Source organism: Microbulbifer litoralis (assembly GCF_023634065.1).
GTDB classification, from domain to species: Bacteria; Pseudomonadota; Gammaproteobacteria; order Pseudomonadales; family Cellvibrionaceae; genus Microbulbifer; species Microbulbifer litoralis.
Genome location: NZ_JALKCV010000009.1, coordinates 57672 through 173014 on the forward strand (window position 1 = coordinate 57672; position 115343 = coordinate 173014).

Genomic DNA, 115343 nt, shown 5'->3' on the forward strand with positions numbered 1-115343 from the left:
CAAGGACCGGCTCTTCCAGCGCCTGGAGGAGAAGATCATCGCGTTGAATCTGGCGCCGGAGATGATCCAGGAGCTGCACGCCATCCGCAACTCCAATGCCTCCGCCCTGAACCGGGTCTTCGAGCGGCGCATGGAGCAGGGCGTATTGAAGAAGGTCCCGGCCTATTTCTATTACTCCACCTACTGGGCCCTGGTGCAGGGCGCTGTAGAGCTCTACCACTCCCGCTCCTTCGCCGATGTCATAGAGGATCGGGAGGGTCTGATGGAGTTCATCATGGACGTCGGTGTTCATATCGGCGATGTCTCCGGCCGCAGATCCCAGGATGAGGGCAGGCCGGGCGGCGAAAGTGCGGGGCCCTCCTTTGGCTGAGCCGCTGTTTGAACAGTTGCAGAAACTGCAGCGTGAATTCCGTGGCCACCCGCCGGTAAAGCAGTGGTCACCGAATTTCTGTGGCGATATGGACCTGGTGATCCAGCGCGACGGCCGCTGGATCCACGAAGGGACGCAAATCCGCCGCCAGCCGCTGGTGAACCTGTTTGCCAGTATCCTGCGGCGCGAGGGTGACGATTATTTTCTGGTCACTCCGGTGGAAAAGTGGCGTATTCGCGTCGAAGATGTACCCTTTATCGCCACCCAGGTGGCCCGCAACGAACAGGCCGGCGACCAGCCGCTGTTGTTCACCACCAACACCGGTGACGTGGTGCCCCTGGACGATGAGCGCGACTGGCAACTCAGGCCCTTTGGCGAGCCGCCGCGGCAGGTTCCCTACCTGGAAGTCCGGGCCGGTCTGTATGCCCGTATTTCCCGGGATGTCTTTTACCAGTTAGTGGACTGGGCCGAGGACCGCGATGGCCAGCTCTGGATCCGCAGCGCCGGCCAGTCTTTCCTGCTCGGTGAGTACTGAAGCCGGGCAGCATCCGATCATTTCCTTTCAACTGCAGTAGTCGGGCAGGGCGATGCAATAATCGCCACCTTGCCTGCTGCTTGATCGTTTCCTGAAACATGTTTGCAATAAATATGTAACTTCTGCATCCAGGCAGCGAGGTATTGCAAGTTTTTCGGAAAAACGATCCTCAAGTAACAATTTCGCAATATTCCCTTCCTACACTCCCTCGCGTCCGAATCGCTCAGGCGAACAAAACAAGCACGGTTTCAGGGACGCTGAAAATCGGTTTTCAGAACATTCAGGACGCACAGCTGAATCATAAAAAACGGGTTTTCATTGGCCCCAAATTGCAAACTTCCGTTAGGGGGAATTATGAAGCGAGTAAACAACAAGCTGCTGCTGGCAGCTGCGATCGCCGCATTGCTGGCCGGTTGTGATAGTGGTGGTATCAATATCGAACCGGAGACCAACGACAACTCCACTGACAACTCCACTGACAACGGTGGTGGCGACAACACCAATAACCCCTGCGCCACCCTCGAAAGCTCCGGTCTGCAGGGCTCTTACAACGGCACCAACTGCACCTACTCTGAAGATTTCGTATCCTCCAGCAATCCGCTGACGGAAGACCTGTACATCCCGGCCCTGCCCGAGGGCGGCGCCCATATCTTCTCCGGCAGCCTGTTTGTCGGCGAGACTTTCGACAGTGACGCGGCCCTGGCCGAAGCCGGTATCGCCGAGGGCGGTGACGGCGTGAAGCTGGAAGTCCAGGCCGGCGCCACTGTGGCCTTTACCAACAACTCCGCCTTTATGGTCATCAACCGCGGCTCGCAGTTGTTTGCCCGTGGTACTGAATCTGCGCCCATCACCTTTACCTCCCAGTCCGATGTGCTCGGCACCGTGGGCCCGGAAGACGTATCCCAGTGGGGTGGCATGGTGATCAACGGTTTCGGTGTCACCAACAAGTGTTCCTACACCGGCTCTGTGTCCGCTGGAGACCTGGCGCTGGATGGCGAATGCCACCTTCTGTCCGAAGGCTCCGTCGGCGATGATGAGTCCAACTACGGTGGCAACAACAACGCCGACAGCTCCGGTGAAATGACCTACGTACGCGTCAAGCACACCGGTGCCGAGGTGGCCAGTGGTGATGAGCTGAACGGCATTGCGTTCAATGCTGTGGGCAGTGGCACCACCGTGCGCAACCTGGAAGCCTACTCCACTTACGACGATGGTATCGAGTTCTTCGGCGGTGCGGTCAGCATCGAGAACTACGTGGCGCTGTATGTGCGCGACGACTCCATTGATATCGACGAGGGCTGGCAGGGTTCCATCACCAATGCCCTGGTTATTCAGAGTGAGGCTGATGGCAACCACTGTATCGAGTCCGATGGTATTGGCAACTATGACAAAATCGATGCTGCTGCTCGGTCGAGCGTCATTTCGAAGGGGATAAACAGCCGTCCGGTGATCGACGGCCTGACCTGTATCATTTCCCCTCAGGGCGGCGGTACCCATGATCCGGGTGCTGGCTGGCGCTTCCGGGAAGGTATATTCCCGATGGTTAGTAATTCCATGATCGTTGCCTCTTTCGCTGCGGATACAACTAAGCTGGACTCAGACGGTGAGCCCGCACTGGATAACTACTGTCTGCGTGTAGAGAGCGATGAAACCTTGACAGAAGCGGAGTCTGGCACTGACGTGGCTATCACTTCCAATATCTTCGCCTGTGAAGAAAAAACCAAAGGCGGACCGGTTGGAGCGGATACTTTGGAGCAGTGGGCTGTGAACAGCGGTAACCAGTTTGCCCCCATCTCCGGTGCTGTCGACCCTACAGCAAATGCCAATACCGATCTTCAATTGCTTGGCGGTATCCCCGCTATCTTCACTGAAGATCCGCAGTTGATTCAAGATGCAGCTCCGACTGTTACTCCGGTGGGGCGCGCATACCTGGGCGCCCTGGATATCAACGGTTCCGACTGGACCCAAGGCTGGACCTACGGCCTGCACGAAGGCGGCCGCGCCAAGCCGCTGTGGTTCGAGTAAGTCGTAGACGGGTTGGGGGGCTTGGCCCCTGATCTGCAGGGCGCCGCTTCGCAACGGGAGCCGGCGCCCTGTTTGCTTCTACCACAGCAGTGATCAGAACAATACGAGGCCTGGGTAATGGTTAAGAAAGAAAATTTTCAGAGAGCGCCGCTGGTACTGGCTATCGCCGCGGCCTCCACATTGACACCCCAAGTCTGGGCGCAGGCGGAGACGGACGATCTCTCCGCTCCGCCGGCCCAGCAGATTGAAGAAGTCATGGTGCAGGGGCGCCTGCGCGATTCTGCCGAAATGCTGATTTCCGAGCGACTGGACGATGAAGTGGTCACCGATGTGCTCGGCTCCGAAATGATCGGCCGTGTCGGCGACTCCACCGTGGCCGCGGCGCTGCGCCGGGTTTCCGGCCTGTCACTGGTCAACGATAAATTCGTCTATGTCCGCGGCCTGGGTGAGCGCTATTCCAGCACCACCCTGAACGGCGCCACGGTGCCGTCGCCGGACCTGACCCGCAACGTGATTCCGCTGGATATCTTCCCGACCTCGGTGGTGGATTCCCTCGCGGTACAGAAAAGTTACTCGGCAGACCAGGCCGCGACCTTTGGTGGCGGCAATGTCGATATCCGCACCAAGACGATCCCGGATGCGCTGACTTATTTCGTTGAGCTGGGAACGGGTTTCAACACCGAGACCGGCGGCGACGCGCTGAGCTACAACGGCGGCGATGACGACGACTTCGGCACCGACGACGGTACCCGGGCGATGCCCGGCGAGATCGCCGCTGCCATGCAGCGCTTCAGGGGCGACCTGAGTGTCGAGAATATCCGCGATACGCTGATCAGCGAGGGGCAGGACTTTGCCTCCGCACAGGAAGCGCTGGCGGCGGCGCAGACGCTGAACCGCGAGCTGGCCCTGAACCTGAACCGCGATATCGCGGTGGAAAAGGAATCCGTGCGTCCGGATACCGATGTGAAAGGCAGTGTCGGCAACCGTTTTTACTTCGGCGACAACTGGGAACTGGGTTTCCTCGCCGGTGCTTCCTACAAGAGTGAGTGGGCCGAGAGCGAGCGCATCCAGCGCAGTTATGGCTCGCCCGACGAACGTACGGATACCAAGAACGAATCCACCTACTCGGTGAACCTCAGCGGCAACCTGAACCTGGGCCTGCGCTACGGCGACGAACACAGCCTGTCCGCCACCAGCCTGTTCCTGCGCAATACCGACGACGAGACGTCGATCAGCGACTATTTCAACGAAAACCGCGAGATCTCCGATGGCCGCGGTTTCCGTGAGTATGCGCTGAAATACGAAGAGCGCGAGATGACGGTCAACCAGGTCCGGGGCAGCCACTCTGTCGGCCCGCAGACCAAGGCGCTGGTCCCCGGCGGTATGCTGGACTGGGTGCCGGAAGACCTGACGGTCGACTGGTTCTATTCCGACTCCGAGGCCACCACCGATATTCCCAACCAGGTGAGCGTCTTCGCGGACACGGTGACCGATACCGGCACCGGCGAGACCATCAGCTCCACGGTCAGCACCGGCTCCCGCAGCGCGGATTTCCGTTTCACCGAGCTGCAGGATGAGGTGCGCAACTACGGTTGGTCCGCAACCCTGCCGCTGCAGTTCTCCACTTCCTTCCTGGAACTGAGTGGCGGTTTTGCGCGCACGGAAAAAGGTCGCAGCTACAAGGAAACACAGCTGCGCCTGGACGCCTTCGAGGTGACCGATGATGCACCGATGGGGGCGCCGCTGGATGAGGTATTCGGCGATGACAACATTACCAATACCGACAACAACTTTGTCTTCGATCGCGCCGGTGGCAACAAGCAGAGCTATATTGCCGCAACGCTGACCGATGCGGTCTTCGGTAAAGTGGACTGGACCTTCCGGGAAACCTGGCGCGTCTCCGCCGGTGCCCGTTGGGAGGACTACAACCAGGTGGCGCTGGAGTGGAACCCCTACAGCTATTCCGTGGATGACCCCCAGATCACCGACGACCCGGAAGAGCTTCTGGATGCGACCTATGTACAGGACGATGTCTATCCGTCCCTGTCCCTGACCTACATGGGCTCACTGTGGGCGGAGACCTTCCAGTTGCGTTTCGGTGCCAGTAAAACCGCCGTGCGCCCGGACCTGCGCGAAATCACCGATGCGATCTACATCGATCCCATCACCGATGAGCAGATCAAGGGCAACCCGGATGCACGCCCGTCGGAAATCTCCAACTTCGATGTGCGCGCCGAATGGTTCTTCGACAACGGCGACAACCTGACACTGTCCGCCTACTACAAAGACATCACCGATCCGATCGAATTTTTCGAATTGGGCTCCAGTGATACCAACGTGGCCCGCGAAATCATCAACGCCGAATCCGGCGAGATTACCGGGCTCGAGATCGAGGGTCTGAAGACCCTGGGCTTTATGGGCGAGACCATGGACAGCTTCTTCGTCCAGGGCAATATCACCCTGCAGGACTCGGAACTGGTGGCCGGTGTCGAGGCCGATGCCCCGACCAACCCGGTGCGCGAAATGACCGGTGCCTCGGAGTATGTGGTCAACATGCTGGTGGGTTTCGACTCCCCGGATGGCAACCACTCGGCCACGCTGGGCTATAACGTGTTCGGCGAGCGCCTCTACCTGGCCGGTCGCAACGGTGCCCCGGATGCGTTCGAGCAACCGTTCCACTCCCTGGACCTGACTTACTCCTGGTACCCGACCCAGGAAGTCACGGTCAAGGCGAAAGTGCAGAACCTGCTGGATGAATCCGTTGATATCGAGCGGCAGGGGGTCACCGTGTTTGAGGAAGCGCCGGGCTCCTCCTTCTCCCTGAGTGCACAATACCAATTCTAGATTTCTGAATTCGGAAGTTCGAACGAAGAAACAGGGATGCTTAAACCGGGTGCTGGCAGCAGTGTCCGGTTTTTTATTTGTAAAGTAGGTTGCCATTCTGGCTTTCCAGGAGGGCTGCGGCCTGACAAGCCTGGTGGCGCCGACGTCAGGTGGCTCGCCGGGTCTTTCGAAGAGCGCCCCCTGTTTTCGCCAGTCGCCAAAGATTGATAAAAATTCTACAGCTGATGCGAAGGTCCTGCTGCCACTAAACTCTCTATATACGGCGTCGAACCCTCAGGCTGGTAACACGCCCATTGGGGATTCCCCGGTGCATTTTCCGACAACAAAAAAGGGCGCCCCCGGGGCGCCCTGAAAAAGCAAAGTCGTTACAACTCCAAATTGGTTACATATTCGGATAGTTGGGACCACCGCCGCCCTCCGGCGCGATCCAGACGATATTCTGGGTCGGGTCCTTGATGTCGCAGGTCTTGCAGTGCACGCAGTTCTGCGCGTTGATCTGGAAGCGCTTGCCCTCTGCATCCTCGACCACTTCGTAGACGCCGGCGGGGCAGTAGCGCTGGGCCGGCTCGTCGTAGATCGGCAGGTTGTGGTTGATCGGGATCTCGTCGTCTTTCAGCGTCAGGTGACAGGGCTGGTCTTCCTCGTGGTTGGTGTTGGAGATGAACACCGAGGACAGCTTGTCGAAGCTGAGCACGCCGTCGGGCTTCGGGTAGTCGATTTTCTTGCAGTCCGCCGCCGGTTTCAGTTGGGCGTGGTCCGCCTTGGTGTCGCGCAGGGTCCACGGCAGCTTGCCCTGGAAGATGTTGATATCGATAAACGCGTAGGCGGAGCCGAGTATGTTGCCCCACTTGTGCTGGGCCGGGCCGAAGTTGCGCTGCTTGTGCAGCTCCTTCCAAGCCCAACTGTCGCGGTATTTGCTGGTGTACTCGGTCAGCTCGTCGTTGGCGCGTTCGGCACCCAGGGCCTCCACGATGCTCTCGGCGGCGATCATGCCGGATTTCATTGCGGTGTGATTGCCCTTGATCTTGGCAAAGTTCAGGGTGCCGGCGTTATCGCCGATCAGCAGGCCGCCCGGGAAGGTCATTTTCGGCTGTGATTGCAGGCCGCCCTTGGTGATGGCGCGCGCGCCGTAAGCGACGCGCTGGCCGCCCTCCAGGTACTGCTTGATCACCGGGTGGTGCTTGTAGCGCTGGAACTCGTCGAACGGGCTCACATGGGGGTTGCTGTAGGCCAGGTCGGTGATCAGGCCGACAACCACCTGGTTATCCTCGGCGTGGTACAGGAAACCGCCGCCGTGGGAACCGCTCTCGTCCAGCGGCCAGCCGGCGGTGTGGACCACCAGGCCCTCCTGGTACTTGTCGTCGTCGACCTTCCAGATTTCCTTGATGCCGATACCGTAGTGCTGCGGGTCCGCGCCTTCGTCCAGTTTGAATTTGGAGATCAGTTGCTTGCCCAGGTGGCCGCGGCAGCCCTCGGCGAACAGGGTGTACTTGGCGTGCAGCTCCATGCCGGGCATATAGGCGTCCTTGTGCTCGCCCTTGGCGGAGACGCCCATGTCGCCGGTGGCGATGCCCTTGACCGAGCCGTCGTCGTTGTACAGCACTTCCGCAGCGGCGAAGCCGGGGAAGATCTCGACACCCAGGCTCTCGGCCTGTTCCGCCAGCCAGCGGGTCAGGTTGCCCAGGCTGATGATGTAGTTGCCCTCGTTGTGCATGGTGCTGGGCACAAAGAAGTTGGGTACTTTGGAGGCCTTCTCGGCGCTGCCCATCACATAGATGTCATCGCCCTTGACCGGGGTGTTCAGCGGTGCGCCGCGGTCTTTCCAGTCCGGGAAGAGTTCGTTCAGGGCGGTGGGCTCGAAAACGGCGCCGGACAGGATGTGGGCGCCGACCTCGGAACCTTTCTCGACCACGCAGACTTCGATGTTCTCATTGAGCTGGCGAATACGGCAGGCCGCCGCCAGGCCCGCGGGGCCTGCACCCACGATCACTACATCGTATTCCATTGATTCGCGTTCCACGGCGCTCTCCTCAGCTGGTTGCAATTGACTGTTTTACGGCCGTCAAATAGCCGCAACTTCTTATATTGGCCGCGGATTATATAGGTCATCAATCAACCCTACCAATTGCAGGAGTATTCAATTCCCGTGGCAAATGTGTTGTATTCCGGCTCGCGGGCTGGTATTCGGACTAGTCTGAATAGGCCCGCGTTATGGCCCGAAATTGATGCGCTGAATGATCCCCCGGACGGCCATTTGACTATTGATTTTGGCGTATGGAAGGGTCAACATACACGCCGTTCAAACAGGTGTTTGACCAGAACATCGTTTTCGTTCGCGATATGAGACCGTTCAGTCGCGGCTCCTGCAAAGCTGATTTAAGACGGGATTTCCATGAAAGTTCTTGTAGCTGTGAAACGCGTTGTGGACTACAACGTCAAGGTCCGCCCCAAGGCGGATGGCTCTGACGTCGATACTGCCAACGTAAAAATGTCTATCAACCCCTTCTGCGAAATTGCCGTGGAAGAGGCGGTACGCTTGAAGGAGAAAGGCGTCGTCAGCGAGATAGTCGCCGTTTCCATGGGCCCCAAGCAGAGCCAGGAGCAGATCCGTACCGCACTGGCGCTGGGCGCCGATCGCGGCATCCTGGTCGAGACCGACGACGAGCTGCAGCCTCTGGCGGTGGCCAAGTGCCTGAAGGCAATCGTCGACAAGGAAGAGCCGCAACTGGTCATCATGGGCAAGCAGTCCATTGACGGTGACAACAACCAGACCGGCCAGATGCTGGGCGCGCTGACCGGCATGGGGCAGGGTACCTTTGCCTCTGAAGTCAACGTCGACGGCGAGGCCGTCAAGGTAACCCGCGAGATCGACGGCGGCCTGCAGACGGTCGAGTTGAAACTGCCGGCCATCGTCACCACCGACCTGCGCCTGAACGAGCCGCGCTACGCCTCCCTGCCGAACATCATGAAGGCGAAGAAGAAGCCGCTGGATACCACCAACCCGGGCGAGCTGGGCGTGGACATCACCCCGCGCACCAAGACCCTGAAAGTCGAGCCGCCGGCCGAGCGCCAGGCGGGTGTCAAGGTCGCCGACGTGGCGGAACTGGTAGAGAAACTGAAGAACGAGGCGAAGGTAATCTGATGAGCATCCTGGTTATTGCGGAACACGACAACGCCGAACTGAAGGGCGCTACACTCAACACCATCGCCGCGGCCAAGGCCATCGGTGGCGATATCGATCTGCTGGTTGCCGGTGAGAGCTGCGGCGCGGTGGGCGAGGCCGCCGCCAAAGTGGACGGCGTGAGCAAGGTCCTGGTCGCCGACAATGCGGCCTATGGCCACCAGCTGGCCGAGAATGTGGCCAAACTGGTTGCCGATCTGGGCAAGGACTACAGCCATATCCTGGCTCCGGCCACGACCACCGGCAAGAACATGCTGCCGCGCGCCGCCGCGCTGCTGGATGTACAGCCGATCTCCGACATCATTGCCGTCGAGAGTGCCGACACGTTCAAACGCCCGATCTACGCCGGCAACGTGGTTGCCACGGTACAGAGCTCCGATCCCATCAAAGTGATCTCTGTGCGCACCACTGCCTTTGACGCCGTATCCACCGAGGGCGGCAGCGCTGCGGTGGAGTCTGTGGATATCGCCGACGATGCCGGTGTTTCTTCGTTTGTCGGCGAGGAACTGGCCCAGTCCGATCGCCCGGAGCTGACCTCTGCCAAGGTAGTGATCTCCGGTGGTCGCGGCATGCAGAACGGCGACAACTTTGAGATCCTGTACAAGGTGGCCGACAAGCTGGGCGCTGCGGTGGGGGCATCCCGCGCGGCAGTGGATGCCGGCTTCGTTCCCAACGATATGCAGGTGGGGCAGACCGGCAAAATCGTCGCTCCGGATCTGTACATTGCGGTGGGCATCTCCGGTGCTATCCAGCATCTGGCCGGTATGAAAGACTCCAAAGTGATCGTGGCCATCAACAAGGACGAGGAGGCGCCGATCTTCTCCGTTGCCGACTACGGCCTGGTCGCGGATCTTTTCGATGCGGTGCCGGAGCTTGAAACAAAGTTGTAAACTTTGATTAATAGACTAGAAAGTATGGAAGGGCGGCCTTGGCCGCCCTTTCTTTTGGCGCGGAAGAGGGCCTCTGGCTGCTGCGGCAGGCATTTGTGTAAAAATCATGCAGTGTCGGGCGCCAGGAATGGAACATTGCCTTTCGGAGGATGACGAAAGAGAATAGGCGTCAATAACTGATAAATTCAGTCAATCGTCGTATTGGCTATACAGGGTTACCCATGTCTGCAGTACAGCGAGTCATCAGCTCCGTGGGAGCGGTATTTTCCCGGCGCCCGGCGGGCAAGGGGATGTCGCTCGGTGCGAAAGCGTCTATCGGTGTGGTCGCCGGCTGGTTGTCCATCAATCTGCTCGCCTATGGTGCACTGCTGGTGCCGGGCGGGTCGCAGGAAGAGAGCCTGCTGGCCGAGCGCACTGCCAGTGCGGGCCCGGCCCCCGTCGAATCCCTGCCCAACACCCCTTTCTTCGGGCTGGCCAAGGTCGAGCCGAAGGAAGACAGCGAGCCGGAAGTGGACCTCGCCAATATCCCCATCACCCAACTCAATCTGGTACTGTCCGGTGTGCTCAACAACAGTACCAAGGACAAGGCCAGTGCGCTGGTGGCGGAGAAGGGCAAGCCCGCCGAGCGGATCTATGTGGGGGAGAGGCTGCCCGGGGGGGCGGAGCTCTACTCCGTTGCAGTGGACCACATAGTGCTGCGCCGCAACGGCAAGATGGAAAAACTGACGTACCCGGACCAGGATGGGCGGCCGAGTGTGGCCATGAGCCGCTATAGCAATTACGCTCGCCAGGCGATCGAGACCAGTACCAGGAGCTCGGCCAGCCGGTCCGAAAAGCAGCAGTCCATCCGCGAACGGCTGGAACAGTTGCGGGACCTGGCACGCCAGCGCCGCGCGGAGCGTCGCCAGTAAATCGAATTTATTTTTCCAAGACCATTTTTCAGTATCAAGAATAAAAGAGCCAGATAACCAATGATGAGGATGTTTTATCGAGGGCTGCTCGCAGTCGGCCTGGGTTTGTTGATAGGGACTTCAGTACTGGCTCAACCTCCGGAACGGGTGACCCTGTCGCTGGACAACGCCGATATACGCGACCTGATCAATTGGGCGGCGGATTTCACCGGCAAGAATATCGTTGTCCACCCCAATGTGAAGGGCAAGGTCACCGTCGTCGCCGGCGATCCGATGACCCACGAAGAGGCCTTCAACGTCTTCATGTCGGTACTGCAGGTGAACGGCTTCAGCCTGGTGGAGCAGGGCAACGCCTGGAAAGTGGTGCCGGATGCGCTGGCCAAACAGCAGGCGATTCCCGTGGTGGACCTCGACAGCAAGGGGGCGCATGTGCCGGCGGAATCCCTGGTGGTGCGCACGGTGCGGGTGGAGAATATCTCCGCCGCACAGTTGATTGCGATGCTGCGGCCGCTGATTCCGCAGACCGGCCACCTGGCGGCCTACGCCGATACCAACACCCTGATCATCGCCGACCGCGCCGCCAATATCGACCAGATAGTGCGCCTGGTACACCAGTTGGACCGTGCCGGCGCCATCGATATCGAGCTGGTCCCGCTGCAGTTCGCCTCGGCCAAGGATGTGAAGCAGGTGCTGAGCGAGTTGCTGCAGTCCGGCGGCAAGCAGGGTAACGATGTGCAGCCGCTGCGCATCGCCGTCGACGAGCGCTCCAACAGCGTGCTGCTGACCGGCGACCCGGTCACCCGCCAGCAGCTCAAGGATGTGATCCGCCGCCTGGACCAGCCGCTGGACGGCGACGGCAACACCGCGGTGGTCTATGTCCAGTACGCCAGCGCGGCCGACCTGAAGCCCATACTCGAGGGTATGAGCGGCAGTATCCAGAAGACGGAAAAGGACCAGCAAGCGGCCGATGTGGAGGTCAGCATTCAGGTCAATGAATCCCTGAACTCCCTGGTACTGACGGCGCCGCCGGCACTGCTGGAAACCATGAAGGGTGTTATCGCCAAGCTGGATGTGCGCCGCGCACAGGTGCTGATCGAGGCGCTGATCGTCGAGGTCACCGAGGGCACGGGGAACCAGTTGGGCATCCAGTGGATCGCCGGCGCCGATGACGACGTGGTGGCGGGCTTCAACAATAGCGCGGCGGAAGCCGAGTTGACCGACGATGACGGCAATGTGATTTCCGACGTCAACCCCTTCTCTCTCAACCCTTCCAGTCTGGTGGGCACGGGGCTGAATCTCGGTTACCTGAGCGGCACCGATATCCGCCTGGCGATCAAGGCGCTGGCGACGCAAAGCAGCTCCAACATCCTCTCCACGCCGCAGGTGATCGCGCTGGACAACGAGGAGGCGGAAATCCTCGTGGGCCAGAATGTGCCCTTCGTCACTGGCGAGCAGTTATTGTCCGGCAGCAACAACGATCCCTTCACGACCATCCAGCGGGAGGATGTGGGCACCACGCTCACGGTCAAGCCGCGGGTCAACAATAACAACTCGGTGACGCTGGAGATCGAGCAGAAGGTGGAAAATGTGCTGCCGTCCTCCGAGGGGGCCGTGGATATTGTGACCAGCAAGCGCGAGATCCGCACCAAGGTGCTGATTGACGATGGCGCCATCCTGGTACTCGGCGGCCTGATCGAGGACAAGGTGACCGAGACCAAGTCCAAGGTGCCGCTGCTGGGGGATATCCCGGGCATCGGGCGCCTGTTCCGCTCCAGCGACAAAGACGTCACCAAGACCAACCTGATGGTGTTCCTGCGCCCGAAGATCCTGAGCTCCCAGATTGCCGGCTACGAGGAAACCCGCGAGCGCTACCTGGATATGCAGGAGAAGCAGATCCGCTTGCGCGGCGATACCAGTGTAATCTGGGATTGGCACCGCGGCGGCGTGTTGCCGGACCTGACACCGCCTACCGGGACTTATGACGACAGCGCCGAGCCCGATGACGGCGCGCCGATGGAAGTGCTGGATGCCGAGGTGATCGAGGCGGAAAAATGACAGGCGGTGCGCTAGACACAAACACGGCCGTTCGGCGACTGCCCTACGCGTTTGCCAAGCGGCACCGGGTATTGCTGGTGGATGTAGACGGCAGGCCCTGCTGTCGCTACGTGGCGCCGCTGAACCCGTCGGTATTGGCGGAGGCACAGCGCCTGAGCGGCGTGCCCGTGGATATCGAGGCGGTGGAGGAGGGGGCCTTCCAGTCGGCGCTGCAGGAACTCTACGAAAACCGCGAGGGCGGCAACCTGTCCGATGTCGAGGGTCTCGGCGACGAGCTGGACTTGGCGGCGGTGGTGGACGCACTGCCGGAGACGGAAGACCTGCTGGAGCAGGAAGACGACGCCCCCATCGTCAAGCTGATCAATGCCATTTTTGCCGAATCGCTCAAGCAGGGCGCCTCGGATATTCATATCGAGACCTTTGAAAAGCGCCTGGTGGTCCGCTTCCGCGTCGACGGCGTGCTGCGCGAGGTGTTGGAGCCCCGCCGCGCCCTGGCGCCGCTGCTGGTGTCGCGGATCAAGGTGATGGCCAAGTTGGATATCGCCGAGAAGCGCGTGCCCCAGGACGGCCGTATCTCCCTGCTGATGGCCGGCCGCGAAGTGGATGTGCGGGTTTCCACCATGCCGTCCTCCGCCGGCGAGCGGGTGGTGATGCGCCTGCTGGACAAGCAGGCGGGCAAGATGGATATGGGCAAGCTGGGCATGGCCGACGGCGACCTGAAGGTGATCACCGACCTGCTGTCGCGCCCACACGGCATCCTGCTGGTCACCGGCCCCACGGGTTCCGGTAAGACGACTACTCTCTACGCCGGCCTCGCTTCCATCAACAACCGCGAAAAGAACATCCTCACTGTCGAGGACCCGGTGGAGTACAACCTGGAGGGCGTCGGCCAGACCCAGGTGAACACCAAGGCGGACATGACCTTTGCCCGCGGGCTGCGCGCGATACTGCGCCAGGATCCGGATGTGGTGATGGTGGGCGAGATCCGCGACCTGGAGACGATGCAGATTGCCATCCAGGCCTCCCTGACCGGCCACCTGGTGTTGTCTACCCTGCACACCAACACTGCGCTGGGCGCGGTGACACGGCTGGTGGATATGGGCATCGAGCCTTTCCTGCTGTCCTCGAGCCTGATCGGCGTGCTGGCCCAGCGGCTGGTGCGCGTGCTCTGCCCGGAGTGCAAGCAGCCCCACGCGGCGGACGCCAGCGAGTGCGGCCTGCTGGGCGTCGACAGCGCGACCATCTACCGCCCGGACGGCTGTGAGCACTGCAATCACAGCGGCTACGTCGGCCGCGTTGGGATCTACGAGCTGGTGCCGGTCAACGAGACCATGCGCCAGCTGATCCACGACCGCGCCTCCGAGAGCAAGCTGGTGGCCGAGGCGCGCCGGGTGTCGTCGAGTATTCGCGAGGACGGTGTGGCCAAGGTGCTGGGCGGGGTGACTTCGCTGGAGGAGGTGTTGCGTGTTACGCAGGAATCATAAAGACGGGACTCGGGACTGTTGGGAGGCTGGCTTCGGGCCCGGTGACGTTGCATGTCGCTTTGCCGGTATCGTTGCGCGGGGCATAAATTTTGATGCCTGGATGGACTCAGCTCGCGTTGCCGAGTCCCGAGTCCCGAGTCCCGAGTCCCGGGGGTTCTGACCATGGCCGCCTTCGAATACACCGCACTGGCCGACTCCGGACGCAAGAATCGCGGCACCCTGGAGGCCGATAGCGCCCGCGCCGCGCGCCAGCAGCTGCGCGCCAAGGGGCTGATTCCACTCGAGGTGGCGCCGGCGACCGAATCCTCTTCCGGCAGCGGCGGCTCGCTGCTCGCCGGCAGTCCGGGCCTCAGTGTCAAGAACCTGGCGCTGCTGACGCGACAGCTGTCGACGCTGCTGCGCGCCGGTATTCCGCTGGAGGAGGCGATGGGTGCCATCGCCAACCAGACCCGCAACCACAAGATCCGCCGCATCGTGCTGGCGGTGCGCGGCAAGGTGCTGGAAGGGCACAGCTTCGCCCAGGCCCTGGGCAGTTTTCCGCGCGCTTTTCCCAAGCTCTACCGGGCGACGGTCGAGGCCGGCGAGCACTCCGGTCACCTGGATGCGGTGCTCGAGCGCCTCGGCGACTATACAGAGGGCCAGCAGGAGTTTCGCCAGAAGGTGCAACTGGCGCTGATTTACCCCGCGGTGCTGGTGGTGATCTGTATCCTCGTGGTCACCGGCCTGATGGTGTACGTGGTGCCGGACGTGATCGAGGTTTTCACCGGAACCGGCCAGGTATTGCCGCTGGCGACGCGCATCCTGGTCGCCCTGAGCAATTTCATCTCCGCCTGGGGCTGGCTGGTGCCGCCCGCCTGTGTCGCGCTGGTGGCCACGGTCATGTTGCTGCTGCGCCGCCCGGCACTGCGCTACCGATGGCACCACCGGTTGCTGGAAATGCCGCTGATCGGCTGGCTGGTGCGCGGTGCCCAGAGCACCCGCTATGTCGGTACCCTGGCAATCCTGACCGGCAGCAGTGTGCCGCTGGTACAGGCGATGGGGATCGCCAGCGGTGTGATGAGCAACGACTTTCTCAAGGAGCGCCTGCAGCAGGCGCAGAAATCGGTGCGCGAGGGCGGCAGCCTGCGCCGCGCACTGGAGGATGTGGAGTATTTCCCGCCGATGATGATCTACATGATCGCCAGCGGCGAATCGTCCGGCACCCTGGACGAAATGCTGCACCGCGCCTCGGAGTCCCAGGAGCGCGACCTGCAGGGGGCGGTGACCGCGTTCGTGAGCCTGTTCGAACCCATCATGCTGCTGCTGATGGCCGGTATCGTACTGTTTATCGTGGTGGCCATCATGATGCCGATCATGAGTATGAACCAACTGGTAGTATAGGTTTTGGGCCGAGTGTCTGATTGAGCGAAAATCTAGTGTGATCAATGGGTTAGGCTGTGTACCTGAAGTGTTTGAAAAGGTTTGCACCGCCACGGCGATTGATCGCGGACCGATAGCAACTGCCTGGCAAGGCTGCGAATCATTGAAGGTGATGAAATGAGAAACTTACGCAAGAGCGGCGGCTTTACGTTGATCGAGATCATGGTGGTCATCGTGATTCTCGGTGTGCTGGCGGCGCTGGTGGTGCCGAATGTACTCGGGCGCACCGGCGAGGCGCGTATGAAGGCAGCGGCCGTGGACCTGCGCGCGATCGAGACGGCGCTGGACATGTACCGCATGGACAATTTCGTCTATCCCAGCTCCGACCAGGGCCTGGAGGCGCTGATCTCGAAGCCGAGCGGCTTCCCGGAGGCCAAGAACTGGAACCAGCCCTATCTGAAAAAGGCGCCAAAGGATCCGTGGGGCAATCAGTACCAGTACATCAGCCCGGGTTCCAGCGGCCCCTACGACCTGTTCAGCCTCGGATCCGACGGCAAGCCGGGCGGCGAGGGCGAAGCGTCGGACATCTTTGTCGCCGATATCTGATTTGTGCCCCGGTCGCCTGCCATGACTGTCGCACCCGCCCGCAGCCGCGGTTTTACCCTGATAGAACTGCTGGTGGTGATCGTGATCATCGCCGTGATGGCGGGCATGGCGGTGCTGGCGCTGGGTAATTCCGGCGCCCGCGCCTGGAGTGGGGAAGTCCAGCGACTGGCCAACCTGCTGCAACTGGTGGCCGACCGAGCGCTGATCGACAAGGCCCACTACGGCGTGGTGCTGCAGCCGGAGGCCTACAGTGTGGTGCGCTACGACCCATCGACCATGAAATGGCAGTCCCTCGACGACGCGTCGAGCGGCGCTTCCAGTGCCGCTGGCGCCCGTTTCGCATCCCACGAATTACCGCCGCACACGCGGCTGGAAGTGCTCAGCCAGACGGAACTCCCGATGGCCGAGGAGACCGAATTCGCGGCCGAGGAGAGCAACGACGAGGACGACCTCAAACCGCAGTTTGTGGCCCTCTCCAGCGGCGAAATCCTGCCGGTGGAGTTGGCGGTGTTCTTCCTCAGCGATGGTGATATCAGCCGCACCGCCGGCATTTCCTACAGCAGCCTGCACGGATTGCAACTCGAGTGGCAGATCGATGATCGCTAATCCCGGTTCCCCTTCCCGATACCAGCGTGGCTTCACCCTGATCGAGGTGCTGGTGGCGCTCGCCATTTTCGGCGTGATCGCCGTCAGCCTGCTCAATACCATGCAGGGCAGTGTGCGCCAGCAGGCGGTGATGGAAGAGCGGCTCAGCGCCAACCTGGTGGCGCAGCAGGCGCTGGCGGAGATACGCCTGCGCACCGGCTGGCCCCCGGTGGGGGAGAAAACCGAGCGCGTGCCCCTCGGCGCCCGCGAGTGGCAGGTGACCGCCCGGGTGGAGAACACCAGCGAGGAGCGCATGCGCCATATCACCGTCGAAGTCACCCGGCCCGACGGCGAGTACCCGGTGCTGACCCTGGATGCCTGGGCGGCGCGGGAAGAAGGGGAGGAATACAATGTGGAGCGCTGACAGGCCGGTGCGGTCGCCGGCACCGGCCCGCATTCCCGGCTCCGCCGGCGCGCGACAGCGCGGGTTCACCCTGATCGAGACGCTGGTGGTGCTGGTACTGGTCTCCATCATCAGTATCGGTTCCTTCGCCCTGCTCGACACCTTCAACAACACCGATGCGGCCCTGGAAGTGCGCGCCGAGGAGCTGCGCCGCTTCTCCATGGCCATGTACCGGATCGACGACGATCTGCGCCAGTTGACCCTGCGCCCGGTCAAGAATGCCTACAACGGCTATGAGCCGGCCCTGCGCGGCGACGCCGACGAGCTGGAGTTCACCCGCCTGGGCGCCGCCAACCTGACCGGGGAGCCCCGCGGGGAGTTGCAGCGCCTAGGCTACAGCCTCGGTTTTCCCGAAGAACAGGACGACGCCGTGAGCCGGGCGCTGGACGGCGAGGAGAGCGGTGCGCTGCTGCTGCGCAGCCGCTGGCGGGTACTCGACCGGGCACCGGATTCGGAGCCGGTGGTGGAGCCGCTGTTGATGGGCGTCGACACGCTGAACCTGCGCTATTACGACGCGGATACCGAGACCTGGCTGTCCCAGTGGCCGCCGGTGACGGCGCGCACCTCCCTGTCGCAGGTGGATACCAGCCTGCCCCGCGCGATCGAGATGGTGCTGGTCACCCGCACCGGCGGGGAACTGCGACGGGTCTTCCCGCTGCCGCGGGCGGCCGACAGTGCCGCGACTGGCGGCAGTAGTGGTGGAGACAATGATGGCGGCAATGATGGCGGCGACGATTCGCAGCGGGGAGGCCGATGATGGCCGGCTTGAATCGCCAGCGTGGCGTCGCCCTGATCACAGTGCTGCTGGTGATGGTCATCGGCATCGCCGCCGCCACCCACGCGATCATGCGCAACCGTATCGCCCTGTCGCGCACCGGCGCACTGCTGGCGAATACCCAGTTGGCGGAGTTCGTTGGCGGTGCCGAGGTCTGGGCGCGGGTGGCGCTGGAGAAAGATTTCGAGCTCGATCGCGAGCAGACACCCTCGTCGGATTCGGCGCAGGAGGCCTGGGCCCAAAAGGCGCTCGCCTTCAATCCCGACAATGGGAAAATCCGCATTAATATCAGAGACTTAAACTCGTGTTTTAATGTCAATAATCTGGCTGATGCCGGCGAAGACAGCGAGCAGCGGCAGATCTTCGAGCGCCTGGTGCGCAATGTCACCGGCCGCGCGGAACTGGCCAAGTCCATCCAGGACTGGCTGGATCCGGGCGATACCCCGATGGCGCCGGGTACCGAGGATGACGGCTACCTCGGGCTGGAGGTGGCCCACCGCACGCCGGATGTGTCGATTACCGATATCTCGGAACTGCGCTCGGTACAGGGCATGGAGACCGAGGACTGGGAGAAGCTGCGCCCCTTCCTGTGCGCGCTGCCCGAGGTGGGTACGACGATCAATGTGAATTTCGCCCCCGTGGAGCTTCTGCAGGCCGTCGACCCGCAGGCCAATGCCGGTGAGATAGTGCGTTTCCGCGAGTCCGAGGGTGTCTTCAACGAAAGTGCTCAACTCAACAGCTACGGTATCGCCGGTGGTTCGCGGCTGGTGTTCCACAGCCAGTACTACCTGGCGCGGATTGCGGTACAGCTGGGCACCGACGGCGAACACCGGCAGTATTGGGAAACGATGCTGCAACTGGACGAGACGGACGGCACTGTCAGGGTGCTGCAGCGCCAGCGCCGGACATTCTCCGGGGAGTTTATGCAGGAGTTGCTGGAATACAGCGTCTCTGATGAGAAAAGTTAAATAAATCAAGCAGTTATGAAGAAAAGCTCAACTAGCGAATCAACGGCCGGGCGCCCCCAGTCACAGCTGATACTGCTGCGACTGGTGGAGGGCGACGGCAGCGGGCCGCCCGGTGTCGAGTGCTGGAGCGATCGCGGCTGGCGCCCGGTGTCCGTGGACGACGATTTCGCCCGGGCCTTCCGGCCCGGCTGCGAACCGCCTGTGCCGCCGGAGGACGCGCTGGCGCTCAGCTTCCCGGAAGGGGCGCGGGCACTGTTGCTGGTGCCGGGCAGTTGGGTCTGGAGCGGGCTGCAGAACGTGCCCAAGGCCGTGCGGCGCCAGGGCAATGCGGTCGGCTATATGGTCGAGGAGCGCCTGGCGGAGGACGTCGAGGACCTGCACTTTGTCTGCCAGCCGCGCAGTGGCGACCAGTGTTCCGTCTACGCGGTGGCGCGGGACAAGATGGACGCGCTCTACGGCCAGATCCAGCGGCTGCAGTGGCCATTGGTGGCGGCGATCCCGGAGTTCCAGCTGCTCGACCTGATGGATGGGGGCCGCGCGCGCAGTGGCGCCCTGTGGCTCGACGGCGACCGGGCGCATATCTGGCAGGCCGCGGGCTACGGACTGTCGGTCCGCCGCCAGCACCTGCAGCCGCTGCTGGCCAGCCTGGCGGAGCCGGGCGAGGAAGGCGAGCCGCTGCCGCAGTTGCAGCTGTTCGGTGCCGGCGAGCGCGACGCCATGACGGTGGCAGAGCTGGAGTCACTGTTTGGCGACGGCCTCGAGCAACTGCCGGGGGCCGCCGAAGAAGCGCTGCTGTCGCGTTGCAGGATCGCCAGGCTGGCCAACCTGCTGAGCGGCGACTACCAGATTGAAGAGAGCAGCGACGAGCGCGACTGGTGGCACCGGCCACTGAAGCTGGCCGCCGCCTGCTTCGTCGCCCAGTTGCTGTTGTTTGCCGCCGCCGGCGGCTACTACCAGTGGCGCGCCAGTGCCGCCGAGGGCGAGGTGCGGGAGCTGTTCAGCGAGCTGTTCCCGCAGGTGACGCCGCGGGCGGATATCCGCCGGCAGGTCGAGGGCTACCTGAACCGCGCCAGCGGCGCCGGCAGCAGCTTCGGCGGCCAGATGCAGTTGCTGGCGGGGGTCTGGAGCCGCAACAAGGGCGGCGACCTGAAGCTGCAGTCGCTGCGCTTCGACGGCAACCGCGGTGAGATGGTGCTGCAACTGCAGGCGGAGAACCTGACCGACCTGGACCGGGTCGTGGGTGAGCTCTCCAGCACCCGCTTCCGCGCGGAACTGCTGGCGGCCAACGAGCTGGAAGAGGGCGTCGCCGGCCGCATCCGCCTGCGCTGAACCAATATCGACAGTAGCGAACAATGAACGAACAGATTGAACAACTGAAACAGAAATGGCAGGCACTGCCACCCAACGACCAGCGCGCCCTCGGTGGGCTGATACTGTTTCTCGGCGGCCTGTTCCTGGTCTACGGCCTGTTCATGCCGGCCAAGCATTTCTTTGATACCGCCCGCACCGAGGCGCAGGAGTCCCGGGAGCTGGTGTCCTGGATCGAGTCCCAGCGCCCGGTGCTGGAGCGGGTGCAGCCGGCCGGTGGCGGGGCGCCGGCGGGCACACTGCTGCAGCGGGTCACCGCCGCGGCCGAGCAGCACGGCATCAATATCAAGCGCTTCGAACCCGAAGGGGAAGGGCGTATCCGCCTGTGGATCGAGCGGGCGCGCTACCAGGACATGCAGCCCTGGCTGAACGGCCTGATGCAGCAGCAGATGTCGATCCGCACGGTCAATTTCGATGCGCTGCCGGACGAGGGCTATGTGTCGGCGCGCCTGACATTCGAGGGCTGATTCAACTGCGGATGCGCAGATGTCGGGGCCCCTGCGCTCGGTTCCAGGGGCGTCGGGCGGTACGGTGCGACGGCGAATCCGACCGGCTGTGGTTTATCGGTAACATTCGATAAATCTGAGAGCGTGGAAGCTGGCGAGTTCTATTTTTTCGGGTGGTGGGCTGCTAATCCGGCCTGTTTCTTCGCTTTTAGCGATTGTCTTATGGCAAATGGCACAAAATTCGTTTTTCAGATTCGATCAGAAGCTGGCGTTTAACGCCCTATACTGAGGAGTAGAAAGACGAAATGAGTGCCAAGACGATGCTGTTCAAAGAGATTTCCACCAGCCACCTGATTGAGGTAGCCGATATAGTCACTCTTTCGAATCCCTACGAGTTGACGGTGGTCGGGCGCTACCTCTGGGGTGAGGAAGTGCAGGACCCGGAAGTGTTCGACAAGACCCAGTTGCGCTTCCTGTCCGGCGAGGAGTTGCCGCGCTGCTGGCACGACAGCCGCTACCGGGACAGGGAAGTGCGTCGACTGCGCTGTGGCACCCGCGCGGGGGAGGACGGGGACTACTATCAGGGAGCCTAGCTCGCAAATTCCATATCAAGGGCCAGTTGAGCCGTACTTTGGTCATTGATATTTGATCATTGCTTATCGGTAGCTGATAATCCGCGCCAATTTCCAACCGGGCAGCCCAATGTCGTTCGAGCAGTTTGAAGAATACTCCCTCTGGTTCGGGGTCGGCGGACTTATCCTGTTCATGGTCTTTATCGTCTGGAACCTCGCCAGGGAATCCAGGGCCGGCCGGTTTGGCACCTTTATCCTGTTTATCGCGCTGGGCCTCGGGTTGCTCGGCTTTCTAATAAAAACCGTGTTGGTAGAAGTACTGGGAATAGGCTGATGGGCTCGCGCAGCCCGCAGTACTCCAGGGAAGATCTCCATGCCGATATTTGACCGCCCCGAACTCAAAGTCCAGAAAGACCGCCGCGTGTGCCGGGTGACCGACACCCGTATCGCCAAGTACAGCCGGCGCGGCATGCTCTTCTCTGTGTGTGCCTTCCTGCTCGCTGCCGCCGTCGGCGATATGCGCATGGAAGCGCCGCAGATGTTGCTGATCCTGGGCATTGGCCTGACCGTGCTGACGCTGGCGCGCGGCTACTATGTGTTCCGCTTCAGCCGCCTCTACGCCACCGGGCCGAACCGCTGGCGGCGGCGCTATTTCCTCGCCTCCACCATCGGTGCCGCCTGGTGGGGCCTGATCCTGCTGTGCCACGAATGGATTGTCGGCTTCGCGCCGGAAACCCAGTTCCTGTGGCTCTATACGGTGATCTTCTGCTCCAGCGTGACCTCGGTATTCGCCGCCTACCACCGTTTCCTGACCTGGTTTATCGGCGCCTCGCTGCTGCCCGCCGCGCTCAAGGCGTTCGTCTCCGGCGAGGTGATCGGCACCATTTACGGCGCCCTGACCATCGCCTTCGTGTGGCTCACCGCCCACCAGGCGCGGCGCGATTCGGAGAATTACTGGGACCGCCTCGCCGCCATGCAGGAGTTGCAGCAGCGCGCCAGCAGCCTCGCTGCGGCGCGCAAGCACTCGGAAGCGGCAGTGGAACTGACCAATGAATTCGTCGCCAATATCGGCCAGGAATTCCGCAGCCAGCTGTCCGACTCGCTGGGGGCACTGGCGCTGCTGGAGGCGGAGCCGCTGAACGATCGCCAGCGCGAGTGGGTGCAGCTGGCCAAGGCCGCGGGCAGCCAGCAGCTGAAGCTGGTGGACAATGTCGGCCTCTTCACCCGGGTGGCGCGCAAGGATATCCGCCTGCGCCAGGGCCAGTTCAACCTGGTCAAGACGATCGAGAAATCCTTCAAGTTTGCCGCCCGCGCGGCCCACCGCCAGCGCCTGGAATTCAACTTCCAGATCGACGACAACCTGCCGGTGATGGTCACCGGCGACAACCGCAAGACAGCGCAACTGATCCGCAACCTGGTGGATTCCGCCACCGCCATCGCGCAGGTGGGTGAACTCTGGGGGCAGGTCAGCTTCACGCCCATTACCAGCGCCGAGGGGCAACTGACCATCAGCCTCAACGACGACGGCCGCGGCGAAATCCTGCCGGACGAGAGCGAACTGTTCGGCGCCTTCTCCCGTCTCGATACCACCCAGGTGACCACCGGCCTGGGGCTGTCCATTGCCAAGGGCCTGGCGGAGGCCATGGGCGGCTACCTGCAGCTCAACTCCTCCGGCGAGGGCAACCGCTACCTGGTGGTGATCAAGTTCACCATGGAGCCGAACCAGCGTGTCTACCTGACGCCGGATCGCCGCCTGCAGGATTTCGAGGTGTTGCTGCTGCACCAGAAGGGCCTGTTCGTGGCCGGCCTGGTACAGCAACTGCGCTCGTTCGGCATGGAGGTCGATACGGTCAAGTGGAAGCCGGAATTCAGCCACGAAGTGGAGCAGGGCCTGCAGACCGCCCGGGAGCGCGGGCAACTGGTGTTGCTGGCGCCGGCGATGGACGACCGGCGGTTGCTGGACCATGTGGCCGGGTACCTGCAGCGGAGCGAAAGCGAGAACTGGCAGTTGATCTGCCTCGGCGGTTTCGGCCACAAGGCGGAGTTCACCCCGATCCTGCAGGAGTTGCCCAGCGCCCAGTACCTGCAGCGGCCGGTTACCCGCAAGGAGCTGCACGATACGCTGATCACCAAGCTTTTTGGCGGCGTCAAGAAAACCAGCCGCCGCGTCGTCTCCAGTGCCGGCGACCAGCCGCGGCAGCGGACCCTGCTGTTGATCGAGGAATCCCGGCAACACCAGGGGGTGACCGAGGAGATGCTGCAGGCACTCGGCTACCGCGTGGATGTGGCTTCCTCCGTGGTGGATGCCATCGAGCGACTGCCGGAAACCGACTACGACCTGCTGCTGGTGGACTGCCAGCAGAACACGGCTCACAGTGCGCGTATCATCGAGAGCCTGCGGCACTGGGAATCGGAGAATACCCCGGACGACCGCCTGCCGATCGTCGCCCTGACCAGCACCACCGAGGAACAGTTCGAGGGCCGCTGCCTGGCGGCCGGAATGGACGATTTCCTGACCAAGCCGCTGAACAAGGATGCGTTGGGTGAGACCCTGGAGCGGTGGTTGGGGGATTCCTGACGGTCGTGCGCCCGCACTGTAGGTTTGCCGGCTGGGGCCACATTCCTTTATTTGTTCCCTCGTTTTGCCGGAAGTGAAGGCTGTTGCCAATACGGCTTATGGAAAAGCGCCGCTTGCCCCCTGTTTGAAACCTGTTACCCCTTTATTCCTGTTTCCTGAAAGAAAAATGACAGGCGCATGTTTTTGTCACAAATTGTGCATACCATTTTGCCGGAAGTATTGATTCGGGAATCGAGTATGAAAGTATTGAAGTGTATTTTTCGACTGGCATTGCTGGTCGTGGTGTCTGCCGCCGCACCGCAGGTGTTTGCCTGGGGCGCCGACGGCCACCGGATTGTGGGGCAGGTGGCCTGGCACTACCTGGATGCGGATACGCGGCGGGAAGTGAAGCAGTTGCTGGACAGCGAGGGAGAGCCGAGCCTGGCCGAGGCGTCCACCTGGGCCGACCGCATCCGCGGTGATGAAAGCTACCAGTGGTCGGCGCCGCTGCACTATATCAACCTGCCGCGGGATTGGAGCGGCTACCGCGAATCCCGCGATTGCCCTCCGGCGGGCTGCATCCTGAAGGCGATCGAGCGCTTCAGCGGTGTGCTGGCCGATCGCCGGCGCACCGAATCGGAGCGCGCCGAGGCGCTGATGTTCCTGGCCCATTTTGTCGGCGACGTGCACCAGCCGTTGCATACCGGCCTGCGTTCCGATCGCGGGGGCAACGACATCCAGGTCACATTCTTCGGTTTCGATACCAACCTGCACTGGCTCTGGGACAGCAAGTTGCCCGCAGGCTTTGTGGGAGACTGGCACAGCTATGCGGAAAAGGCCGCAGGGGACATTGCGCCGGAACAGCGCCGGGAATGGCTGGAGAGCACGCCGGAGGACTGGACCGAGGAATCCCACCAGCTCGCGCACGAGTATGCCTACACCGGGAAGAAGGCACTGGGAGAAGATTACTATCTGCGCAGCCGCCCCGTCATAGCAGAGCGCCTGAATCGGGGCGGCGTGCGCCTGGCGGGCCTGCTTGAGCAATTGCTGAGCGGCGAATAACGCCCTCAGGCAAATGGTAGGGTGCACCGCGCGCACCGGCCCGGGCCGAGCCCGTGGCAATCCGGCCGGTGCACGTCGCCTCCCTACGCAGACTTGTCGGGATTCTGCAGCGCGCGCTGGTCGATGCGCTTGCGGAATTCCGCTTCGCTTTCCTTTCGTTCCGAATAGCGATTGACAAAGTAATCCTTTCTGTCTTTCAGCAGCAGTGTGAATTTCACCAGCTCCTCCATCACATCGACGATGCGATCGTAAAACGACGAGGGTTTCATCCGGTCGTCGTCGCCGAACTCCAGCCACGCCTTGGGGACCGACGACTGGTTGGGAATAGTGACCATACGCATCCAACGCCCCAGGATCCGCATCTGGTTGACCGCATTGAACGACTGCGAGCCGCCGCAAACCTGCATCACCGCCAGTGTTTTTCCCTGGGTCGGCCGCACGCCGCCCAGCGACAGGGGTATCCAGTCGATCTGTGCTTTCATGACGCCGGTCATGGCGCCGTGACGTTCCGGAGAGCACCAGACCATGCCGTCGGACCACGTTGCCAGTTCCCGCAGTTCCTGCACTTTCGGGTGCTGCTGGTCCGCATCGTCCGGCAGTGGCAGGCCGGAGGGATTGAACATCCGCGTCTCGGCACCGAGACACTCCAGTAGCCGGCGGGCCTCTTCGGCTGCCAGGCGGCTGAACGAGCGGGTGCGCAGCGAGCCGTACAGCAGCAGGGTTTTCGGTTTGCGTGCACCGATCGGTGCCTGCAGCTGGTCCCTGTCGATGGGATGCAGGCATTCGGAATCGATATTGGGCAGCTGGTCAGTGTTCATGGATTGCTTTCTCCTGTTCGGGGGCGGCGAACCAGTGGCGGGTGCGGTTGGCAAAGGCCACCAGGGTCAGCATTACCGGTACTTCCACCAGCACCCCCACGACCGTGGCCAGCGCGGCGCCGGAGTTGAGTCCGAACAGCGAGATGGCTACGGCCACGGCCAGTTCGAAGAAGTTGGAAGTGCCGATCATGCACGCCGGCGCAGCGATATTGTGCGGCAGCCGCATGGCTCTGGCGGCGCCGTAGGCGAGGGCGAAAATACCGTAGGTCTGGATCAGCAGCGGTATCGCGATCAGCACGATCGCAATCGGTTTAGCCGGGATGGTCCCAGCCTGGAAGCCGAACAGCAGTACCACCGTGGCCAGCAGCCCGGCGACGGACACGGGTTTCATCTTCCGGATGAAGGTTTCCAGCTGGCTGTGATCGTCGGCCCTGTCGAGCGCGCGTCGGGTCAGCAGGCCCGCCAGCAGTGGAATCAGCACATACAGCACCACCGACAGTACCAGCGTATCCCAGGGCACGGCCACATCGCTGACGCCGAGCAGGAAGGCGGCGATGGGCGCGAAGGCAAAGATCATGATGATATCGTTGGCCGAGACCTGCACCAGCGTGTAATTGGCGTCGCCGCGGGTCAGGTGGCTCCAGACAAATACCATGGCAGTGCAGGGCGCCACACCGAGCAGGATCATGCCGGCGATATATTCCGACGCCGTCTGCGGATCCACCAGGTCGGCGAAAATCACGCGGAAAAACAGCCAGCCGAGGGCGGCCATGGTAAAGGGCTTGACCAGCCAGTTGATGACCAGCGTCAATACGAGGCCCTTCGGTTTCCTGCCGATATCGCGGATGGAGGTGAAGTCCACCTGCACCATCATTGGGTAGATCATCACCCAGATAAACAGTGCCACCGGCAGGTTGACGTGGGCCACCTCCAGCGCGGCGATGGCCTGGAACACGCCCGGTGCGAGGCTGCCCAGGAGCAGCCCCGCCAGGATACACAGGCCGACCCAGACGGAGAGATAGCGTTCAAAAAATCCCATTACCGTTTCTCCTCGGCGATCTTCACCAGGACCTGTCGCAACTTCTCACCGCACAGGTTGCCGGTGTCCTCCTCCAGCAGCATGCGAATCCGCGCTTCGATGTTGTCCATGACCGAGAAGAAGGCCGCTTCGACTTCCGGTCCCTGCAGCTTTGACGGATCCGGCAGCCCCCAGTGCACCTTGACGCTGTCGCCCAGCCACAGGGGGCAGGACTCACCGGCGGCGCTGTCGCAGACCGTAATCACCGCGTCGGGGCACAGCCCCTCCAGTTCGTGCCAGGACTTGCTGCTGAGACCATCGGTCGGAATGCCGCGCGTCTGCAGGTGATGGATGGTCTGCGGATGGACTTCGCCGGCGGGCTGGCTGCCGGCACTGTAGGCCCGAACTTTTCCAGCGGAAAGGTGATTGGTGATCGCCTCCGCCAGCACGCTGCGGCAGCGGTTGTGGGTGCAGATAAACAGCAGTTTCACGGTGTCACGCTTCGTCAGTTATATATGGAAAATCGAATATCGATAGGTAAATTTTTTTCAGCTGGTCGGACAGCAGCGCCCGGGCCGGTCGGCCATGTGTTTCAGTCTGCCCAGGCTGTCCCGGAGGAAGCCCGGGTTGGATTCGGCCGTCTGCTCCAGCACCGTTCGCGCCCAGGGCGGCAGCGCCGGGTCGATGCGGTAGAAGACCCACTGTCCCTGGCGGCGATCCAGCAGCAGGCCGCAATTGCGCAACTGCGCCAGGTGCCGGGAGGTCTTGGGCTGGCTCTCCGCCAGCGCCTCCATCAGTTCGCAGACGCACAGCTCCCCCTCGCGGGCGATCAGCAGCAGGCTGCGCAGGCGCGTCTCCTCGGCGAGGCATTTGTAGAACTGGATCGGGTCCATGGCTTGGCTTCCGTATCTGGATGTCGCCAACTATATATGGTTTTCCGAATATATGAAATATCGAATATTATGGAGAAGCCTCGAGCCCGCGTAGCCCGGATGGAGCGCAGCGGAATCCGGGAATTCCGCTACAGGATGTAGGCCAGTTGGCTGTACCAGTAGAAGGTGTTGCCGCTGTCGGCGCTGGAATCATCGAACAGGTCGCCCTTGTCCAGGTAGGCGCCGCCGAATTCCGCCCGGAGTCCGGTGGTGGGCTGCAGGCGCAGGCGCGCTTCCAGCTGGTGGCCGGCAAAGCGCTCGCCGTCGCTGTTGCCGATGTTGGCGGTGGTGAGGCTGTCGCGCTCCGAGGCGAGCCACACGGCGCGGTAGCCGACAAATCCGGATACCGCGCGGTTGGCCCTGAACTGCCAGCGCACACCGGGCGACAGGATATTGCCGCGGGCAAAGGCGCCGTAGATACCGGTGGGCCCGAATTCGAACCGGCGCGCGCCGTAGAGGGTGTCGAAACGGTTGTTCTCGCCGTCGGTGGGATCGCTGTCGCCACTGGCATAATCTGCCTGCAGCACCAGGCGGGACCGCAGCGCATCGTCGAACTGGTAGCCGCCGTGCAGGTGCACAAAGCCGGCTCGGTGCAACAGCTTCTCACCGCTCGATGCGCTGGCGCGGGAGTGGCCGAACTGGTAGGCGGCCTCCACTTCGTAGTCCCACTGGTTCGCAGTCGGCGCGCGCAGCAGCCGGGTGCCGGCGGTGGCGATATTGCGGTTGCGGGTGGCGAACCCGGGCCGGTCGTCCTCCTCGAGCCCCAGCAGGTAGGCTTCCCAGTGGTTGCCGGAGTCCGGTGTGGCGGCCGCGTGCAGCCCCCAGAATTGCACCTGCGAGTGGCTTCTGTCGGTGGCGCGCCGGTTGTCTACCAGCGCCCCGCGGTCGCCCGGCAGTCGCTGTACCGGCGAGGTGTAGAAGGCCTGCCAGCGCCAGTCGCCGCGGCGCCAGTCCGCGTGCCCGCCGGTAAAGGCATTCAGGGTGTTGCGGAAGTGGTTGCGCGCCAGCAGCCGGCGGCTGCCCAGGTCCAGGGTCATGCGGCCCGCCTTGAGCGCGAAGCGGTTGTCGGCGTCGCCGCCGCGCCAGCCGATATAGGTCTGCAGCAGCTCCAGGCTGTTGACATCGTCGGTGCCCAGCGGCGTGCCTGCATCGCCGTACCAGGCGCGTGAATCCTCTAGTTCAAGGTTGCCGAACAGGTGTTCGCCCTCTGCCCGCGCACCGGCCAGTAGGCGCGACAGCAACAGTTGGTCGCTGCCATTGCCGGTGCGAAAGGGGTTGTCCAGGTTTTCAAAGCGCAGGCGGTAACTGCCGTAAAATTCCGTTTCCGGTGGGGTGTCTTCCCGGGCTGCGGCTTGGACGGTCGCGAGCAGGACAATGACCGCGCCGATCAGGGACTTGGAGGATGGCAGTGGTCTTCCGGTGATTCTCATTTTTTGGTCTCGTCAGTTCGTGTACCGCCGGGGCGGGTCCGCGCTTGTGGTTATTCGTTGTATACTGCACTATATAACGAAGGCCGGACAACAGCGGCGGTAAAATTCGCCGGTATTTGCGCGGCCCGATGCATTCCAAACACAAGGAGAAACACCCATGCCGGGCAAACGCTGGCTGATCTGTGTCGCGCTGTTCTGGGCGAGTGCGACATTGCATGCGGAACAGGTAACCGTTGCCGTCGCGTCGAATTTTACCGGGGCGATGAAAGAGATCGCCGCGGCTTTCGAACGGGAATCGGGTCACGAGGTGCGGCTGGCTTTCGGCTCGTCGGGCAAGTTCTACGCACAGATTCAGCACGGCGCGCCTTTCCAGGTTTTTTTCTCCGCGGACGCGGCAAAACCCGGGGCGCTGGAGAAGGCCGGCCAGGCGGTACCCGGCAGCCGTTTTACCTATGCCGTGGGCGGGCTGGTACTCTGGTCGGCGGATAGTGGCCGGGTGCAGGGACCGGGAACCCTGAAGGCGGGCAAATTCAACAAGCTGGCGCTGGCGAACCCGAAGCTGGCACCCTACGGTGCCGCGGCGGTGCAGGTGCTCGATCGCCTGGGCCTGGCGCAGGCCACGCGACCACACTGGGTGCAGGGCGAGAATATTGCGCAGACCTACCACTTTGTCGCCAGCGGCAATGCGCAGCTGGGTTTTGTGGCGCTGTCGCAGGTAACCCGCGATGGCAAGATCCGCGAGGGCTCCGGCTGGATAGTGCCGGCAAAACTGCACCGGCCGATCCGCCAGGACGCGGTGTTGTTGCAGCGCGGCGCAAACAATGAAGCGGCGCGGGCGCTGTTGCGTTTTGTGCGCGGCGATAAGGCGGCGCAGATTATCCGCTCCTTCGGCTACCGGACCGGGCGCGATGGCCGGGATTGATTCACCCGCCCTGTACCTTCCACCGCTTTCCATAGCACAATCCTCTCTCGATCATTGAGCGGCGCGGTGAAATAGCGGACTGGCCATGGGATTTTCTGAAGCGGACTGGCAGGCGATCTGGCTGACGCTGCGCCTGGCGTCGACGGTTACCGTATTGTTGTTGCTGATCGGTACACCCATCGCCTGGTGGCTCGCGACCACGGTTTCGCGCTGGAAGGGCCCGCTGGCGGCACTGGTGGCATTGCCGCTGGTGTTGCCGCCGTCGGTGTTGGGTTTTTACCTGTTGTTGCTCATGGGGCCGTCAGGGCCAGTCGGCAAGCTGACCGGTGCGCTGGGGCTGGGTACACTGCCGTTTACCTTCTGGGGACTGGTGATCGCATCGATTTTTTACTCGATGCCGTTTGTCGTGCAGCCGATCCAGAACGCGATGGAGTCCATGGGGCGGCGCCCGCTGGAGGCCGCCGCGACACTGCGCGCCGGCCCCTGGGACCGCTTTTTTACCGTGGTGCTGCCGCTGTCGAAACCGGGTTTTGTCAGCGCGGCGATACTGGGCTTCGCCCACACCGTGGGAGAGTTCGGTGTGATCCTGATGATCGGTGGCAATATCCCCGGCGAGACGCGGGTGGTGTCTGTGCAGATTTACGATTATGTGGAAAACACCGAGTACGCCCGGGCCCACTGGCTCGCCGGCAGCATGCTGCTGTTTTCCTTCGCGGTACTGCTGTCGGTGCACCTGTTCCGGCAGCGGGACGCGCGCAGTGCGATCGGGGTGCTGGGCCGGTGAGCGGGGACATCGATGCGCGCTTCCAGCTGGCCTGGGTCGAAGGCGAAGACGACGGTTTTTCACTGGATATCGATGTCCGGATTCCCGGGCGGGGTATTACCGCGATTTTCGGCCCCTCCGGTTCCGGCAAGACCACACTGTTGCGCTGTATTGCCGGCCTGCAGAGAGCCGATCGCGGCCATCTGCGCGTGGGCGGTGAAACCTGGCAGGACCGGCGGCATTTCCTGCCCGCGCACCGGCGCCCGCTGGGTTATGTGTTCCAGGAATCGAGCCTGTTCGCACACCTGACGGCGCGGGGCAACCTGGACTACGCGATTCGCCGCGCGCGCCCGGCGCCCGCGCGGGAGCAAGCGGAGCGCGTGGTGGCACTGATGGGGCTGGCGCCGCTGCTGGATCGGCGGCCGCAGCAGCTGTCCGGTGGCGAGCGACAGCGCGTGGCCATCGCCCGCGCACTGCTGGTATCGCCGCAACTGTTGTTGATGGACGAACCGCTGGCGTCCCTGGATGCAGCGCGCAAGCAGGAGATCATGCCTTTCCTGGAACGGCTGCGCTCCGGTTTCGACCTGCCGATTCTCTATGTCAGTCACTCGGTCGACGAGGTGGCCAGGCTGGCCGATCACCTGCTGGTACTGGAGCGCGGCCGCCTGGTGGCATCGGGCCCGCTGTCGCAAGTGCTCGGCCGCCTGGACCTGCCGCTGCGGCTGGGCGAAGACACCGGTGTCGTACTGGATGGGCGGGTGCTGGAGCGGGATGCCCACTGGGGCCTGGCAAGAGTCGCTTTCGATGGGGGTGAACTCTGGCTGCGCGACAGCGGCGACACAGTGGGGCAGGGAATCCGCGTGCGAATACTGGCCCGCGACGTCAGCCTGGCGCTGGAATCGCACAGCGACACCAGCATTCTCAACCGCCTGCCGGCAACGGTGGTGGAGATGGCGGATGACGCGGACCGGGCGATGCTACTGGTGCGCCTGCGGATCGCGGGAAAGGAAAGGGAGAGCGATGTGGTTGCGCGGCTGACTCGCCGCTCGGTGGATCACCTGCGGATAGCGCCCGGCAAAAGCGTCTGGGCACAGGTGAAATCCGCGGCCATCGTAAAGTAGAAGCCCGCCTGCAGGCAGGCCCCACGGGAACGGCTCATCCTGTGGCTTATTCAGCCATCAAGATCACACTCGACGCTTTGAAAAAGGCGCAGGCGTTGTCGCCTTCGGCGAGTTCCAGCGCCTCGACGCTGCCGTTGGTAATAACGGCGGCAATGGACTTGCCGTCGCCCAGGTCGAGAGTCACATCGCTGTTCACGGCACCGCGATTGATCCGCGCGACGCGGCCCAGCAGCTTGTTGCGGGCGCTGGATTTTAGTGTTGTCTCCTTGCTCAGCAATACCCAGCTCGCCTTGACCAGCGCAATGGCCGTACCGCCCACCGCGAATCCCATTTCTTCCAGGCTCTCGTTGGTGATGATTGCGGTCAGGCCCTGGCTGTCGCTGATACTGAGGGTGATCTCGGCGTTGACGGCGCCGGGTGTTATCGAGGCAATTCTGCCGCGAAACTGGTTGCGCGCGCTGGTTTTCACGTTGCCGCTCCTGATGAAATCCGCAATATCGCTGAGGGCGTGCAGGCGCGCACCGAGGTGTTCCACGAATGCGCGGTGCTCTTCCTGCAGGGCGCGGAAGCCGCGCACGATCTCCCGCCCCAGTGGCGTCACGGCGGTGCCGCCGCCGCGGGCGCCGCCGGCGGAGCGCTCCACCAGCGGTCGCTCGGACAGGTTGTTCATGGCATCCACCCGGTCCCACGCGGTCTTGTAGCTGATCCCCACGGCTTTGGCGGCCGCCGAGATGGAACCGCAGTCGTCGATCGCCTGCAGCAGTTCGATCTGTGCCGAACTGAAGGCGAAGCGGTTGCCGCCCTGGAAAAACAGGTCGGCCCGCAGGGAGGGGCGGGTATCCTGTGCCACGCTCAGTCCCCGCTCAGAGTTTGAAGTCCGCCCACACCGGTGCGTGGTCGGAGGGCCGCTCCATACCGCGGATTTCGTAGTCCACGCCGGTGTCGACACATTGCTCTGCCAGCGGCTGGCTGGCCAGGATCAGGTCGATGCGCAGGCCGCGTTTCGGTTCGCGGGAAAAGCCGCGGCTGCGGTAGTCGAACCAGCTGAAAATATCGTCGGTGTCCGGGTGCTGGGTGCGGAAAGTGTCCACCAGGCCCCAGCCCTGGATTTTTTCCAGCCATTCGCGCTCTTCCGGCAGGAAGCTGCATTTGCCGTCGCGCAGCCAGCGCTTGCGGTTGGGTTCGCCGATACCGATATCCAGGTCGGTGGGGGAGATGTTCATGTCGCCGATCACCAGCACCGGCGCGTCGGGTTTGCAGGTGGTCTGCAGGTAGTCGTCCAGGTCCGCATAGTATTTGCGCTTGGCCGGGAACTTGACCGGGTGCTCGCGGTTTTCGCCCTGCGGGAAGTAACCGTTGATCACGGTCAGCGGCTCCTTGCCGCCAATATCGAATTTCCCCATCACCATGCGGCGCTGGGCTTTGTCGTCTTCGTTGGGAAAACCGTAGTCGCGGTCCACAAACGGCAAGCGGGACAGCAGTGCTACGCCGTAGTGGGTTTTCTGTCCGAAGTAGATCACCTCGTAACCCAGGTCGCGCACCGCGTCTACCGGGAAATCCTCATCCGTGCACTTGGTTTCCTGCAGGCCGATGATATCCGGTGCATGGGATTCGGTCAGCGCTTCCAGCTGGTGCAGGCGCGCGCGGATAGAGTTGACGTTAAAGGAAACGACTTTCATTTTCTCCCCCTGAAAAAAAGACGGAGGCCGAGCCTCCGTTGATATCTCTCATCTTGTTCGAAAAGCCCCGGAACTGCTGGCTTCCGGGGCCTGTGTTTTACTGCTCGGAATCGGCCACCTGGGGCGTTTCCTTACCTTTGTCCGCAATCCCGATAAAGTCCGCCATGATATAGCCGGCCTCGTTCAAGATCGGATCGTCTTCCAGCTTGATTTCCACCGGGCCACCGACCATCGGTGTCTCTTCGGATTCACTTTCCTCGTAGGCTTCGAAATCCGCGTACGGTTCCAGTCCCTTGGATTCGCGGCGGCGGTTTTCCATCATCAGGATTTCGTCGTTCAGCTCCTCTCGCTCCTGCTTGCGGGCGCTCTCATTCAGGGAGACGAACTTGCGGTCGGCGCGCTCCCGTTCAAACTGGAACTGGTCACGCAGGTAGATGAAGTCCGGGTCCGTGGAGGTGCGCTGGGTGTGTTTGCTGACCAGCTCCGGCAGCAGCTTTTTCAGGTCGAAGTAGGTCGCGTGCGGCACGGCGTGGATACGGTCCCAGGGCAGGGCGGTATCGTAGGCGCTCTCACCCACCTGGTCGGCGTCGATCAGCTGCGGCATCGGGATGTCCGGGCTCACGCCGGCGTGCTGGGTGCTGTCACCGGACACGCGGTAGAACTTGGACTGGGTGATTTTCAGCTGCCCCTCTTTCAGCGGTGCCATGGTCTGCACGGTGCCCTTGCCGAAGGACTGGTTGCCCACCACCAGGCCGCGGTTGTAGTCCTGGATGGCGCCGGCAAAAATTTCCGAGGCCGAGGCGGACAGGCGGTTGATCAGCACGATCAGCGGGCCGCGGTACATGGCGCGCGAGCGCGAGCGGTTGTGCCGGGAGATTTTCTCGTTGGCGTGGCGGATCTGTACCACCGGGCCCTGGTCGATGAACAGGTCGGTGAGCATGGTGGCTTCCTGCAGGGAGCCGCCGCCGTTGTTGCGCAGGTCGAGAATCACACCGTCGACATTTTCTTCCTTCAACTCGCTGAGCAGTTTGGCCACGTCGCGGGTGGTGCTCTTGTAGTTGGGGTCGCGGCGGCGATAGGCCTCGAAGTCGATGTAGAAAGTGGGCAGGTTGATCACGCCCACCTTGTAATTCTTCTCGCCATCGGAGAACTCGAAGATCGCTTTTTTCGCGGCCTGGTCTTCAAGCTTGACCTTGCTGCGCTTGATCAGGATGGTCCTGTGGCTGCCGTCGCCACCGGTGGGAATGGTCTCCAGGCGCACGAAGGAGCCGGCCGGACCGCGGATCAGGTCCACCACATCGTCCAGGCGCCAGCCGACCACGTCGACCATTTCACCTTCCTTGTCCTGTCCCACGGCGACAATCTTGTCGGCGGGCTTCAGTTTGCCGGTGCGGTCGGCGGGGCCGCCGGCCACCAGACGTGCCACCTTGGTGTACTCGTCTTCCATCTGCAGCACGGCGCCGATGCCCTCCAGGGACAGGGACATGCTCATGTTGAAGTTTTCCAGCGAGCGCGGCGACAGGTAGTTGCTGTGCGGATCGTACAGGCGCGTCAGCGAGTTCATGTAGAGCTCGAAAACGTCATCGCTGCTTTGCTGCTTGATGCGTTTCAGCTGGCCTTTGTAGCGGCGCTCGAGCAGATCGCGGATCTCTTCATCTTCCTTGCCGGTCAGGCGCAGGTTCAGCACGCTGCTTTTCAGGCGCTTGCGCCACAGTTCGTCGGCGGCGCTGATGGAGGCGGGCCACTCGCTCTCCTCGCGGTCCAACTCCAGGCTCTCGTTCTTGGCGAAGTCAAAGTCGGGCATGCCCTTGTCCAGCTGCGAGAGAATATTCTCCAGCCGGTCGGACACGCGCAGGCGGTAGCGGTTATAGATCTCGAAGCCGTGGTTCACCTTGCCGCCGCGCAACTCGTCGTCGAGTTCATCGCGCCACTCGCGGAACTCGTTGATATCCGAGGCGAGGAAGTAACTGCGGGTGGGGTCCAGGGCATCAATGTACTCTTCCCACAGGTCTTCCGAGATCTCGTCGCCCAGCTTCAGCTTGTTGTAGTGAAGCATCTCCAGCTTGCCGACGATCTCGCGAGCGGTATCTCCCTGGTCCGTTTCGGGCTTCAGGGCATCCACCTCGGCCAGTGCGACCGGCGACAGCAGGGTCAGGGTGAGGAAGAACAGGGCCGGTCGAGCGGCGATCCGCAGCGCGGCGATCCGATTGGTAAGCATAGGGAGTCTCTTTATACGTCCTACTTCACAGGCCGCCGGCGCCTCTGTGGCGCCGACGCACCTAGCTTAGGACAAGTATAAAGGCTGAAAGCTCCAAAAGGCATGAATTACCTCTAATCCGAGGCAGATGGTGTCCTGAATGCGAAAATCGGGAGAAGTTATTGCGCAGGGAAGCCGAATTTGAACCTTACATACTCAATCTGCATGACTTTTTGCCGCCGGTGACGATCCAGTCTGATTATTTTATGTGCAAGTTTCACGACTGACTGTTCAGTCTGTACCCGGTCGGATCCTTCATGGCGCTTGGGTAGACCAGAATCGGGTATGAAGTCACCAGACAACTTTCCGCCAATTCCCCTGTCTGATTTCGAGAGCGGGCTATTGGGCCTTTCCGAAGGGATTGATAACCTGCACCGAACGGTCACTGCCAATGGAATCGACCATGCTGATAAAAACGAACAAGCCCGGAGACCTGTCGGAGAGCGCGGTCACCCCGGAATCCACCTACCTGAAACGCCGCACCCTGCTGAAGGGACTGGGCCTCGGTGGCCTGCTGCTGGTGGGGCCGGCGCGGGCCGGCGTGCTCGACTTGTTTTCATCCGACAAAGACGACAAACAGCCCGGCGCCGCGCGCAAGCCGCTGGATTTTACCGCGCAGACCCCGAAACCCGACCTGCCCCTGACCCCGGAAAACAAGGTCACCAACCACAATAATTTCTATGAGTTCGGCACCGACAAGACCGACCCGGCGCGCGAGAGCCAGTCGCTGAAGATCGAGCCCTGGACACTGACCGTCGAGGGCGAGGTGGAAAAGCCCGGCACCGTGGATGTCTGGCAACTGATGGCCGACACCGCGCTGGAGGAGCGGATCTACCGCATGCGCTGTGTCGAGGCCTGGTCGATGGTGATTCCCTGGGTCGGTTTCGAACTGGGTAAATTCCTGCAGCGGTTCCGGCCCACCAGCCGCGCCAGATATGTCGCCTTCGAAACCCTCTATGATCCCGGGCAGATGCCCGGGCAGAAGAACCGCTACCTGGGCGGTGGCATCGATTATCCCTATGTCGAAGGGCTGCGTATCGACGAGGCCATGCACCCGCTGGCGATCCTTTCGGTGGGGCTGTACGGCAAAACCCTGCCGACCCAGAACGGCGCGCCCATCCGGCTGGTGGTGCCGTGGAAGTATGGCTTCAAGGGGATCAAGTCGATCGTCCGGATCCGCCTGGTGGAGCAGATGCCGCCCACCACCTGGAACAAGCTGGCAGCCAACGAATACGGTTTCTACGCCAATGTGAACCCGGCGGTGGATCACCCGCGCTGGTCCCAGGCCAGCGAGCGTTTTATCGGCCCGGGCGGGCCGCTGTCGGTCAAGCGGCAGCCGACACTGCCGTTCAATGGTTACGGCGAACGCGTGGCCTCCCTGTATTCCGGTATGGACCTGAAGAAGTACTACTGATGGCAACAATCCAACGAACCGGCGGCGCGCGGCCGCTGCAGTGGCGCAAAGGCGCCGCAGTGGCGCTGCAGGTCGCAGTGCATCTCGGCGCGGCGGCGCCGCTGCTGTGGCTGTTTTTTGCGATCCAACAGGGCGCGCTGGGTGGCGATCCGGTCGAGGCGCTGATCCATTTCCTGGGGCTGGGCGCACTGCGGCTGCTGATGCTGACCCTGCTCGTTTCGCCGCTGGCCAGCAGTCTCTCGTTCGGCCAGCTCAACCGCCTGCGGCGCCCGCTGGGGCTCTGGTGCTGCGTCTGGGCGCTGCTGCATTTCGGCGCCTGGCTGGCCTTCGAACTCGCGTTCGACTGGTCGCTGATCGCCACGGAGCTGGTGGAGCGCAGCTATATCCTGGTGGGGTTTGCGGCCCTGCTGCTGTTGCTGGCACTGGCGGTTACCTCGTTGCCGGCCCTGATGCGGCGCATGGGGCGCAACTGGAAAAAACTGCACGGCTTTATCTATCCACTGGTACTGCTGGCCTGCTGGCATTTCTGGTGGTCGCTGAAAAGTGGCTGGGTGGAGCCGGCTATATACCTGGCGATCGCCATATTCCTGCTGTCGCTGCGTCGAAAAAAGATCGCCGGTTGGGGCCGCGGATTGTCTCCTGCATCGCGCGGGTAGCGGCGGACCGGGTCCGCCGTGGGCTTCAATCCAGCAGCGAGTACTGCCGGTCGGCGGTGTATAGTTGCAGGCCGAAGTGGCCGTAGGTGTAGGTATAGGAGGCCGTCTCGCCCGGTATGCGGCTCGAGTGTATACCGTAAACCAGGCAGGTGCCGGTTCCGCAGACGATCTGGTCTGCGTAGCTCTTGATCGAGTAGACCCGCGCGGCGATGTTTTTGCCGTAGAGCCAGTCGAGGAACGGGCTGGACACCGACAGGCCGTCCGCGCCGCAGGTACTGGTGATCACATTGAACGGATAGGCGCCGCAGGTCCAGAGGCCGCGATAGGCCCCGGCGATGCCGACAAATGCGTCGACACTGCCGGCTCGATCCTCCTCGACAATGGCCTTGGCCGCCAGGGTGACCCCCATGGAATGGCCGATCACGTCGATCCTGCCGGTGCAGGACTGTGCGATCGCCGTATTGATTGCACTGCGCACCGGCGTTTCCTCGGAACCGCTGTGGTTGTTGCAGGCGGCACAGGTCTTGGAACCCCAACTGGGCCGATAGACCTGGCCCGGCTGGTAACCGCGATCGAGCAGCGTTTCGTAGGTATTGTTCCAGTCGGACGGATAGCCGGTGTTGCCGTGCACCAGCACCACATTGTCGACGCAGGCCGCCAAGGCCGCCGGTGCCGATAGCGTGGCCAACAGCAGCAGTGCGCCGGTCGCGGAACGGATGGTGGATATCATCTTGTTGTCTCTCCTCGCTGGTTTGATGGAGCCGGCGGTCGCGCTGCCTGGAAACTGCGAAGGAGTGCGGTAGGGGCCGTGGACCGGTTTTTCCGGTTTCTGATGGTTCGTCACATACCTGTGCCGGCCCGTTTACGCTAATTTTTCGGACGCTGTGCCGCCATACGACCAAGGTCGGAAGCATTTCGCCGGTCAACTGCCGCTGGCTTGAGGAGCGGGGGCCGCTTTGCTAAAGTCAGTTTTAACCAGTCACCAAAAGTGATTCCCCTGTGATCAACGCCGCTCGAATATGCTATCTGCTGATTGCGCTGGTACTTTTCCAGACCGCAATGGCTTTCTATGATAGTCACGAGCAGCTTCAGGATATCGCCACCCACATACCGCCACATCACCTGGATGGGGAGCAGGCCGTCAGGCTTCCGCAGGAGGCGATCGAATCTGACTCTTCCGGTTCGGACCATCCGAATGGCCCGGATTTCTGCCACCATTGCTGCCACTGTCACGGCAGCGGCGTTGTCGGTATCACCGGCCAGCTGTCCGGCCTTTTCGACCCGGGCGCCCGCGTATTGCGGGACACCGATAATCCCGCCTTTCTCTCCGACTATTTCTCTGCGCTTTTCCGCCCGCCCATCGCCTGAGTTGCCCACTGATTCCGCGCGCCTGTGAATTGCGCGCGCTTCTGATCACGTAACTCGGGAGACAACCATGCTGTCTTTTTTGGCGCGCACTTTTCGCGCGCGGTATCGGTGTGCCCGGCTTTTGCTGCTGGTGCCGCTGATTTTCGCAACATCCCGGGCGCCGGCGCAGCCGCCGGACACCGGAAAACAACTCACGCTGGCGGAAGCCATCGACCGGATCCTGGCGCAGAACCCGGAACTGGCCGTATTCCGGTTCCGCGATGCGGCCCTGGCGGGCAGGGCGCAGACGGTCGGTCTGCGCCCGCCACTGACTCTCGGCGGCGAACTGGAAAATTTCGGCGGCGAGGGTGGCAGCGAGGACGCCGAGCTGACGGTATCCCTGTCGTCGGTGATCGAGCTGGGTGGCCAGCGCGCCGCGCGGGTTCATGTCGCGGGAGCGCGCCGGGACCTGCTGCAGGCGGAGCGCCAGGCCAGGGCACTGGATCTGCTGGGGGAAGTGACCCGGCGCTATGTGGATGTATTGACCGCGCAGCAACAGCTGGCATTGGCCCGCGACTCGGCGGCGCTCGCCGGCGACACCCTCGGCGCAGTCGAGCGGCGGGTGCAGGCTGCGGCCTCGCCGCGCGCCGAAGCCCTGCGCGCCCGCGCGGCACTGGCGCGCGCGCGTCTCGCGGTGCAGCAGTGGCAGCGGCAGTTGCGCTATCACAAGCGGGCACTGGTTTCGCTCTGGGGCGGGGACAACGCCCGTTTCAGCCTCGATCCCGGCGAACTCTACCGCTTCCCTCCATCCGCCGGCTTTGGCGAGCTCTACGCCCGCGCCCGGCGCAACCCGGCGATCGCCCGTTTCGCATCGGAGGATCGGCTGCGGGCCGCGCAGCTGCGCCTGGCGGAGGCGGAATCGAGCCCGGATATCGGCTGGTCCGCCGGCCTTCGCCACTCCCGCGAAATTGACGAAACCACATTGGTGGCCGGGGTCGAGCTGCCGCTGTTTCCCGTGCGCCGCAACACCGGCGCCGTGGCCACTGCGCTGGCGGAGCGGCAGCAGGTGGCACGCGAACGGGAGGCGGCGTTACTGCGGCTGGAAAGCCGCCTGTTCCGCGCCGTCAGCGGCCGCGAGCAGGCACTGTCGGCGGTCGAAATCCTCGGCGGCGAAGTGGTGCCGACCCTGCGCGAGGCGCTGGCGGAAGTGGAGCGCGCCTATCGCCGCGGCCGCTATTCCTATCTCGAATGGGTGTCGGCCCGCGAAGAATTGATCGGTGCCCGACGGGCAAGAATTGAAGCCGCCGGCGCAGCGCTGCGCTACGGCGCCGAGATTGAACAGATGACGGCCGCACCGCTGCTGCCAGCCAGTGCGGAGCCACAAAAATGAATATCGACATCGGATTGATGATGAAAAACAGAGAACAATCGGAATCCCGCAAGGTACGCCGTGCGCACCGATGGAATTTGCTTGCGGCACTTTTCTGCATCGCCACGGTGCTGCCGAATTCGGCCCGGGCCTCCGGCGAGCACCGCGGTCACGACGAGGAGCGGGTACAGATCGACAGCGCCATGGCGGAAAAGGCCGGCATCGAAACCGCCATCGCCGGCCCCGGTGAAATACGCCGGACACTCACGCTCTACGGCAAGACCGCGCTGGCCCATGGCAGCCTCAGCCACGTACACGCGCGCTTTCCCGGCCCCATCGTGTCCGTTGCGGTGGAAATCGGCGATCGGGTGGAGAAGGGCCAGACGCTGGCGAGAATCGAATCGAATGACAGCCTGCAGGTCTACCCGCTCACGGCCCCCATCGCGGGCCAGGTGATCGACAAGCAGGCCAGCCGCGGCGAATACAGCGGCGAGCGGGAGCTGTTCACCATTGCCAATTTCGACCGCCTGTGGGTGGAACTGCGTGTGTTTCCGGGCCAGCAGCCGGAAATCGCCCGCGGCCAGAAAGTCACGCTGAGCAATGGCGACCGGCAGCTGCCGGCGGAGATTGGCAACCTGGTGCCGGCCCCGGGCGGGCAGCCGTTCGTGCTGGCGCGCGCGGCCATCGACAACCGCGAACTCGGCTGGCCCGCAGACCTGATGCTGGAGGGCAGGGTGCTGGTGGAGAAAGCGGCGGTGCCGCTGGTGGTGGAGAACCGCGCATTGCAGTCGCGCCACGGCGGTAGCGTAGTGTTTGTGCAGCGGGGCGATCACTACGAACCGCGGCAGCTGGAACTGGGTCGTTCGGACGGCCGCGTGACTGAAGTGCTGGGCGGGCTCAAGGCCGGCGAGCGCTATGTCACCGCCAACAGCTATCTCATCAAAGCCGATATGGAAAAATCCGGTGCATCCCACGCCCACTGACGGAGGCCAGCAATGATTGAAGCCATTCTGCGCCTCTCGATAGAGCGGCGTTACCTTATATTGTCCCTGGCACTGGTACTGATCGGTGCGGGACTCTGGAGTTACCAGCGGCTGCCGATCGATGCGGTGCCGGATATCACCAACGTACAGGTCCAGATCAATACCAAAGCGCCGGGCTATTCGCCGCTGGAGGCGGAACAGCGCATCACCTACCCGGTGGAGACGGCGCTGGCGGGCCTGCCGAACCTGGCCTATACGCGCTCGCTGTCCCGCTACGGCCTGTCGCAGGTAACGGTGGTGTTCGAGGAGGGCACCGATATCTATTTTGCCCGCAACCTGATCGATGCGCGCCTCGGCGCGATAAAAAGCGCGCTGCCGCCCGGCCTGCAACCCGAGATGGGACCCATCGCCACCGGGCTCGGCGAAATCTTCATGTATACGGTGGAAGCGCTGCCCGGCGCGACACAGCCCGACGGGAGTCCCTACGATGCCACCGCGCTGCGGGAAATCCAGGACTGGATCATCAGACCGCAGCTGGCACTGGTGCCCGGGGTTATCGAGGTCAATACCATTGGCGGCTACGACAAGCAGTACCACGTGACGCCGGACCCGCGCAAAATGCTGGCCTTCGGCCTGTCCATGGCCGAGGTCACCGACGCGCTGGCGCGCAACAACGACAACCGCGGTGCCGGCTTTGTGGAAAGCGGCGGCCGGCGGTTGCTGGTGCGATCGCCGGGACAGCTGCAGAGCATTGCCGACATCGAAAATGTCGTGGTCGCCAACCGCGACGGCGCGCCGGTCAGGATCTCCGATATCGCCGGCGTCGCCATCGGCAAGCAGCTGCGCACCGGTGCCGCCACCCGCGACGGCCGAGAAACCGTGCTCGGCACCGCGATGATGCTGGTGGGGGAGAACTCGCGCGCGGTGGCGCGGGATGTGGCCGCGGCGCTGGAGAAAATCAAACCCTCGCTGCCGGAGGGCGTGCGGCTGGAAGCCGTCTACGACCGCACCACGCTGGTGGACAAGGCGATCGCCACGGTACAGAAAAACCTGGTGGAGGGTGCGCTGCTGGTCATCGTGGTGCTGTTCCTGCTGCTGGGCAATTTCCGCGCGGCCCTGATTACCGCCGCGGTGATCCCGCTGTCGATGCTGGCCACCATCACCGGCATGGTGAAGACCGGTGTGTCCGCCAACCTGATGAGCCTGGGTGCGCTGGACTTCGGCCTGATCGTCGACGGCGCGGTGATTATCGTCGAGAACGCGATCCGCCGCCTGGCGGAGGCCCAGCGCCGGGCCGGTGGCACGCTGCCGCTGGAGGAGCGGCTGGAGCTGGTGTTCCACGCCACCAACGAAGTGATCCGGCCCAGCCTGTTCGGGGTGCTGATCATCACCGTGGTCTATATCCCGCTGTTTTCACTGACCGGGGTCGAGGGCCGCATGTTTCACCCGATGGCGGCGACGGTGGTGATGGCGCTGCTGTCGGCGCTGGTGCTGTCGCTGACACTGGTGCCGGCGGCGGTGGCGGTATTCCTGACCGGCAGGGTGAGCGAAAAGGAAAACCGGCTGATTACCGCGGTGAAATCCGTCTACCGGCCACTGCTGCTGGCGGCGATGAAGGTGCGCTGGCTGGTGTTGAGTGCGGCCATGGCGCTGGTAATTTTCTGTGCTTGGCTGGCAACCACACTGGGCTCGGAATTTATTCCGCAGCTGAACGAGGGCGATATCGCATTGCACGCACTGCGGATTCCGGGCACCGGCCTGGAACAGTCGGTGGCGATGCAGGAGCTGCTGGAAAAGCGGATCAAGGAGTTTCCGCAGGTGGACAAGGTCTTCGCCAAGATCGGCACCCCGGAGGTGGCCACCGACCCGATGCCGCCGAACGTGGCCGACAACTTCGTGATCCTGAAGCCGCGCGACCAGTGGCCGGAACCGGACAAGCCGCGGCAGGCGCTGATCGACGAAATCGAGGCGGCGGTGCGCGAGCTGCCCGGCAACAACTACGAGTTCACCCAACCGATCGAGATGCGTTTCAACGAGCTGATTTCCGGCGTGCGCGCGGACCTGGGTATCAAGGTGTTCGGCGACGACCTGGACCAGCTGGTGGCCTCCGCCGGGGATATTCTCACTGTCCTGCAGACAATCGACGGCGCCGCCGATGCGCGCATCGAGCAGGTGGAAGGGCTGCCGGTGCTGTCCGTGGTGCCGAAGCGTATTCAACTGGCCCGCTACGGCCTCGATCTGCAGACGCTGCAGGACCTGGTGGCGACCGCCATCGGCGGCGAGACCGCCGGGCTGATCTACGAGGGCGACCGGCGCTTCCAACTGGTGGTGCGCCTGCCGGAGGATATCCGCCGCGACCTGGAGCGGCTCGGCGAGCTGCCGGTACCGCTGCCGGAGAGCGGTCCATCGGGAAGCGATCCATCGGGAAGCTATCCATCAGGAAACTACGTGCCGCTGGCGGAAGTCGCCGATCTGCAGATGGCGCCGGCGCCGAACCGGGTCAGCCGCGAAAATGGCAAGCGCCGGGTGGTGGTGACCGCGAATGTGCGCGGGCGCGACCTGGGTTCGTTTGTCGACGAGGCCGAGGCGCGCATCGCCGAAGAGGTTCAGCTGCCGCCCGGCTACTGGCTGGACTACGGTGGCACTTTCGAGCAACTGGAATCCGCCGGCCGGCGCCTGTCTCTGGTGGTGCCGGTCACGCTCGGCGTTATCCTGATGCTGCTGGTTACCGCTTTCGGTTCCCTGCGCGATGCGCTGATCATCTTCACCGGCGTGCCGCTGGCGCTGACCGGCGGCGTGCTGGCGCTGTGGCTGCGCGGCATGCCGCTGTCGATTTCCGCCGGCGTGGGTTTTATCGCCCTGTCCGGGGTGGCGGTACTGAACGGGTTGGTAATGCTGTCGTTTATCCGCGAGCTGCGCGCCGAGCGCAGGGACCTGCTGTCGGCGATCGTAGACGGCGCGCTGATCCGCGTGCGCCCGGTACTGATGACAGCCCTGGTGGCGAGCCTCGGTTTTGTGCCCATGGCGCTCAATACCGGTACCGGCGCCGAGGTGCAGCGGCCGTTGGCGACGGTGGTGATTGGCGGGATTATTTCGTCGACATTGCTGACGTTGTTTGTGTTGCCGCTGTTGTACCGGATGGTGCATGGTCGGGATCGGGGCACGGAAACCTGACCGGAATTGCGGTGGGGAGCGCTGAAAATCCGTGGACGGAATCAGGCGCTTTTCCATCCCGAGACCATTATGGCCATACCGCACAGCGCCACGGCGGCACCTACCCAGTCGTGGGTCGACAGTTCGAAGCCCTCGACGTAGCGCAACCAGAAGAGCGCGGTCACTACATAGACGCCGCCATAGGCCGCATAGACCCGACCGCTGGCGGCCGGGTGCAGGGACAGCAGCCACACAAAGGCGACCAGGCTGATGGCGCCGGGTAATAACAGCCAGGCGGAGCCATTTTTGCGCAGCCACAGGTAGGGCAGGAAGCAGCCGAGAATTTCCGCTACGGCGGTGACAACAAAAAGTGCGGTGGTTTTAATGATCAGCATGCTTTATGAATCCGGCTTGCTTGAACTTTTTCCCAATGGTTTTCGGTTCCATTATTCTTTCACATTTCACGCTTGTCTGTAGGGTGGGCACGTCGCTGCGCTCTTTTGCCCATCCTACGGTTTGGCTTCCGCCGTTTCAGCATCTTTCGATTTCCACAGCGCAAAGATCGCAGGCATTACCAACAGCACAAACAGCAGCGCGCTGAGGGTGCCGCCTACCATGGGTGCGGCGATGCGCTTCATCACGTCGGCGCCGGTGCCGCCGGAGAGCATGATCGGCACCAGCGAAATCATCAGAGTGAGGCTGGTCATCAGCATGGGGCGGATACGCTGGGCGGCGCTCCGGGCGACATTTTCGGTGAAACTCCCCGAAGCCGATTCTCTCCCGGCACTACTGAGATAGTGCAGCATCAGCAGCCCCATCTCCGCCGCCAGCCCGGCCATGGCAATCATACCTACCCAGACAGCCACGCTGAGCTTGTAGTCGAGCAGATACAGCAGCCACAGGCTGCCCGCCAGCGCGAAAGGGGTGGCGGAGAGTACGAACAGGGTGTCCGCCAGACTCCGGCGGTGCAGGTAGAGTAACAGGAACACCGCCAGCAGTGTGGCGGGAATCACCCATAGCAGCCGCGCCTTGGCGCGCTCGAAATACTGGAACTGGCCGGCCCAGGCGAGGCGCTGGCCGGGCTCCAATTGCACCTTCTCCGCCACCACCTGTTTCGCCTGTTGCACATAGTCGGCCACGCCGATATCGCGCTTCAGGTCGACGAACACCAGGCCCACCAGCTGCGCGTCCTCGTTGCGGATCATGGGCGCGCCGGTGCGGAATTCGATATCCGCCACTTCGGTGATCGGCACCTGCGCGCCGGTGGCGGTGGGTAGCAGTAGCCGTTCCAGCTGCTGCGGGGAATCCCGGTAGTCGCGGGCGTAGCGCAGGTTGATGCCGTAGCGCTCGCGGCCCTCCACCGTCTGCGTGGCTTCCACGCCGCCCACGGCGGCCATCAGTGGTTCCTGCACGTCCTGCACGTTGAGGCCGTAGCGGGCGGCGGCCGCGCGGTCGATATCGAAATCGATTAAGTAGCCGCCGGTCAGGCGCTCGGCGAAGGCGCTGCGGGTGGCGTCGGCGGTGCGCGGATCTTCGAGCAGCGCTTTTTCGATGGCCACGGCGGTCTCCTCGATCCGGTTCAGGTCGTCGCCGAACACCTTGATACCCAGCTGGCTGCGGATACCGGTGGCGAGCATTTCCGTGCGCGTCTGGATCGGCATCCACCAGATATTGGGCATGCCGGGATAGCGCAGTTTTTCGTCCATCTCCGCGATCAGGTCGTCCCAGGTCAGGCCCTCGCGCCACTGATCCCGGGGCTTCAGGGTGACCACCGTTTCCACCATCGACAGGGGCGCGGGGTCGGTGGCGCTGGTGGAGCGGCCGATCTTGCCGAATACCCTTTCCACCTCCGGAAAGGATTTCAGTTCCGCGTCCATCTGCTGCAATACCTTGCCGGCCTCGGTGATGGACATACCCGGCGGGGCGGTGGGCATATAGAGGATGCTGCCCTCGTTCAGCGGCGGCATGAATTCGCTGCCCAGTTGTCGCGCCGGTAGCGCGGCAAACAGCAACAAAAGCAGCGCCGTTGCCGCGACCGCCCTGCGGTGGCGGATACAGAAGCGGATGACGGGCAGGAAAGTACCGGTGAGCCAGCGGTTGATGGGATTTTCTTCGGAACGGAATCTGCCGCGGATCAACAGCACCGCCAGCGCCGGGATCAGGGTGACCGAGAGTATCGCCGCGAAGGCCATGCTGTAGGTCTTGGTGTAGGCCAGCGGCTTGAACAGGCGACCCTCGGTGGCCTCCAGCGAGAACACCGGCAGGAAGGAGATGGTGATGATCAGCAGCGAGAAGAAAATGCTCGGCCCGACTTCCTGCATGGCTAGGACAATTTTCCGTGTGCGGTCCCCGGGGCGGTGTAGGTTTTTGTGAGCGCCCGCGGTGAGCTTTTTATGAATGTTATCCACCATCACCACCGCCGCGTCCACCATCGCCCCAATGGCCACGGCGATACCGCCGAGGGACATGATATTGGCAGTCAGCCCCTGGAAATACATCGGTATAAACGCCAGCAGAATCGCCACCGGCAATGTGATCACCGCCACCAGTGCCGAGCGTGCATGCAGCAGGAAGGCGAAGATCACCAGCGCCACCACGATCATTTCCTCGATCAGCGTGCGTTTGAGGTTGTCGATGGCGCTCAGGATCAGATCGGAGCGGTCGTAGGTGATCAGCAGTTCCACGCCGTCGGGCAGGCCCGCCTGCACGTCCTCGAGCTGCTGCTTGACCCGGTCGATCACCGCCAGCGCATTTTCGCCGTAGCGCATCACGACGATGCCGCCGACCGTCTGCCCCTCGCCGTCCAGCTCCGCCAGGCCGCGCTGCATGGCCGGGCCGAAGGTGATGTCCGCCACCTGTTCCAGCAGTATGGGCACATGGTTGTCGTCCGTGCCGATCACCACCTGGCGCAGGTCGTCCCTGGATTGCAGGTAGCCGCGCCCGCGCACAAAGTGTTCGTGGCCGGCGATTTCCAGCACCCGGCCGCCGGCGTCGTTATTGGAGCGCCGTATGGCCCGGATTACTTTTTTCAGCGGAACATCCAGGTCCGCCAGCTTGTGCGGGTCTATCTGCACCTGGTATTCGCGCTGGAAACCACCCACCGAGGCCACCTCGGCCACGCCGTCCACCGATGATAGCCAGTAGCGCAATTTGAAGTCCTGCAGTGCGCGCAGTTCCGCCAGATCGTGTTTGCCGGATTTGTCCACCAGCGCGTACTGGAAGACCCAGCCCACGCCGGTGGCGTCCGGGCCCAGGGTAGGGCGTACGCCTTCGGGCAACTGGTCCTGAACGGTATTCAGGTATTCCAGCACCCGCGAGCGGGCCCAGTAGATATCGGTGCCGTCCTCGAAAATGGCGTAGACAAAGGAGAGCCCCATAAAGCTCTGCCCGCGCACGGATTTGACGTTGGGCACCCCGAGCATGGCGCTGGTGAGCGGGTAGGTGATCTGATCTTCCACCAGGTCCGGGCTGCGCCCGGGCCAGTCGGTAAAGACGATCACCTGGGTGTCGGACAGGTCGGGAATCGCATCCAGCGGCGCCGCCAGCATACTGCGGTAGCCGGCCAGGGCGAGTAGGCCAACGAGCAGCAGGGTGATGCCCGGGTTGCGGGCGCAGAGGGCGATCAGTTTCTCTACCATTGGTTCACCCCCGATTTCAGCCGGCTTTCGGCGGCGATCAGGAAGACGCCGGAGGTGACGATGCGGTCCCCCTCGTCGAGGCCGCTGCGGATAACGATATTGTTGCCGTCGCTGTAGCCGGTGCGTACCTCTACAGGTTTCAGGCGGCCGTTGCCCAGGTCGAGGAAGACGATGCGTTTGCGGCCGCTGATCAGCACCGCGTCTGCGGGCACCAGCAGCAGTTCGCCCAGTTCCGCGCGCAGGGTGACGTCGTCGAAGCTGCCGGGTTGCAGTTTTCCCTCTTCATTGTTCAACGAGATACGCACCAGGGCGCTACGAGTTGAACCTTCCAGGTAGGGATTGACCTGCATCACCTGCGCGGAGCGGTCGCCGCGATCGCGGTTGGGCAGGGCGATTTCCACGGGCATGCCCACTTCGATCAATGCCAGATCCTGTTCATAGGCGTTGGCCTCCGCCCATACCGTTGACAGGTCGGCCAGCCGCAGCAGCGTGTCGCCCTTTTTAAAGGCGGAGCCGTCGACGATATTTTTCTCGATCACCGTGCCCGATTGCGGCGCGAAGATGGGTACATAGTCCCGCGCCTTTTTCTGTTGCCGCAGCCAGTCTATCTGCCGCCCGCTAAGGCCCCAGTGTTTCAGGCGCTGGCGCGCGGCACCTTCGGTGGCGCCACCGCGCTTTACGGCTTGCAGGTATTCCTCCTGCAGCGACAGCAGCTCCGGGCTGTAGACGGTAAACAAAAGGTCGCCGCGGGCCACCGGCTTGCCTTCGAAATCCGCGTCCAGCTCGCCGATCCAGCCATCGAAACGCAGGCTGATATCCGCCAGGCGCGTCTCGTCGTAGGCGATTTTGCCCTGCAGGCGCAGCGGCACCGCGAAGGGTTTGCGCTCGACCAGCCCCGTTTTTACGCCGATGGTCTGGCGGCGGTTGGTGTCCACCGCGATACTGCCGCTCTCCAGTTCCTCGCGGCTGACCGGCTGCAGGTCCATACCGCAGATGGGGCAAGTGCCCGGCGCGGCGGACTCGACCGACGGGTGCATGGAGCAGGTGTAGTAGGCGGTGTCGCCGGCCTCTGGTGCGGATTTCAGACGCAGGCCGGCGCGGCTGGTGGTCATGTCGAACACCAGGTCCACGTGCTTGTCGGCACCGGTGGCCACGTCCACCGCCAACGGCCAGGCGCCCTCCATGGACAGTTCGAATTCGCCCTCGTAGACGCCGGGCGCCGTCTCGGCGATTTCCGCCGGGGCGCGCATCGCCGGCATGCTGCCCATGGCCGGCATTTCGGCGACGGCGCGCACTTGCGCGTTTTCGACCGGCTCGTCGTCTGTGTCGCGGACTTCTATGCGGATGCTGTTATTGCCAGCGTGGGGTTTTTGCGGGTCTATGAAGACGGCGATGCGGAAGGGGCCGGCTTCGATAAATTCCGCGCTGTTTTTCGTCGAGTGTTCGCCTTGCAGGGCCCACCAGGAGAGGGCGGCGATACCAAACAGCAACAGGGCGCCGGCGATGTATCTGTTTTTAATCATTTTCATTTCCCAAAAATTCTTGCGGAAACCTTGGTATGAGTGGCCTTTGGCCCGCTGGCGGAGCTGGAGCTCCGCGCACCCAGGGAATTCCAGTCATCCAGCAACACCAGCCCCGCGGCGGCGGTGAGTTGGGCAGTGGCGACAAAGCGGTCGCGCCTGGCGGCTTCAATATCCCGCCGCACCTTGAGCAGGTTGCGCTCCGCCACCAGCAGGTCGAGAAAATCGCCGCTGCCCGCGGCGAAGTCGTCGCGGGCGGTGGCCAGGCTCTCCTCCGCCAGCGGCAGCAATTCATCGCGGTAGAGTTGCAGGGTTTCGCGGGCTTCGCGCAGGCGGCTATCGGCGCGGCGCAGTGTGTCCTGCAGGGCCAGGGCGGCATCCTGGCGCTGCCATTCGACGGCCAGTTTCTCCGCCGCCAGGCTGCGCTCGCGCGCGCTGCGCTTGCCGCCGATATCCAGCGGCAGATTGATGCCGACGCCGACGAACAGCCGCTGGTCCGGATCCATCCAGATATTGTTGTGGCGGGCGAGCAGGTTGAATTGCGGGTAGCGGTCTTTTTCCGCCAGGGCCAGTTGGCGGGACTTGCGCGTCTCCTCCGCGGCCAGGCGCTGCAGTTGCGGCTGGTTCCCGAGGCTGTCCAGCGCCAGGGCCAGCGCGTCCGGCGGCGGTTCCCGCCGCGGCAGGGGGGCGCTGGCCGGCAGATCGGCTGGTTGCAGGTTGAGCAGCCGCGCCAGACGGCTTTTATCGCGTTCGACAGCGCGCGACAGGGCAATCTCTTCAATCTGTAACTGGTGCGCCTCGTGCTGGGCCTGCAGCAATGCGGACTTGCGGCCGCTGCCGACGGCGTAGCGCGTGCGGTTGGCGGCGATAAAGGATTGCCACAGATCCCGGTGGCGCCGGTTGATGGCCAACAACTGCTCCCGGTAGCGCCAGTCCGCATAGGCTAGACGCAGCGAATGCGCCAGTGTCACCGCGCCCCGGTCGTACTCGAAGGCGAGGATATCGGTGCCGGAGTCTTCAATGGCCCGGCGCAGGGCCAGTACGCCCGGCCAGGGCAGCGATTGGCTGAGTTCGACCACAGTGCCGTCGGGCAACTGTTCATTGCCAAAGGTTTCGGGGGCGATACCGAGCATCAGCCCGGGATCGTCGAGATGTCCGGTGGCCGCGGCGCGCGAGGCCTGGGCCCGGACGCGCGCATCCAGGGAGCGCTGCGCCGGATTGCAATCCAGCGCCAGCTGTACCAGCGATTCGCTATCTGCCACCGGCGGGGGTTCACACGCAGCCGACGACAGGGGTACCAGCCACAGAATGGCCAGTAGTATCTGCACTTTTTCTGAGAGCAAGATTTGTTCCTCGAACACTCAGGCACACGAATGCGCCGAAAACACGGAAAGTCGGTGTTGTTTGTCGAGGAGGAGATCAGATACGCAGGCGTCTGGTAGCGAGCCAGGTAAGCCTGCCCGGACTGGCGACCGAGGGGGAGAGGGTAATGAAGTGAATGCTTGATGGCGGGGCCAGAGTCTGTGGCCAGCGGTAGTCCGGTGGGCCGTGCAGATCCGGCTGTTCCAATGAATACTGGGCCGCAGGCAGCGGAATCTCGCTGCTGTCGAAATCTGCTTTCAACGACAGTCCGGTTTCTACGGTGCAACAGCCGCAGTCGGGCGTCTGCCCGTCAATCATTTCTCCACAGCAGCATTCGGAGACCGGGCCCGAATGTTCAATCATTTCGCAGGCAAAGACCGATTGCACCTGCAGTAATAGCAGCAGTATGGCAACCAGTGACAGTGGCCTGGCGAATCGGGGGGGTGGAGCGTGTTTCATTCTGGAATAGTAACAGAATATGAAAGACGCCTGTCAGCCCGAGATGCCGGACTTTGAGGATTATTATGCCGGTATCGCTACTGCCTTGACTGACTCATAACCAATGAGTAATATATTTACTCATGACTTGATAGTTATAGGTTCTAAATGTCAGACGCCCATGATGTGCTGTTCAAAACGTTGGCCGATCCAACTCGGAGGGCTCTGTTTGAGCGATTGTGTCGCGAGGGAGAGCAGACGGTCGGGTCCCTGACCGCGGGAGCCGGTGTTTCACAACCGGCTGTGTCAAAGCATCTCGGTGTCCTGAAACAGGCCGGACTGGTGCAAGACCGCCAGCAGGGGCGCCAGGCGCACTACAGCCCCCGGCCCGGTGCGCTGGTACCGCTGCTCGACTGGACCAGTGAAATGGCCGGGTTCTGGGAGCGCCGCTTTGACGATCTCGAGGACCTTCTGAAAAGGATGGATCAATGAATGATACAACGGCTGAAACGCTCTCCGTGGTTGTGGAGCGCGAGATTGCCCACCCACCGGAGAAAATCTGGCGCGCGCTGACGCAGCCGCACCTGATCCAGGAGTGGCTGATGAAAAACGATTTCCAGCCGGTGCCGGGACACCGCTTCAATCTGCACGGGAACTGGGGTGGTGTGTTGGAGTGCGAGGTGTTGGTGGTCGAGCCGCACAAGACGCTCTCCTACACCTGGAATTTCCCCCACCCGGAGGCGGCCTACAACCTGCAGAGCGTGGTGACTTTTACCCTGGAGTCGATCGATGGCGGCACGCTGCTGCGTATGGAGCAGAAAGGGTTCCGGCCGGACCAGAAGCAGGCCTACGGCGGCGCCAAGCACGGGTGGCGGGAATTCTTTACGTCACTCGAAGATATCCTGTCCGAACTGGACTGAGAATACCGTTTCCAATCCAAAACCATCTCGATAAGGAGAATAATAGTGAATATCCTGTTGTGGGTTCTGCAAATCATTCTCGCCCTGCACACCGCCATGGGCGCCGTGTGGAAGTTTTCCAATCCGGAACAGACGGTGCCTTCGCTGAATGCGATACCGCACGGCGCCTGGTTGGGAATGGCCGTTTTCGAACTGGCCTGTAGTGTCTGCCTGATCCTTCCGGCATTTTACAAGCCCCTGGCAGTACTGGCGCCGATCGCGGCCCTCTGTATCGCCGCGGAAATGCTGCTGTTTTCCGTGTTGCACCTCAGTTCCGGTGAGACCAACCACGGCCCGATGATCTATTGGCTGGTGGTGGCTGCCGTCTGTGTATTTATTGCCTATGGCAGGTTTGCACTGAAGCCCCTGGTGCAGGTTGCAGGCTGAGGGCCTGTTGTCGGCCAGCGCCCGGACCACATAGGAATAGGCAAGAATTCAACACTATCCAGCTATTTATTCCTGTGGCTGATACGTAGTATTTTTGTCGAGATGCCGCGTCTGTTTGCTGTGGTTTCCGATAAATCTAACAAGGGGAGCTGGCCATGCCGATCACAATCAACGTCAATGGCGCCGATCACGACCTGGATGCCACGCCGGATACGCCGCTGCTCTGGGCGATCCGCGATCACCTGCAGATGACCGGAACCAAATTCGGCTGTGGCATGGCGCTGTGTGGTGCCTGCACCGTCCATATGGACGGGCAGCCGATCCGCTCCTGCACGACGCCGGTGCAGGCCGTTGCCGGCAGGAAGATTACCACCATAGAAGGCCTCGCATCCCCGGTGGCGGAAGTCGTGCAGCGGGCCTGGAATGAAACCCAGGTTGTGCAGTGCGGCTACTGCCAGTCCGGCCAGATCATGTCGGCCATTGCGCTGCTCGAAAGAAACCCCTCACCGACGGATGGCGATATTGACGCCGCAATGTCCGGCAATATCTGTCGCTGTAATACCTACCAGCGTATTCGCGGTGCGATCAAGAACGCGTCGAAGCAACTGGCCTGAACGGGAGGGATTTTATGCGCTGGATCAATCGCAATACCCGGGGACACCTTCAAGCGGGCTCGCCTGTGAACGCGCAGGAAAGCCGCCGTAATTTCCTCAAAGTCATCGGCGGTGCCGGTGCGGGCCTGACGCTGGCGATCAATAGCCCCGCGGTCTGGTCTGTATCGGGATCCGTGAGCAAAAGCCCGGGTCCCGATAGTGGATTTGCACCCAACGCATTTGTTCGCATCGGCCCGGACAACCGCGTGTCGGTGGTCATCAAGCACGTGGAAATGGGGCAGGGCACCTACACCGGGCTCGCCACCCTGGTGGCGGAGGAACTGGATGCGGACTGGGAGCAGATCGATTCCGTCGGTGCGCCCGCCGATGCAAAACGCTACAACAACCTGAACTGGGGGCCGATGCAGGGCACCGGTGGCAGTTCGGCCATTGCCAATTCCTACCAGCAGATGCGGTTCGCCGGCGCGACGGCCAGGGCCATGCTGGTTGCCGCCGCGGTGCAGCGCTGGGAGGTTCCCGCGGGGGAAATTGCCGTTAAGCAGGGCATTGTGAGCCATCCCGGCAGCAATAGACGTGCGAGCTTCGGCGAGCTGGCGGAACTGGCGGCGTCGCTGCCGGTACCGGACAAGAAATCAGTCCGCTTGAAGGAGCCCGCCGAGTTTTCCTGTATCGGCAGGTCGCTGCCGCGCAAAGACGTCGGTAAAACCGATGGCACAGCCGTATTTACCCAGGATATCCAGTTGCCGGGGATGCTCACCGCCGTGGTGGCCCATCCGCCGCGTTTTGGTGCCAGGGTAAAACGCTTCGATGCCAAGCAGGCCCTGGCGTCAAACGGAGTCGTGGATGTAATCCAGGTCCCTTCGGGCATTGCGGTGCTGGCAAAGGATTTCTGGAGTGCCAGGGTGGCGCGGGACAAACTCGAGATCGAGTGGGACGAGTCCCGGGCGATGAGCAAGAGCTCCGCGCAGATGATGGCGGAGTACCGCGAGCTGGCGGGAAAAGAGGGCAGCGTCGCGCGCGATGATGGCGACGCCAGGGGCGTGTTGGCCAATGCCGAAAGCGTGATCGAGGCCACCTACGAATTTCCCTATCTCGCCCACGCCTCGATGGAGCCGATGAACTGTGTTGCGCTGGTGGAAAAGGACAGTTGCGAGATCTGGAACGGTGAGCAGTTTCAGTCTGTCGACCAGATGAATATCGGCAAACTGCTCGGGCTGCCGGCGGACAGGGTCAAGCTGAACATGCTGTATGCCGGTGGCAGTTTCGGTCGCCGCGCCAACCCGGTATCGGATTACCTCGTGGAGGCGGTGGAGATCGCCAGGGCGAAAACGGGCACGCCGGTCAAACTGGTGTGGTCGCGCGAGGACGATATGCAGGCGGGCTACTTCCGGCCCGCCTATGTGCACCGGGTGCGCGGCGGTGTGGATGCCGAGGGCAACATTGTCGGCTGGGAGCAGCATATTGTCGGCCAGTCCATTCTTTCTGGCACTGTCTTCGGGCAGTCCATCGAAAATGGTATCGATCACTCCTCTGTGGAAGGTGCCAGTACGTTGCCTTACGCGATCCCGAATGTGCGGGTGGAACTCACTTCCACAGAGGAACAGGTTCCGGTGCTCTGGTGGCGTTCCGTCGGCCACACCCACACGGCCTATTCCACCGAAACCTTCCTCGACGAGCTGGCGGCCAGGGCGGGGCGCGATCCGGTCGCACTGCGGATGAAGCTGCTGGCCGATCATCCGCGCTGGCAGGGAGTGCTGAAACTGGCCGCAGACAAGGCCGGCTGGGGCGAGGCACTGCCAAAGGGGCGGGGTCGCGGTGTCGCCGTGCACGAGTCGTTCAATTCCTATGTCGCCCAGGTGGCAGAGGTGTCCGTGGCGGACGACGGCAGTTTCAAGGTGGAGCGGGTGGTGTGCGCCGTGGATTGCGGTGTGCCGATCAACCCGGATGTAATCCGCGCGCAGATGGAAGGCGGTATCGGTTTTGGCCTGGCGCCGGCGCTGGTCAGTGCCGTGACTTTACGGAATGGCCAGGTGGTCGAATCCAATTTCCATAACTACCAGGTGCTGCGTATCAACCAGATGCCGGAGGTGGAAGTGCATATCGTGCCCTCCACGGCTCCGCCTACCGGGGTCGGCGAACCGGGCGTGCCGCCGATCGCGCCCGCGGTGGCCAACGCGTTGGCCGCGGTTACCGGTAAGCGCTATCACACATTGCCGATCGAGACTTGATGGGAAATAGTGCTGCCCGGGTCAATGCGTGGGCATGCCGTGCGCCCAGGGCAGTAGTATCTTCACCCGCAGCCCGCGGCCGATATTTTCCAGTGACAACTCCCCGCCGTGGGCCCGCACGGTATTGGCCGCGATCGACAACCCCAGGCCCACACCGCCGGTTTTGCTGTTGCGGGACTTCTCCAGGCGGTAGAAGGGCTGCAGCACCGCGCCCAGTTCCGCCGCTGGAATGCCGGGCCCGCTGTCGTCGACCGCGACGCGGACACGGTCGCCATCGTCCAGCAGCGATACCCGCACCCGGCCGCCGTATTTTATGCCGTTGTCGATGATATTCTGCAGCGCCCGGCGCAGCGCCACCGGGCGGCACTCGATGACATGGCTGTTTTCATCGCCGGCAAAGAATACCGGATAACCCTCCTCCCGCAGGTCCTCGCACAGGCTCTCCACCAGCGCGGTGAGGTCGGTCCTGCGCGGCGACTCGCCCGGTTCCACGCCGCGGACAAAATCCAGGACCGACTGGATCATCGCCTTCATATCCTCCACCACCCGCAGCAGCCCCTCGCGCTCGTGCCGGTCCTGCAGCAGTTCCGCGCGCAGTTGCAGCCGTGTGGCGGCGGTGCGCAGGTCGTGGGAGACGGCGGCGAGCATTTGTGTCTGGCCGTGCACCAGCCGCGCCAGGCGCCGCTGCATGCGGTTGAAGGCCCGGGCCGCGGCCGCCACTTCGGTAGGGCCGTCCTCCGGCAGCGGCGGGGCATCGATATTGGTGCCGAGGCTGTCGGCCGCCCGCGCCAGCCGGCCCAGCGGTGCGACCGTCTTGCGGATCAGGTAGCCGGCCAGCAACAGTGCGGCCAGGCCGGAAAACAGCAGGTAGAGCATCACCGCATCGTGGACGAGGGATTTCCCCTCCGGCAGTATCGCGTGAAACAGGGTGCGTTCATTGTCGGGAAAGCTGACCGATACCAGCACATCGAAGCCGTGCAGTGGTTCGCGTCTCGACAGCAGCGTGGCGGGTTGCAGTGGCCGCAGGCAGACGCGGGCGTGAAAGCCGGCCACGTCGGCGAAGGCGCGGCTGAGGGATTGATCCAGGCGGCGGGAGAAATCGTTGTCGCGACAGCGTTCGCTGTCCAGGTTGCCCGGCTCCGGGAAGGTGGTCAGGAACTGGGTCTCTGCCGCTGCGAGAATGCGCTGGCGGTCCCGGTCGGGAAAACCCCGGGCCAGTTCGACCACACCGATGATCCGTTCCGCCAGGTCTGTAGCCTCGGTCAGCAGGATGGTCTTTTCGCGGTTGATTTCGTAGATCGCCAGGCTGGCGGCGTGCGACAGCAGAAAGGCGCAGAAAAGTACCAGGATGGTCCGCGAGCGGACGCTACCGGGCAGCCAGCGCTTCACTCTGCCTCCACCGGATAAGTGAAGATGTAGCCGGTGCCCCAGGCGGTCTTGATGATTTCCGGTTTCCGGGCGTCGTCGCCGAGTTTGCGCCGCAGGCGGCTGACGTGGGAATCGATGCTGCGGTCGAAGGGAAAGCTCTCGCGGCCCTTGGTCAGGTCCAGCAGCCGGTCGCGGGACAGCGGCACCTGCGGATGCTGTACAAAGGCCAGCAGCAGCTCTGTCTCGCTGGTGGAAAGCGGAATGGCGGTGGCATCGGCGTCAAACAGTTCCATCTGCGCCGGGTAGAAACGCCAGCCAGCGAAATGGAACAGCTCGCGCCGGGCCAGCGCCACGGGCTGGTGCACTCGGCGCAGCACCGCCTTGATACGCGCGAGCAGTTCGCGGCCGCTGAACGGCTTGACGACATAGTCGTCCGCGCCCAGCTCCAGGCCCACGACGCGATCTATTTCATCGTCCTTGGCGGTGACCATGATCACCGGGGGCATTTGCAGGTCGCTGCGCAATTGGCGACAGAGATCGAAGCCGTCCCGCCCCGGCAGCATCACATCCAGCAGGATCAGGTCCACCGGCTGCCGCTCCATGAGCGCAAACATTTCCTCGCCGTCCCGCGCGGGCTGGACCCGAAAGCCTTCCGCGGTCAGCAAGCGGGAAATCAGCTCCCGGATATCGGAGTCGTCGTCGACCACCAGTACTGAGGCTTTGGGCTCGGCCATGAGATTCACTTTTTGTGACTCAGGTTTCGAAGTTCGGAGCTGCGCCAATGGCACAACCCGGATCGGCCCCGGCATCGAACTCCAAAACCCGGTTTGTTATTTACTGTCGCGAAACATGGAAGAGTGCGCCGGGCGGTCCCTGCAGCCGCTGCGGCGCCTATCACCTCGACTCTATCAGAGCCTTCGATCGGCGCCAAATCGCCGCGTTTCCACTGATCGCCGGGGCTCCGGCCCCCTCCTGTGCCATACACGGACACACTTTTTCACAAAGCTGACAATATTCGGCACACCTTAAATGCCAAAGTAATCGACAGCCTGATGGGATTTGTATCGAGAACAGGATGCACACCCCGGGGCTGCACCGAGCGTGCGGCAAATCGGGGAACGCTGTTCCCTGTATCCGTTTTCTATACAAGCCCCGGGCCAATACAAAATTTCAATAATAAAAGAACAGGCAACTATGGCGAGAAGACAGCGATTACTGATCCGTATCGGTGCGCCGCTCGCGCTGGTGTTCTGCCAGCCGCTTGCCGCACTGGAACCCATGACTGCTGCGGAACTGGTATCCGCCTGCCGGACATACCTGGAGGACGGCCGCTCCGCCGCAGCGGCCAACTGCCGGGCCTATGTGCTGGGCTACCTGTCGGCGAGCAACGAGATTGTCGCCGAAGAGGAACGCCCGTCCGGGTTTGTGGCCCGCGCCATGCGCACCCGCGCAAGCCGCCTTTCCGATGCCGCAGAACAGCGGCTCGACAGCCGCTTCTGCCTGCCGGAGGGGGAAACCCTGGACGACCTGATCGGCAGGCTGGCCGCCGGACCGGCGCAATATGCGACCGATGCCGAGGCGTCGCTGGTGATGCGGGACCTGTTCGAAAAGCACTATCGGTGTGACGCGGTGATGGAGAGCTGATGTATTCCGGTCGACGAATGTTACGGGAAGGGAAGTCGTTCTCTCCCGTTCTGTTTCTACTTCGTGCGTTGGCGAGCTGATCATGCGTTACACCCTGTCGCTGTTTGCGGTGCTGGCCTTTATCTGGCTGGCGAACTCCGGTCACTACACACCGCTGCTGCTCGGCTTCGGACTGCTGTCGATCGGCCTGGTGATCCTTCTCGCGCGGCGCATGCAGCTGGTCGACCGCGAATCCCAGCCGCTGCACCTGTCGCTGGCACTGCCGGGCTACTACTGGTGGCTGTTCCGCAAGATCGTGCGCAGCAACCTGGAGGTGGCAGCCGCTGTCTGGCGGGGCAGAACGTCCATTCAGGCCGCCAGTGGCCGGATAAAAACCGGGCTGCAGACCGATCTGGGCAAGGTGCTCTACGCCAATTCGATCACGCTGACACCGGGGACAGTGGCGGTAGAGGTTGAGAACAACGAAATAGTGGTGCACGCCCTGGACACACGGGGGCTGGAGGATCTGCGTAGGGGCGAGATGGAGCGACGGGTGAGGGCGCTGGAAGAGTGATGCTGACGGTAACCCTGATTGCGCTGCTGGTGGTGATGGCCCTGGCGCTGGTGCGGGCGCTGCTGGGCCCGACCCTCTACGACCGGGTGCTGGCCGTCAATGTGTTCGGCACCAAGACCGTACTGCTGATTGCGGTGATCTGTTTCACCCTCGGCAAACCGGAATTCCTGGATATTGCCCTGGTATATGCACTGATCAATTTTGTCAGCGTGATCGGCGTGCTGCGTTACTTTGAATTCCGTTCCGGCAGTGGGGTGGCCAATGATTGAGCTGGTAATGACGGTACTGAGCGGGCTGGCGTTGGCCCTGGGCTGCTTTTTCATGCTGTCCGGCGCCGTCGGCCTGCTGCGTTTTCCCGACTTCTACACCCGTATGCACGCCGCGGGCATGACCGACACCCTGGCGACGTTCCTGGTTGTCGGCGGCCTGATGCTACTGGCGGGCTGGAGCCTGGCGCTGTTCAAGCTGGGCCTGATCCTGCTGTTCATTTTCTTTACCAGCCCCACGGCGAGTCACTCGCTGGCCAGGGCGGCACAGCACAGCGAGCTTCGGCTCGCGGATGCGCAGCGACCGGGGAGCCGGGAAAGCCGGGAAACAGAGACGCGGTCGATGGCGGCGGCGGAAACCGAGGTCGAGACCGACACCGTCAATGTGGACCGGGCCTGAGTTGCGCGGAGGTGAATGGATGGAGAGCCGATAGCGATGGAGTTGTTACTGGATATTGCACTGCTGGCGCTGCTACTGGTGACCGCGCTGGCGATCGCCTGGACCCGCGACCTGTTCTCCGCGGCGATGTTTTCCGGTATCTACGGCCTGTTGTCGGCGGGCTTCTTCATGACCATGGGGGCGGTGGATGTAGCCTTTACCGAGGCCGCGGTGGGGGCCGGCATATCGCCGCTGCTGATCCTGCTGACGCTGGCCCTGTGTGGCCGCCGGCAGCGTTCCGACAGAACCCGCGCGGTGCTTGCGCTGTGCCTGGTGGCGTCCGTGGGGGCGCTGCTGGTGGCGGCGACGCTGGATATGCCGGCCTTCGGTGCCGCCGATGCGCCGGCGCATGTCCATGTGGCGCCGCGCTATATCAACGATTCCATGGCGGAAATCGGCATTCCCAATATTGTCACCTCGGTGCTGGCCAGCTACCGGGCCTTCGATACACTCGGCGAGGTAGTGGTGATCCTCACCGCCGGACTCGGGGTGTTGGCGTTGTTGTCCGGCGGCACCGATGTCGAGGCCTCGAGCCGACTGTCCGCGCCACACGCCGGCGATCAGTCTCGAGACCTGGTACTGCGGGTGGTCGCCAAGATCCTGATTGCACCGATCATGCTGTACGCGCTCTATGTGCAGTTCCACGGTGAATACGGCCCCGGTGGCGGCTTCCAGGCCGGGGTGATTTTTGCGGTGGGCTTTATTCTCTACGGGCTGGTGTTCGGGTTGCATGCGTTGCGCCGGGTCGCTTCCAGTGCGGTGGTGCAGTTGCTGGCGGCGGTGGGAGTCCTGGTCTACGGCACGGTCGGTTTGCTGGGCCTGGCCAGCGGCAAAAATTACCTCGACTACAGTGCGCTGGCGGGCGATGCGGTCACCGGCCAGCATATCGGTATTATCGCGATTGAGCTGGGGGTCGGTATTACCGTGGCGTCGGTGATGATCCTGGTTTTCTACCTGTTCTCCGAACAGTTGTCGGGGCGCCGGCGGGCGGTGCCAGAGGAAAGCCCGGTGGCGGGGAGGTCCGGGTAGATGCCGCTGGCTTCACTCTACAACTACTGGATCGTCATCGGGTTGATGATGATCGGCCTGTATATGGTTATCGCCCAGGGTAACCTGATCAAGAAAATTATCGGCCTGAATATCTTCCAGACTTCGGTATTCATTTTCTATATCAGCGTGGGCAAGGTGGAAGGCGGCAGTGCGCCGATCCTGGACGGGGGCGAGCATCTCTATTCGAACCCGCTGCCCCATGTGCTGATCCTGACCGCGATTGTGGTGGGGATTGCCACCACGTCACTCGCGCTGGCGCTGGCTATCCGTATCAAGCGGTCTTATGGCTCGGTCGAGGAGCGGGATATTCGGGCGCAGGAGTGTCCGCGGCCAGGGGAGGGCGGCCCCGAATGTTGACGCACCTCCCGATACTGCAGGTGATCCTGCCGCTGATGGCGGCACCGTCCTGCCTGGTGCTGCGCCGGGCCGGCCTGGTGTGGTTGTTTGCGTTTGCAGCAAGCCTGTCGGCACTGGCGGTCAGCGCGCTGTTGCTGCAGCAGGTTCTCGCCAACGGCCCGATCAGCTATGCGCTCGGCGGCTGGCAGGCGCCCTGGGGCATCGAGTATCGCATCGACCTGCTGAACGCCTGGGTGCTGTTGATCGTTTCCGGCCTCAGCAGTGCGGTGCTGGCGGCGGCGCACACCAGCATTGCCTCGGAACTCGATGGCGGGCGGCAGACGCTTTTCTACACCCTCTACCTGCTGTGCTTTGCCGGCCTGTTGGGCATTGTCGCCACCGGCGACGTCTTCAATGTTTTCGTGTTCCTGGAGATTTCCTCGCTTTCCACCTATGCGCTGATTGCGTTGGGGCGCGACCGGCGCGCGCTCTGGGCCGCGTTCCAGTACCTGATCATGGGCACTATCGGCGCCACCTTTATCCTGATCGGTATCGGCTTCCTGTACATGATGACCGGCACGTTGAATATGGAGGACCTGGCGGCGCGGCTGCCGACGCTGGGAAATTCCGCCGCGGTGCTGGCCGCTTTTGCGTTTATCTTCGTCGGCATCTGCCTGAAGCTGGCGCTGTTCCCGCTGCACCAGTGGCTGCCCAATGCCTACAGCTATGCGCCGTCGATCGTGACCGCATTTCTCGCTGCCACGGCCACCAAGGTGGCCCTCTACCTGCTGCTGCGTTTTACCGTCACCGTCTTCGGGGTGGAATTCTCCCTGGCCCGCCTGCCGCTGGAATCCCTGTTGATCGGGCTGGGGCTTGTCGGCGTTTTCGTGGCCTCGACGGTGGCCATCTACCAGGTGGATATCAAGCGCATGTTCGCCTATTCCAGTGTGGCGCAGGTCGGCTATATGGTAGTGGGCGTGGGGATCGGCACGGCCGCCGCGCTGCAGGCGACGCTGTTGCACCTGTTCAACCACGCGCTGATGAAAGGTGGCCTGTTCCTGGCGCTGGCGGGGTTGGTCTATCGCACCGGGGCTTGCCGTATCGAGCATTTCCGCGGTCTCGGCACGGCCATGCCCTGGACCATGGCCGCGATTGTAGTCGGCGGTATCAGCCTGATCGGCATGCCATTGACAGTGGGCTTTGTCAGCAAGTGGTACCTGATTGCCGCCGCCCTCGATCGCGACCTCTGGTGGCTGGCGGTACTGGTGGTGTTGGGATCGCTGTTGGCGGTGGCCTATATCTGGCGCCTGGTGGAGGCGGGTTACTTCCGGGAGGCAACCGGGAGCGCAGTTGCCGCGCGCGGTGAGGCGCCTGTCGGCCTGCTGTTACCCACCTGGTTACTGATCGGCGCCAACCTATACTTTGGTATCGACACCCGTCTGCCGGTCGCGGTGACGGCAGCAGCGTCGCAGTTCCTGCTCGGGGGTGGCCCGTGAGCGGATCGACACTGCTGCAACTGGCGCTGCTAATTCCACCGCTTGCGCTGGCCGGTATCCAGCTTACCGGCCGTTGGGAAAACCTGCGCGAAGCGGTTTCCCTGGTCGCCGCCACGGGGCTGTTTGCGGTGGTGGTGTCACTTTACCAGCCGGTACTGGACGGCGGGGCGATTGCCTCCCACTGGCTGGAGCTGCTGCCGGGGCTGGCGATTGCGTTCCGCATCGAACCGTTGGGACTGCTGTTTGCACTGGTGGCGAGTTTCCTGTGGATAGTGACCACCCTGTATGCGATCGGCTATATGCGCGGTCACGGCGAGCGCAACCAGACGCGCTTCTTCAGCCTGTTCGCGCTGTCCATCGGCGCGGTCATGGGCATCGCCTTTGCGGAAAACCTGTTCACACTGTTTGTATTCTACGAAATCCTGACGCTCTGTACCTATCCTCTGGTGACCCACGCCGGTACTGATAAGGCGCGGCGGGGCGGCCGGGTCTACCTGGGCGTGCTGCTGGGCACGTCGGTCGGCTTTTTCCTGCTGGCGATTATCGGCACCTGGTTGCTGGCCGGCACGCTGGATTTCAAGTCCGGCGGTATCTTTGCGCCGGGCACGGACCCGGCGCTGTTATCACTGCTGTTGGTGCTGTTTGTATTCGGCGTCGGCAAGGCGGCGATAATGCCGTTCCATCGCTGGCTGCCGGCGGCGATGGTGGCGCCGACACCGGTGAGTGCGCTGTTGCACGCGGTGGCCGTGGTCAAGGCCGGTGTGTTCGTGGTGTTGAAAGTCTGCCTGCTGATTTTCGGGCTGGATATGTTGAAAACCATTCCGGCCACCGGCTGGCTGTTGTACCTGGCGGGTGCTTCGATCCTGTTTGCGTCCATTGTCGCGCTGCGCCAGCAGAACCTGAAAAAACGGCTGGCGTATTCCACGGTCAGCCAGCTTGGCTATATCACCCTCGGTGCACTGCTCGCCACCGGCGCGGGCATGACTGGCAGTGCGCTGCATATCGTCATGCATGCCTTTGGCAAGATCACGCTGTTTTTCTGTGCGGGCGCGATTCTGGTGGCCGCACACAAGACTGAAATCTGGGAACTGCGCGGTATCGGCCGGCAGATGCCGATCACCATGGGCGCTTTCCTGGTCGCCAGCCTGTGCATTATCGGCATTCCGCCCACCGGCGGTACCTGGAGCAAGTGGTACCTGATGCTGGGCACCTTCGAGGCGCAACAGTGGCTGTTGATGGGATTGCTGATGGTCAGTTCGCTGCTCAGTATCGCCTATCTATTGCCGATTCCGTTACGGGCGTTTCTCGGTGGGGAAAGGCCACTGGAGGATGGAGCTGGAGAAGCTGTCGCGATTGGGGAAGCGCCGCTACCGTCGGTGATCGCGCTGTCGATCACCGCCGCCGGCTGTGTGTACCTGCTGCTGTTTCCCGATACTTTTTACCGGTTGATTGCGGCCGGTATCTGATCCGCCCCTTGTGTTGTAGGAGCCTGCCTCGCAGGCGAATCATTACCGGGAATCGCCTGCGAGGCCGGCACCTGCAGGGAGATTGTGTTCCCGGTCCGGGCTGTTTGAACCTGACATGCGTATGAATAGCGAAAAACAATATTTCTTTGACAATCCGGAAAATATCCGCGTGGTGTTGAGAATCTTCTACGCGATCTGCATCTTGCTGGTCTCGCTGGATTTTGTCGTGCACCGCCATACCGAATTCCGTTGGGAAGGGCTGCCGGGCTTTTATCCGGTGTACGGTTTCGTCGGCTGTGTGATCCTGGTGTTTGTGGCCAAATGGATGCGCACTTTCCTGATGCGCCCGCCGGATTACTACGACCGGACCGAGCTGCGGGAAGACGCAGCGCGGGGAGGGCGCGGCGATGGTTGAGATAGCGCCGTTTGCCCCGTTCTTTGTTGCCGCCGCACTGGCGCTGTTGCTGCGCGGCTGGCCGCGCGGACTGTTGCTGGTGTTACTGCCGTTGGCGGGGCTGGCAAACCTGTGGCTGCTGGGCGAGGGCAGTTTCGGCACCTGGTCGGTGCTGGATTTCCAGCTGCTGCTGTTTCGTGCCGACAGGCTGAGCCTGCTGTTCGGCTACCTGTTTCATGTCGCTGCGCTGATCGCGATTATTTATTCGCTGCATGTGCGCGATACGCTGCAGCAGGTGGCGAGCCTGCTGTATGCCGGCAGTGCGCTGGGTGCCGTGTTTGCCGGCGATCTGCTGACACTGTTCATCTTCTGGGAATTGCTGGCGTTGACGTCGGTATTCCTGGTCTGGGCCCGGCGCAGCGGCCGCGCCTATATGGCCGGGCTGCGCTATTTCACATTGCATATCCTGTCCGGATTGCTGCTGTTGGGAGGCATCATCCTCCATGGCCAGGCCCACGGCTCGCTGGCGTTCGGGCATATGGGCCTGGAGCAGAACGGTTTTGCCGGGGTCGGGAGCTGGATGATTTTCCTGGCCTTCGGTATCAAGTGCGCCTTCCCGTTTGTCCACAACTGGCTGACCGATGCCTATCCCGAATCCACACCCACCGGTACCGTGTTCCTGAGCGCGTTTACCACCAAGGTGGCGGTCTACGCACTGGCGCGGGCCTACCCGGGTACCGAGCTGCTGGTCTATATCGGCGCGACTATGGCCTGCTTCCCGATTTTCTACGCGGTGATCGAGAATGACCTGCGGCGGGTGCTGGCCTACAGCCTGATCAACCAGCTCGGCTTCATGGTGGTGGGGATCGGTATCGGCACATCGCTGGCCATCAACGGGGCTGTTGCACACGCGTTCAACGATGTGATTTTCAAGGGGCTGCTGTTTATGTCCATGGGCGCGGTATTGAAAATGACCGGACGCATCAATGGCTCGGAGTTGGGCGGCCTCTACAAGACAATGCCCAAAACCACCGTGCTGTGTATTATCGGCGCCGCGTCGATTTCCGCCTTCCCGCTGTTTAGCGGTTTTGTCAGTAAGTCCATGGTTATGAGTGCGGCGATCGGAAATGGCCACGACTGGGTGTGGCTGATTTTGTTGTTCGCCTCTGCCGGTGTCTTCCACCACGCGGGCATCAAGATTCCGTACTTCGCGTTTTTCGCCCACGATTCCGGCCTCCGCGCGGAGGAGCCGCCGGTCAATATGTTGCTGGCCATGAGCATTGCCGCGGCGCTGTGCCTGGCGGTGGGCATCTATCCGCAGGCGCTCTACCAACTGCTGCCTTATGAAACCGCCTACACGCCCTACGATGTGACCCATGTACTGACACAGCTGCAACTGCTGTTCTTCTCCGCGCTGGCATTCGTGTGGCTGAACCTGCGGCGGCTGTATCCGCCCGAACTGCCGTCGGTGAACCTGGATGTGGAGTGGCTCTATCGGCGCCTGCTGCCGGAGGCGGCGCGCGGGCTGGTGGCGGGTGTCTTCCGGCTGGATGCGCGCCTGCGCGGCGCGGCCCTGAAGGGCATCGGCTACCTGATGGAGACCGTCGCCGGTCATCACAAACCGGACGGGATCATGGCGCGCAGCTGGCTGACCGGCAGTATGGCGGCGGGAGTGGTGGTATTGCTGGGGATTTACCTGGCGCTGGGGTTCGCGGCCTGAAGGACCGTCAATGCACGGCGACTTTGCTGTCCTGCCGGCGCAGGGTCGGGGAAAAGCGCACCATATCGATCATCGCGTCGATATAGCGTTCGCCGAGTTCACCGAGATCGCCGATCTCCGGCTGTAACAGCCAGTCCTCCAGTACGCCGATCAGGGAGCCGTGCAGCATCGGTACCGCCACGTCGATATCCAGGTCCGCGGGCAGTTGGCCCCGGGCCACGGCGGCGGTAACCAGCTCGCGAATGATGGCCGAACCCTCGGCGTGGCCCTGTTTCAGGCGCTGGTGGATTTCGCCGCTCTCGGTGACCAGTTCACAGCGGTGGAATACGATTTCCAGGATCAACTGCCACTGCCGGTTGCAGGCGATTTCCTGGAACAGCCACAGCCAGCGGGTGCGCAACACACCCAGCGGATCCCGGTTGATCTCCTCGCCGGCGGCCTCGCACAATTTCTCCCCGGGAAACTGCACCCGTTCGGTCACGGCGGCAAACAGGTCGCTCTTGTTGCGGAAGTGGCCGTAGACGGCGCCGCGGGTCACCCCTGCCAGTTCGGCGATTTCCGTAAGCGAAGGGCGCGCCACACCGCGTTTGTGGAACACGGTAATGGCGGCTTCCAGGATCTTCTCGCGGGTTTCCAGGGCGTCTTCTTTTCTGCGTTTGGCCATCTGCCTTTTCTCCGGCTGCTGCACTGCGTTGCAGCACGTCATTCGTTCGGACCCGGATACTGCGCGCCTGATCGCACGGCAATTGAAGTCGGTCGAATCAGCGGCGTAAATAGCGACTACTCGGAGAATGGCCGTCTATACGCCGCCTTGCGCAAAGCCCTGACTCTCGACAGGGATATTCCCGGGGTGACAGGCATTCTAATCTATATTCATGCATGAATGAATACTTGATATTTATTCGTGTATGAATATAAAATGCGACCATTCTATATAATCGTTCGTGACTGTCTTGACTGGCAGTTTTTCCATAGTGCGACACTGTGCGATCCACCCGGATGGTGGGTCACTATCGAGGTTTTCAATGTTTAAGAAGAAGTTGCTCGTCGGTCTGCTCGCCACCTCTGCGCTGCTGAGCGCCTGCGGGGAGGAACAGGCCGCGCCGCCAGCGATGACGCCGTCGGTCACCGCGGTAACCCTCAAGGCCGAGCCGGTTACCCTGACCCGGGAGCTGCCCGGCCGGACCAACCCGTTCAAGGTGGCCGAAGTGCGCCCGCAGGTGAACGGTATCGTCGAGGAACAGTTGTTCCAGGAGGGCGGCCTGGTCGAGGCCGGCCAGTCGCTGTACCAACTGGATGACGCCACCTACGAGGCCGATTACGAGAGCGCTCGCGCCAATCTGCTGAGTGCCAAGGCAGAGCAGAATGTGGCGCGCCTGGATGCCAAGCGTATCGCCAAATTGGCGGGCACCGGCGCGGTCAGCAAGCAGGAAAACGACAACGCCCGGGCCAAGCTGCAGCAGGCGGAAGCCTCCGTGGCCGCTGCCGAGGCGTCGGTACAGCAGGCCAGGATCCTGTTGCAGTATGCACGTATCAGTTCGCCGATTTCCGGCCGTATCGGCAAGTCCGCGGTGACCCAGGGTGCCCTGGTGACGGCGAACCAGACGGCCGCGCTGGCCACCGTGCAGCAACTGGACCCGATCTACGTGGACATCAACCAGTCCACCACCGAATTGCTGAGCCTGCGCCGCGCGCTGGCCACCGGCAAGGTGGAAGAGGCCGATGACCTGCCGGTGAAAATCGTGTTGGAGGACGGCACCGTCTACCCGCACCCGGGCAAGCTGCAGTTCGCCGAGGCGAGCGTGGACCCGTCCACCGGCAGCGTGCTGATGCGCGTCGTGGTGCCGAACCCGGACCATATGCTGCTGCCGGGCATGTACGTGCGCGCGGAGATTGGCCGCGGTGTGCGCGAGAACGCCATCCTGGTGCCGCAGCAGGGTATCGCCCGCGATCCGAAGGGCAACACCTCGGCGATGGTCGTGAACAGCGAGGGCAAGGCCGAGCAGCGCGCCGTGGAAGTCAGCCAGACCATCGGCAACCGCTGGCTGGTCGAGGGCGGCCTGATGGCCGGCGACCGGGTGATCGTGTCCGGCCTGCAGAAGATCCGTCCCGGCGTGCCGGTGCAGGTGAGTGAGCCCGAAAATCAGGCTCCGGCCGTGAAGGAAGCCTCCGCCGGTAGCGACAGCACCGACACCGTCGCAGCGCCGACCGCCAGCGAGTCGTAAGGAGTAGTTCGGTAATGGCCAGTTTCTTTATCAATCGCCCGATTTTTGCCTGGGTGATTGCAATCATCGTGATGCTCGGCGGCGGCCTGTCGATCGCCCAACTGGCGATCGAGCGCTACCCGAACGTGGCGCCGCCGGCGGTGACCATCGGCGCCAACTACCCGGGCGCTTCGGCGCAGGTGGTGGAGGGCTCGGTGACCCAGGTCATCGAGGAAAACATGAAGGGGCTCGACGGCCTCATCTATATGTCCGCCACCAGCCAGTCCAACGGTTCGGCGTCCATCACCCTGAACTTTGCCAACGGCACGGATCCGGATACCGCCCAGGTGCAGGTGCAGAACAAGCTGCAGCTGGCGATGCCGCTGCTGCCGCAGGAAGTGCAGCGCCAGGGCGTCAGTGTCAGCAAGTCGCGCAGCGGCTTCCTGATGGTGGCCGGTTTCGTGTCCGAGGATGGCAGCATGTCCAAGGCGGACATTGCCGACTATGTGGCTTCCAGCCTGGTGGACCCGATCAGCCGTGTGCAGGGCGTGGGCACCACGCAGGTGTTCGGCTCCAAGTACGCCATGCGTATCTGGCTGGACCCGAACAAGCTGAAAACCTACAACCTGACTCCGTCGGATATTTCCGCTGTAGTGCAGGCGCAGAACGCGCAGGTGGCCGTGGGCAGCCTCGGTGGCACGCCGGCGGTGGAAGGGCAACAGCTGACCGCCACCGTGAACTCCCAGGGCCGCCTGAATACGCCGGAGCAGTTCCGCCAGATCGTGGTCCGTTCCAATGAGGACGGCTCGGTGTTGCGCCTGGCCGATGTGGCCCGGGTGGAGCTGGGTGCGGAGAGCTATGCCAACCTGACCCGCTACAACCGCCAGCCGGCCACCGGTATGGCCATCTCCCTGGCCACCGGCGCCAATGCGCTGGCGACCGCGGAGGCGGTCAAGGCGCGGCTGAAGGAACTGGAGCCGAACTTCCCGCAGGGCCTCAAGTATGTCGTGCCCTTCGATACCACGCCGTTCGTCAAGGTCTCCATCGAGGGGGTGATCCACACCCTGATCGAGGCCGTGGTGCTGGTGTTCCTGGTGATGTTCCTGTTCCTGCAGAACTTCCGCGCCACATTGATCCCGACCATTGCCGTGCCGGTGGTACTGCTGGGTACCTTCGGCATACTCGCGGCGCTGGGTTTCTCCATCAATATGCTGACGATGTTCGCCATGGTGCTGGCCATCGGTCTGCTGGTGGATGACGCCATCGTGGTGGTGGAGAACGTCGAGCGGGTCATGTCGGAAGAGGGCCTGTCGCCCAAAGAGGCGACGAAAAAGTCGATGAAGCAGATCACCGGTGCGCTTGTCGGTATCGGTGTGGTGCTGTCGGCGGTATTCGTGCCCATGGCCTTCATGAGCGGTGCCACCGGCGTTATCTACCGGCAGTTCTCCGCCACGATTGTATCGGCCATGGCGCTGTCGGTAATGGTGGCCATCGTGCTGACGCCGGCGCTGTGCGCGACCATGCTGAAGCCGATCAAAAAGGGCGAGCACCACGGCACTGTCGGTTTCATGGGGGGGTTCTTCGGCTGGTTCAACCGCAAGTTTGACGCCGGCAGTGCCCGCTACCAGCGCGGTGTCGGCGGCATCCTGGCGCGCAGTGGCCGTTTCATGGCGATCTTCGCCGGGCTGGTGGTGATCATGGGGCTGCTGTTCCTGCGCACACCCAGTTCCTTCCTGCCGGAAGAGGACCAGGGGGTGCTCTTCTCGATGGTGCAGGCGCCGGTGGGCTCGACCCAGGAGCGCACCATGGAATCGATCTACAAGATCGAAGACCATTTCCTGAACAACGAGCCGGACACAGTGGAATCCGTGTTCGCCGTGCAGGGCTTCAGCTTCGCCGGCAGTGGCCAGAACACCGGTATCGCCTTCGTGAAACTGAAGGACTGGGACCAGCGCGAGGAGGCATCCGAGAGCGCCACCTCCGTCGCCATGCGCGGCATGGGTGCACTGAGCCAGATCAAGGACGCCATCGCCTACGCCTTTGCGCCGCCGGCGATGCCGGAACTGGGCACGTCCAACGGTTTCAACTTCTACCTGAAGGACAACGCGGCGCTGGGTCACGAGGCGTTGCTGGCGGCACGCAACCAACTGCTGGGTGCGGCGTCGCAGAGCAAGCTGCTGACCAACGTGCGTCCGAACGGCCAGGAGGACACACCGCAGTTCAAGGTGGATATTGATACCGCCAAGGCGGCCTCGCTGGGGATTTCCGTCGCCTCTATCAATAACACCCTCGGCGCGGCCTGGGGCAGCCAGTATATCGATGACTTTATCGACCGCGGCCGCGTCAAGCGCGTCTACATGCAGGCGGATGCCCAGTACCGCATGGATCCGGAGGATTTCAACCTCTGGTACGTGCGCAATGACGAGGGCGAGATGGTGCCGCTGTCGAGCTTCGCCAGCTACCACTGGGAGTACGGCTCGCCGCGCCTGGAACGCTACAACGGTGTACCGGCAATGCAGATCAACGGCGAGGCGGCACCGGGCGTCAGTTCCGGTGAAGCCATGGCCGAGATCGAGCGGCTGGTGCAGACGCTGCCGCAGGGTGTCGGTATGGAGTGGACCGGTCTCTCCTATCAGGAGCGCGAGGCCGGCTCGCAGACACCGCTGTTGTACACACTGTCGCTGCTGATCGTATTCCTGTGCCTGGCGGCACTCTACGAGAGCTGGACGGTACCCACCGCGGTACTGCTGGTGGCGCCCTTGGGGATCCTGGGCGCGGTGCTGGCGAGTAACCTGCGCGGTATGGAGCGGGATATCTACTTCCAGGTGGCGATGCTGACCACGGTGGGCCTGACCTCCAAGAACGCGATCCTGATCGTGGAGTTCGCCAAGCAGAATCTGGAGAGCGGCATGGAGCTGGTACAGGCCACCATGCAGGCAGTGCGCGACCGCCTGCGGCCGATTGTCATGACGTCGCTGGCCTTCGGCCTCGGCGTACTGCCGCTGGCCATCGCCTCCGGCGCCGGTTCCGGCGCGCAACAGGCGATCGGCACCGGTGTGCTCGGCGGCATGATCGTGGGCACGCTGCTGGGGCTCTTCTTTATCCCGCTGTTCTTCGTCGTCGTGCAGCGGCTGTTCGGGCGCAGCCGTGCGGCCGAGCCGGATGCCGAACGGGCACTGGAGGCGCGCAGGCGCGTCGATGAGGAAGAGGCCGAAACAGCCTGATCATAAAAAACGCCGGCAATTGCCGGCGTTTTTTATTGTGCCCGGGAACGGCTTCTCGCGTTCCTCAATAAACCTCGAAACTCCACAGCGAGTAGCCGTAGCCTGTGCCCCGCCCGCTGCCGAGGATCCGCACATAGCGGCCGCTACTGGACAGGGCGATCTCATCGCGTCCGCCGTCTCCATCGGTCACCGTTGCCGCGGTGGTCCAGTTGCTGCCGTCGTTGGAGACCTGCACTTCGTAGGCACTGCCGAACGCCGCTTCCCAGTCCAGCACCACCTTGGCGAGCGGCTGCACGGATCCCAGATCCACCGAGATCCACTGTGGATCGTTCCACTCGCTGGCCCAGCGGGTGGCGGGATCGCCGTCGACCGCATAGCCCGCCGCCCAGGCTTCCCCCTCGACGGACGATGCGCTGGCCGGTTGCCCCAGGGCCAGGTCGTTGTCCCCGGGCGGCGCACCGTCGTCGAGACTGTAGACCCGCACCCAGTCCACCAGCACCGAGGCCGGGAACTGTGCCTCCGGTACGATCGGGCCGCCGTAGGTGAAATCGGAACCGCCGACGCCGGCGCTCAGGATCAGGTACATCTGCCGCTCGAACGGGTGCCACTCGTCGAAGTGGTTGGAGTATTCGGACACGTACACCCGGCGGCCGTCGACGGTCTGGGTGTGCGCCTCGTCGTTGCCGTCCAGCGTGTAGGCGTCGCCGTCGTTCAAATAGTGGGTGTGGTAGACATTGTCGTCGACGTAGAACTCGATGCGGTCCCAGTACCAGTTGATGCCATAGGTATGGAAGCCGGTGCTGCCGGCGTTCGGGTCGCCGGGGGCGGGCGGGTAGCCACCGTAGCCGGGATTGCGCAGGTTGCTGCTCCAGCGGGTACTGTACTGGCCGTCGACGGCATTGCCGCCGGCGAGGTCGCTGGCCTGGTTGCTGGAGGTGAAAACCGGCTTGCCGTAGGCCTGGTTGGCGCCGCCGGAAAACACTTCGAACTCGAACAGTGAATAACTCCACTCGGTGGCGCGCTCGGTGCCATACATGCGCACGTAGCGGCCGCTGCCGGAGACGGACAGGTCATCGGTGCCGCCGTCGCCGCTGCTGGTGCTGTAGAGGTCGGTCCAGTTCTGGTTGTCGTCGGAAACCTGGATTTTATAAGTCTTGCCGTAGGCGCCCTCCCAGTGCAGCACCACCTGTTCGATCGGCAGGCTCTGGCCCAGGTCGACGGCAATCCATTCGGGCTCGTCCGGACCCTGTTGATCCCTGAAGCTGTAATAGCCCCCCAGGTGGCCGTGGTTCCAGTCCTGGTATTCGTTGTCTTCCCAGAACCAGGCGTAGTGCACCGTGCCCAGGTTGTGGTACGGAATCGAGCCGACGTACTCCATGATGTCCACCTCGCCGCCCTGGGGCCACATGATGTGGTCGAAGCCCGGCGGGATTTCATCGGGCATCATCCAGAAAGCGAAGCCCTGGCCCTGGTGGCGAACGTCCCGCGGCCAGACCCGCGCCTCGATTTTATGGCCGGGGCCGAAGGCGACATTGTCCTGGGTATTGATGCGGCCGCTGGTGTAGTCGCGGTCGATGTAGAACTCGTTGCGCGTGGTAAGCGACAGCACACCGCCATCGGCGCCCGGTACGCCGTCGACGAAACCGAGGTTTTCCGGGCGATCGGTGGCGCGGTCCAACTGGCCGGTGCCCCAGTCGCCGTTGATGCCGGTGCCGGTTTCGATATTCCACACACTGGTATCGAGACTGCCGGAGTTGAATTCGTCGGACCAGATCAGTGTCTGGGCCGTGGCCGTGCTGCCGGCGCAGGCCAGCGCCAGTGCGGTCAGGGCGCGGCCGGGTATTTTGCGATTGGATTGCATGGGTTTTCCCTCATCATTTTTATTGTGAATTGGTGTGGTTCGGCCGGAAGCGGGCCTGCGGCCCGCAAGCCGAGCTGGAGCTCGGCGCTCCCGGCCAAAGCCTCAATAAACCTCCAGACTCCACAGCGAATAGCCGTAACCGGTAGCCCGCTGCAGGCCCTGCATGCGCAGGTAGCGGCCGTTGGTATCCAGGTCGATTTCATCGATACCGCCGTCACCGCCGGTGACCGAAGCCGCCGTGGTCCAGCTGCTGCCATCGACGGAAACCCGGATTTCGTAGGCACTGCCGAAGGCTGCCTCCCAGTCCAGCACCACTTTGCTGAGCGACTGCACCGAACCCAGATCCACCTGGATCCACTGGTTGTCACTGAAATCGCTCGACCAGCGGGTGCCGCCGTCGCCGTCCACGGCGTAGTCGGCGAACCAGTAGCCGCCTTCTTCGGATGATGCGGTGACATTTTTGCCGCGGGCCAGGTCTTCAGTCGGTTCCGGGTCTGTCGGCGTGTCGCCGCCACTCCGGATCCAGTTCAGCTGCATATCGCCATTGAACACCAGGCGCAGGGTCTGGACGCCGTCGTTCAGGTCGATCGAGGTACTGACGGTCTGCCAGCTGTCGGCACCACCGGTGGCGGGAATATCGAGCGTGCCGCGCGACTGTCCGTCGACCAGTAGCTCGATACTGCCGGCGGTTTCCGCAGCGACGCGCAGTGCCAGCGGCACACTGCCGGCGGTGGCCACCAGGTTGTAGTCGATCCAGTCGCCGGTTGCGGTTTCGCCCACTTGCAGGAAGCCGTTGCCGTCGCTGGTCTTGTCCAGGCGGATACCCTGCATGGCCCCGTACTCCTCGGCCTCGACCAGCCCCGGCAACTGGTGCACATTGCCGCTGCCGTGCACCGGCATATTGACGTAGAGACTACCCAGCTCGGTGAGCACGCCGGACTGGCGGTAGTCGAACAGGCCGTTGTACGGATGGCCGTTGCGGCGGCCGGTAAACCAGGCGTAACGGGCTACATCCGGATCGTTTTCCAGTGTGTCCACCGTCTGGACCAGGAATTTCTGCTGCTCCTCCACCGTGGTGGTGTCCGCCCAGGCGGAAAACTCGGTCATCCAGATCGGGCGGCCGTATTTGCGGAACAGGTCCAGGTACCACTCGATACCGCCCACGTCCTCCATGTAGGCGTGGATGGAAATCGCATCCACGCGGCAGTCGGGGCAGACGGCGAAGAAATCGTCGAAGTAGTCCACCGGATCCGTGTAGGTGGTGCCGTTTTCACTGACGCAGTTGCCGCAGAAATTCATCGCCACACTGACGATATCCAGGTTGAACTCATCGGCGATGGCCTCCAGGCGCGGCCACTCGGCGGCGGCCTGTGACGGTGTCATATTGGCCTGGTCGATAAAGTTCGGCTCGTTGAATGCGAGGATGTATTCCACCTCCGGGTGCGCGGCGATGTAGTCGCGCATCGCCTGGTCGTCGAAGCCGCCGTTCCAGGCCATGGGCACGAACTCGACGCCGTAGTTTTGATAGATATCGGCGATCTGCACATCCGGCGCGTGGCTCCAGTTGTACCACCAGGAAATACCCTCGGAGATGGCCGCCATATCCTCCGGCGAGTGATGGCCGTAGCCGAGGCCACGCTTGGCGCTCGCGCCGCTGTCCCGGTCGTTGTCGACAAAGATATGGGTGGCGGCGCTGTCGCTGGCCTGGCCGTCGCTGACGGTCAGCACCGCGCGGTAGCTGCCCTCGGTGGTGTACTCGTGAGTGGCACTGGCGCCGGTGGCGGTGTTGCCGTCGCCGAAATCCCAGTTGTAGGTGAGGGCGTCGCCGTTGACGTCGGTGGACTGGCTGCCATCGAACGTGACACTCAGGTTTGCCGGGCCGCCGGTGACCGAGGGTTTGATCGCCGCGTCCGGCGCGCGGTTGACCACTTCACCGCCGTGGCCCGGATCCTGCGCCACCTCGCCGCCGGAAATATGGATATCGTCTATGGCCAGGTTGGCGATTTCACCGGTGCCAAGCAGCTGGAAGACCTGGCGCACATCGAACAGGTCGAGATCGCGCACCAGGTCGGACATCGGAATGGTGATCTGGTGCCACTGGCCGTCGCGGGCGAAACCGTAGGGATCGCTGCCGGGCTCGAAGTCGATCCAGGTCTGGCCGACACCGTCGACGCCACCGCTCTTGATGCCGATGCGGAACGAGGTCTGGTCGCTGGTTTTCATCGAGAAATGCAGCGCGGCGTTATCGTTGTCGAACGCGGTCAGGTTGAAACCGTCGCGCGCGGTCAGGCCCAGCCCGAACCAGCCCTTGCCGGTGGAGCTCAGGTTCAGCGCGGCGTTGCCCTCCAGCGTGTCACTGCTGGCGACGTTCAGGGTTTCCTCCCAGATAAACAGGTCGCCGCTGACGCCGAAGCCGAAACTGCCGGCGTCCATATGCGACGGTGTTTCGGTATAGATGCCAAAGCTGCCGTACTCCGGCGCCTCCAGTTCGACGCTCTCGCTCAGGTAGATATTGTCGACGGCAATTTCAAAATCCGCCGCGGGCGCGGGACCGGAAATACTGAACAGCGTCTTGAGGGTTTCCACATCCAGGCCGCCGAATTCGGAAATCGGGATGGCCACATGGTGCCATTCGCCATCGCGTTCCAGGCCGTACTGGTCGCCACCGGTGGCCAGCACCACGCTGGCGTCGCCGCCGGAAGTGCTGGCCATATTGACTTCGATATTGACGTTGGAATTTACCTTGCAATCGAAATGCAGGTAGCCGTGGGCGTAGTTGCGCAGGTTCTGGTCCTTGTGCAGCAGGCCCATGCCCCACCAATCGCCGGTTGCCACCTGGTAGGCGAGGGCGGAACTGCCCTCGGACGGCGTGGTTGCCACCGAGGTCATATTGTTCCAGACGTAGAGATTGGTGTTGTCGCCCCAGTTGAGTTCGTAGGGGGCCGGGGTGGTTTCGGTCATGACACCGAAGTTACCGCTGGGCAGGTTGTCGCCGGCCAGTTGCAGTTCGGTAAATTCGTTCTCGTACAGGCGCACGTAATCCACGACCATTTTTGCCGGGAAGTCAGCGGTGATCAGTGCCGGGTCGGTGATCTCGACAAAGTTGAAACCGCCCACGGCCAGGTTGAGGATGATGTGCGCCGGGTTGTCGCGGAATTCCGACAGGTTGGGGTCGGTGATATCCAGCGTGGTGACCGGGATACCGTCCACGGAAATGGCGATTTCCGTCGGTGTCCAGTCGAGGCGGTAGTTGTGATAGTCCTCGTGCAATGACGTTTCCAGCTGCACGGATTCGGCGTGGTCCGCCTGCAGCCAGTCGCCCCAGTCGCCGGATTCGTGCCACCAGTGCAGGGCGCCGGACACGGTGTGGTTGACGGTGCCGTCGTCCTGGTGCGCCCTGGCACCGGCCTCCATGATGTCGATCTCGCCGGATTTCGGCCAGCCGTCGATACCGAAATTGTTGCCCAGCATCCAGAACGCGGGCCACAGGCCGTTGTCCAGTTCTGGCAGTTTGATCCGAGCCTCCAGCGTACCGTAGCGGAAGCCGACACGGCCGTTGGTGTGCAGGCGCGCGGAGGTGAACTGCTTGCCTTCGTATTCCTCGCGCCTGGCTTCGATCACCAGGTTGCCGCTGTCGATGTAGGCATTGTCCTGGGATGCGGTGTAGTACTGCAGCTCGCCATTGCCATTGCCGTCGCCGCCGGTCTCGAACATCCAGGTATCGCGATCGATACGCGCCCCGTCAAACTCTTCCGACCAGATCGGATCCGTCTGCGCACTCGCCTGGGTTGCCGACAACAGGCCGGCGGCAGCGAGCAGCAGTCCCGCCGTGGCGGACCTCTTTGCTCTACTCATGGTTTTCTCTCTTTTGTTTTGTGGTTGGTTATTTTTTATGGAAATTACTTTTCCATTGAGGTTTGAAAAGAATAAAGAGCCGTAGGATGGGCAAAGGAGTACAGCGACGTGCCCGTCAACGCCGCGGCTGATGGGCACGCTGCGCTTTGCCCATCCTACAAACTGCTCCATCGGACCTTGATAAGAACGCCGGAGTTAGATGCGAAGGCCCTGACACCGGTGGGAGTTTGCGGGACTGTTGGCGAGAGGGACCTCGCCGACAAGCCTACAGGGATGTATGCACGGCGTGTCCCGCAAACTCCCACCGGTGGCAGGGCCGCCCCCGGCCCTTCTTACAGCCTACCGGTGATCCGTGCGCCTTAAAGTGAATTCAGAAACGCCTTCAGCGCACTGCGATCACCGGCCGCCATCGCCTCGTAATTCAGGCGGCTCTGCGTGGCTTCGCCGCCGTGCCAGAGAATGGCTTCGTCGAGATTGCGCGCGCGGCCGTCGTGCAGGTAGCGGACATTGTCCGGCCCGCCCTGCACATACTGCAGGCTGCCGAGCCCCCACAGTGGCGCAGTGCGCCAGAGGTTGCCGGCGGCCTCGCCCTGGGACAGGCCGTCCGCCAGTCCCGGACCCATATCATGCAGCAGCAGGTCGGTGTAGGGATGGATGGTCTGGTTGCGCAGTTCCGCCAGCGGGTGCCGGTCGGCGGTGACCAGCGTGTCCAGGTGACAGCCGTTGCAACCGGCCTGGACAAACTGCTGTTTTCCCTGGGCGATCTGCTGCGGGTTCACATCGTGCTCCGGGGACACGCGGATGCCGGCGGGGTAGCCACTGCGCAGGCTGCGCTGGGCCGGTACGCCGAGCAGCGCCAGGTACTGGTGCAAACGCTCGAGTTCGGTGGTGGATATATGCGGTGTGACACCGGGTACATGGCAGTTGCTGTCACTCTGCTGGCAGCTGCGCAGTGGATAGACCGGCGAGGTGACGCCCATGTCCTGTACCAGGGCCTCGGCGATCTGGTGGCGCAGGCCGGTCTTGGCCGCCTTCCAGCCCAGGCGACCCAGCTGGCGTTCGCCGGTTTCCGGATTGGTAACGAAGTTGGCGCGACCGCGAATGCCGTCGCCATCGCTGTCGTCCGGGTCGGTGTTGGCGAGGATGGCCGCCTCATCGACGGCTTCCAGCAGGCCGGTGCCGATCACCTGCGGTGCCTGGCGCACGGACCAGGTCTCCGGTGCCGGACCGCCGAACTGGTAGACGGGTTTCTGCAGCTGCACCTGGGTGCCGTCGGCGAGTGTGCGCACTTCGGTTTCCACCGCCTGCAACTGCACCGAGTAGTCCGGCGCGCCCGGATCCTGTGCCTGCTGCTGGATATTGAAGCCGTAGAGCGGATCCGCTTCGCCGTCCGCGGTGGCGGTCAGCACCGTCAGCGTGTCCAGCGGCGCGCCGATTTCCGCCGCGGCGCTGCGACCGTTGCGGATATGGCAGCCGATACAGCGCTCGGCGTTATAGCGCGGTCCCAGTTGTCCGGCGTGGGCGCTGAACACCGGGTTTTCATTCGGGAATTCCGAGTGCACGCCACTGGCGAACGAGGTGTGGAACAGGCGGCGCCCCTCGACAAAGCGTTGGCTGTTGCCGATGCCGATATTGTTGGCCATCTGCTGGAACATGCGCATTGGCTCTTCGGAGTAGTTGTAGGAGACGCTGGTGTCACCGCCGAGCAGGGTTGCCGGCGGCAGCGGCTCGGAATCCAGGTTCGGTTCTATGCCGTACCAGGGCCGCATGCCGACGCCGACCACATACAGCTGTTCGAAGGAGTAGTAGCGTTCACCGCCGCCGTCGATCACCGGTGTCTGCAGGCGCGGCGCCGGGGCCAGCTCGATCTTGTCGCCGACCTGCAACGGCCTGCGCAGATCGGTGCGCCAGTTGATGTCCACTTCCATGTAACAGTCGGGCAGGCCCGCGTGGCAGCGGGGTTCGCCGCCCTCGTTGGGATTGTTGAAGCCGTAATTCAGCGACCAGCCGAATTCCCGCACCGTCGGGTCCAGCACATTGCGGAACAGGCTGAACGTGGTGCCGTAGAAGGTACCGTTGTTTACGTGCAGGATGAATCTGATTTTGCTGCCGCCGGCCGGAATGGTGTCGCGGATTTCGAGGCCAAAGGTGCGGTTCTGGAAGTAGAAGGGCGGAAACGTCAGGTAGCGGCCGGGCTGTACATCCTCCGCCTCCCAGGGTTCGCCCCGTTCGCGCGCGTGGCGCTCAGTGGGTCGCGCACCCATCAGCGTGACCAGGGTGCCGTCCGCCTCGGTGTACTGGATCTGCTCGACAATTTCCGTATCGGCCGGGAACAGCGGTACATAGGCGGCTGGTTCCCCGCCATCATCCTCCTCGCCGAGAACGCGGATCTCGAACAGCGAATAGCCCCAGGCGTTGCCTTCGCTGGGTTCCTGCGCCAGCACGCGCACATAGCGGTATTCGCCGGTAACCGGCAGCACGTCGGTGCGGTCGCCGAATGTGCCGTCGTCGACGCTCGCCAGAGTCTGCCACTGCTGGTTGTCGCTGGAGCCCTGCACTTCGTAGCGCAGTGGATTGGCCGCCTCCCAGTCCAGTTCCACACTGCCCAGCGAACTGGAGGATTGCAGGTCGATGGTAATCCAGGCCGGGGAAACGCCGTGCTCCGATTCCCAGCGGCTGTAGTCGCTGCCGTCCACGGCATCCGCGGCTGGTCGCAGTTCGCTGCTGGCGGCGACCGGTTTGCCCAGTGCCAGGTTCTGCTGTGCCTGTGCGGGAAGGGCGGCGATCAGCAGAGCGAACAACAGGCTGGCGAAACCGGCGCAATATTTGTTGATCTCTCTCCTTACCTCCCTCTTTTCCTCTCGGGCTTCCTCTCGAATACGGTCGTTGGCTCTTTCTCTCGTCATGCTCGTGTCCTCATCGCTGTCGTGAGTTGAGCTTTTTGTCATGCACCGTCACAAAAGCTGCAACGCAACTCGTCGGTCAATCGATTTATTTTTTTGCTTTCGCGCTATCCAACGAAATCGGTTGCCGAGGACGGTATGCGATAAAAATTGAAAAAAACGCGCCGACGGCAGGTCCGGCATTTCCGGTGGATAGCGTGAAAAAGATATTGACCACACAGTTTTTTGTATCGTCCCACCTTGGCCGGAACAGATACTGGGAGCGACGGGCGGCGCGGTGGGGTACCCAGTCGACATTTGTGGCGCACGGTGTCACGAACTGTCCGGAATCTGTTCACCGGCAATTGGACGAAGAATCGGGAAGAGGGAAGTGGGACGGATGAATCGGGATCGAAAAGTAACAGGGGCAGAAAAAGCTCGAGGCAGTGCTCCGCGCCCTGGCAAGGTTATCCCAGGCAGTACTCGAATATATTTCCTTGCCTGGCGGGCGGCGATGAACAGCCCTTAAGAATAAAGTATGACAATATCAAGAATATCGCGCCAACCAGCTGGAATTGGTACGACCAACTCGGTATAGTTCGCGCCGTAATCCAGAAAGCGATATTCCTTGCACAACTCCCTCGGTTTAAGCAATGGTTTGGCAGAACCGTTGCTCCTATAGCAAAATAATCCTAATTCTAACAATGGCTATTGACGCTTTTCCCGATCGGAAAAGGCGATGGGCCCTTGTTGCTCGCCATTGGGTGCGGGACTTCGCTGCGACTCCCAAACTGATTTCAAGGAAAGCACGTATGTTTGAGATAGCTTTGATAAGCCTACTCGCGCTGGCCCTGGTGCCGCCGCTGTATCTGTTGCACCAGGTATCGGTGCTGAAACGAAAGATCAACCGGGCGCTGTCGACTGACGCGAACCGGGAATTTTCATACAACCAGGCTGTCGTACAGCGCGAGCTGGTGCAGTCTTTTCACGTCTTCGACACCCTGCTGGCATCCATGCAGTGCTGGCAGGACGGATTGGACGACACGGCCCGCGATTTTATCGCCACATTCCGCGAGCGCGCGGTCGCCTATGTGGAACGGGGTTGCGAGGGCAGCCTGCTGTCTACCCACCTGCGCGACGACCGACTGAAGCTATTGGCCCTGCAGTTGTTGAGCCGTCACCCGGGAGTTGCGCGGCAGCGCGCAGCGATCAGCCGGGACGCGATCGACAATGGCGATTTCACCGAGTATCTGAAACTGCTGAACGAGCTGGTACAGCGCCACCTGGGCTGTATGAATGATCCAACTGCCGAGCGGTTCACGTTGTCCGGAATGCGTACCGCGGCGGTCTGAGGTGGAAATGGAAAAGACATCGACAACCCTCTCGGCCGTGATTGCCCAGTGCCACACCTGGAGCCGGGAGGCGGAGGCAATATGGCCGCGCCTGCACCGTTTTGTGGAGCAGGTGGGTGACTTCCTGCGCGTGCGCGAAGCGGGCGGCTGGATACCGCGGGAGTTGCCGGAAGATGCGCAGACGATATCGGAACTGGCCCACTGGCAGGTACAGCAGGTCATGGGGATGGGGTCGGCGCAGGTGTGCGACAGTACTGTCGCCATTGCCAATGGATGCCGCGTGTTCCTGTTCGCCGCCGAGCTGGAGCCGGATGCATTATCCGTTGAAATGGTGCGGGTTTTCGAGACGCTGCTGGAGTACACCCAGCAGGTGGAGGCTGTCCTGCTGACCTTTCCCCACGGGGATGCCAAGTCTTTCCAGCTCGCGCAACTGGTGCGGGCTATCCACGACAGCTGTGGCCGCTGCCCGCCGCGGCAGCGGGCCGGTGAGTGGTTGATCGGAAGCCCATTGCCGGCAACGGGACAGGGCGACTAGCCCGGATATTTCACCAGGCCGCTCAGAATGCAGCGTAACTCTATGTTTTCGTTAATGTTTTCAGGGATCTCCGCGGGGACAGATTGTCACCGGCCAGCGCTGGCCACGCCCTCGCTTGATCTCTGCACGCTCAGCACATTTTTGCGGCTAATACGTGCAGTAAGCATGCATGTACGCCACAAAAATGCACTGAGCGCACAGATCTCGGCGCGATCATCGTGGCCCCTGGTGAAATATCCGGGCTAGTGGGCCGCTCGCAAAGTTAGGAAACAGTTCACTTCGCCAAATCGCCCAGCTCTGCGTTGAGAAAGCTTGAAATAACGCTGCTATTCCAGCGCTTTCTCGCCTTGATCTGAACGATTTGGCTGTGCTCCTTTGTTACCGAACTCTACAAACGGCCCACTAGGTTTCACCTGTATTTTCGATAGGGAGGCGCAGGTATTGGCCGGCGTCTCCCTCTTTTTTTGCTATGTCTCTGACTCTCGAGGTGCCGTCTAGACTGTTAGTGTTTTTTGGCAGTTGCGGCGCCTGGCAGCATCCGTCGCCGACAGAAATAGAGGCATCGACGCAATGGAATGCGAGCGAAAGAGAGCCACCCGTCGCGGCGGCAACCCGTCCAATTTTATTTCGGCCCTGCTTGCCATTGCGGCGGCTTTTTCCGCCGGGGTGCGGGCCGACTGCGAGCCCTCGCCACCGGCGTCTGGGGACACGGTAACCTGTACCGGCAACCCGGCGGGTTATTCGGTCAGCGGCCTGGGCAGCCTGACGATAGATATTCTCCAGGGCACCAATCTCAACGGGCCCTTCAGTGCGTCGACGATAGGCACACTGGATGTCGACAACAGCGGCAACCTGCAACGTGTCACCTTTGAAGACAACGGCACCGTCACTTTTATCAACCGCAGCAATATCAACAGCGGCCTGGAAATCATCGGCGATGGCGATCACACGGTGACCAACGTCTCCGGCGGCAATATCAATGCCTTTTTCACTTTCTCTGGCGGCGGCGACAACAGTGTCATCAACTGGGGCACGCTGAACCCGGGTATTACCGTAAACGGCAACGGCAGCATGGATATCCTCAATGAGGCCGGCTCCTTTATCAACCAGGGCATCTCGGTTACCGGCTCCACCGATACCACCATCGATAACTACGGCACCATCCAGGGCACGGCCATTTTCCTGGATTCGGGCAGCGACCGGATCACCAACCGCGCTGGCGCCAATATCAATGGCGAGGTGGACCAGGGCAGCAACGACGACGATTTCCTCATGGAGGGGGGAACCGTCAACGGCGGCATCCAGCAGGGGGCCGGCAGCGATACGGCGACCATCGAAGACGGCCAGATTTCGGGGTTCCTGCGCGCCGGCTCGGGAACCGACGACCTGCTCTGGACCGGTGGCCTGGTCGGCGGCATCGATATGCAGGAGGACAACGATACCGCGCTGTTTATCGGCCTGACGGATGCGGAACTGCGTACCATCGAAATCAATGGCGGTCTCGGCAACGATGGACTGACCTGGCAGGGGGTGGTCGGCAGCCGCCCGGACCGCCTGTTGAACTGGGAGCTGATTCGACTGCAGAGCAGTTCCGAACTGACCATGGGCGGTGACCTGGTGCTGGGTGACAGCGGCACCCGGACCGGGCGGCTGACCATCGATGGCTCCAGCACCCTGCACGCCAGTGAAGGGCAGTACAACATCAACCCGGCAGTTGCCGGCAACGGCGTCACGGTGCTCAACAGCGGTACCATCGATATGACCAGCAGGGGTGACTCGGTGACCGATGTGCTGAGGATCGACGGCAACTATGTTGGCAACGGCGGTTCGTTGATACTCAATACCTACCTGTTCGATGACGGCGCGCCATCAGACAGGCTGGTCGTCACCGGCGACGAGTTTGGCACCACCAGGATTTTCGTTGTCAATGTCGGCGGCCCCGGTGCCATGACCAGTAATGACGGTATCCTGGTGGATGAGGATACCGACGGCATCAGCACCAGCAGTGCTTTCGTCTTGGGCGGTATCGTCGCGGCTGGGCCCTACGAGTACCTGCTCTTTCGGGACGGCGTATCGGCAGGCAGTGAATACAACTGGTACCTGCGTTCGCACGTTACCAGCAGTTCCAGCAGTAGCTCCGGGGGCCACGATCCGGACGGTGGCAGCTCCAGCTCATCCGGTTCGAGCAGCTCCGGCGGCCACCGTCCCGACGGCGGCAGCTCGAGCAGCAGCTCCAGCGGTGGGTCGACGAGTTCCAGCAGCGGCGGTTCCACCAGCTCGAGCAGTAGCAGTTCCAGTAGTGGTGGTGGCTCCGGTGGCGGTGGCGGTGGCGATGTCATTCCGCTTTACCGCCCGGAAGTCTCCACGCATGTCACCATTCCCGGTGTCAGCCGCGCGCTGACGCTGGCGACCCTCGGCACCTACCACGAGCGCGAGGGCGAACAGGCCTGGTCGCGCCGCGATGACGGACGCAATTCCGTCTGGGTGCGCGCCTTCGGCAGCCACTACAAGCAGCGCTGGGGCGGCACCGTGGATCCCAAGTTCGACGGCGATTTCTGGGGTGTACAGATTGGCGTTCCACTGTACGGTGCGGGTACGCGCAATGGACGACGAAACGCGGCCGGGTTGATGCTCGGTGGCGGGCACGCCAGTGGCGATACCCGCGGCTTCGCGATCGCGGTTGAGAATGCGGACACCGGTGACATATCGCTGGACAGCTACAATCTCGGCGGTTACTGGACCCACCACTGGGCCGGCGGCGGCTATCTCGATGGGGTGCTGCTGCTGTCGTCCTTCGACGGCGACAGCCGCTCCAACCGCGATCTCCACGCCGATATCGACGGCGATGAACTGACCGTCTCCATCGAGGGCGGCAGGCCTTTCCCGCTGGACGGTTTCTGGAGCCTGGAACCCCAGGCCCAACTGATCTGGCAGTACCAGACCACGGACGATACCGAAGATCCCTATTCGAGTATCCGCTTCGACGATGTCGACGCGCTGACCGCGCGTGTAGGCGGGCGCCTGGTGGGCGATATCGTGCGCGGCACAGCAGTGTGGCGGCCGTATATCAAGGCGAATATCTGGCACGAGGTGCACGGGCGGGACAAGGTGATGTTCAACACCACGGCCATCCGCACGCACCGCGGTTTCACCACTCTGGAGGCCGGTGTCGGCATCAACGCCGACCTGGATGGCACCACCAGCCTGTTCGGGCTACTCGACTACACCACCGACCTGGACTCCGAGGAGTTCGATGCGGTGGAAGTCCGTATCGGCTTCCGCAAGCGCTGGTAGCCGCAGCGGCCGCAGCATATCCCGTATTTCCCGCGCCAGCACGGGAGCGCCGGATGCCGGGTTCGCACTGGTAGAGCGCCTGGGGGAAGCCGTGGAAATCGTGAATGGTGTGCGGTTTTTGCGCCGCGGTCACGCGGGTGCCATCCGTGTACCAGTGGGCGGAAATCGACAGTATCGCCGCGGGTCGGGGCAGGCTGCTGCCCAGTGTTTCCCAACTGCGGGTGTGGCGGTTGTCCTCGAGGGCGTTCATCGGGCTGCCGTGTCCCACAAACAGGGCGGGCATGCGGGTCTCGGTCATGGCGGGTCTCCGGAGTTACCGGGGCGGTCCCAGTACAGAGGGAAAACAGTGCGGAGGGGAAACAGGGCGGCCGCGGCCGCCCGAAAGGTCAGTCGTATAGCGCGTCGACTGAAGAATCAGGCCAGCTGCGCCAGCTGTTCCTGCGCAGTTTCCAGTGCTTTCCGCCGGGATTCGTCGCCGGTGGCCAGGCCCTCCGCGTACACGAACGCGACATCGTCGATGCCGACGAAGCCGAGGAACTGGCGGATGAAATTGGTCTGCGGGTGGTCATCACCATAGACGCCGCCGCGGGTAATCACCACATAGGCCTTCTTGCCGTTCAGCAGCCCCTCCGGGCCGTTTTCCGTATAGCGGAAGGTCACACCGGCGCGGGCGATATGATCGAAATAGGCGTGCAGGCTGGATGGGATACTGAAGTTGTACATCGGGATACCGAACACCAGCACATCGGCGCTGCGGATCTCGTCGATCAGAGCATCGGAGTAATCCACTACGGCCTGCTGTTCCGCGGTGCGTTCCGCCGCGTCGCTGGCGAATGACTGGAAGCGCTCCAGGGTCAGGTGCGGCACCGGCTCCGCGGCCAGGTCGCGGGTGGCGATTTCGCCGCCGGGATTGGCTGCCAGCCACTGTTCGGCGAACTGGTCGGTCAGCTGGGACGATTGGCCGTCCTTGCGGAACAGGCTGGTCTGGATCTTGAGCAGTTTGGCCATTTGATCTTCTCCCTGTGGAGGTTGTCTATCAGATGGCAGCATTTAAACATTGATGATTTAGATAAAAAATTATAAAAATACACGTAAACCAATCTATATATTCGATCTATGTCTGAAGTGAAACGCGATAGTGAGGCCCTGACGCCCCGTATCAGTCTCGAGCAGTGGCGCTGCCTGGTGGCAGTGGTGGAGGCGGGCGGCTATGCCCAGGCCGCGGAGCGGCTGCACAAGAGCCAGTCGTCGGTGAGTTACGCGGTGCAGAAGCTGGAGTCGGTGCTGAATATGAAGGCCTTCTCCATCGAGGGCCGCAGGGCGGTACTGACCCCGGCCGGACAGATGCTCTATTCCCGCGCCCGGCTGCTGCTCGACGACGCGGCCGGGCTGGAGCGGGCCGCACGCAAAGTGTCGGCGGGCTGGGAATCGGAGATCGGTATCGCTGTCGAGGTGCTGTTTCCCACCTGGCTGCTGCTGGATTGCCTGAACCGGTTTGGACAGGAGAGCCCGCAGACCCGTATCGAGCTCTACGAAACCGTGATCGGCGGTGCGCCGGAGGCGCTGCGGGAGCGGCGCGTGGAACTGGCCATTTCCCCCCACGTGCCGAGCGGTTTTACCGGCGAGCCGTTGGCGCGGCAGGTGCGTATCATCCCGGTGGCCCACCCGGAGCACCCCCTGCACCAGCTCGGCCGCGAAATCACTATTCGCGACCTGCGCCAGCAGCGCCACTTGGTGGTGCGGGATTCCAGTTCCCAGCGCGACCGCAAGACCACCACGGTGGAAGTGGCGCAGCGCTGGACGGTGACCAATATGGCCACTTCCATCGGCGCCGCCTGCCGCGGCTATGGTTTCGCCTGGCTGCCGGAAGAGAAGATCCGCCGGGAACTGGCCGACGGGATTCTCAAGCCGCTGCCGCTGCGCGGCGGCAGCGAGCGCTACCTGCAGATGTACCTGATCTTTGCCGACCGGGAATCCCCCGGCCCGGGCGCATTGCGACTGGCGGAGATCATCCGCAGCGAGATGGAAACCAGGTGTCGCGAATGGGAGGAAAAGGGCGGCTGTGGCTAAGGGCCCACTTCCGCCATGCCTTCCACAGGCCCGCTGTACCAGAAGTTGTAAAAGTCCTCGGTCACGCGTTGCTCGATGTCGTGGGCTTCCTCGCGCGGACAGAATAGGGTGATGGTCACCACATCGTGCCCCAGCTCGTTGGTGGTGAAGCTGACTTTCGGCTCGGTCCCCACCAGTTCCACCCCGGTGCGGTGTTCGATCATCTGGCAGTAGCGCGCCGCCACCTCGCTGAAGGCCTCGCTGTGCTCGCCGATGCGCCCGATCAGGAAATCCTTGGCCGCAAACGGGTTGCCCCCCTTGTTCTCGCGCACGATCGAGAAGGTGTGCTCGATGTAGCGGCGCATGAAGTTCAGGTTCTTGACCGGCTGGGTGAAGAACACATTGTTGGGGATGTACAGGGTGATACCGGTATAGCCACTGCCCAGTCCGTGGGGATCGATCTCCAGCAGGGTGGTGCTGAGCCAGTCGCTGTCGATCACCTCGCCAAACTGGTCGCCCACCTTGATCCAGTCGCCCACGGAAAATGCGCGCATACTCGCCTGGTAGATGCCGCCAACGAGACACTGCACCACATCCCGCAGGGCGATGATGATGGCGACGGAGAAGGCGGCAATCGACAGGGCGAAGTCGCGCAGTTCCGACACCCAGATGGCCACCACGCCCAGCACCAGCAACAGGTTGGAAATATTGTGCACCGTGTTGATATGGCGCCGCTTGTCCTTCCGGCTCCAGCGCGTGCGGGCGAAGATGAATGAGAGCGACAGCCGCAACAGCACCACTGCGACGATAACGATCCCGGTCAGGACAAGTTTATTGTTGAGTAGCTGCTCCAGCATTCCGGATCCTGTAGTGGTAAAGCGTAGGGGCAACCGGCCGGCGGGGAGGGGCCCTGCAAAGCTTAGCCGACCGCGGCGGCCGAACGACGTCGAATAAAGCGCCTTACTGTAGCCTGTTGTGCGGGGGAATGTAAGCCGGACATGCGGGATTCAAAGCATCTATATTGTGCCCGCAGGAGGGCACCCAAACAGGGGAAGAGAACGTGAGCAATCTGACCAGGAGCGCCGAGCAGCCGTGCGACATTGTCGATGGTTGCGGCGCCATCGAAGTCATCGTCGAGCCCAGGGACAAAGAGCTGGGCGGCTTTACCGTGCGGCGTTCGCTGCCGAGTCGCCAGCGGCAGATGGTCGGCCCATGGATCTTCTTTGATCACATGGGCCCGGCCGGTTTTCCCGCGGGTCAGGGGATCGATGTGCGTCCCCACCCGCATATCGGGATCGCCACTGTCACCTACCTGTTCGAGGGGGAAATACTGCACCGGGACTCCCTCGGCAGCGTGCAGCCGATCCGGCCCGGCGATATCAACCTGATGGTGGCCGGCAGGGGCATCGTGCACTCCGAGCGGGAGAGCCCTGGAGTCCGCGACGTCGATCACCGCCTGCACGGCCTCCAGCTGTGGCTGGCGCTGCCGGCGGAGGACGAGGAAATGGCGCCGGAATTCCACCACTATCCGTCCGCCGGGATCCCGGCCCTGACAGTGGCTGGTGTGTCCCTGCGGGTCATGATGGGCACGGCCTACGGCGCCACCTCGCCGGTCAAGACTTTCGCCGACACCCTGTACGTGGAGGCCAGGCTGCGGGCCGGCCAGACCCTGGAGCTGCCGGATACCGCGGAGCGCGCCGTGTATGTGGCCAGCGGCAGCCTGAAGGCCCGCGACACGGAAATACCGGAGCATTCCCTGGCGGTTTTCTCCAGCCGGCGCGGCGTGTCAGTGGAAGCCACCGGGGACAGCCGCATCGCGATCATCGGCGGTGAGCCGCTGGGCAAGCGGTGTATCGTCTGGAACCTGGTCTCCAGTCGCCCGGAGCGCGTCGATCGGGCGGTGGAGGACTGGAAGGCGGGGCGCTTTCCGAAAGTGCCGGGGGATGAGCTGGAATTTATTCCATTTCCGGAAAAGTAACAGCGGCAGAGAAGATGGATATTTGATCTGAGTATTACTAACTAATGAGCAGAATTACAGCTTTGGTGTGTAAAAATATCGTATTTCTACAACCCGACGAGAGCAGGTCGTTGGCATAATATAAACTCGTCGGAGCCGGAGAGACACCGTTCATGAACAACAGCACCTCCTTGGATACACTATCCAGCCTCATAAGTGCGCACACCGTTTCTCGCTGTATTTACATTCTGGCAGAGGCAGGTGTTGCGGATCTGCTTGAGTCTGAGCCCCGGCCTGTCGCTGATCTCGCCGTCGAGTCGGGACTTGATAGTGATGCTTTGGAAAGAATACTGCGATTGGTTTCCGGCTATGGACTATTCATAGCTGAGGGCGCAGGTTATATGCATACCTCCATGTCAAAATTACTCTGTAGCGACCACCCGCAATCCCTCCGCCCCTTTGCACGAATGACAGGTATGCCGGTGATCTGGAAGAGCATTACGGAGTTGCCGCATAGCGCTCGTACAGGTACTCCTGCAAGCAACTGGTCCGACCTGCTGGCCCATTTTTCCAAGAACCCGCAAGATGCCTGTTTATTCAATGCATCAATGGCCAGCAAATCCCGCATGGCGATTAAAGCGGTAACAGAAGCCTACGATTTCAGTAGCTTTAACACTATTGCCGATATTGGTGGTGGACGGGGCCATCTCCTGCAAGCAGTCTGCTCGGGCTTGTCAGCCAAAGGTATCCTTTTCGAACTCCCCCATGTAATTGCCGATGCTATCGGTATTGCATCGCCGAAGTTGCAACTCGTCGAAGGCGATTTCTTCAGTGACTCACTACCTGTTGCCGACGTCTACATGCTGATGGCTGTACTGCACGATTGGAACGACGAGCAGGCCGTCGAAATTCTGTCTGCCATCCGGCGCTCGGCACCCGCGTGCGCCAGGGTCTTGATCATAGAGAGTATGATCATCAATTCGCGGGAGCCTCATTCCGGAAACTTATTCGATGTCATGATGCTCGCCCTCACTGGAGGAAGAAAGCGTTCAAAGGCTGCTTTTGAGCGTCTTCTGGATCGATCCGGCTTTCGAATGGAAAGAGTCATCGACACAGGCTCACAATACGCGATCGTGGAAGCATTTACCGTTTGAGCTCAGAACTGCAACGACCGCTGGGTAAAGGGCTTGGCGGTCGTAGAGATGCTCCAAATTGGCTCTCTCAGTTCGCGACACGTATTTGCGGCATCGCCGGGAGTTCCAGGTAGTAGGACATATAGCGGTGGGTGGCGTGGAATGCCGGGGCATTGCCGTCGATAGCGCGTTCGAACGCCGGGTCACAGGCGATGATCTCCGCCATTCGCAGGTGGTAGTCGTCGCCGGAAAACTGCCGCAGTGATTCCGCCGCGATCTGCGTCATCTCCATCGCGTTGGGGGTCGGTGCCCCATGCGCCACCAGCGTATCGCGGAAGGTCTTCTTGAATTGCTCGAAATAAGGTTCTTCGACGCTGAAAAATTCAATGGCGTTATAAAGCTTCTGTGCAGTGGTCATCTTCTCTCCCCCGGTTAAAGCAAGCGGCGCATACTAACGGAGCCGGGCTTGTAGATAGAAATATTTCACGCGCCAGACCATGAAATAAGCGACTTTTTTTGATCAGAGCATTGGAAATATGACACCGGAGCGGCTACCGCCCAGGCGTTTTTGGCGGCGTTTTTTCCTCGGCGAGCAGGGCTTATAGGGCTTGGAGGTCTGCGGGGGGAGCGTGTCTGGAGGCTCCGGGCCAAGATCCGCCAGGCCAAGATCCGCCAGGAGAGTTGCCTGAAAGGCAGCGGGCGGAACACGCCGCTGCCGATCGGTTCTGTCGATAGGTCAAGGGGCTGGATGGATGGGCCTGCTTACCACTCGACGCAGATCTTGCCGAAGTGGGCAGCGCTCTGCTGGTAGCGGAATGCCTCAGCCAGTTCCTGGAACGCAAAAGTGCGATCGATGACCGGGCGAATGCCCGTCTCGTTCAGTGCTGCCACATAGTCCTGCTGCTGGCGGCGGGTACCGACGATCAGGCCCTGCAGGCGCGCCTGTTTGGCCATCAGCAGTGCCGTGGGTACCTCGCCGGCGCGGCCGGTCAGCACACCGATCAGGGCGATATGGCCTCCTGCGCGCACCGCGTCGATCGACTGCGCCAGGGTGCCCGGACCGCCCACCTCGACAATATGGTCGGCGCCGCGACCGCCGGTGAGTTCGCGGACTTTGCGGCCCCAGTGTTCCTCGCGCCGGTAATTGATCGTGTGGTCGGCACCCAGGGCCCGGGCCTGTTCCAGCTTGTCGTCGGAGGACGAAGTCACGATCACCGCCGCGCCCATGGCCTTGGCGATCTGCAGTGCGCAGATGGAGACACCGCCAGTGCCGAGCGCCAGCACGGTATCGCCGGCCTTGAGCGGGCCGTCGGCCACCAGCGCCCGCCAGGCGGTCAGGCCGGCGGTGGTGATGGTGGCGGCTTCCGCGTGGCTCCAGCCTTCCGGTGCCAGTGTGAAGGCGCCGGCGGGCCTGACGGCGTGGCTGACAGCGAAGCCGTCCATGCCGTCGCCAGGCGTGCCGGCAAAGTTGCTGACGCTGTTCCCCGGTGCGCCGTCCGGCCAGTGCGGGAAAAAGCCGGATACCACCCGGTCCCCGGGTGCAAACCCGGTGACGCCTTCGCCGACCGATTCCACGATACCGGCACCGTCGGACATCAACACCCGGTCTTTTTCTGTGGGGATCTGGCCCGAGGCCACAAGGAGATCGTGAAAATTCAGGGAAGTGGCGTGGATGGCGACCCGGATCATGCCGGGGCCGGGCTCACCGGGGTCGGGGATGTCCCTGACTGCGAGCTGATCCAGCCCGCCCGGCCCCTGTACGACAAATGCTTTCATGGGTCTACTCCGTTGTTACTTTCGTTCATCAGGTGCGCCACCTTTTCCATCAATGGGTCGGTGGCGTTCTCGGTCAGCTGTTGGCCTTCCTCGATATACTCCCAGACGGTCGCATCGCTTTTCCAGCCGCCCTGTTTCTTGATCAGCTCGAAGTCCACCTTTTCCCGCGCGGCGGAGGTGGACAGGCCGCGGCGAAAGCTGTGGCTGCTCAACTCGCCGGCGAATTCAAGCCCGCAGGCCGCGCCCAGTTTTTTCAGCAACTCGTTCACGCTGCCCGGGCTCAAGTGTCGAGGCTGTACCTGGTCCCAGCGGTTGACCGCGCGAAATACCGGCCCTTCCGTAATCCCCGCCGCGTCGAGCCACTGCCGCAGAGCAGCGGCGGGGCACACCAGCGGATCGCCAAAGGGCAGGGCGCGGGTAATCCCCTGTCCTCTCTGATCGGTTTTCGATCTCGGCAGATGCACCAGCAACCCTTCTTCCTCCCAGGCCAGGTCCTCGACCCGGATCGCCACCAGCTCGCTGCGCCGGAAGGCGCCGAAGAAGCCGGCCAGTAGCAGTGCCAGGTCCCGCTGCTTCTTTTTGCTGTCCGGCTGTGCGCGCAGGTACCGTGTCATGGCCGCGATCTGTTCCAGGCGCAGGGCCCTGGCTTTCCGCTTGGGTCGCCCGTGCAGGCGCCGGATACCATCCATGGTCTTCCGTACCAGTGGATCGGTCACCGGGTCGACGATGCGCTGGTAGCGGTGCCACTGGCCGATGGCAGTCAGGTGCAGTTCCAGCGTGCGCGGATTGACTGCCTCGGCGCGGTCGAGCAGGTAGCGCACGAGTACGTGGCCGTCTGTTGGCAGCCGTCCGCCCCATTTCTCGAACTGGCGGATCGCCGAGCGGTACGCCCGGCGGGTGCTGTCCGAGGTGGCCGCGTGGAGGTATTTCTGTAGGGCTCCATCCGAAGCCAGTGCCGTACCGGTATCGGCAACGGAGTTGCCGTGGGGGTGCGGTTTCGGGGGGTTCTTGTTCATAGGCTTACTGTTCGGGAGGCGCTTTCACAGGGTTGAGAGTGGTTGCTGGCCATCCTCGGCTGTTCGCGACCATCATCGTTTTGCCACAAAGTGCAGATTGCACTATATGAGGCCGGCATACCTTTCGATGCCCGATCGTCGATCTTCCAGGTCCCGCTGATCGAACACGCTTTCTGGCGCTCTCGCTCATGGGCAAGATCTACTGCTCCAAGGCAGTGCGCGCGACGCAACAGTGCCAGAAATGTCCATCATAATCGAGTGTCTGGATTGGTACTGTCGCGGCAAGCTCTGGAACAGGATGCCGCAACGTTTCCCGGAATTATGATATGGCGGAGCTTCCGCGGTCCTAACCCACAAAAGCCGGATGTCTTATTTCACGCACCGTCGGACGAGCGATGACGCGACATGATAGAGCGCCTGGCCCGACATCCCCTGACGGTATTCGAATTGGCGGAGCCCACCAGTATGCGGCAGATCGTGATTCTTGAGGCGGAGTCGACGTACAACAGCAGCGGTTGGTGAGCACAGGGAAAGGCATGGATCGCCTTGTGGCAGTGATCGACAGCGGAGCCGGCTCTGCATAGTCTGATTAGGCCCGGTGCGGGCTATTCCGCCGATGTAAAATAGTTTGCCAAATGGTGAACTTTTTAGTATGGTTCTCCATATGGCAAACAATGAACTCTCCCTCGATAGAACCTTTCACGCCCTGTCTGACCCGACCAGGCGATCGGTCATTGAGCAGCTTATGGGTGGTCCGGCGACGGTGAAAAGCCTGTCGGAACCGTTTGCCATAGGTCTGCCTTCATTCATGAAACACATCAAGGTGCTTGAAGATTGCGGCCTTATCAGTTCCCAGAAAAAGGGGCGTGTTCGAACCTGTGAGATAAACCCTGTACAGCTGGTCGTTGTGGAAAAATGGTTATCGGAGCAGCGCGCTCTCTGGGAGAGCCGGACCGACCGGCTTGCAGAATATGTCGAAGCTCTCAATGCCAAGGAGTAATCCAATGACTGTTGAACATGCAGAACTCAGTATCTCACGTATCATTCAGGCCCCGCGCGCCGTCGTCTGGTCCGCCTGGGCAGAAAAAGAACACTTTGAAAAATGGTGGATACCAGAGCCCATGATTTGCAAGGTGATGAAAATGGACATGAATCCCGGGGGAGGCTTTGAAACCCGGATGAGCGAAGACGGCAACACTTTTCAACCACACGTTGAGGGTTGTTTTCTCGAGATTGTTCCGCAACGACGCCTGGTATTCACCACAGCTCTTACCGAAAGCTGGAAGCCCAATGAGCCCTGGCTGGCCCTGACGGCCATTATCAGTATGGAGGATGAAGGTGAGGCTACAAAGTATAGCGCTCGGGTGCTGCATAAAACCCCGGAGGATAGTCGCAAGCACCAGGAGATGGGATTCGAGAAAGGTTGGGGGACCTGTATCGACCAGCTGGGAAAGCTGGCAATGAAGCTGGCTTGAACTAATCCAACTTACTTACATGGATGAATTTGGATTAGTTGTAGTAGTTCAGATCAAATCTGAACTAATCCATCTGAACTACTACAATTTATCTACTGGCTCAGCGAGTGGCTTCGATCTCAGGTGGTGTCCAGTTCCCGCTCGTGATCGCCTCTTTCGGCCAGTACGCCCGAATGTAGAGTGAGAAATTACCCTGTGGGGCTGGCAGCCAGTTCGCTTCACGCTTGCCGCCAGGGCTTTCCGCCTGGACATACAGGGTCAGGCTACCATCGTCATTCTTGATCAAGGTCTTGTTCTTGGTGCCCAGCGAATAGCGATTGAGTTCGTTGGGATGAAAAAAGTGTTGTTCGTTATACAGTGTCAGAGACCAGAAACCGTCTACAGGTGGAAGCTCTCCCTGGGCGAAGGTCACTGTGTAGGCGTTTCCCCCATCCAGGCGTTTGCCTGAACTGTCGAAATCCGAACCGAAGTACATGGTTTCGTTCGGTACGTTTGAAAACATGTTCCCCTTGGCTGTTGCCGTGCGCTGGAAGTAGTCGTAGCCGAAACGCGCAGCATTTTTCTGTGTACGCCAACCGTTGCCGGCATCGACTCCGTTATTGCGGAATTGGAACATCTCCTTGATCACGGTGTTTTCCGTTTCCTCCGCAGCCTGGATGAGGACCTTTTGCAGCGCAGGATCTTTCGCTGCAGCATCGAGGACAAAGCTGATCGACGCATAAATTGCTTCTTCTCCCGGTAGAGGAGGAACCTGTTGCATGACCACTGGCAGGATCTCAAAAAACTTGTTTGGTACGACCCATTGAGTCTCACCTTTGCCACCTTTATTCGGATTGGGAATCCCGGGTGCTTCCGACCAGTCGATGGTTTTCATCTTGCCGTTGAATTCTGACAGAGGGTAGGCGACCACCTGGTCGATCATCGGCTGTATTGCCTTCCGGTCTTCCGCGGTGTCGTCCATGAATATCCTCGGAAATACCGCACCCAGGTTGGTGGGAGAGCGGTAGACTGCTTCGATCCCTTCTGGAATATCGCCTTTCCAGTCCGGGCCGACAAGGAGGTAGTGGCCCGGCTTGGTACTGTACTGGATCCCCATCGCCGCAAAGGAATCAGAGCGCTGGTCCACTACCTGGTAAACCCAGAAGCGATCGCCAAAATCCGGAACCTGGATTACGACCGGCTCCTTGTCCAGAGCGAGGAATCCAGCACCGTATACAACATCCTGATTTGGTGATGTGACAAAGCGCTGCTCAGGCGCGAGGTAGTCCGAAAGCATCGCCAGTTGGTTCAGCGGTGCAACCGGCAGTACCCCACCCAAGAGGCCAGGGTGGGGCGCAGTGCTGAACAACGTCTGTCGGTTGTGCATGTTGACCAGCGGCCAGCCCCAGATATAAGCAAAACGCCCGATGGCAGCAGCATACGCTGGTGAGACTGGCGCGCCATTTACCGGCGGAGGGACATCTGCTGCCGTTTTCGGTGCTGGTACCTGCCCCTTGGGTATCGCTGTATCCCGGGCGAGCAACGGCGCTTCCACCATCAGTACAAGCATCGCGATTGCTAACACTTTCCGGAGAGTCATAGAGTGCCCCAACTGAAAAACGTTGATTAGATCTAACCTTAGCTGAACTCTGTCTGCTTATTGAGACTCAAGATAAGACGCTCTGGTTTGCCTGCTAGGCTGGGATTTGAAACTTCAAATCACATCTATAAATAGTAGGAGCAGATGCCAGCGATTCGATCATGATACGCCAGGTGGAAAGCGGAATTGATTTAAATAGAGGTATTGAAATGGCAACACTGTCATTGAAAACAACACTGTTTGTGATCCTCCTTGCGGTTGGCTTACATGCGGACGCTGTTCTGGGGGATGAAACCAGGGATCAGAAGCTGCCCCGTCAGGAGTTCCAGAGTCAGGCGACAATTCCCTATCGCGAACAAAAGTTCACCGGGAACGTTGGCACAAGCTACAAGAACTCTGACCCAGCACAGTTTCCCAAGCCCGTGAGTGCACCGAAAGGTGCGCCAAATGTGCTTGTGGTCCTTTTGGACGACGTGGGGTTTGGTCAGTTCTCGGTATCCGGTGGGGCAATACCCTCACCATCCATGGAGAAACTGGCAGAAGAAGGGGTGTTTTATAATCGTTTTCACACGACTGCGCTATGTTCCCCGACCCGGGCCGCACTGCTGACCGGCCGAAATCACCATGTCGCCGGCACCGGAATCATTACCGAGCTCGCTACCGGTTATGACGGATATACCGGGATGATTCCTAAGGATACGGCGACGATCGCCGAGATACTGCGCCAGAATGGCTATATCACCTCGTGGTTCGGAAAGAACCACAATACACCGGTCTACCAGACCAGCATGATGGGGCCATTTGATCACTGGCCCAATGGGTTGGGCTTTGATCATTTTTATGGCTTCATGGCTGGCGACACCAATCAGATTCGCCCGTTCCTGTACGAGAACCAGACTGCCATAGGCACCCCGCAGGGGGAAGATTATTACCTGAGTGTCGATCTGGCCGACAGGGCACTTCAATGGCTACAGAATGCCGAAGCCGTACAACCGGAAAAACCGTGGTTCACCTACCTGGCCCCGGCGGCAACCCACTCTCCACACCAGGCGCCTAAGGCACTGATTGATCAGTTCGCCGGTAAGTTTGATGCAGGGTGGGACGAATATCGCCGGCAGACGTTCGAGCGGCAAAAGAAACGGGGAATTGTTCCCGGCGATGCAGAACTGACCCCGAGGCCTGCCAGCTTGCCGGCCTGGGATTCACTGAATGCGGATCAGAAAAAAGTTTACAGCCGGATGATGGAGGTATTCGCCGCATACGGTTTGCATGTGGACCAACAGGTTGGGCGTGTACTCGACTATGTCGAAAGCCTGCCGGATGCCGACAATACCCTGATTATCTACATCGTTGGTGACAACGGTGCCTCTGCGGAAGGGGGGCTCGATGGAACCCTGAATGAGAATGCCGCATTCAATGCATACCAGATGACGCTCGACCAGATACTACCCCGCCTGGATGAGATCGGTACGGAAAAGCACTTCAACCATTTTCCCGCAGGATGGGCATGGGCCGTGGATACTCCGTTCCAGTGGACCAAACAGGTTGCCAGTCACCTTGGTGGTGTGCGCAATGCCATGATCGTGAAGTGGCCCGCTCACTATAGCAAGGGCGGACAGATACGTTCCCAGTTCACCCATGTGATCGATATTGCCCCAACGATTCTCGAGGCGACGGGTGTCAGTGAGCCCCGTAGTGTCAATGGCACCGCGCAAACGCCTATTCAGGGCAAGAGTTTCCTGGCTTCGCTGTCGGATCCTGATACGCCGGAGACGCGGACCAGTCAATATTTCGAGATGTTTGCCAACCGCGCCATGTACAAAGATGGCTGGTGGGCGGCCTCAATGGCATTTGAACCCTGGGCGCTCACCCGTGCCGAATTCGACCCCATCACTGCAGAGTGGGAGCTTTACTACCTGGAAGAAGACTTCTCCCAGGCCAAAAACGTAGCAAAAGAGAATCCGGAGAAGTTAGAGGAACTCAAGGCTCTATGGTGGGCTCGGGCCTCTGCCAACAAGGCGTTGCCCCTCGACTGGCGCGGGCCGGAGCGCTTCAGTGCCGAGCTGACGGGAAAACCGAATCTGGCCGGGGACAGAACGAGTTTCACCTATCGAGGTAGATTCTCGGGCCTGCCAGAGGGCTCTGCCCCTGACGTGAAGAACAAGACGTTCAGCGTCACGGCCAAAGTGCAGATCAAAGACAGGGCCAACGGCATGATCTGGACCCAGGGAGGGAACACCGGTGGTTGGGCTTTCTACTTGAAGGGTGGAAAGCTGTATGCCGCCCACAATCATCTCGATGTTGAGCGTTACATAGTACAGAGTGAAAGTCAGGTTCCCGGAGGGAAGCGGACGCTGGAGATGAAGTTTGACTATAAAGGCGGCAACGAAATGGGTGGTCCCGGTACCGTAATATTGCTGGTAGACGGGAAAAAAGTGGGATCCGGTAACATCGAAAAAACAACGCCATTTAAGTACTCAGTGTCGGAAAACCAGGATATCGGCACCGATACAGGTACACCGATAACCTACGATTACCAGACTCCCTTGAACTTTGAGGGCAGATTGGAAGAGGTGTCCATAAAGCTGGATGGTGACTGAGTATACTTATTCAAAATTCGATAACCTCAAGGGGTTTACGCAACTCCCGATACGCTACAACCCTGGCTGGCCAGTCGGAAACCCCGGAAAGGGTAGGAAAAGTACTCGGATCATGGCGATGGATCGCAGGGAATTTATTGTTATTTATAAATCTTCAATGCAGAGTTGGACGATTTATAGAAGTGGGCTTTTACCTGAATTTGCACGCTTCCCAATAGAGTCCAGAAAGGAAAATATGTCATGAAGGCAGGAAATTCGATTGTATTCTTTACGGCAATGTTGATGTCATTCTCGTGTCTTGTCGGGGCGGCACAAGCTCAGGATCCAGGCCCACTGAACAGCCCTGTTCGCAGCCAGGATCCATCAGTTTTTAACAACGAGAAGGTTCTGAGCCATTTGGTACCGCATATCTGGCAGGGCAAGAATCTGGCTTACACCAAACCGTCACCCAAGATTCACAAAGCCCAAACAGAGTTTGCCAGGATGATGCCGCAGACGATCCAGGAGGTCGTCAAGGGAAGAATCTATCACGCTTATGGTTTCCAGGCCGCATCGACACTGATCGTTATCGGTGATGATGGTCTTATCATCATCGACCCGGGATCCGATGACGACAGTGCCAGGGTAACGCGTGACGCATTCTTTGAAGCAGTGCCAGAAGCCGCCAATCTGCCGGTTGTCGCCATCATCTATACTCACCGCCACATCGACCATGCTTTCGGCTCCGCCGGCTGGGGCGTCACCCCGAAAGCAGTGGATTCTGGAGATGTGAAGATCATCGCCTCGGAAAATTTTGTCGATAATCTGGTAAACGATGTAGGAGTCGTCGGCAACATTCTGACCCAGCGCACCGCCTACGCAGCGGGTTATTTACCGCAGGGCCCGGAGGGACTGGTTCACGCCGCTCTCGGACCCACATTCGGCGCAGGGCCTATCTCGTTCTTTTTGCCCACCGTGGAGGTCAAGGAGAGCGAAAGAATGAAGGTTGTCATTGCGGGAGTAGAATTCGAAATCTTTCATGCCTACGGGGATGCAGGCACGGATGAGATTGATATCTACCTGCCTGAATACCGTCACATTCATGGTTCCGAGACCATCCAGGGCGAAACCTTTCCCAATCTTTATTCGCTCCGAGGAACGTCTTACCGCGATGTCCAGTTATGGATGGAAGGTGTCGATAAGCTTCTCGTATATGCAGAGAAGTCCGATACTTACTCGGGCTCCCATATGCGTGCCTGGAAAGGAAATGATTTTATCATCGAGCGCATTAGAAACTATCGCGATGCAATACAGTATGTGCACGACCAGACGATTTACCTGATGAATCTGGGCTACGCCCGCGATGAGCTGGCGGAGATGGTCGTGTTGCCGGAGCCCTTCGCCAGTGACCCGTGGCTGCAGGAATATTACGGCACAGTCGCGCATTCCGTGCGAAATATCTACGACGGCTATCTCGGTTGGTGGGAAGGTGATGCGACCCAGCTCGCGAGGCCGGGCCCGAAAGCCACCTCGGAGCAATATGTGCGGGTGATGGGCGGTCGCGATACGGTTCTCGATGAGGGGCGTAAAGCCATTGATAACCGCAACTATGGCTGGGCGGCGGAGGTTCTCACCCACCTCATCAATGTAAACCCCGGAGATATGGATGCACGGAAGCTCAAGGCTGCAGCACTGCGGAACTGGGGCTATCTGCAGACCAATATTTACTGGCGCAACTACGCCCTCTCAGGTGCCGATGAGCTGGATGGCAGCCTCAACCGATCCATGCCGTGGAATTTCGCTGACCCCGCAATTGTAGCGGTATTGCCGACGACTTCCTTCCTGAAGACTATGAGCGTGCGCCTGAATGAGGATCACGCCAAGAGTGTGGCGATGAAGGTCCAGTTCGAGGTTTCCGATACGAATGAGAAGGCCGGATTTGAAGTGCGCAACCGGATCGCTGCCTATATCGAGGGTGAGTTGGACAAGCCGGATGTAACCCTGACCGGTACCAAAGAGGCGATACTGAAGACCATTGTTACCGGAAAGATCGGCGACGACGTAGAAGTAACCGGGGATCAGCCTGCGGCGGAAAAATTTCTTGGTCTCTTTGATGTAATCACGCCGAACGATGTCAATCTGGTGTTGCCCCCCGGCACGCCATTAAAACCCAGCGCGAACTGAGAAAGATGACAGGGCCCTGCATGCTTGGAAGCAAAGTTCGTGTAGGGTATATCCTTATATGGCCCTCCGGACTCAAAGATAATCCAGTCATTAATACATGCCTTATACATACCAACCGAATCTTTTGGGCAGGGCTCTCTATCATGATGATTCTGGAGAAAACAGCTACTGAAGTTATCCCGGCCGATAGTCAGTGAAGCGCCAATCAGCCAGCCTTGCGCCACGCCGTGGGTGAACGCCCGACTTTGCGTTTAAACGCGCGGGAGAAGGCGGCGAGCTCGGAGTAGCCCAGAATATCCGCAATTTCCACCAGCGAAAGCGTAGTATTGCGGATATACTTCATGCCGATCTCAATCCGGATCTTGTCCGCAGCTTCCCTGAAATTCGTATCCATTTCCTCGCGCAGGCGGCGGTGTAGGGTGCGGGGTGAAATACCCAGTGCGGCTGCTACATGTTCAAGAGAGAAGTTGCCCTGCTCGATCGCCTCGGTAGTCTTGCGCTGAAAGGTTTCGGCAAAGCTCTCGGAGAATAACCGCTCGCTGGATTCGAGATCCGATTTCAGACGCCGGTACTCCGCCTCGTCTTTGGTTTGGCTCGGCCATTCCAGCACCTTACGGGGAAAGCAGAGACCGGAGAATTCCTGGCCGAACAGCAGTGGACAGCGAAAAAACTGCTTGTAAGGTCGAAGATCCTCTGGCTGGGCGTGGTCGAATTGAACCCGGCTGGGCAGCCACCTTGGCCCCAGCAGTTCACGCAATATCTGAAAGCCGATACCAACGGAGAGCAGATGCTTCTGTTTCAGGTCCAGACCACCTTCCAGGTCCACCACGATGCGCCAGGTGGCTATTTCCCCTTCCACATCACACACGGCCCGGGCACCGCTGTTATGGAGTCTCAGGTGGTCGCCGATATCGCGAATGGCCTGGCCGACGGTGGGGGCATCGTGGGCAACGTTGCCGAGCAGCCCCATGGTGGCGAGATGTTGTCTGCGTGCCACCAACAACCCGAAATAAGGCTTGCCGGTAGTTTCGGCCAGTGCATTTAGGGTATTGATCAACTTGACGTAGGGGAGACGGGCATCGGGGTCTCTCAATGCGGAAGGATCCAGGCCATTACTGAGGAAGATCGGCTCGGGATCGATATCGAACTCAAGGGCGGCTTCGCGAATGCCGTCAAAGGCGGCAAGCCTGACTGAATGATCGGTCACGGCCATCTCTATTTTTGCTTAGGGATCGTGAAAGTGCTCCATGTGGCGAGATATGTCAAGTGGCGGCTTCAGGGTTTATTTAGCCTCACTGTGTAAAAGCCGCCTATATATGGACCAGGTGGCTGCATAAAAAAAATAACTGAATGAAGAGGAAAGCGTCGATGAATAGCAAAATAAAACCCTTGGCTCTAGCTATCGGTCTGGCTCCGGTTGCTGCCTCAGCAGCAACCATTGAAGAAGTCACGGTCACTGCACAGAAACGTGCGGAAAGCGTGCAGGATGTGCCGATCTCCATCTCCGCCTATTCCGGCGATTTTATGGAGGAGTCCGGAGTCGACACCCTGTCCGACCTGGCCCCATTCACCCCCAATTTCACCATCTCCAGTAGCTCTCAGGAATCCAATGTCCGCATTTCCATACGCGGTGTGGGCTCTGCGGGTAACTCCGCCATCGAGCCCAGTGTCGGCGTGTTTATTGATGGTATCTATTACCCCCGTCCGGGCGCGGTGATTGGTAACCTGATGGACATCCAGACCGTAGAGGTATTGCGCGGTCCCCAGGGCACGCTGTTTGGCCGCAATACGCCGGTGGGCGCGCTCAATATCACCACCCGTGATGCTACCGATGAGTTTGAGGCGGATATCACTGCCGGGGCCGGAAATTACGGCGCATGGAATGTTGGCGGTACCGCCAGTGGCAGCCTCACCGATGGTGTCCGCTTCCGCCTGAGTGGAAAGACCACCAGCCGTGACAGCTACATCACCAATGATTACGTTGGCAACGAAGATGTTGGTGTCAGAAACGGTGACCCGGAGGGCCGCGAGGATACCAATCTGCGCGGCAAGCTCTCCTTTGATGTGGGTACCTCTATGACGCTGGATGTGATTGCCGATTACGCCGCCGTCGATAGTGGCGGGGCCACGGTAGAGCTCCAGACCGACTCTGCCACGCCCTTGTTCAACGGCACCTCACAAGCCTTGTTCGGTGACACCCCGGTTACCGAAGACTCGTTCGACCATCGCATCAATCAGCCCCATGAAGACAGCCTGCGCGATCGTCAGTCCGGCCTGGCGGTAAAAGCGGACTACGAAATGGCTTCCCTTCCGGGCACACGCTGCGCTCCATCACCTCCGTACGCACCTGGGAAGCGGAAGTGTATGAAGATGCCCTGCGTCTGCCCGCAAAACTCTTGCCGCGTCTGACCGATTACTCCACCGACACCATGTCCCAGGAGCTGCAGTTGCTTTCTCCTCAGGGACAGAAACTGGAGTATGTGGCAGGCCTGTTCTGGTACGACGAGGAATACGATATCCGCCAGGGATTTGATGCCGGCGACGCCTTCTGTTCCCCGGTGATTTCCGGCATGGCCTTTCAGCAAGCCATGGCTGCTACCGGTGGCAATGCGGAGGTTTCGCAGCAGATTGCGATGGGGGCCGCCGCAGACTGTCTGAGCCAGCCGCAGGACTATGTTGCCGACAGCTACTTTGACCAGAGCCTTGCGAGCATCGCCGCTTTTGGTCAGGCGACCTATCACCTCAACGATGCCTGGAAAGTAACCCTGGGTGGGCGCTGGACGAAAGATGAAAAGCGTGGAATTTTTGAACAGATTCTGAATAACAGCTACGCCTCTGCGATCCGCACCGAGGAACAGGTGCTGGATATGCGTCGGGATGATTCGAAGCCGACCTGGTTCGCAAATACCAGTTATGCGCCCACCGACAACATGATGGTGTTTGCCACCTTCTCCTCCGGTTATAAGTCCGGTGGATTCAACTCGGAAGGTGCCGGTTTTGATATGGGGCGTGAGCTGCGCATCTTCGGCCCGGAAGAGTCCAGCAATATTGAAGTGGGCATGAAGAGCAATTGGCTGGACAACAGCCTGATGGCCAACGTCACCGTCTACCGAACCGAGATTGAAGGCTTCCAGGACCGGTCATTCGATGGTCTTTCCTATATCGTCAAGAACGCTGGCGAAGTGCGCCAGCAGGGTATCGAAGCCGACTTTATCTACCAGCCGCTGGACGAGCTGCAACTGACCGCCGGTTTCAGCTATCTGGATTCCGAGTTCCTCTCCTTCAAATCCGCTTCGCCATTGCCCGGTGCCACCGAGTTTCAGGACCTGACCGGGTCCCGCAAGCATTTCGCGCCCGAGTGGCAGGGTTCACTGGTCGCCCATTGGGAGTCGTCTCTGACGGACAGCCTCAATTGGTACCTGCGCGGTGAAAGCCAGTATATGGGTGAACAGAATATCGGTGCCAACACCAACGGCAATCCGCAGTCCATTCAAGAGGCCTACACCCTGGTGAACCTGCGCGCAGGCGTACGTGATGTAGCGGATCAATGGCAGGTCGCGCTCTTTGGCAAAAACCTTAGCGACGAGGGCTATTGCCTGACCATGTTCGACCAGCCAATCGGCTCGCTGGTTGGCGGTGTCAATGCAGAGCAAAACACCAGTGTACAGCGTTGTATTCCGGGGGCACCCAAAACCGCCGGCGTGGAGGTTCAATACCGTTTCTAAGACAACAGAATCTTGCATCCTGGAATACCGGAGCTTTGCGCCGGTTTCTGTATGTGGGTAACCAGATGATGGAGAATATACCGTGAAGAATAATAAGCGAAACACCTTAAAACCATCAGGCCTATTGGCCTCAGTTTTTCTCGGAGCCGTTTTGACAGCCTCAGGTAGCGCGCTCGCCGCCGATTCCAGTTTGAAGAAAGTCACACTGGATAATTACATCGTTGCCGAAACAGACGGGTATTTCAGCCGTTTTCTGGCCGAGAATCCGGTGAACAGTATCAGGCACATGCGCGATCCATCCGGGCCCGATAACCAGTTTGTGATAACCGAAAGCCGAGACTTCCTCTACAGTCACTCCGTGGTCGATGTTTCGGTTGGTGCTACGGTTGAAAACCCCGCTTGGGACTATTTCTCCGTCATTGAGGTCATTGATGAAAACCACTATGTGGCGGATGTGCTTTACCCGGGGGAGAAAAAGTACTTTACGGCGGACCAGCTATCCGCCGGCGAGCATATGTTTCTCAATATCCGCACTGGGATTCCATCGTTGGACGCGGAGGGTTTGGAGAAAGCACACCAGCACCAGAACGCCATCCGTGTGCACGCAGAGTCCGCCACACCATATCCGGAAAAGAAATTTGATGCCCAGTCGTTGCTAGACGTACGCAGGCAACTGCTACCTCAGGCCCGTGGCGTGAAAGAAACATGGCGCGCCGTTGGCGGCAAAGATGTCGTGGATCCCAAGCTGCATCGGATTGCCACAGCCGCAGGGTGGGGTGGACTGCCGGTGGAAGCGGCTGCGTATATTGCCAGCATCCAGCCGGATGCCGAATCCCGCAGTGGCACCTGCTCTAGAATGACACTGCCGCAGCCACCGGTTCGCGCGCAGGATGGCGGGTTCTTTTCCGTATCTACTTATGATAGTGGCAGCTGGATTGTGGAAAAAAACTTTGCCGTCAATGATCGCGAGGCCGAGGCCAATGCAGATGGTAGCATCACCTTTCACTACAATTGTCCGGACCAACCGAACAATCTGGATGTGCAGCCCGGTTGGCGGCAGATAATACGCTTTTATCTGCCGGAGTCACCACAGCAGATTATTGACTATATACAGGCCGTGGAGCAGAAGGTCGCGGTTACACCGGTAGCACAGGATAAAGGCTGATCAGGAATAATGGATATGCATTTCAATTCTTTTGGCGCAGCTGAGGGTCAAGCGGGCTTCGCAGCTACAATGAAGCAGGGCATTCGTACAGTGGGAATGTTTGGCCTGATATTGATTCAGTTGGTTCTGCTCGGTACCAGTGCCCAGGCACAAGATGAGCGGCAGGATACACCGGTGCTGGTAACCGTGGATAATTTCGTACGCGCTGAATCAGATCGCTATTTCCGACAACGGGAGTCTATCGGTGGCTTCGGCCGTTTCGCCCACAACCGCGATCCGGTAGACATCGACCATCAGCCGGTGGTGCGGGCCAACCGCGATACATTGTATTCCTACGCGGTTTTCGACCTGAACCACCCGGTGACCATCACACTGCCGGAACAGGACGACCGCTACCAGTCGATCCGGATCATCAATCAGGATCATTACGTCGTGGATGATTCCGCAAAGCCCGGCGTCTACAAGCTCACCAAAGACAAAGTCGGCACCCGCTACGTGCACGTCAATGTCCGAACGCTCGTCAACCCTCTGGATCCCGAGGATGTGAAGGCTGCGCGTGCGCTTCAGGACCAGGTGAAACTGGAGCAGGCGGATCCCGGCTCGCTCGATCTGCCCAACTGGGACGAAAAAAGCCGGGCTGCGGTGCGTAAGGCCATTCTCGGACTTGCGCCGCACGTGCCCGACAGCCGTCGCATGTTTGGCACCAAGGATCAGGTGGACCCGGTACGGCATCTTATTGGTACTGCAGGCGCCTGGGGGTTCGGATCGGAAGAGTCCGCCATCGCAATGAACGTTTTCCCGGAGAAAAATGATGGCAATACTCCGTACACGCTCACGGTGAAGGACGTACCGGTGGATGGCTTCTGGTCCATCTCCGTCTACAACAGCGACGGGTATTTTGAGAAAAACCCCAATGGTGGCTACTCCCTAAACAACCTTACCGCCAAGAAAGGTGCCGATGGCTCCTACACCATCCACTTCGGCGGTGACCCCTCGCAGCCAAACTGGTTGAATATCAGCAAAGGCTGGAACTATGTAGTGCGTATGTACCTCCCGCATCAGGAGGTGATCGATGGCACCTGGACATTCCCGGAAGCGGAGCCGGTAAAATGAAGGCGACTATTTTGACATCCATCATTGCTCTTGGATTATCGGCGGCGGCCGGCGCTGAACCCCAGAAGGTCGATGCATTCAACTTTGTCCGTGCTGAGACAGACCGCTACTTCGATATGATTGTGAAGCGAAACGGCGGCCTGGGTATTCTGAGTCACGAGCGCAAACCGCTGCCACCCGATGCGCGGGTGATTGTGCGGATCAACCGCGACACGCTGTATTCCTCATCGATCCACGATCTGGCTGCCGGCCCGGTAAAGGTATCCATGCCCGAGAATCCGGATGGACGCTACCAGACGCTGCAGGTGATTTCTCAGGATCATTTTACGCCCTTCCTGATCCACGAGGGCACCCTGGAACTGACGCAGGAAAATGTGGGGACCCGCTATGTACTCGTATCCGCTCGAACCTTTTTGATCCGGCAGACGAGGCCGACATCAAGGCGGCACATGCGCTGCAGGATGGCATCGAGGTAGAGCAGGCGGAAACCGGCAGCTTCGACATTCCACAATGGGATAAGGAGAGACTGGACAAAGCGCGGGACGCCTTCTCCAGTCTCCAGTCACTGGGCGGCACGGACGATAAGGTGCGCATGGGCAAGGCGGATGAAGTGGACCCACTTGCACACATGATGGCAACCGCCACCGGTTGGGGATTACAACCCAGAAGCGAGGCGATGTACTTCCGAGGGTACCCAGACCGTAACGACGGTAAAGCGGTGCACAGCATGACGTTGCGCGACGTACCCGTCGATGCCTTCTGGTCGGTAACGGTTTATAACCGCGAAGGTTACTTTGATAAAAACCCGCTCGACGCCTATTCAATCAATAGTGTGACCGCGGAAAAAGACACCGAGGGCGCGGTAACCATTCAGTTCGGCGACTGTGATGGCAAGATTCCCAATTGCCTGCCGATCATGGACGGCTGGAACTATTCGTTGCGACTTTATCGCCCACATGACGTGGTACGCAATGGACAATGGAAGCCACCGGTTCCCCAGCCGGTAACACGCTGAGAATGGTTCGGACCTGAAAATGAAAACCGGTGCTGAGCGCCGGTTTTTTGCTGGGAGCGACCAGGTCGTGAACACACAGCCGATCACGTCCAGAGTTCCATTTACGATGAAGCGGCAGAATAGGGCTCTACTTCTGGCAGGGTGTACTGGCCTTTCAGCACACGCTCTCCGGGGCGGTATACCCGCATCAGAAAGTTCCAGCCCTCGGTTATATCCAGCCGGTTCTTTACCGGGCCACAGGCGTTCTCACTGCCAAAGTAGGCGGTGAAGGTATCATCCTCATGCATTTCCGTATTGGCACGATTGAGAATCACATTGTCCGACTGCATATAGCCGTCTTTGCCGTACACGGTGATTGACCAGAAGGCGTGGTTTTCTGGAATGGTGTAGTCGGCGGTGTAACAGCCATCGGCTGGCAGGTCCGCGCGATAGTTGATGTAGACCGCATCCCGGTTTGGTAATAAGCCCCAGGCACCCGCTGCGGCAAGGTGTCTGGTCTCTTCATTGGGTTCTCCCGGTGCTCCCTGCCATTCATCCGGATACATGCCGAGGCTCGAGAAAGTGGATTCATATTGCAGTCGCAGATTGTCCAGGGACGCTTGATCCCAGTTTTTGGCCGGGAAGGGCGCTGCGCTGCTGGTTTTAATGGAAAACTGATCCTGTAGCCTGTGCAGCATCCGGATCTCGTTATTGTCACTGGCATCCTTGAGTTCTACGCGAGCCGCGACCATTACATAGCGGGTAGTATCCGGAATCTTGTAGGTACCGGGTTCATACTCTACCAGCGTGGCATAGTGGTTACTGTCGATCACGGCCACAGACGCGTAGCGCCCATCGGGCATTGCGGGGAGTGTTACGCTGGCTCCCCCTTTCGTGTCTACCACCGCACCAGCGTACAGTGTGTCGCGATTCATGCGAATGACGGTTTGCCGATCCAGGGGTACCGGGCGGCGAAATACCATAAATTGATTGGTGCCACCGGCACCGGCAATGATGCGCTGGAAATAGCGCTCGGTTTCCGCCTGGATAAAGGTATCTTCCGTCACCTGTTGCGCTGTAGACGCGAACGCACTGCAGCTTGATGCCAGTAGGGTGCTCAACACCAGTTTATTCAAAGGCGATTCTTGAGGGGCTGTTCTTTTCATGGGGGATCCAATCAGTCTGTTTTATTATTCTCCATCGATACAGCCTGGATGGAATTTACAGCGGTACGGCTCGGCCGGCGCTTTAGCACCGGCGGAGATTGTATTTAACTCAGCCTTCCGCAATATTGACCGGCTCGATGACGCCTTTTGCGGGCGTAACGACGTTGAAATCTGCGGAGAAGCTGTCCAGTAGCGAGAACAGTTTTGCCAGGGTCTTGGGATCGCCAGACAACTGGATTGCACCGCCGTCCACCTGCGCCGCAAGGGAACCGGGTTGAACCAGCAGGCGATTCAGGGCATTGCGGTCCAGTGTGATGGCCAGGTCTGCCTCGACGTCACCGGTGACTGCACGGTGGCGCAGCACAGAGTGCTCCAGTGTCATCGCGTAGCGCTTGTTCGGGTCGGTAAATTGCCATTCGATGGCAAGCTGCACACCATCTGCCTTGGGTCCATTCAGGCGCACAGCAAGGATATCGAAAATCTGCTCGATGCTGAGCGCGCGCAGCAGATCCGGCGATGCGGTGGTGGGGGAGTTGCTCGTGTCTATGCCATTGCGCAGTTCCAGCGCGCCGCTGAGGTAGATGTTACGCCAAGGGCCATTCTCGGTCTGGTAGCCCAGTTGCTCGAAAATATCTGCCTGCAGCATTCTGGCCTCGGTGTTTTCCGGTTCCGCCATTACCAGGTGATTCAGTAGTGTTGCTGCCCAACGGTAGTCACCGCGCCCGTAGGCCTCGCGGGTCTTTTCAAGGATCACTTTCGAACCCCCGAATGCGTCCACATACTGTGTGCCCAGTTCATGGGGTGGCAGCGGATGCAGGTTTGCCGGGTTTCCGCTCCAGAATCCCATATAACGCTGATAAACGCCCTTGACGTTGTGGGTGACATTTCCGTAGTAACCGCGGTTGAACCACTCGCTGCCGAGGCTTTCAGGTAGCTTTACCCGTTCCGCAATTTCATCCATTTTGTAGCCCTGATTGATCAGGCGCAGGGTCTGATCGTGCAGGTATTTGAGCATATCCCGTTGCTTGGCAATGTAGTTTTTTACATTTTCCTTGCCCCAGCGTGGCCAGTAGTGGGAGGTGAATACCACTTCAATGCGATCGCCAAACAACGCGAGGGTTTCATCCAGGGACTTTGACCAGTTCAGCGGGTCGCGGACCTTCGCGCCGCGGGGGGTGAGGATGTTGTGCATGGCCGCGTTGAGGTTTTCCGCCCCCATCAATGCCTTGAACTGGGGCAGGTACATCATGATTTCGGTGTCTGCTTCAGCCTCGGGCGTAAGCTGGAATTCGAAGCGCACGCCGTCGATGTCCATGGACTGGTCGGTGTGCGTGATGTATTCGGTTGGCTCAATCAGGGTAAAGGTACCGATCGCCACGCCCTTGCCGAGACCGTTGTCCACCTGTTGGCGGGGGCCGCGCGGCAGTAACACCCCGTGCATGTACTGGGCGCGACGGCTCATGGCATTGCCGGCGAGCGCCATTTCACTGGCCACGTGCTCCATAAAATGCGCCGGTGCGATCACGCGGGTCTTGCCACTGTCCACATCTTGCTGGGAGATAACGCCTTTGACACCGCCAAAATGATCCGGGTGGGAGTGGGTGTAGATCACGGCACTGACGGGCCGTTCACCCAACTCTCTGTTCACCAGTTCCAGCGCCGCCTGGGATACTTCGGTCATGGTGAGCGGGTCGATGATGATCCAGCCGGTTTTGCCGCGAATCACGCTCATGGTGGTCAGGTCAAAGCCGCGTACCTGGTAAATGCCATCCACTACTTCGTACAGACCGGTTTTGCTGTTCAGTAACGCCTGTCGCCACAGGCTGGGGTTGACGGTATCCGGGGCTTCTTCCTTGAGAAAATTCCGATAAACCTGCATGTCCCAGACCGTTTTGCCATTTTCGGCTTTGACGACCAGGTCCGGGGTTGCGGCGATCAGGCCGCGATTGGCGTCGACAAAATCCTGCCGGTCGCTGAAGTCCATCGTTACCGCCATCCTGCTATTGGCCTCTTTCGTAGCCGCAGTGGCGTTTTTAGGCTGTATCGATTCTGCGACCGCCAGGCTCGCAGTTGAGAGGGTGGCGGATACCGCCAGTGACAGTAAAGAACGGTGGATGGAACGTGAAAAGCTACCGGAACGGTTGTATGAACGGATTTGCACGTAAAGTACCTCATTATTGTTGGTTTATGGTGCAAGAGTTTGCCGCGTGCCCCGCGGGTGGAGCACGCTGACCGTGTTATTCGCTGATATGGAAAGTGGAGTGGAAGGTGTAATTGGCCAGTTCCGAGGCGATTTCATCCTGACGCTCGGCCAGCGCGCGATTGATGAATACATCCGCGCGCTGGCCATGTTGCTTGCAGGGGGTTACCTCAACGCGAAACGCGTCCTGCGGCAGTTTTTCACCCAACCGCTCCTCGATCACCCGGCGAATGGCGTCCCGTCGCAGATCGGGCTTGAAGACCTTGCCGACCGCGGTGTGGGGGATTTCGTCGATGATCCAGATATTCTTTGGCACTGCCGCACGCTCGGGAATATGTTCCGCACAGTAGTTTATCAATTCCTCGGCGGTGGCCTCGGTTCCGCTTTTCAATGTGACGTAGGCAACCGGGAGTTCACCCACGCGATCGCAGGGTTTGCCCACAGCTGCCGCCATTTCCACGGCGGGGTGCTGGTAAAGAATGTCTTCGATCATCTGCGGATCGATATTGTGGCCGCCGCGAATGATCAGGTCCTTCGCCCGCCCGGTCAGCCACACATAACCGTCGGCATCCCGGCGCGCCAGGTCACCGGTATTGAACCAGTCACCATCAATCCAGATATCGGTGTTTTTGCTGGGATCGGTATACCCTTTAAAGACATTTGGGCCACGAATCAGCAGTGTACCGGTTTCTTCCACCTGGCAATCCCGTTGCAGTTGACCCGCTTCGTCCAGCTGTACCACTCGCACATCGGTGTAGGGCAGGGGTAAACCGATCGAGCCGGTGCGACGCTCACCCGCTGGCGGGTTGGTAGCACTGCCGCAGGTGCCCTCGGTCATGCCGAAGCCTTCGATCAGTGGCACTTTGGTCAGCGCCTCAAAGGCCTCATGCACGGCAACGGGCATTGCTGAGCCGCCGGAAAGTACATTTTTCAGCGAAGTGATATCGGCATCGCCCACCGGCAATTGCAGCAGGCCGGCATAGATCGCTGGCACCGCGCTGAAGAAGCTCACTTTATGCCGCTCCACCAGTTTCCAGAAGTTCTGCATCAGATCCTGATTGCGGTAGCCAGCGGGTGTAGCCAGCAGTATCTCACCACCGTTCAGCAGGGGAAGTAGCCCGGTCACCACCACGGCATTGACATGGAATAGCGGCAGGCCACACAGCAATACAGAACTGTCGTCATGACGTAACACCATCTGCATCATGGCAGCATTGGTTACCTCGTTGCGGTGAGTATGCGGGGCGAGCTTTGGCGTACCCGTGGTGCCGCCGGTATGGAAGAGGGAGGCAGTATCGTTCGCGCTGATAGTGCGTTCGAACTGCAGTTCATTGCCGGGGAATCGGCCAATAAAGGCATCGAAATCCTCGCACCAATCATGGGTTTTTAACGGCAAAGCGGATCGGACCTGCTCTGCCTGGGCTTTAGGGAGGAACTGACACAGGTCGACGTAGAGGACTTTTTCCAGGGTCGGGATCTTCTCGCGGATCTGTTCGACTTTATCCCAGAAATCCAGCCCCGGAAAAGGTGCTGCCGCGACCAGTACCCTGGTACCGGCACCATTCATGATGCCCGCAATGTGCTCCGGCTCCAGCAGCGGGTTGATCGGGTTGACGATACCTGCGGCTTCCCCGCCCCAGAGGGTAAAGTGTGTCTGCGGCAATGAAGGTAGCAGGAAGGACACTACATCATCGCTGCCGATACCCAGCGAAGAGAAAGCATTGGCGGTCTGCCGGATCTTGTGCAGGAATTCACTATAGCTATAGGCAACTCCCTGCTCATCCGCCTTACCGGTAAACAGGAACCGCAACGCAGTATTATCCGGATACTGCTGCGCACTGTCTTCAATCAGTGCAAACGTGCTTTCTGGCAGCTCGTACTGTTCCAACGGCGTTTCTTCAATAGTCCGGATATCGTCCAGGGATTTAATTTCCGGCAGTGTGCGAACGAGTTCTGAAAAGCGATTATTCATGGACATATCCCATTACTACTAACGGCGCGCTTAGCGGGCCAGGCGCAACATAAAGTTCAGTATTTTTTTTGTGGTTGCCGTGTAGGGAGGCATGAGTGGTTTCATACCATCGAGGAATCCCTGATAGAAAACCGGGCGCATTTTGGAAAAGTTCACAAAACCCTCGTAACCATGGTAGTGCCCCATACCACTGTGCCCAACACCGCCGAAAGGCAGGTCGTGCTGCCCTACATGCAGCAGACAATTGTTGACCGTAACACCACCAGAGATAATGTGGGTGATGTAGAAATCCTGCAGGGCCTTGTCTTTGGTAAAGGGATACAGTGCTAGGGGACGCGCGTGGCGGTTAACATATCCCACCACTTCACTGGCTTCCCGGTAGGTCTTGATCGGCAGGATCGGACCGAAAATTTCCCGCTGCATCACCTGCATTTCGTCAGTGGCGTTGAGAATCAGGTGCGGTGGGATTTTGCGCAGCTTGCTATCCCCCTCACTGTCGGAAGAGAGACAGATGACTTTCGCTCCTTTTGCTTCGGCGTCCCTGATGGTTTCCCATAGGCGCTGATAGGCGGTGTCATCAATAATCGAGGTGTAATCTTTACTCAGGAGGTCCGGATAGCGATCCGCAACCAGTTTACGGGACTGATCGACAAAGGCATCCACTTTATCTTCCGGAAGGAACAGGTAATCCACCGTAGTGCAGATTTGGCCGGCGTTTAGCAGTTTCCAGTACATGATCCGTTCAGCCGCCACATCCAGCGGGAAGTCCGGTGCCACGACAGCCGGCGACTTGCCTCCCAGCTCTAGGGTAACCGGCGTCAGGTTTGCGGAAGCATTGTTCATTACCGATTTGCCTGTCTGGGTGGAGCCCGTAAACAGAAGGTGATCAAACGGAAGCGCGGAAAAGTCCGGGCCAATCTGGTGATTGTCGGAAAAGATGGAGAGTTTTTCCGGTGGAAAATAATCGCCGCTGATACGCCCGAGGAGGTCGGCAAGACGGGATGAACGATCGGACATTTTCACCATCGCGCGGTTGCCAGCCGCGAAGATACTGGTCAGCGGTGCAAAGGTGAGATTGGCGGGGAAGTTCCACGGCACGATTACACCCACCACACCCAGAGGCTGCGGTATCAATCGGTTGCTGGCACCCGGGTACAGAGTGAACTGTACATGACGCTTCTGTGGCTTCATCCATTTGCGTAATTGCTTGATCGTATCCTTGATCCCGTCCAGTACCACGAAAAACTCACAGAACAG

The 115343-nt window shown here is 61.2% G+C and carries 94 protein-coding genes (2 of these 94 cut by a window edge); 63 read left to right on the plus strand and 31 right to left on the minus strand.

Annotation, left to right across the window (positions count from 1 at the left end):
* The 4 genes from MWN76_RS13970 to MWN76_RS13985 all read left to right on the plus strand — a co-directional run.
* On the plus strand, positions 1-370 hold the 3' portion of the coding sequence (locus MWN76_RS13970; RefSeq protein ID WP_250462114.1) for a TetR/AcrR family transcriptional regulator. 311 nt of this gene lie to the left of the window's left edge; only the last 370 of its 681 coding nucleotides appear in the window; its start codon lies beyond the left edge, outside the window; its stop codon occupies positions 368-370.
* Positions 363-905, plus strand: a complete 543-nt coding sequence (locus tag MWN76_RS13975) for a DUF1285 domain-containing protein (protein WP_250462116.1) — start codon at positions 363-365, stop codon at positions 903-905. Before MWN76_RS13970 ends, MWN76_RS13975 begins: the two co-directional genes overlap by 8 nt.
* Positions 906-1259: 354 nt before the next feature.
* Complete coding sequence (locus tag MWN76_RS13980; protein ID WP_250462118.1) at positions 1260-2930, plus strand: serine/threonine protein kinase; 1671 nt, start codon at positions 1260-1262, stop codon at positions 2928-2930.
* 117 nt (positions 2931-3047) lie between these two features.
* Positions 3048-5774, plus strand: coding sequence for a TonB-dependent receptor domain-containing protein (locus tag MWN76_RS13985; RefSeq protein WP_250462120.1), 2727 nt, complete (start codon positions 3048-3050; stop codon positions 5772-5774).
* Between the two features lie 382 nt (positions 5775-6156).
* Here the strand turns inward: MWN76_RS13985 and MWN76_RS13990 are convergent, their stop codons facing one another.
* Complete coding sequence (locus tag MWN76_RS13990) at positions 6157-7779, minus strand: electron transfer flavoprotein-ubiquinone oxidoreductase (protein ID WP_250462279.1); 1623 nt, start codon at positions 7777-7779, stop codon at positions 6157-6159.
* A gap of 387 nt (positions 7780-8166) precedes the next feature.
* On the opposite strand from MWN76_RS13990, the gene MWN76_RS13995 reads away from it, so the two are divergent.
* The 17 genes from MWN76_RS13995 to MWN76_RS14075 all read left to right on the plus strand — a co-directional run bounded on the left by MWN76_RS13995 (position 8167) and on the right by MWN76_RS14075 (position 25056).
* Positions 8167-8916: an electron transfer flavoprotein subunit beta/FixA family protein gene (locus tag MWN76_RS13995; protein ID WP_250462121.1), complete on the plus strand. Its 750-nt coding sequence runs from the start codon at positions 8167-8169 to the stop codon at positions 8914-8916.
* Positions 8916-9845, plus strand: coding sequence for an electron transfer flavoprotein subunit alpha/FixB family protein (locus tag MWN76_RS14000; protein ID WP_250462122.1), 930 nt, complete (start codon positions 8916-8918; stop codon positions 9843-9845). The genes MWN76_RS13995 and MWN76_RS14000 overlap by 1 nt, the downstream gene beginning before the upstream one ends.
* A gap of 221 nt (positions 9846-10066) precedes the next feature.
* The gene (locus MWN76_RS14005) at positions 10067-10756 is read left to right on the plus strand and encodes a type II secretion system protein N (RefSeq protein ID WP_250462123.1); all 690 of its coding nucleotides are present in this window, start codon (positions 10067-10069) and stop codon (positions 10754-10756) included.
* Between the two features lie 60 nt (positions 10757-10816).
* Complete coding sequence (gene gspD, locus MWN76_RS14010; protein ID WP_250462124.1) at positions 10817-12811, plus strand: type II secretion system secretin GspD; 1995 nt, start codon at positions 10817-10819, stop codon at positions 12809-12811.
* Positions 12808-14295, plus strand: coding sequence for a type II secretion system ATPase GspE (gene gspE / locus MWN76_RS14015; RefSeq protein WP_250462125.1), 1488 nt, complete (start codon positions 12808-12810; stop codon positions 14293-14295). The genes gspD and gspE overlap by 4 nt, the downstream gene beginning before the upstream one ends.
* 162 nt (positions 14296-14457) lie before the next feature.
* Complete coding sequence (gspF, locus tag MWN76_RS14020) at positions 14458-15675, plus strand: type II secretion system inner membrane protein GspF (protein ID WP_250462126.1); 1218 nt, start codon at positions 14458-14460, stop codon at positions 15673-15675.
* Between the two features lie 156 nt (positions 15676-15831).
* Positions 15832-16260, plus strand: coding sequence for a type II secretion system major pseudopilin GspG (gene gspG / locus MWN76_RS14025; RefSeq protein WP_250462127.1), 429 nt, complete (start codon positions 15832-15834; stop codon positions 16258-16260).
* 21 nt (positions 16261-16281) lie between these two features.
* Complete coding sequence (gspH, locus tag MWN76_RS14030) at positions 16282-16866, plus strand: type II secretion system minor pseudopilin GspH (RefSeq protein ID WP_250462128.1); 585 nt, start codon at positions 16282-16284, stop codon at positions 16864-16866.
* The gene (gene gspI, locus MWN76_RS14035; RefSeq protein WP_250462130.1) at positions 16856-17269 is read left to right on the plus strand and encodes a type II secretion system minor pseudopilin GspI; all 414 of its coding nucleotides are present in this window, start codon (positions 16856-16858) and stop codon (positions 17267-17269) included. Before gspH ends, gspI begins: the two co-directional genes overlap by 11 nt.
* A complete protein-coding gene (gene gspJ / locus MWN76_RS14040; RefSeq protein WP_250462132.1) occupies positions 17256-18065 on the plus strand; it encodes a type II secretion system minor pseudopilin GspJ in 810 nt (269 codons plus the stop codon). The genes gspI and gspJ overlap by 14 nt, the downstream gene beginning before the upstream one ends.
* Complete coding sequence (gene gspK, locus MWN76_RS14045; protein ID WP_250462134.1) at positions 18065-19051, plus strand: type II secretion system minor pseudopilin GspK; 987 nt, start codon at positions 18065-18067, stop codon at positions 19049-19051. The genes gspJ and gspK overlap by 1 nt, the downstream gene beginning before the upstream one ends.
* Before the next feature lie 15 nt (positions 19052-19066).
* Positions 19067-20380: a type II secretion system protein GspL gene (gene gspL, locus MWN76_RS14050; protein ID WP_250462135.1), complete on the plus strand. Its 1314-nt coding sequence runs from the start codon at positions 19067-19069 to the stop codon at positions 20378-20380.
* A 23-nt stretch (positions 20381-20403) separates the two neighbouring features.
* Positions 20404-20886: a type II secretion system protein GspM gene (gene gspM / locus MWN76_RS14055; protein WP_250462137.1), complete on the plus strand. Its 483-nt coding sequence runs from the start codon at positions 20404-20406 to the stop codon at positions 20884-20886.
* 284 nt (positions 20887-21170) lie between these two features.
* On the plus strand, positions 21171-21458 hold the full coding sequence (locus MWN76_RS14060) for an acetyltransferase (RefSeq protein ID WP_250462140.1): 288 nt from the start codon (positions 21171-21173) through the stop codon (positions 21456-21458).
* A gap of 109 nt (positions 21459-21567) precedes the next feature.
* Entirely contained in the window at positions 21568-21771 is a 204-nt protein-coding gene (locus MWN76_RS14065; RefSeq protein WP_250462141.1) for a DUF2788 domain-containing protein, read from the plus strand.
* A 39-nt stretch (positions 21772-21810) separates the two neighbouring features.
* The gene (locus MWN76_RS14070) at positions 21811-24015 is read left to right on the plus strand and encodes a response regulator (protein ID WP_250462142.1); all 2205 of its coding nucleotides are present in this window, start codon (positions 21811-21813) and stop codon (positions 24013-24015) included.
* Positions 24016-24252: 237 nt separating this feature from the next.
* Positions 24253-25056, plus strand: a complete 804-nt coding sequence (locus tag MWN76_RS14075) for a S1/P1 nuclease (protein ID WP_250462143.1) — start codon at positions 24253-24255, stop codon at positions 25054-25056.
* Between the two features lie 83 nt (positions 25057-25139).
* Here MWN76_RS14075 and arsH read toward each other — a convergent pair whose 3' ends face one another.
* The 5 genes from arsH to MWN76_RS14100 form a co-directional block, all read right to left on the minus strand.
* The gene (gene arsH, locus MWN76_RS14080; RefSeq protein ID WP_250462144.1) at positions 25140-25874 is read right to left on the minus strand and encodes an arsenical resistance protein ArsH; all 735 of its coding nucleotides are present in this window, start codon (positions 25872-25874) and stop codon (positions 25140-25142) included.
* Positions 25864-26913, minus strand: a complete 1050-nt coding sequence (arsB, locus tag MWN76_RS14085) for an ACR3 family arsenite efflux transporter (RefSeq protein WP_250462145.1) — start codon at positions 26911-26913, stop codon at positions 25864-25866. Before arsB ends, arsH begins: the two co-directional genes overlap by 11 nt.
* Positions 26913-27383, minus strand: coding sequence for an arsenate reductase ArsC (locus MWN76_RS14090; protein WP_250462146.1), 471 nt, complete (start codon positions 27381-27383; stop codon positions 26913-26915). Before MWN76_RS14090 ends, arsB begins: the two co-directional genes overlap by 1 nt.
* Before the next feature lie 57 nt (positions 27384-27440).
* Positions 27441-27785 (minus strand): metalloregulator ArsR/SmtB family transcription factor, encoded by a 345-nt coding sequence (locus MWN76_RS14095; protein WP_250462147.1) that lies wholly within the window; start codon positions 27783-27785, stop codon positions 27441-27443.
* Between the two features lie 128 nt (positions 27786-27913).
* Positions 27914-29254: an alginate export family protein gene (locus tag MWN76_RS14100; protein WP_250462148.1), complete on the minus strand. Its 1341-nt coding sequence runs from the start codon at positions 29252-29254 to the stop codon at positions 27914-27916.
* Positions 29255-29411: 157 nt separating this feature from the next.
* Here MWN76_RS14100 and modA point away from each other — a divergent pair, with 157 nt between their 5' ends.
* The 3 genes from modA to modC all read left to right on the plus strand — a co-directional run bounded on the left by modA (position 29412) and on the right by modC (position 32060).
* Positions 29412-30176: a molybdate ABC transporter substrate-binding protein gene (modA, locus tag MWN76_RS14105; protein ID WP_250462149.1), complete on the plus strand. Its 765-nt coding sequence runs from the start codon at positions 29412-29414 to the stop codon at positions 30174-30176.
* Between the two features lie 85 nt (positions 30177-30261).
* The gene (gene modB / locus MWN76_RS14110; protein WP_250462150.1) at positions 30262-30960 is read left to right on the plus strand and encodes a molybdate ABC transporter permease subunit; all 699 of its coding nucleotides are present in this window, start codon (positions 30262-30264) and stop codon (positions 30958-30960) included.
* The gene (gene modC, locus MWN76_RS14115; RefSeq protein ID WP_250462151.1) at positions 30957-32060 is read left to right on the plus strand and encodes a molybdenum ABC transporter ATP-binding protein; all 1104 of its coding nucleotides are present in this window, start codon (positions 30957-30959) and stop codon (positions 32058-32060) included. Before modB ends, modC begins: the two co-directional genes overlap by 4 nt.
* Before the next feature lie 46 nt (positions 32061-32106).
* Here the strand turns inward: modC and MWN76_RS14120 are convergent, their stop codons facing one another.
* The 3 genes from MWN76_RS14120 to MWN76_RS14130 form a co-directional block, all read right to left on the minus strand.
* On the minus strand, positions 32107-32910 hold the full coding sequence (locus MWN76_RS14120) for a TOBE domain-containing protein (protein ID WP_250462152.1): 804 nt from the start codon (positions 32908-32910) through the stop codon (positions 32107-32109).
* Between the two features lie 13 nt (positions 32911-32923).
* Positions 32924-33739 carry an exodeoxyribonuclease III gene (gene xthA, locus MWN76_RS14125; RefSeq protein WP_250462153.1) on the minus strand — a complete coding sequence of 272 codons (816 nt, stop codon included), beginning with the start codon at positions 33737-33739 and terminating at the stop codon, positions 32924-32926.
* A gap of 97 nt (positions 33740-33836) precedes the next feature.
* Positions 33837-35957, minus strand: a complete 2121-nt coding sequence (locus MWN76_RS14130; protein WP_250462156.1) for a carboxy terminal-processing peptidase — start codon at positions 35955-35957, stop codon at positions 33837-33839.
* A 442-nt stretch (positions 35958-36399) separates the two neighbouring features.
* Here MWN76_RS14130 and msrP point away from each other — a divergent pair, with 442 nt between their 5' ends.
* The gene (gene msrP / locus MWN76_RS14135) at positions 36400-37410 is read left to right on the plus strand and encodes a protein-methionine-sulfoxide reductase catalytic subunit MsrP (RefSeq protein ID WP_250462157.1); all 1011 of its coding nucleotides are present in this window, start codon (positions 36400-36402) and stop codon (positions 37408-37410) included.
* Positions 37410-38066: a protein-methionine-sulfoxide reductase heme-binding subunit MsrQ gene (locus MWN76_RS14140; protein WP_250462159.1), complete on the plus strand. Its 657-nt coding sequence runs from the start codon at positions 37410-37412 to the stop codon at positions 38064-38066. Before msrP ends, MWN76_RS14140 begins: the two co-directional genes overlap by 1 nt.
* A gap of 25 nt (positions 38067-38091) precedes the next feature.
* On the opposite strand, the gene MWN76_RS14145 is transcribed toward MWN76_RS14140, so the two are convergent.
* Positions 38092-38796 carry an alpha/beta fold hydrolase gene (locus tag MWN76_RS14145; protein ID WP_250462161.1) on the minus strand — a complete coding sequence of 235 codons (705 nt, stop codon included), beginning with the start codon at positions 38794-38796 and terminating at the stop codon, positions 38092-38094.
* A 269-nt stretch (positions 38797-39065) separates the two neighbouring features.
* On the opposite strand from MWN76_RS14145, the gene MWN76_RS14150 reads away from it, so the two are divergent.
* From MWN76_RS14150 to MWN76_RS14165, 4 genes are all read left to right on the plus strand, one after another.
* On the plus strand, positions 39066-39434 hold the full coding sequence (locus MWN76_RS14150; protein WP_250462163.1) for a hypothetical protein: 369 nt from the start codon (positions 39066-39068) through the stop codon (positions 39432-39434).
* Positions 39435-39501: 67 nt separating this feature from the next.
* Positions 39502-40803, plus strand: coding sequence for a TolC family protein (locus MWN76_RS14155; RefSeq protein ID WP_250462165.1), 1302 nt, complete (start codon positions 39502-39504; stop codon positions 40801-40803).
* Positions 40800-41765, plus strand: coding sequence for an efflux RND transporter periplasmic adaptor subunit (locus tag MWN76_RS14160; protein ID WP_250462167.1), 966 nt, complete (start codon positions 40800-40802; stop codon positions 41763-41765). Before MWN76_RS14155 ends, MWN76_RS14160 begins: the two co-directional genes overlap by 4 nt.
* Positions 41766-41777: 12 nt before the next feature.
* The gene (locus tag MWN76_RS14165; protein ID WP_250462169.1) at positions 41778-44939 is read left to right on the plus strand and encodes an efflux RND transporter permease subunit; all 3162 of its coding nucleotides are present in this window, start codon (positions 41778-41780) and stop codon (positions 44937-44939) included.
* Between the two features lie 41 nt (positions 44940-44980).
* On the opposite strand, the gene MWN76_RS14170 is transcribed toward MWN76_RS14165, so the two are convergent.
* From MWN76_RS14170 to MWN76_RS14185, 4 genes are all read right to left on the minus strand, one after another.
* Entirely contained in the window at positions 44981-45313 is a 333-nt protein-coding gene (locus MWN76_RS14170) for a YnfA family protein (protein WP_250462170.1), read from the minus strand.
* A 114-nt stretch (positions 45314-45427) separates the two neighbouring features.
* A complete protein-coding gene (locus tag MWN76_RS14175) occupies positions 45428-48556 on the minus strand; it encodes an efflux RND transporter permease subunit (protein WP_250462171.1) in 3129 nt (1042 codons plus the stop codon).
* Positions 48550-50079: an efflux RND transporter periplasmic adaptor subunit gene (locus MWN76_RS14180; RefSeq protein WP_250462172.1), complete on the minus strand. Its 1530-nt coding sequence runs from the start codon at positions 50077-50079 to the stop codon at positions 48550-48552. The genes MWN76_RS14175 and MWN76_RS14180 overlap by 7 nt, the downstream gene beginning before the upstream one ends.
* 2 nt (positions 50080-50081) lie before the next feature.
* A complete protein-coding gene (locus tag MWN76_RS14185; RefSeq protein WP_250462173.1) occupies positions 50082-51419 on the minus strand; it encodes a TolC family protein in 1338 nt (445 codons plus the stop codon).
* Between the two features lie 625 nt (positions 51420-52044).
* Here MWN76_RS14185 and MWN76_RS14190 point away from each other — a divergent pair.
* The 5 genes from MWN76_RS14190 (at position 52045) to MWN76_RS14210 (ending at position 56064) form a co-directional block, all read left to right on the plus strand.
* Positions 52045-52368 (plus strand): ArsR/SmtB family transcription factor, encoded by a 324-nt coding sequence (locus MWN76_RS14190; RefSeq protein WP_250462174.1) that lies wholly within the window; start codon positions 52045-52047, stop codon positions 52366-52368.
* Positions 52365-52796: an SRPBCC family protein gene (locus tag MWN76_RS14195; protein WP_250462175.1), complete on the plus strand. Its 432-nt coding sequence runs from the start codon at positions 52365-52367 to the stop codon at positions 52794-52796. Before MWN76_RS14190 ends, MWN76_RS14195 begins: the two co-directional genes overlap by 4 nt.
* 45 nt (positions 52797-52841) lie before the next feature.
* On the plus strand, positions 52842-53222 hold the full coding sequence (locus MWN76_RS14200; protein ID WP_250462176.1) for a DoxX family protein: 381 nt from the start codon (positions 52842-52844) through the stop codon (positions 53220-53222).
* Positions 53223-53377: 155 nt separating this feature from the next.
* A complete protein-coding gene (locus MWN76_RS14205) occupies positions 53378-53836 on the plus strand; it encodes a (2Fe-2S)-binding protein (RefSeq protein ID WP_250462178.1) in 459 nt (152 codons plus the stop codon).
* Positions 53837-53850: 14 nt separating this feature from the next.
* Positions 53851-56064, plus strand: coding sequence for a xanthine dehydrogenase family protein molybdopterin-binding subunit (locus MWN76_RS14210; RefSeq protein ID WP_250462180.1), 2214 nt, complete (start codon positions 53851-53853; stop codon positions 56062-56064).
* 21 nt (positions 56065-56085) lie between these two features.
* Here the strand turns inward: MWN76_RS14210 and MWN76_RS21185 are convergent, their stop codons facing one another.
* Positions 56086-57453: an ATP-binding protein gene (locus MWN76_RS21185; RefSeq protein ID WP_250462182.1), complete on the minus strand. Its 1368-nt coding sequence runs from the start codon at positions 57451-57453 to the stop codon at positions 56086-56088.
* A complete protein-coding gene (locus MWN76_RS14220) occupies positions 57450-58166 on the minus strand; it encodes a response regulator (protein WP_250462184.1) in 717 nt (238 codons plus the stop codon). Before MWN76_RS14220 ends, MWN76_RS21185 begins: the two co-directional genes overlap by 4 nt.
* Positions 58167-58626: 460 nt before the next feature.
* On the opposite strand from MWN76_RS14220, the gene MWN76_RS14225 reads away from it, so the two are divergent.
* From MWN76_RS14225 to MWN76_RS14270, 10 genes are all read left to right on the plus strand, one after another.
* Complete coding sequence (locus MWN76_RS14225) at positions 58627-59076, plus strand: Rap1a family protein (protein WP_250462186.1); 450 nt, start codon at positions 58627-58629, stop codon at positions 59074-59076.
* A gap of 82 nt (positions 59077-59158) precedes the next feature.
* On the plus strand, positions 59159-59629 hold the full coding sequence (locus MWN76_RS14230; protein WP_250462188.1) for a Na+/H+ antiporter subunit E: 471 nt from the start codon (positions 59159-59161) through the stop codon (positions 59627-59629).
* Positions 59629-59898, plus strand: coding sequence for an MrpF/PhaF family protein (locus MWN76_RS14235; RefSeq protein ID WP_250462190.1), 270 nt, complete (start codon positions 59629-59631; stop codon positions 59896-59898). The genes MWN76_RS14230 and MWN76_RS14235 overlap by 1 nt, the downstream gene beginning before the upstream one ends.
* Positions 59891-60295, plus strand: coding sequence for a monovalent cation/H(+) antiporter subunit G (gene mnhG / locus MWN76_RS14240; RefSeq protein ID WP_250462192.1), 405 nt, complete (start codon positions 59891-59893; stop codon positions 60293-60295). The genes MWN76_RS14235 and mnhG overlap by 8 nt, the downstream gene beginning before the upstream one ends.
* Before the next feature lie 36 nt (positions 60296-60331).
* Positions 60332-61363, plus strand: coding sequence for a DUF4040 domain-containing protein (locus MWN76_RS14245; protein ID WP_250462194.1), 1032 nt, complete (start codon positions 60332-60334; stop codon positions 61361-61363).
* Positions 61364-61741: a cation:proton antiporter subunit C gene (locus MWN76_RS14250; RefSeq protein WP_250462196.1), complete on the plus strand. Its 378-nt coding sequence runs from the start codon at positions 61364-61366 to the stop codon at positions 61739-61741. It begins immediately after the preceding gene.
* Positions 61735-63216: a monovalent cation/H+ antiporter subunit D family protein gene (locus MWN76_RS14255; RefSeq protein ID WP_250462198.1), complete on the plus strand. Its 1482-nt coding sequence runs from the start codon at positions 61735-61737 to the stop codon at positions 63214-63216. The genes MWN76_RS14250 and MWN76_RS14255 overlap by 7 nt, the downstream gene beginning before the upstream one ends.
* The gene (locus MWN76_RS14260; protein WP_250462201.1) at positions 63213-64682 is read left to right on the plus strand and encodes a monovalent cation/H+ antiporter subunit D family protein; all 1470 of its coding nucleotides are present in this window, start codon (positions 63213-63215) and stop codon (positions 64680-64682) included. Before MWN76_RS14255 ends, MWN76_RS14260 begins: the two co-directional genes overlap by 4 nt.
* A 121-nt stretch (positions 64683-64803) precedes the next feature.
* Entirely contained in the window at positions 64804-65097 is a 294-nt protein-coding gene (locus tag MWN76_RS14265) for a hypothetical protein (RefSeq protein WP_250462202.1), read from the plus strand.
* Positions 65090-66796, plus strand: a complete 1707-nt coding sequence (locus tag MWN76_RS14270) for a Na(+)/H(+) antiporter subunit D (protein ID WP_250462204.1) — start codon at positions 65090-65092, stop codon at positions 66794-66796. Before MWN76_RS14265 ends, MWN76_RS14270 begins: the two co-directional genes overlap by 8 nt.
* 7 nt (positions 66797-66803) lie before the next feature.
* On the opposite strand, the gene MWN76_RS14275 is transcribed toward MWN76_RS14270, so the two are convergent.
* Positions 66804-67460 carry a TetR family transcriptional regulator gene (locus MWN76_RS14275; protein WP_250462206.1) on the minus strand — a complete coding sequence of 219 codons (657 nt, stop codon included), beginning with the start codon at positions 67458-67460 and terminating at the stop codon, positions 66804-66806.
* A 361-nt stretch (positions 67461-67821) separates the two neighbouring features.
* Between MWN76_RS14275 and MWN76_RS14280 the strand changes: the two genes are divergently transcribed.
* Positions 67822-69021 (plus strand): efflux RND transporter periplasmic adaptor subunit, encoded by a 1200-nt coding sequence (locus tag MWN76_RS14280; RefSeq protein WP_250462208.1) that lies wholly within the window; start codon positions 67822-67824, stop codon positions 69019-69021.
* 14 nt (positions 69022-69035) lie between these two features.
* Complete coding sequence (locus MWN76_RS14285) at positions 69036-72224, plus strand: efflux RND transporter permease subunit (RefSeq protein ID WP_250462210.1); 3189 nt, start codon at positions 69036-69038, stop codon at positions 72222-72224.
* Between the two features lie 64 nt (positions 72225-72288).
* Here MWN76_RS14285 and MWN76_RS14290 read toward each other — a convergent pair whose 3' ends face one another.
* From MWN76_RS14290 to MWN76_RS14300, 3 genes are all read right to left on the minus strand, one after another.
* The gene (locus tag MWN76_RS14290; RefSeq protein WP_250462212.1) at positions 72289-74085 is read right to left on the minus strand and encodes a galactose-binding domain-containing protein; all 1797 of its coding nucleotides are present in this window, start codon (positions 74083-74085) and stop codon (positions 72289-72291) included.
* Positions 74086-74187: 102 nt separating this feature from the next.
* Positions 74188-77940, minus strand: a complete 3753-nt coding sequence (locus MWN76_RS14295) for a glycosyl hydrolase (RefSeq protein WP_250462214.1) — start codon at positions 77938-77940, stop codon at positions 74188-74190.
* A 359-nt stretch (positions 77941-78299) separates the two neighbouring features.
* On the minus strand, positions 78300-80846 hold the full coding sequence (locus MWN76_RS14300; RefSeq protein ID WP_250462217.1) for a di-heme oxidoredictase family protein: 2547 nt from the start codon (positions 80844-80846) through the stop codon (positions 78300-78302).
* 788 nt (positions 80847-81634) lie between these two features.
* On the opposite strand from MWN76_RS14300, the gene MWN76_RS14305 reads away from it, so the two are divergent.
* The 3 genes from MWN76_RS14305 to MWN76_RS14315 all read left to right on the plus strand — a co-directional run bounded on the left by MWN76_RS14305 (position 81635) and on the right by MWN76_RS14315 (position 86003).
* Entirely contained in the window at positions 81635-82174 is a 540-nt protein-coding gene (locus MWN76_RS14305; protein WP_250462219.1) for a hypothetical protein, read from the plus strand.
* A gap of 7 nt (positions 82175-82181) precedes the next feature.
* Complete coding sequence (locus MWN76_RS14310; protein ID WP_250462221.1) at positions 82182-82709, plus strand: hypothetical protein; 528 nt, start codon at positions 82182-82184, stop codon at positions 82707-82709.
* 570 nt (positions 82710-83279) lie between these two features.
* A complete protein-coding gene (locus MWN76_RS14315) occupies positions 83280-86003 on the plus strand; it encodes an autotransporter family protein (RefSeq protein WP_250462223.1) in 2724 nt (907 codons plus the stop codon).
* 414 nt (positions 86004-86417) lie between these two features.
* Here the strand turns inward: MWN76_RS14315 and MWN76_RS14320 are convergent, their stop codons facing one another.
* Positions 86418-87011 carry an FMN-dependent NADH-azoreductase gene (locus MWN76_RS14320; RefSeq protein ID WP_250462225.1) on the minus strand — a complete coding sequence of 198 codons (594 nt, stop codon included), beginning with the start codon at positions 87009-87011 and terminating at the stop codon, positions 86418-86420.
* Positions 87012-87119: 108 nt separating this feature from the next.
* Here MWN76_RS14320 and MWN76_RS14325 point away from each other — a divergent pair, with 108 nt between their 5' ends.
* Complete coding sequence (locus MWN76_RS14325) at positions 87120-88073, plus strand: LysR family transcriptional regulator (RefSeq protein WP_250462227.1); 954 nt, start codon at positions 87120-87122, stop codon at positions 88071-88073.
* Here the strand turns inward: MWN76_RS14325 and MWN76_RS14330 are convergent.
* A complete protein-coding gene (locus tag MWN76_RS14330; protein WP_250462229.1) occupies positions 88070-88909 on the minus strand; it encodes a mechanosensitive ion channel family protein in 840 nt (279 codons plus the stop codon). The genes MWN76_RS14325 and MWN76_RS14330 overlap by 4 nt on opposite strands.
* 203 nt (positions 88910-89112) lie before the next feature.
* Here MWN76_RS14330 and MWN76_RS14335 point away from each other — a divergent pair, with 203 nt between their 5' ends.
* Both MWN76_RS14335 and MWN76_RS14340 read left to right on the plus strand, forming a co-directional pair.
* Positions 89113-90030 (plus strand): pirin family protein, encoded by a 918-nt coding sequence (locus tag MWN76_RS14335; RefSeq protein ID WP_250462230.1) that lies wholly within the window; start codon positions 89113-89115, stop codon positions 90028-90030.
* A gap of 152 nt (positions 90031-90182) precedes the next feature.
* Entirely contained in the window at positions 90183-91163 is a 981-nt protein-coding gene (locus MWN76_RS14340) for a methyltransferase (RefSeq protein WP_250462231.1), read from the plus strand.
* A gap of 67 nt (positions 91164-91230) precedes the next feature.
* Here MWN76_RS14340 and MWN76_RS14345 read toward each other — a convergent pair whose 3' ends face one another.
* The 3 genes from MWN76_RS14345 to MWN76_RS14355 all read right to left on the minus strand — a co-directional run bounded on the left by MWN76_RS14345 (position 91231) and on the right by MWN76_RS14355 (position 93934).
* On the minus strand, positions 91231-91560 hold the full coding sequence (locus MWN76_RS14345; protein WP_250462232.1) for a hypothetical protein: 330 nt from the start codon (positions 91558-91560) through the stop codon (positions 91231-91233).
* Positions 91561-91904: 344 nt separating this feature from the next.
* Positions 91905-92918: a zinc-dependent alcohol dehydrogenase family protein gene (locus MWN76_RS14350; protein ID WP_250462233.1), complete on the minus strand. Its 1014-nt coding sequence runs from the start codon at positions 92916-92918 to the stop codon at positions 91905-91907.
* Positions 92915-93934, minus strand: a complete 1020-nt coding sequence (locus MWN76_RS14355; protein ID WP_250462234.1) for a site-specific integrase — start codon at positions 93932-93934, stop codon at positions 92915-92917. The genes MWN76_RS14350 and MWN76_RS14355 overlap by 4 nt, the downstream gene beginning before the upstream one ends.
* A 664-nt stretch (positions 93935-94598) precedes the next feature.
* Here MWN76_RS14355 and MWN76_RS14360 point away from each other — a divergent pair.
* Both MWN76_RS14360 and MWN76_RS14365 read left to right on the plus strand, forming a co-directional pair.
* Complete coding sequence (locus tag MWN76_RS14360; protein ID WP_250462235.1) at positions 94599-94934, plus strand: ArsR/SmtB family transcription factor; 336 nt, start codon at positions 94599-94601, stop codon at positions 94932-94934.
* Positions 94935-94938: 4 nt separating this feature from the next.
* The gene (locus tag MWN76_RS14365) at positions 94939-95409 is read left to right on the plus strand and encodes an SRPBCC family protein (RefSeq protein ID WP_250462236.1); all 471 of its coding nucleotides are present in this window, start codon (positions 94939-94941) and stop codon (positions 95407-95409) included.
* 100 nt (positions 95410-95509) lie between these two features.
* Here the strand turns inward: MWN76_RS14365 and MWN76_RS14370 are convergent, their stop codons facing one another.
* Positions 95510-96958: a DUF1254 domain-containing protein gene (locus MWN76_RS14370; protein ID WP_250462238.1), complete on the minus strand. Its 1449-nt coding sequence runs from the start codon at positions 96956-96958 to the stop codon at positions 95510-95512.
* 191 nt (positions 96959-97149) lie between these two features.
* Between MWN76_RS14370 and MWN76_RS14375 the strand changes: the two genes are divergently transcribed.
* Both MWN76_RS14375 and MWN76_RS14380 read left to right on the plus strand, forming a co-directional pair.
* Complete coding sequence (locus MWN76_RS14375; protein WP_250462240.1) at positions 97150-99588, plus strand: arylsulfatase; 2439 nt, start codon at positions 97150-97152, stop codon at positions 99586-99588.
* Between the two features lie 240 nt (positions 99589-99828).
* Complete coding sequence (locus MWN76_RS14380; protein ID WP_250462242.1) at positions 99829-101751, plus strand: alkyl sulfatase dimerization domain-containing protein; 1923 nt, start codon at positions 99829-99831, stop codon at positions 101749-101751.
* Between the two features lie 205 nt (positions 101752-101956).
* Here MWN76_RS14380 and MWN76_RS14385 read toward each other — a convergent pair whose 3' ends face one another.
* Entirely contained in the window at positions 101957-102964 is a 1008-nt protein-coding gene (locus tag MWN76_RS14385) for an AraC family transcriptional regulator (protein ID WP_250462244.1), read from the minus strand.
* 155 nt (positions 102965-103119) lie between these two features.
* Between MWN76_RS14385 and MWN76_RS14390 the strand changes: the two genes are divergently transcribed.
* The 6 genes from MWN76_RS14390 to MWN76_RS14415 all read left to right on the plus strand — a co-directional run bounded on the left by MWN76_RS14390 (position 103120) and on the right by MWN76_RS14415 (position 108769).
* Positions 103120-104160, plus strand: a complete 1041-nt coding sequence (locus MWN76_RS14390) for a TonB-dependent receptor (protein WP_250462246.1) — start codon at positions 103120-103122, stop codon at positions 104158-104160.
* Positions 104112-105476: a TonB-dependent receptor gene (locus MWN76_RS14395; protein WP_250462248.1), complete on the plus strand. Its 1365-nt coding sequence runs from the start codon at positions 104112-104114 to the stop codon at positions 105474-105476. The genes MWN76_RS14390 and MWN76_RS14395 overlap by 49 nt, the downstream gene beginning before the upstream one ends.
* A gap of 82 nt (positions 105477-105558) precedes the next feature.
* Entirely contained in the window at positions 105559-106641 is a 1083-nt protein-coding gene (locus MWN76_RS14400; RefSeq protein ID WP_250462249.1) for a DUF1254 domain-containing protein, read from the plus strand.
* 15 nt (positions 106642-106656) lie between these two features.
* A complete protein-coding gene (locus MWN76_RS14405; protein WP_250462250.1) occupies positions 106657-107754 on the plus strand; it encodes a DUF1214 domain-containing protein in 1098 nt (365 codons plus the stop codon).
* A complete protein-coding gene (locus MWN76_RS14410) occupies positions 107751-108230 on the plus strand; it encodes a DUF1254 domain-containing protein (protein WP_250462251.1) in 480 nt (159 codons plus the stop codon). Before MWN76_RS14405 ends, MWN76_RS14410 begins: the two co-directional genes overlap by 4 nt.
* Positions 108231-108346: 116 nt before the next feature.
* Positions 108347-108769 (plus strand): DUF1214 domain-containing protein, encoded by a 423-nt coding sequence (locus MWN76_RS14415; RefSeq protein WP_250462252.1) that lies wholly within the window; start codon positions 108347-108349, stop codon positions 108767-108769.
* Positions 108770-108870: 101 nt separating this feature from the next.
* On the opposite strand, the gene MWN76_RS14420 is transcribed toward MWN76_RS14415, so the two are convergent.
* The 4 genes from MWN76_RS14420 to MWN76_RS14435 all read right to left on the minus strand — a co-directional run.
* Complete coding sequence (locus tag MWN76_RS14420) at positions 108871-109884, minus strand: DUF1254 domain-containing protein (RefSeq protein ID WP_250462253.1); 1014 nt, start codon at positions 109882-109884, stop codon at positions 108871-108873.
* Between the two features lie 139 nt (positions 109885-110023).
* Positions 110024-111910 (minus strand): alkyl/aryl-sulfatase, encoded by a 1887-nt coding sequence (locus MWN76_RS14425; RefSeq protein WP_250462254.1) that lies wholly within the window; start codon positions 111908-111910, stop codon positions 110024-110026.
* Positions 111911-112151: 241 nt separating this feature from the next.
* Positions 112152-114086: an acyl-CoA synthetase gene (locus MWN76_RS14430; protein WP_250462255.1), complete on the minus strand. Its 1935-nt coding sequence runs from the start codon at positions 114084-114086 to the stop codon at positions 112152-112154.
* 30 nt (positions 114087-114116) lie between these two features.
* Positions 114117-115343, minus strand: the 3' portion of a protein-coding gene (locus tag MWN76_RS14435) for a coniferyl aldehyde dehydrogenase (RefSeq protein WP_250462256.1). 216 nt of this gene lie beyond the right edge of the window; 1227 of the gene's 1443 nt are visible here — the last part of the coding sequence; the start codon falls outside the window, past its right edge — the gene reads right to left on this strand; it ends in the stop codon at positions 114117-114119.

What these genes read in the sequence shown, in the direction of transcription:
- MWN76_RS14140 (WP_250462159.1), top strand. Translation starts at nt 37,410, where the DNA reads ATGGCAACAATCCAACGAACCGGCGGCGCGCGGCCGCTGCAGTGGCGC.
- MWN76_RS14190 (WP_250462174.1), top strand. Translation starts at nt 52,045, where the DNA reads ATGTCAGACGCCCATGATGTGCTGTTCAAAACGTTGGCCGATCCAACT.
- MWN76_RS14245 (WP_250462194.1), top strand. Translation starts at nt 60,332, where the DNA reads ATGGAGTTGTTACTGGATATTGCACTGCTGGCGCTGCTACTGGTGACC.
- MWN76_RS14195 (WP_250462175.1), top strand. Translation starts at nt 52,365, where the DNA reads ATGAATGATACAACGGCTGAAACGCTCTCCGTGGTTGTGGAGCGCGAG.
- gspE (WP_250462125.1), top strand. Translation starts at nt 12,808, where the DNA reads ATGACAGGCGGTGCGCTAGACACAAACACGGCCGTTCGGCGACTGCCC.
- MWN76_RS14070 (WP_250462142.1), top strand. Translation starts at nt 21,811, where the DNA reads ATGCCGATATTTGACCGCCCCGAACTCAAAGTCCAGAAAGACCGCCGC.
- MWN76_RS13995 (WP_250462121.1), top strand. Translation starts at nt 8,167, where the DNA reads ATGAAAGTTCTTGTAGCTGTGAAACGCGTTGTGGACTACAACGTCAAG.
- MWN76_RS14320 (WP_250462225.1), bottom strand. Translation starts at nt 87,011, where the DNA reads ATGGCCAAACTGCTCAAGATCCAGACCAGCCTGTTCCGCAAGGACGGC.
- gspI (WP_250462130.1), top strand. Translation starts at nt 16,856, where the DNA reads ATGATCGCTAATCCCGGTTCCCCTTCCCGATACCAGCGTGGCTTCACC.
- MWN76_RS14235 (WP_250462190.1), top strand. Translation starts at nt 59,629, where the DNA reads ATGCTGACGGTAACCCTGATTGCGCTGCTGGTGGTGATGGCCCTGGCG.
- MWN76_RS14065 (WP_250462141.1), top strand. Translation starts at nt 21,568, where the DNA reads ATGTCGTTCGAGCAGTTTGAAGAATACTCCCTCTGGTTCGGGGTCGGC.
- MWN76_RS14100 (WP_250462148.1), bottom strand. Translation starts at nt 29,254, where the DNA reads ATGAGAATCACCGGAAGACCACTGCCATCCTCCAAGTCCCTGATCGGC.
- MWN76_RS14180 (WP_250462172.1), bottom strand. Translation starts at nt 50,079, where the DNA reads ATGATTAAAAACAGATACATCGCCGGCGCCCTGTTGCTGTTTGGTATC.
- MWN76_RS14170 (WP_250462170.1), bottom strand. Translation starts at nt 45,313, where the DNA reads ATGCTGATCATTAAAACCACCGCACTTTTTGTTGTCACCGCCGTAGCG.
- MWN76_RS14360 (WP_250462235.1), top strand. Translation starts at nt 94,599, where the DNA reads ATGGCAAACAATGAACTCTCCCTCGATAGAACCTTTCACGCCCTGTCT.
- MWN76_RS14060 (WP_250462140.1), top strand. Translation starts at nt 21,171, where the DNA reads ATGAGTGCCAAGACGATGCTGTTCAAAGAGATTTCCACCAGCCACCTG.
- MWN76_RS14295 (WP_250462214.1), bottom strand. Translation starts at nt 77,940, where the DNA reads ATGAGTAGAGCAAAGAGGTCCGCCACGGCGGGACTGCTGCTCGCTGCC.
- MWN76_RS14285 (WP_250462210.1), top strand. Translation starts at nt 69,036, where the DNA reads ATGGCCAGTTTCTTTATCAATCGCCCGATTTTTGCCTGGGTGATTGCA.
- MWN76_RS14330 (WP_250462229.1), bottom strand. Translation starts at nt 88,909, where the DNA reads ATGCTGGAGCAGCTACTCAACAATAAACTTGTCCTGACCGGGATCGTT.
- MWN76_RS14275 (WP_250462206.1), bottom strand. Translation starts at nt 67,460, where the DNA reads ATGGCCAAACGCAGAAAAGAAGACGCCCTGGAAACCCGCGAGAAGATC.
- gspL (WP_250462135.1), top strand. Translation starts at nt 19,067, where the DNA reads ATGAAGAAAAGCTCAACTAGCGAATCAACGGCCGGGCGCCCCCAGTCA.
- MWN76_RS13990 (WP_250462279.1), bottom strand. Translation starts at nt 7,779, where the DNA reads ATGGAATACGATGTAGTGATCGTGGGTGCAGGCCCCGCGGGCCTGGCG.
- MWN76_RS14000 (WP_250462122.1), top strand. Translation starts at nt 8,916, where the DNA reads ATGAGCATCCTGGTTATTGCGGAACACGACAACGCCGAACTGAAGGGC.
- MWN76_RS14415 (WP_250462252.1), top strand. Translation starts at nt 108,347, where the DNA reads ATGGGCAAGGCGGATGAAGTGGACCCACTTGCACACATGATGGCAACC.
- gspF (WP_250462126.1), top strand. Translation starts at nt 14,458, where the DNA reads ATGGCCGCCTTCGAATACACCGCACTGGCCGACTCCGGACGCAAGAAT.
- MWN76_RS14130 (WP_250462156.1), bottom strand. Translation starts at nt 35,957, where the DNA reads ATGCTTACCAATCGGATCGCCGCGCTGCGGATCGCCGCTCGACCGGCC.
- MWN76_RS14290 (WP_250462212.1), bottom strand. Translation starts at nt 74,085, where the DNA reads ATGCAATCCAATCGCAAAATACCCGGCCGCGCCCTGACCGCACTGGCG.
- MWN76_RS14250 (WP_250462196.1), top strand. Translation starts at nt 61,364, where the DNA reads ATGCCGCTGGCTTCACTCTACAACTACTGGATCGTCATCGGGTTGATG.
- MWN76_RS14095 (WP_250462147.1), bottom strand. Translation starts at nt 27,785, where the DNA reads ATGGACCCGATCCAGTTCTACAAATGCCTCGCCGAGGAGACGCGCCTG.
- MWN76_RS14145 (WP_250462161.1), bottom strand. Translation starts at nt 38,796, where the DNA reads ATGATATCCACCATCCGTTCCGCGACCGGCGCACTGCTGCTGTTGGCC.
- MWN76_RS14345 (WP_250462232.1), bottom strand. Translation starts at nt 91,560, where the DNA reads ATGACCACTGCACAGAAGCTTTATAACGCCATTGAATTTTTCAGCGTC.
- arsB (WP_250462145.1), bottom strand. Translation starts at nt 26,913, where the DNA reads ATGGGATTTTTTGAACGCTATCTCTCCGTCTGGGTCGGCCTGTGTATC.
- MWN76_RS14210 (WP_250462180.1), top strand. Translation starts at nt 53,851, where the DNA reads ATGCGCTGGATCAATCGCAATACCCGGGGACACCTTCAAGCGGGCTCG.
- MWN76_RS14385 (WP_250462244.1), bottom strand. Translation starts at nt 102,964, where the DNA reads ATGGCCGTGACCGATCATTCAGTCAGGCTTGCCGCCTTTGACGGCATT.
- MWN76_RS14350 (WP_250462233.1), bottom strand. Translation starts at nt 92,918, where the DNA reads ATGAAAGCATTTGTCGTACAGGGGCCGGGCGGGCTGGATCAGCTCGCA.
- MWN76_RS14375 (WP_250462240.1), top strand. Translation starts at nt 97,150, where the DNA reads ATGATACGCCAGGTGGAAAGCGGAATTGATTTAAATAGAGGTATTGAA.
- MWN76_RS14165 (WP_250462169.1), top strand. Translation starts at nt 41,778, where the DNA reads ATGATTGAAGCCATTCTGCGCCTCTCGATAGAGCGGCGTTACCTTATA.
- MWN76_RS14355 (WP_250462234.1), bottom strand. Translation starts at nt 93,934, where the DNA reads ATGAACAAGAACCCCCCGAAACCGCACCCCCACGGCAACTCCGTTGCC.
- MWN76_RS14405 (WP_250462250.1), top strand. Translation starts at nt 106,657, where the DNA reads ATGCATTTCAATTCTTTTGGCGCAGCTGAGGGTCAAGCGGGCTTCGCA.
- MWN76_RS14255 (WP_250462198.1), top strand. Translation starts at nt 61,735, where the DNA reads ATGTTGACGCACCTCCCGATACTGCAGGTGATCCTGCCGCTGATGGCG.
- gspJ (WP_250462132.1), top strand. Translation starts at nt 17,256, where the DNA reads ATGTGGAGCGCTGACAGGCCGGTGCGGTCGCCGGCACCGGCCCGCATT.
- gspK (WP_250462134.1), top strand. Translation starts at nt 18,065, where the DNA reads ATGGCCGGCTTGAATCGCCAGCGTGGCGTCGCCCTGATCACAGTGCTG.
- arsH (WP_250462144.1), bottom strand. Translation starts at nt 25,874, where the DNA reads ATGAACACTGACCAGCTGCCCAATATCGATTCCGAATGCCTGCATCCC.
- gspD (WP_250462124.1), top strand. Translation starts at nt 10,817, where the DNA reads ATGATGAGGATGTTTTATCGAGGGCTGCTCGCAGTCGGCCTGGGTTTG.
- MWN76_RS14270 (WP_250462204.1), top strand. Translation starts at nt 65,090, where the DNA reads ATGGTTGAGATAGCGCCGTTTGCCCCGTTCTTTGTTGCCGCCGCACTG.
- MWN76_RS14305 (WP_250462219.1), top strand. Translation starts at nt 81,635, where the DNA reads ATGTTTGAGATAGCTTTGATAAGCCTACTCGCGCTGGCCCTGGTGCCG.
- MWN76_RS14370 (WP_250462238.1), bottom strand. Translation starts at nt 96,958, where the DNA reads ATGCTTGTACTGATGGTGGAAGCGCCGTTGCTCGCCCGGGATACAGCG.
- MWN76_RS13980 (WP_250462118.1), top strand. Translation starts at nt 1,260, where the DNA reads ATGAAGCGAGTAAACAACAAGCTGCTGCTGGCAGCTGCGATCGCCGCA.
- MWN76_RS14155 (WP_250462165.1), top strand. Translation starts at nt 39,502, where the DNA reads ATGCTGTCTTTTTTGGCGCGCACTTTTCGCGCGCGGTATCGGTGTGCC.
- modB (WP_250462150.1), top strand. Translation starts at nt 30,262, where the DNA reads ATGGGATTTTCTGAAGCGGACTGGCAGGCGATCTGGCTGACGCTGCGC.
- MWN76_RS14390 (WP_250462246.1), top strand. Translation starts at nt 103,120, where the DNA reads ATGAATAGCAAAATAAAACCCTTGGCTCTAGCTATCGGTCTGGCTCCG.
- MWN76_RS14075 (WP_250462143.1), top strand. Translation starts at nt 24,253, where the DNA reads ATGAAAGTATTGAAGTGTATTTTTCGACTGGCATTGCTGGTCGTGGTG.
- MWN76_RS14410 (WP_250462251.1), top strand. Translation starts at nt 107,751, where the DNA reads ATGAAGGCGACTATTTTGACATCCATCATTGCTCTTGGATTATCGGCG.
- gspG (WP_250462127.1), top strand. Translation starts at nt 15,832, where the DNA reads ATGAGAAACTTACGCAAGAGCGGCGGCTTTACGTTGATCGAGATCATG.
- MWN76_RS14365 (WP_250462236.1), top strand. Translation starts at nt 94,939, where the DNA reads ATGACTGTTGAACATGCAGAACTCAGTATCTCACGTATCATTCAGGCC.
- MWN76_RS14280 (WP_250462208.1), top strand. Translation starts at nt 67,822, where the DNA reads ATGTTTAAGAAGAAGTTGCTCGTCGGTCTGCTCGCCACCTCTGCGCTG.
- gspM (WP_250462137.1), top strand. Translation starts at nt 20,404, where the DNA reads ATGAACGAACAGATTGAACAACTGAAACAGAAATGGCAGGCACTGCCA.
- MWN76_RS14300 (WP_250462217.1), bottom strand. Translation starts at nt 80,846, where the DNA reads ATGACGAGAGAAAGAGCCAACGACCGTATTCGAGAGGAAGCCCGAGAG.
- MWN76_RS14425 (WP_250462254.1), bottom strand. Translation starts at nt 111,910, where the DNA reads ATGGCGGTAACGATGGACTTCAGCGACCGGCAGGATTTTGTCGACGCC.
- MWN76_RS14310 (WP_250462221.1), top strand. Translation starts at nt 82,182, where the DNA reads ATGGAAAAGACATCGACAACCCTCTCGGCCGTGATTGCCCAGTGCCAC.
- MWN76_RS14220 (WP_250462184.1), bottom strand. Translation starts at nt 58,166, where the DNA reads ATGGCCGAGCCCAAAGCCTCAGTACTGGTGGTCGACGACGACTCCGAT.
- MWN76_RS14325 (WP_250462227.1), top strand. Translation starts at nt 87,120, where the DNA reads ATGTCTGAAGTGAAACGCGATAGTGAGGCCCTGACGCCCCGTATCAGT.
- MWN76_RS14315 (WP_250462223.1), top strand. Translation starts at nt 83,280, where the DNA reads ATGGAATGCGAGCGAAAGAGAGCCACCCGTCGCGGCGGCAACCCGTCC.
- MWN76_RS14160 (WP_250462167.1), top strand. Translation starts at nt 40,800, where the DNA reads ATGAATATCGACATCGGATTGATGATGAAAAACAGAGAACAATCGGAA.
- modA (WP_250462149.1), top strand. Translation starts at nt 29,412, where the DNA reads ATGCCGGGCAAACGCTGGCTGATCTGTGTCGCGCTGTTCTGGGCGAGT.
- MWN76_RS14005 (WP_250462123.1), top strand. Translation starts at nt 10,067, where the DNA reads ATGTCTGCAGTACAGCGAGTCATCAGCTCCGTGGGAGCGGTATTTTCC.
- MWN76_RS14205 (WP_250462178.1), top strand. Translation starts at nt 53,378, where the DNA reads ATGCCGATCACAATCAACGTCAATGGCGCCGATCACGACCTGGATGCC.
- gspH (WP_250462128.1), top strand. Translation starts at nt 16,282, where the DNA reads ATGACTGTCGCACCCGCCCGCAGCCGCGGTTTTACCCTGATAGAACTG.
- MWN76_RS14430 (WP_250462255.1), bottom strand. Translation starts at nt 114,086, where the DNA reads ATGAATAATCGCTTTTCAGAACTCGTTCGCACACTGCCGGAAATTAAA.
- xthA (WP_250462153.1), bottom strand. Translation starts at nt 33,739, where the DNA reads ATGAAAGTCGTTTCCTTTAACGTCAACTCTATCCGCGCGCGCCTGCAC.
- MWN76_RS14230 (WP_250462188.1), top strand. Translation starts at nt 59,159, where the DNA reads ATGCGTTACACCCTGTCGCTGTTTGCGGTGCTGGCCTTTATCTGGCTG.
- MWN76_RS14175 (WP_250462171.1), bottom strand. Translation starts at nt 48,556, where the DNA reads ATGGTAGAGAAACTGATCGCCCTCTGCGCCCGCAACCCGGGCATCACC.
- MWN76_RS13985 (WP_250462120.1), top strand. Translation starts at nt 3,048, where the DNA reads ATGGTTAAGAAAGAAAATTTTCAGAGAGCGCCGCTGGTACTGGCTATC.
- MWN76_RS14225 (WP_250462186.1), top strand. Translation starts at nt 58,627, where the DNA reads ATGGCGAGAAGACAGCGATTACTGATCCGTATCGGTGCGCCGCTCGCG.
- MWN76_RS14380 (WP_250462242.1), top strand. Translation starts at nt 99,829, where the DNA reads ATGAAGGCAGGAAATTCGATTGTATTCTTTACGGCAATGTTGATGTCA.
- mnhG (WP_250462192.1), top strand. Translation starts at nt 59,891, where the DNA reads ATGATTGAGCTGGTAATGACGGTACTGAGCGGGCTGGCGTTGGCCCTG.
- MWN76_RS14265 (WP_250462202.1), top strand. Translation starts at nt 64,804, where the DNA reads ATGAATAGCGAAAAACAATATTTCTTTGACAATCCGGAAAATATCCGC.
- msrP (WP_250462157.1), top strand. Translation starts at nt 36,400, where the DNA reads ATGCTGATAAAAACGAACAAGCCCGGAGACCTGTCGGAGAGCGCGGTC.
- MWN76_RS14340 (WP_250462231.1), top strand. Translation starts at nt 90,183, where the DNA reads ATGAACAACAGCACCTCCTTGGATACACTATCCAGCCTCATAAGTGCG.